Genomic DNA, 114,270 nt, shown 5'->3' on the forward strand with positions numbered 1-114,270 from the left:
AGCTTATAAACTGGGCCCACGGTCCGAACATGGGCCCGGCGCCGGTCCCGCCCCGGCCGCAGTCCCCGTAAACCGAGGGTGTCACCCGAGAACGATAGAATTTGAACATGGCTGGACTGATTCGACAAAGTGACATCGAGGAGGTCAAGGCCCGCACCAACATCGCCGACATCATCGGTGACTACGTCACCCTGAAGTCTGCTGGCGTCGGTTCGATGAAGGGTCTCTGCCCGTTTCACGACGAGCGCAGCCCCAGCTTTCACGTGCGCCCGCAGGTCGGTTTTTACCACTGCTTCGGCTGCGGCGAAAGCGGCGACGTCTACTCTTTTCTGCAAAAGATGGACCACGTCAGCTTTAGCGAAGCCGTCGAACGCCTCGCCGGACGGGTCGGCCTCGACCTGCACTACGAAGACGGTTCCGGCGCTGCCCCTGACCACGGCAATCGCGCGCGCTTGCTCGCCGCCAACCAGGCAGCGTCCGATTTCTTTATCGACCAGCTCGGCAGCGCCGGCGCCGAAGTTGGCCGGGCCTTTCTCGGTCAGCGTGGCTTCGATGCAGCGGCCGCGACCCGCTTCGGGGTCGGCTTTGCACCGAAGAGTTGGGACGAACTCACCAACCACCTGCGCGGTCGCGGTTTCACCACCGACGAGCTCACCCTGTCCGGTCTGGTCTCCAGCGGCGACCGGGGAATCTACGACCGGTTCCGCGGCCGTCTGGTCTGGCCAATTCGCGATATCACCGGCCAGACCATCGGCTTCGGCGCCCGCAAGCTGCTTGACGACGACAAAGGGCCCAAATATTTGAACACCCCCGAATCGCCGGTCTACCACAAGGCCCAGGTGCTCTACGGGCTCGACCTCGCCAAACGCGACATCTCCCGCAGCCACCAGGTCGTTGTGGTCGAGGGATACACCGACGTGATGGCGTGCCACCTGGCCGGCATCACGACGGCCGTCGCCACCTGCGGTACCTCCTTCGGCGTGGATCACATCAAGGTGCTGCGCCGGGTGCTCGGCGACGACTCGGGCGTTGGCGAAGTCGTGTTCACCTTCGACCCGGATGCTGCCGGCCAGAAGGCCGCTATGCGCGCCTTCAGCGAAGAGCAACGCTTCTCCGCCCAAACCTATGTGGCGGTCGGACCGGAGGGACTGGACCCCTGCGATCTGCGGCTGCAGCGCGGCGATGACGCTGTGCGCCGGCTGGTCGATTCGAAGAAGCCCATGTTCGAGTTCATGATTCGACAAATTCTCTCCCAGTACAACCTCGACACCGTAGAGGGCCGAACGGCGGCGCTGCGGGCCGCGGCACCGGTCGTCGGCGAGATTCGCGACCCTGTGCTGCGGCCCGGGTACACCCGTGAACTGGCGCGCATGCTCGGCGTCGACATGGGCGACGTTGCCAAGGCGGTCACTAACGCCCAGTCCGGCGCGCGGGCCGCGGCGAGCGGTGGACCGAACGCACCCCGCCACGGCGGCGCGGTCGAAGTGTTGCCCGAGCGCCCATTCTCCCTGGTCGAGCTGCCGACCGACCCGGTCACGCGACTTGAGCGGGACGGCCTCATGGCCATGCTGCAGCGGCCAACGCTGATCGGCCGGGATATTCTCGACAGCGCGGTGCAGACATCCTTTGCGAATACCTCTCTCGCGGTCGTGCGCGACGCCATCGCCGCCAGCCTGGCGCACTTCGAAGCTCCAGATTGGCTTGATCGGGTGGTCGCCGAGGTACCCGACACCTTCAAGAACCTCGTGCAGGAACTCGCCATGGCAAACCTGCCCGAGCGCACCGAGAAAGACGTTGCCCGCTATGTGCGCGATATAACGATCGTGCTCATCGACAAGGACCTGCTTCGGCTCAAGGCCGAGTTGCTCGGTCGCCTCCAACGAGCGGATGCCGCCGACACCGAAATGTATCGCACCCTTCAGCGAGAACTCGTGCGGGTCGAGGCCGAGCGCCGCGCCCTCCGCGAGGAATGACCCGGGCAGCAGCCCCGTCTGCTGCCGCGCCAACATCTGAGCGGAAAAACTGGGACTGCAACACATGAGCTTGTGAATGTTGCAGATCTGTAAAGAAGCTGCGGCTGAGCGCGGCTATCGGCGAACTCTGTGCTAAATCTTGCCTAACAGCAAGATCAGTTGCGCCCATTTTGGTGCTTCTAATCGTGAGACTTCGACAGGAAGAGGACGACGGATATGACATCCGCATTCACTAACGGCAAACGCGCTCTCGTTGCCACCACCGGGATTGCCCTCGCGGCATTGGTCCTTTCCGGTTGTGCCGCCGGAGGGGGAACCAACACCGACTCCTCTGGCGGTCCAATCACCATAGGGACCACCGACAAGGTGACCGCGCTCGACCCGGCTGGTTCCTACGATGCCGCATCGTTTGCCGTGCAGACGCAGGTCTTTCCATTTCTCTTGAACAGCAAGTTCGGCACCGCGGACGTCGAACCCGACATCGCCGTCAGTGCCGAATTTACTGCGCCAACCGAGTACACCGTTGTGCTCAAGCCCGACCTCAAATGGGCCAACGGCAACGACCTGACCTCCTCGGACGTAAAGTTCAGCTTCGACCGTCAGCTCGCTATTGCTGATGACCTCGGACCTTCATCGCTGCTTTATAATCTGGAGAGCACGGAGGCCGTCGACGACACCACCGTGGTCTTCACTCTCAAGGCCGGGAATGACCAGATCTTCCCGCAAATTCTCTCCAGTCCGGCCGGCGTGCTCGTAGACGAGGACTCCTTCTCCGCCACCGAGATCACCTCCGACGATGACATCGTCGCGGCTGAAGCTTTTGCGGGCCAGTATGTACTTACCAGCTACGACTTCAACAACCTTCTGGCCTACAAGGCCTATGACGGATACCAAGGTCTGCTCGGGGCTGCGAAGACCGACGTCATCAACGTCAAATACTTCACCGACGCATCCAACCTCAAGCTTGAGGTTCAGGAAGGTGGCATCGACGTTGCCTACCGCAGTTTGTCAGCGACAGACATCGACGACCTACGCGGCAATGACGCGGTCAAAGTTGTCGACGGCCCCGGTGGCGAGATTCGCTACATCACGTTCAACTTCAACACGCAGCCCTATGGCGCAACGACCGCTGATGCTGACCCGGCCAAAGCCCTCGCCGTTCGTGCGGCCGTAGCCGATGTCGTTGACCGTGAAGAACTGGCCGACCAGGTCTACAAGGGCACATACACGCCGCTGTACTCCTACGTACCTGCAGGACTCACCGGAGCCAACGAATCCCTCAAGGGTCTCTACGGCGATGGCAACGGTGCACCCGACATTGAAAAGGCAGCGGCAGACCTCGCGGCAGCCGGCGTTCCCACGCCGATCGCGCTGAACCTGCAGTACAACGCCGACCACTACGGCCCCGGATCCAGCGACGAGTACGCGCTGATCAAGAGCCAGCTGGATGCCTCGGGCCTGTTCGACGTTAGCCTGCAGTCCACAGAGTGGGTGCAGTATTCCAAGGACCGCGTTGCTGACGTGTACCCGGCGTATCAGCTCGGCTGGTTCCCGGACTACTCTGACGCCGACAACTACCTGGCCCCGTTCTTTGCCGAAGGCAACTTTTTGAAGAACCACTTCGACGACGCCGAGGTCACCGCCCTGATCCAGAAGCAGGCAGTCACCAACGACGCCGAGGAGCGCACGGCTCTCATTGAAGAAATCCAGGACAAGGTTGCGGCCCAGCTGTCGACCGTGCCGCTGCTTCAGGGTGCGCAGGTAGCCATCACCGGGACCGACATCACCGGTACCGCAGACACGCTCGACGCCTCATTCAAGTTTCGTTACGGCGCGCTGGCCAAAGGCTAGACGGTACTACGACTAGAGTTCTCTCTAGTTTGATCACCGGGGGTGTTCAGCGATGCTATCGCTGGGCACCCCCGATTCTTTTGCAATTGTGAGGTAGTAATGACCACTGTGGCCATGAAGCCGCCGGTACCGGCCGCTGGGCGTAGCCCGAAGAAGAAGACCAGCCCGGGCGGCGGAATAAGCCGCTACCTCCTGATTCGGTTCCTCCTCATCTTTCCCACCATTTTCATTCTGGTTTCGATGGTGTTCTGGCTCATGCGCACGACGGGAGACCCGATCACTGCCGCGTTGGGTGGCAAGCTTGGCCCCGACCAGCTCGCCGAACTGATCAGCAATGCCGGCTACGACCGCCCGATTTTCATTCAGTACGTCGAATATCTGGGGCAGGTGTTCACCGGCAACTTCGGAACGACTATCAGCACCAACCGTCCGGTCTCTGAAGTGCTCTTCACCTATGGGTCAGCAACGGCGGAGCTCGTGTTCTACTCCCTGATCGTCGCTTTTATCGTTGGTATTCCGCTCGGCATGATTGCTGCCTACTGGCGCGACAAGGCACCGGACGCTTTTCTGCGCGTCTTCGCCATCCTCTGCTACGCCACCCCCGTCTTTTTCGCTGGACTGCTGCTCAAGCTGGTTTTCGCTGTCTGGTTCAAAATATTGCCGCCCTCTGGGAGAGCGAGTATCGGCTCCGAACTGCAGATGCAGCTACTACCAGACAAGACCGGCATCTATTTCATCGACGCGATAAAAACCGGCGATCCGATGGTCCTGAGCGATGTGCTCATGCATGCGGTGCTGCCCGCTCTCGCCCTTGGACTATTGACCGCCGGCGTGTTCCTTCGTCTGGTGCGCACCAACGTCATTGGAACGCTTGGCACGGACTATGTCAATGCCGCCCGGTCGCGGGGAGTCAACGAATTTCGTCTGGTGCGCACGCACGCCTACCGTCCCGCGCTCATTCCCATCATTACCGTTATCGGCTTGCAGGTGGCCTTGCTGCTTGGTGGCGCTGTCCTCACCGAAACCACCTTCGAATGGAAGGGTTTGGGGTTTGTGCTCATTGAATTCATCAAGGCCCGCGACTTCGTTGCCGTGCAGGGCATTGTGGCCCTTCTGGCCGTTATCGTTGCGCTATCGAACTTTATCGTCGACATCATCGCCGCGCTCATCGACCCGAGAGTGCGGTACTAACCATGGCAACGCTCACTTCTGACACCACGCACTCACCCAAGGCTCCGCTGTGGACACGGCTTCCCATCGTGCACCAGGTGCGTCAAAGCGTCGGGCTGCAACGAGGCATGCTCGTAGCCGGTCTCATCATCACCGGCATCTTCATTCTGACCGCAATCTTCGCACCACTGCTCGCGCCGTACGGCTTCAGCCAACTGCGCGATGAGAACGGTACTTTTGGGGCCCAACTGGAGCCAGGCGGCAATCATCTGCTTGGCACCACCGTCGGCGGCTACGATGTGCTCTCCCGGGTGATCTGGGGCTCGCAAACCGCGATCGCCGTTATGGTCGTGGCCGTCGTGCTGTCAATCTTTGCCGGTGTTGCGCTCGGCCTCGTCTCGGGATACTTCGGCGGCTGGCTCGACCGGGTGCTCGTCGTCGTGTGCGACGCCGTTTACGCCTTCCCGGCCTTGCTGCTCGCCATCGTCATGGGCATCGTCATCTCCGGCGGTCGCTCCGACCTCATCGGCGGCATCCTTGCCGCGGCGATTTCGATCACCGTGGTGTTCATTCCGCAGTATTTCCGTGTGATCCGGGCAGAGACAGTGCGCATCAAGGCCGAAGCATACGTGGAATCGGCTCGAGTGCTCGGTGCCAGCAGCGGACGAATTATGTTTCGGCACGTACTGCGCAACGCCACCCGCACGCTCCCGCTCATCTTCACGCTTAACGCCTCCGAAGCGCTGCTGACCCTCGCGGGCCTCGGTTTCATCGGTTTCGGCATCGAACCGTCGTCGGCAGCCGAATGGGGCTACGACCTCAACAAGTCACTCTCCGACGTGACAAGTGGAATATGGTGGAGCAGCCTGTTCCCCGGCCTGGCCATCGTGCTGGTGGTACTCGGCATCACTCTGGTCGGCGAAAGCCTCAACGACCTCGCCGACCCTCGCCTGCGCAGTCGTCGCGCGCCCGGCAAAAACGCCGGTGTCGTCGCCGCCACCAGTGTGGTTGCCGGTGGCACGCTCACCGCTGGTCCCGGCGGCGTGGATGGGCTCGAAACGAGTCCGCCGTTGCCCGACGTCCACCCGAACGATGACCCTTTCGAGGCCAAATAATGAGCGCTGATTCCCTGCCCGATGTCGTACGTATCGAGAACCTCAATGTGACCTTCGCCACCGACGGCGGCGCTGTCAAAGCCGTGGATGGTGTGAGCCTGCACGTCGCACCTGGCGAGGTGCTCGCCATTGTGGGCGAGAGCGGAAGCGGAAAAACGGTGACCGCACGCACCATCCTCGGTCTGCTCCCGGAGACAGCCACCGCCCACGGCGCCGTCATTCTTAGCAGCAAAGATGGCGCCAACTCGAACGACGTTCTCGCCGTCAGCAAGCAGAAGCTTCGTCAACTGCGGGGAACGGATGTCTCCATGGTCTTTCAGGAGCCGTCCACGGCTCTCAACCCCGTCTTCACGGTCGGCTGGCAGATCGCCGAGGGCATCCGCGCCCACGGTGAATTCAGCCGCAAGGAGGCGCGCGCCAAAGCCATTGAGATTCTCGGCCGGGTCGGAATCCCCGACCCCCAGAGCCGAGTCGACTACTACCCGCATCAGTTCTCCGGCGGTCAAAAGCAGCGCGTCGTCATTGCCATGGCCCTCGTGCTCGACCCCGGGCTCATCGTGGCCGACGAACCGACCACCGCCCTCGACGTGACCGTGCAGGCCGAGATCCTCGACCTGCTGCGCCGCTGCCGCGACGAATTCGGCACCGCCATCGTGCTCATCACCCACAACATGGGGGTCGTCGCTGACCTGGCCGATCGTGTTGCCGTCATGTACGAGGGCAAGGTCGTCGAAGAGGCAACAGCGCAGGCCCTGTTCTCGAACCCGCAGCACGACTACACCAAGCGACTGCTCGGCTCGGTACCTCACGTTGGACAGGGGACCACCCGTGCTACCGCTCGGGCACTTGCCCGCGAACCCGGCTGGGCAGAAGAAACGCCGGTCGTCGTCGCCGACAACCTAAAGATCCAGTACCCGGGACGGCTGGGTAAACCCGGTTTCACCGCCGTCGATGGCGTGAGCTTCGTGATCCGGTCCGGCGAGGTGCTCGGCCTCGTGGGTGAGAGCGGATCCGGCAAGACCACCATCGGTCGCGCCATGGCCGGACTCACCCGGGTCACCGACGGTTCCCTCACCGTGCTCGGTCACGAGATGAACGGATTCAGGGAGCGCGCCTTCAAGAAGGTGCGCAGCGAGATCGGCTTCGTCTTCCAGGACCCGGCGTCGAGCTTCAACCCGTTGCTCACCATCGCTGAGTGCGTGGCCGAACCACTCGTCGTGCACGGTCGCGCCGCCAACGCCGGTGCGGCACGCAAACGGGTCAACGAACTGCTCGAGGCGGTGCAGTTGCCCCGCGCCTATGGCGATCGCTACCCGCACGAGCTCAGCGGAGGTCAACGTCAGCGTGCGAGCCTGGCCCGTGGTCTTGCGCTGGAACCGAGTCTGCTGATAGCGGACGAGCCGACCAGTGCGCTCGACGTGTCGGTGCAGGCGAAAGTGCTCGAACTCTTCGCTGAGCTGCAGAGGGAGTTCGGGTTCGCCGCGCTTTTCATCAGCCACGACCTCGCCGTCGTCGACATTCTCGCCGACCGCATCGCCGTGCTCTACAAGGGGAAACTGGTCGAGGAAGGCACCGGTGCCGAGGTGCTCGGTGCCCCGAAGGATGCTTACACCCAGCGGCTGCTCGCCTCGCTCCCGGTTCCCGATCCGGCTGCGCAGGCACTGCGGAGGGATGAACTTCGCATTCTGCGTGCGGCAGGATAGAAGGTATGAGGCATGGCGCGGCATCCGTTCCCCCGATCACTACGAGCGATCTGACGATCGAATACCCGCCACACGGGGCGAGCCCGGCATTTGTCGCGGTGCACGGGTTCACCCTGCGTATCGCTCCGGGCGAGGTGGTGGGGCTGCTCGGCGAGAGTGGCTCCGGCAAGAGCACCCTGGCCCGGGTGCTCTCCGGTGACGCCTTCGTGAGCGACGCTACCGGCATCCGTCCCCAGATCACCGGGGGAGAGGCGACCGTGCTCGGCTACGGCCTGCGCCGCATCAGCAAGCGCAAGCTGCGAGGGCTCACCTTCGGCGTCGGGGTGCTGGCCCAGGATGCCGCAGACACACTGCCGTCGACCCTGACGGTGGCCGAGATCGTGGCCGAGCCGGTGCTCGAACGGGACTCGCGCTACAACCGTCGTGCGCTCGGTGCCCGAGTGGCCACCATGATCGATGCGGTGCGCCTCCCGCTGGCCGTTCTTGGGCAGTATCCATACGAGCTCTCCAGCGGCCAACGGCAGCGTGTGGCGCTGGCTCAGGCGCTCGTGCTGGGCCCGACCCTGCTGATCGCTGACGAGCCTACAGCGGGCGTTGACGTGCTGGTGCGTGACGCCGTGATCGACTTGATTAGCGAACTGCAGCGGGAGAGATCGTTCTCGGCACTCGTAATCAGCCACGATCTGGCCGTGCTGCGGCGGGTCGCCAACCGCATCGGCGTCATGCACCAGGGCGTGCTGGTCGGCCTCGGCACCATCGACGACGTGTTTCGAGACCCTTGGCATCCCTACGTGCGGGGTCTCGCCGCAGCCCTGCAGCCCGACCTCAATGTCCCTGACGTCGATGACGCCCACAGCGTTGCCGTTGGCGACGTGGGTGATGAAACGGATGCTGCGGCCGGGAGTTGAGGCGGGGCGCGACCGGTCACATCCGCTGTAGCGCGTGACCGGTCGTGCCGACGTCGACACGCCCGACCGGCTTGGCGCGCCCGAGACTGCTCATGTGTTGCTCTGGCCCACTTTGCGAGGGCTGCACCGCATATGACGCGACATATTCGGCAGTTGGAGTCGATCAAAACCCGTCGTGGTTTTGGACTGCCAGGAAACCTTGGTAAAGTAGCAACGCTGTTCACAGCATTCCTCGATAGCTCAATTGGCAGAGCAGCGCACTGTTAATGCGCAGGTTCTTGGTTCGAGTCCAAGTCGGGGAGCGAAAGGCCACTCAGGGCTCCACCCCGGGTGGCCTTTTTTGTCGGTACGTTTTGTTTCGACGAAAAAGTTCCTTCCCAATGTGAATGGCTTGGGCACAAGAGACGGCGGACAGCAGTGGATTTCTCGCAACTTCTGGTACCGGCACTGAGCGTACTCTCTGGCGCGCTCCTCGTACTCTGGACTATCTCGCAGCTGCGGTCGCGCCGGGTCATCTTCGATCGAAACGCCGCCGAGCGCGTGCGCATCGAACTCGAACTCTCTCTCGCCGAGCAGCAGGGGCGCCTCGCCATCATCCGCGAGCTGCAGGACGGCGCAGTGCTCACCATCGCCCGGCTCATCACCCGCGCCGAGGGCGCCCGCTACACCGCTGAGAGCGACCCCTCGACGGCCGTGCGCGCCGCAACTGCCCTGGTTGACGACGGCCGGGTGGCCCTCGCCGACATGCGCCGCGTGCTGACCATCGTGCGCGAGGGTGAAACCGTCGGGGCGCTGCAGCCTGGCCCGCAATCCACCAGAGACCTGTTCCGCGTGATGCGCGATGCCGGCCTCGTGGTGAGCTTCATCGAGTCCGGCGAACGATTCGCGCTCAAGGCGGGTGCCGAGCTCGCCATCTTTCGTATCCTGCAAAGCGCGCTCTCGAACGCGCTCAAGCACGGCGGCGTCGGCACGGAAGCACGGGTCTCGTTCACCTGGACCAGGGACGGCCTGCAGCTGCTCGTCGACGACGACGGCATCCGTGCCGCCGCACGTCGGGATGGCAAGGACACCGGCGAACAGGTCGCCCGCACCCCGTACACAATCGAAGACGACCTTAAGGCCCTGAGCGAGAGTATCGCCGGCCCCGGCATCACCCAGATGCGTGAGCGCGCCCAGCTGTTCGGCGGCGTGTTCAACGCCGGCACGGTTCCCGGACTGGGCTTCTCGGTGTCGGCAGTGTTCCCGTCGCTGCGCTTTCACAACGGCGTGCACGGCGTCGACCTCTCCCGGTGACCTCGGCGCCCGTCACCGTGCCCGCTTCCCACCCGCTCGACGAGACGCACCAGCAACGTCTGGCCGTTCGTGAGGGCCTGGCCGTTGGGCTCGCCACCGCCGCTTACGGTGTGTCGTTCGGTGCGCTGTCGGTCGCAGCGGGGCTCGACATCTGGCAGACCAGCTTCATCAGCATCGTCATGTTCTCTGGTGGTTCCCAATTTGCCCTCATCGGCGTGCTCGCTGCCGGTGGGGTCGCTGCCGGCCCCGCAGCGATCGCGAGCGCTGCCCTGCTCGGCGTGCGGAATGGCATCTACGGCATGCGCACCGCCCCGATCGTCGGCAGCGGGCTCTGGAAGCGGCTCGCCGCCGGGTGGATCACCATCGATGAATCCACCGCTGTCGCTCTCGCCCAGCCGACCGCACGCAGCCGCCGGGTCGGATTCTGGATCACCGGGCTGGCCGTCTTCATCGGCTGGAACGCGACCACCCTGCTCGGCGCACTGATCGGCGACGCGCTCGGTGATACCAGAGCCTACGGGCTCGACGCTGCCGCCGCCGCGGCCTTCGTGGGTCTGCTCTGGCCTCGCCTCAAGCGGATGCAGGCCGTTGCGGTGGCCGTGGCGGCCACGGTGGTCGCCGCCACGCTCACGCCGGTGCTCATGCCGGGACTGCCCGTGCTGGTCGCAGCGCTCGTGGCGGTGGTGGTCGGCCTGTTTAATTGGCTGGGCGGGCCGGCGCTGCCGGGTTCGGCATCCGCTCGAAGAGGCCGGCGCTCGTGACTCTGTGGCAGATCATAATTGCGGCGTCGATCGCCGTGCTCGCGCTCAAACTGGCCGGCTACCTCGTGCCGCCCGCGCTGCTGGCGAAACCCACGCCGTCTCGCATTGCCGACCTGCTGACCGTGGCCCTGCTGGCGGCGCTGATCGCGGTGCAGACGCTCGGCAGTGGGCAGGCGCTTGCTCTGGATGCCCGCATTCCGGCCGTTATCGTGGCGGCCGGCCTGTTCGCGATTAAAACGCCGTTCATCGTCGTGGTGATCGTGGCGGCGCTGGTCGCCGCTGGCCTGCGCGCCCTGACCTGACGGCCTCAGCCCTCGAGGTTGTCGACGCCCGGCGTCCAACTCAGGCCGGGGACGCCCCAACTCTTCTTGCGCTCGACCTTGGCGGCCATCTTCGAGTAGACATGCTCGAGGCGATCGACGTACAGCGTGCCGTCGAGGTGATCGAATTCGTGCTGGAAGATGCGGGCGAGCCAGCCATCCGCTCGAATCTCAAACGGATGCTGCTCGGCGTCGACGGCCCGCAAAATGGCCGACTGGGCTCGTTTCAGCGGAAAACGCTCGCCCGGAAACGACAGGCACCCTTCGTCTTCGTCGACATCTTCATCGTCGACGGGCTCAGCGGAGACCGGCGTGATCCATAGTTCCGGGTTGATCGCGACTCCGCGCCAAGAGACGTCGTCATCGTCCTGGTAGCTGTACGTGAAGAGGCGCAGCCCGACTCCCACCTGGGTGGCGGCGAGACCGACGCCAGGCGCAGCATCCATCGTCTCGAACATGTCTCGCACCAATTCGCGCAAATCGTCGTCGAAATCGACGACGGGAGCGGCGGGGGAGTGGAGAACGGGGTCACCTGAAATAACTATCGCGCGTACGGCCATTTCTCCAGAATATCGGCAAGCTTGTCGATAAGGTCATCAAGTGACCTCTGACCTAACCGATCTGGCGACAGAAATCGCCATTGATCCACGTCAGGCCATCGGAATTCCGTTGGCCTTGGTCGGCGCCGTCTTTCTTTCCCTTGGCGCCCAATTTCAGCATCGTGGTGTCACCAAGGTGGAGGCGCGCACCGCAGAGGTCACCGGTGGACTCAACCTGCGCCAGCTCACTCTGCTGCTCTCGCGGCCCAGTTGGGTGTTCGGTTCGCTCATGCTCGGCCTCGCCATCGTGTTCCAACTGACGAGCCTCGCATTTGCCCCCCTCATTGTCGTGCAGCCGCTCGGGGCGGTCGCGCTGGTCATCACCGCCGTTCTGAATGCCCGCGTCAGCAAGGTCAAACTCAATCGGGCCAGCATTATCGCCATCTCAATGTGCGTGGGTGGTGTCGGCCTGTTCGTGACGGTGGCCGCTTTCACCGCCGTTGACAAGCCGGTCACCGACAAAAATCTGGTGACCATTCTCATCGTTCTTGCGTTGGTGCTGCTGGCGTTTGCACTTGCCTTCGGATTTCTGCGGCGCCGGTCGCAGGCAATTTTCTACATTCTCGGCGCCGGAGTGCTGTACGGGTTCGTGGCGACCCTCGCCAAGGTCGTCATCAATCGCACCCAGAATGGTAATTTTGAGTGGCTCACCCTCACTTGCGTGCTCGGGCTGTTGCTCGCGGCGGCCCTGGGGGCGTACTTCGTTCAGAATGCCTACGCGTCAGGGCCACCCGATCTCGTCATTGCAGGGCTCACCGTCGTCGACCCGCTGGTCGCGGTCGGAATTGGAATCGTCGTACTCGGCGAAGCCAGCCAGGCGCCGCCGGCAGCGGCGGTGGCGTTCGTCCTTGCCGGAGCGATTGCTATCTGGGGCGTGTTCCTGCTTGCGCGGTACCACCCCCAACTCGATCGTTGACTAGTAAAGAATTTTGCGCTCCCACGGTGCGGGACACAGTGAAGACGGCACGGTTTAGAATAGTGTTCGAGTGTGCAGCGTCAATTTCGCCAACCGCACCCGAGATTTCCTGCCGGACGATGATCCCCGGCCCAACAACGTAGGGACCACTCCACTTGTCAGATTCGACCGACTTGCTGAGCAGCCCGAACCCGGGCGAAGCGCCCGAGAGCGCTGCGAGCGCGAAGCCGCGCATTCGCGTTCTTATCGCCGCCGACACGTTTGCCCCCGATGTGAACGGCGCGGCCCGATTCGCCGAGCGGCTCGCCGGCGGCCTGGTGGCCAGAGGCCACGAGGTTCAGATCATGGCCCCGGCCGCTTCGCGCAAGCACGGCAGTTGGACCGAGATGCACGAGGGCCAGCCGATGGTGGTGCACCGCCTGCACAGCTGGCGCTGGTATCCGCACGACTGGCTGCGTTTTGCTTTGCCGTGGCTAGTTCGCGGTGAAAGTCGGCGCATTCTCGACTCTTTCCACCCCGATGTTGTGCATTTTCAGTCGCACATCAACGTTGGGCGGGGGGTGTCCATCGAGGCGGCCAAGCGCAATATCCGTCTGGTCGGCACGAATCATTTCATGCCAGAGAACATGGTGAAGTTCTCCCTCGTTCCGGTCGGTTTTCAGGACCGGGTGATCAAGGCCGCCTGGAGGGCTGCCCGGCGCACCTTCGGCCGCGCTGCCGCCGTCACGACCCCGACCCGTCGCGCCGCCCAGTTCCTGGAAAAGTACACGGGCCTGACCGGGGTGCACGCCATCTCCTGCGGCATCGACGCCGACAACTACGCTCCCAACTTTGAGCCGCGCATCGAGAACCGCATTTTGTTCGTCGGTCGAGTTACTGGTGAAAAGCAGATCGATGTCTTGCTGCAGGCAGCGGCACTGCTGTCGACTGACCTCGACGTGCAGGTTGAGATTGTGGGCGGGGGCGATCAGAAACGCAACCTTGAGCACCTGGCTGACACCCTCGGCATCCGCTCACGAGTGACGTTCACCGGTTACGTGACGGATGACGAGCTTCGCGCGGCCTATTCGCGGGCCACAGTGTTTGCCATGCCGTCGATCGCCGAGTTGCAGAGCATCGCCACCATGGAGGCCATGGCCTCAGGACTTCCCATTGTTGCGGCCGACGCTATGGCGCTGCCGCACCTCGTGCACGACCAGGCGAACGGCTACCTGTTCAAGCCGAGTGACGCCCAAGATCTGGCGGACAAACTGACCGTGGTGCTAACGGCCCCGCCTGAACAGCTGGAGTCTCTCAAGCGGGAGTCGCTCAAGCTCATCTCCGCACACGACATTAAGCGCACTCTGAACACGTTCGAATGCCTGTATCGTGGGGAGCCGGTGAGCGATCTGGTCACCAACGGTGCCTCGTCGCAGACGCCGGAGTAGTCACATATCTGTGGGTTCGACCGTTTGGTCGTGCTTTTTGGGGCGGTAGCTCAGCTGGTTAGAGCAGCGGACTCATAATCCGTCGGTCCCGGGTTCAAGTCCCGGCCGCCCTACTGTAAATTGGATCTGATCAGGGTTTTGCCGCAGTGGTGTTCTCTTAGAATTCTATATTCTTCGAAGTCGTCGTGGGTTCACGTGCCAATGGGCTCTTGGAAATGACGGATGATCAGGTGTTTTAGTCGGGGTGGCACCGCGAGGCTTCATTTGGGTCATGTTTATTGGTTGTTTATTGTTCAAACCCCATCTAGGAGTCCGCTTCGATTCCCGGAAACCTGGGGTGCCTTCATGGTGTTGGGTGCTCTTGTGGTGGTCAAAGGTTGGCGGGTCGTGGGTTCACACCACTGATATTCGGTCTGGATATCTCGTTCATCTGGACTTTAATGTCCTTGCGATAACCCGAGACTTGATGCACGCACGTTTATCCACCGTTTATCCGATACCAAGCGACTTTTTAGGTTAGTGAGAGCCGATCGTGCTCGGCGCCGCTCGATCCATCTAGTGTGACTTCGATCAGTCGGTGTTCACTTCGGGATGCTTTGGTGTGAGCTGCTGGTTCGGCGCTTCGTAAACACGGGCTTGACTCCGCCAGCACGAGCGTTCCTATCCTCGCCACGGCACCCGCGTCGTAAACTTCACGCCACTCGGTCTGAACAAACGGCTCAGCCCGGTGTGAATGATGGCCCAACTTACTACCTGGATTTTTCCCACTGATTCATTCGGGGGAGTGCAGTGGGCGGATCCGAAAGCGGAGTAGACATGGCAGTGTTCCCGCGTCCCTGATCAGAGCATGACGGGCCGTGGCGCGGGCCACGGAGCCTACGTCTCGACGAAGGCTGGCGCCGGGGTGGTTCGCCTCGCCAAACGTGCTGGTTCGTCTTCGCGCAGTCCGTGCTGATCAAGATGTTCTTATGATGCGGTGTAACGAGCGGGATCCCGATCTCATCAAAGGTCGTTCGCGTGGGAGCGTGAGAAACATGGAGTGCGACACATTGATGGGACACGCGCGAAGGTGACTGCTGCGAGATCGGACTAGTTCAGCCTCGACAGTGAGGCGACTGAAGCCATGGCGACTGGGACAAAAAGCCTAGACCCGTTCCACGCTCGTAGTCCCTGCCCGCCACCACGGCAGCCACCCGTAGTCGATTCGCAGTCGCCAACGACAGTTGATGAGACGAAATATCAGGTGAATGGCCAATAACCCTTCGTATTATCAAGGGAACCTTTGTTTGGATGGTCGCTACCAATTAATGGAGTCATCTTCTGCCGAGTATGAGGGGAACTTCTGTAGATGGCACACGACCAATACCGGCGTATACAGGCAACGAACGCTGCTATCTACACGCTGATGTGAGAGGCGACGTCACTTGTGGTTGCATTTATTAGTCTACTTGCATAAGCTCCAAGTATCAGAAAATTCGCTGGCCCGACTAAGAACTGGAGCACACGTTGGATTCAGATGACACCCGTCCGAGCCTGAAGGATCTGCCGGATCGCCCTGCCCGCCATTTCACGAGTCACGACGTGCTGCTGATTGTCGGAGCGTGTGTTCTTGCCTATCTGGGAGGACTTGTTGCAGGTTTCGGTTTCATCATCGGTCCTGTCGTTGCCTTCATTGGCGGACTGATGGCCACCGCGGTTCGTGCGACTCGGTTCGGCCGGCCAAATGAGCCAGCCCTCGGTCGAATCAGTTATTTTGCATCAATTTCTGTAGCCGTACTCCTGCTGGTCATCACCTTTTATATTTGGAAAGGTGCTCCGTACGTAGATGGCGCCGTTGCGTATCTCGCACCGCTTGTAGGGGTGCTGGTTTACCTGATTTATCTCGTAATCCTATTCTGGAATCGCCGTAAATGAGCGAGGAACCTATCAACAAAGTCTTGTATCCATTACAGCGATTTAAAGTGTTGGGGTTCCTGTGCCAGGTCGAGTCGTCGAATTACGGATCGATCGGCGAGTTTACGGGCCTCAGCGTGAGTGATATCTCGAAAACCATTCGAACGCTCGAAGATCACGGCTATGTCATGGTCCGCAAGACGCGGCGTGGCCGCTATCCGGAGACCCTCGTGCGCGCTACTGAACTTGGCCAATCGGAGATGAAAAAGCTACTTCGTGGATTGAAAAAGTACGGTCATACAAGTTGAGGGCGGCAGTATGAACTCATACCACCCTCAACTTTGCTTCACTGAGTTATTCGAAAACCGAGCACTGCACTGCCGCAACCGCGAGGCCGCCTGCGATACCGATAACGCCACCGCCTATTCCAGCGCGTACGAGTTTAGGCAACACCGCTTCTGCGAGTTCAATCCACAGCTTCTGGCGAACCAATTCCGCGAGGGTTCCGATGACCAGACCGCCGATGAGGCCCAGAACACTGCCCTGAACCATGCAGTCAACGAAGTTCGTTGATGATTTGGCGGTCACGTTTGACTCAGTGTTGCTCGACGCGGATGCGCGGGCCTGTTCAAGCTGCGTTTCGATAGCAAGCGCTTGTCTAGCGCCCAGTAGTTCTGTTGCTGCGGCGACATCGTATGTGCTGATGCCGTCGGTGTCGTATGTGATGACATCTGTGAACAGTGTTTCCAGGCTGCTCGCCAGGATGTCTACTTCGCTTGCTTCGGCTACGAATTGGGCTGGTGCTGTTTGGGGCGCGGCCTGTGCTGCCGTAGGAACGAAAAGTGCGATCGCTATTGCTCCAGCTAAAGTGCTGAAAAGTGCCTTGCTCTTATTACGCATATGCTTCATTCTCCACCCAATCGGAGGGAGTGCCCACGATCAGATTCGTTTTAATATTCGGAAGAAGACCACTAGTACTAGTGATTGAATCTGCGTTGTAGCCATTAATTCTGATAATTTCTATTCAGAATAAACGTATTCCGATTCTGGACGATATTGCAGTCGGCATTTCAGGGGACATAAATTTTGAGACAGCGAAAATCGGTCTAAGAGTTCAGCCATTGGTGGACATTGCTGATGACAATTCTCTTTACACCAAACCATGCATTCGCAGGCATATGTGGAGCCAAGCTGGACGCTGGGGTTACGTTTCAGGTAATGGTGTGGAATTACAGCCATTCACTGGAACGATTGGCCAGTTGATCTGTCGTGATATTTCGCGTCGGAGGAACCTTTACTGAGGTGCTTTCCGCGTTCACTGCGAGCTTCTTTGGACATGTGGTCGGTGAGTTCATTGGCGGCGTTAGCCGGTGGCTTCGGGTGTCTCGCAACTCACTCGCCACCTATGAGAGAGGAGACATCAGGATAGCGAAACAACGCCCTCGAGCTCGTGCGTATAACGCCCGGTCATCGGGCAGTTTCTCGGGACACCTAAACGGTGTTGTGCCGATCACCAGCGGGCTCGATCGCAGTAACGGCGGGGGAGTGCCCGTTGAAGTTCCGTCTAACGGGCACCTTGATATTGCGGAACCACGACTATCCGGTGGCCCACGTGCGTCGGAGACATCTGCGGACGGTTTGCTCTTGTCCATTTGGTCGACTTAGCCTGAGGAGATGACAGAGAGGCCATCTCCGAATCAGAGCGCCAGCGAGGACCGCCGCGTTGTCGACCCCATGACGCAGCTGGAAGTACTTGTGCCGCCCGGCGTCACAGACGAGCGCGCGATCGAACATGCTCGGAAAGAGCGCAATGGTGAACTGCACCGCATTCGGTTCTTTGTGGACTGGGGGCACAACTACGCATTGTGGGAGAGCTTCACTGACAAGTACGTGATGGAGCCAGATGACTACGGAATCTCACTGCAGATAGGTCAACGCCTCAACGAGTGGTCCCGTTTCTGGCAGCAGCATTTCGACCCGTTCGACGGCTGGGATACCCAGGAGAACAAAGACTCCTGGCTGACGACGGGTGACGAGTTGGTACGTCTGCTCGAGATCGAGGTTTACGACATCGCCGTTGTATTGCCGCAGTTTCGCCAGGGTGAGTGAGCAGGCGACCGACACGGCGAAGATCTAACAACCGTTCACCGGGGGTTACTGTTGCGGGATCACTTATCGGGATTCGTATATCTCGCGTCGATGTCCAAGGCGGAGGATGAGCACGATCAACAGGTCGTCGTGAATCTCGTAAATGATGCGGTAGTCACCCGTTCGGACCCGCCATTCGCCAGAGCCTCCAACGAGTTGGATCGCCTTGGGTGGCCGCGGAGCGTCTGCCAGGAGGTCGATCGCTGCTTGAACTCGACGTCGAACCTGCGGATCGAACTTGCGCAGTTGCCGTTCAGCGGCTGGTGCGATCTTCACCGAGTAAGTCATACGAGGCCGAGGTCCGCTTTCACCTGTTCCCAAGGAGTCGGTTCGCTTTTCGTGCGACGCATCTCTTCACGGGATTCCTCAGCGGCACGAATATCGGCCATGTCTTCGGCCAATTCAATGAGACGCTCCAAATCGTCGACGTCGATAACAGCCGCGACTCGCCGCCCGCGGCGAGACAAGAAGACCGGCTCGTGCTCGGTGCGAGCGCGGTCGATGATTGATGCGAGCTGGTCGCGTGCATCAGAGACGCTGACGGGGACCGTGGTTGACATGTTTCAAGCGTACATTCCACTCCCCAAATGTACAAGAGGTCTTCAAATGTACAATTTCTCTCTCGCACAGGGTTCTCATTGCCGGACCAGCCAATCCGGCAACGAGACAACTGTTGAGGGCCCCGATCAATGGCCCGATTCGAATTGACGTTGAATAGTGCGGTAAACGGTCGACCTCGCGACGTTGAAGAGTTCCGCCAGGTCCGCGCTGGAGTGAAGGCCGGCGGTGTGGACTTCGATCAAGTGTTTCTGTTGCGCCACCGACAGTTTGGGCTGTTTACCGCGAAGTGTTAACGCCGACCGAAAATAGGGCCAGTATCGCCGATTGAAAACAGGGCCACCAGCCACTATGGAGGGTGTAAGGCCCGGGGACTTCCCTGACACTTCGTGGTCAGGACATGCCTGACAGTTTATACTTCAGGTGTTTCAACTGGGGGCTGCGGGACCTTCCGGGGTCGGCCGCGTTTGTTGCCGTTGCCGTGGTAGGTGGAGACGATGCACGGGTTCTTCACCTATCTCGAGGACAATCCCGGCGTCAACGATCCAGTGTTTCATGAGCGCTCGCACGGTGAATCGTTTCTGGACCTCGTGGCTGCCCAGTCTCGGTATCCGGGCTTGTGGATTCTCGACGAGCCGGAATCAGCGCTGTCATTCACGGGATCACTCGCCCTGCTGTGCGATCTCCGGGACATCCTTGCAGCCGGCGGGTCTCACGTGATTCTGTCCACTCATTCACCGATCCTTGCTTCGATCCCAGGTGCGCAGATCTACGAGGTCGAACCGTGGGGGTACCGTCCCTGCGCTTGGGACAACCTCGACCAGGTTCGCAATTGGCGATTGTTCCTGGACGATCCGCAACGGTACTACCGGCACCCGCTCTGAGGTCGACGGGCATAGCATTGCGGTTCATTCAACGGCCAGGTCTGCGGCCCTCGCACTGGATCGCGCAGGGCTCCGCAGTCGGGGTGGGCGGACAGGAACGGCGATAGTTCCGGCCCGAGCACGCTGTCGTCGCGTGCCTAGACCTCGCGGACGCCAATCACGGCCAGGAGCGCTTGGGGGCTCATGCTCAAGTCGGCAGCGCGCAGCCCTTCGAGATAGGTGGGGACGTCCTGGATCCAGTCGAATACGTGTGCCATCGGTGAGTGCGAACAACAACGCGTCGGAGAATAGACGGGTGACGCGTCCGTTGCCGTCCGTGAACGGATGCAGGTACACGAGACGGTGGTGCGCGTTCATCGCAATCCACTCGGGCGATGCCGTCTCGTTCTCGATCTGCCAGGCAATGGTTCCGAGCTCTTCCGGAAGTCGTTGCCGAAGCGACGCTGGCTCCACCCCGATGCTGAGTTCGCGTTGTCTCAGAATTCCGGCTCATTGCCAGATCGAGCCGAAGCATGCTGCGTGGATGTCTTCCAGAGTCCCTGGCCGGGTGAGGTCCGCATGCCCGATCTCGTTATTTGCGATCGCTAGCAGGAGGTCCTCGGACGCCGCGGCGATCGCGACCGTCTCCGCCTTAAAGACCTCGTCCATGGTGGCGAACGAGACTCCGCGCACGAAGGCGACGAGGTCGTCAGGGTTGACGGGAGTCCCGGAATAGGGTGAGGGCGCCGCCACTTTAGGCGCTGCGGCGGGCCTTGATCGACGCGATGAGCGTCGAACGGTGCTCCGCGCGCACCACGGGGACAGGCACACTGCGGGTTGCACGACCTTCGATTGCCATGGTTCGTTGCGTTGAGCGCACTACGAGCGCGCGCAGGGCCGCTCGATCGATGGAACCGTTCTGTTGCTTAATGGACAAGGTCGTCACCTCCTAAGTAATTGGATCGCTCAGGTGATTATATGCCGCGGTCCCGCACAACTCCATGGGGCTCCCGCCGGTCCTATGTGGGCAGCGAGGGAACGACGCGTCGTCGCCGCGCGCGATTTTGTCGCTGTCGTTTCGGCACGATCACCGGAGTGAAAGTGCCATCCCGGTCACGAGGCACCTGAATGGTCACCGGCCCCGCCGACGGACTGATCACCGTTTTGGGCCGGGCCCCGTTGCGCACGTTCGAGTCGTCACGCTCATCGGGGGGCACGGTTCTTCTCATGGCCGAGATGCCCGGTCAATTCCTCGTTCAGCGCCGTCTCCAGGAACGTTTTCGTGAACTGGCCCAACAGCCCATTCGGGCCATCCAAGGTCAGGCCCTGCTCCTTAGCCAGGCGCACCCATTCCTTCGCCGCCACCGCCTCACGAGTGGGCTCATTTTTCGTCTTCTTCGTCACAGCATCAAGTGTCGTCATCACGGCACCTTTCCCGCCAGACCCACGTCCAGCGCAATGGATGCGTCCTAAATGGTGCCAGACTGCCGATCTCCTCCAGCACGAGTGGCGCGGTGGTGGAGTATGGAGCCAGCGTTCCGTAAGGCGATGCGGCGGGCCGTCGCGATCAGGTCTTCAACGAGAGCGGACTGCTGGAGCAGCTTGGGGGGACGCCGGTGAGCTTCCAGAATCCGAAATACACGCGCATGGAAATCGAGAATGTGGCCAGGCCTTGCGCAAGGCCGGCAAAGACCCAGGTCCTGCGTGCTGGGCCAGAAACACCGAATGAGGGATACCCCCCTGCGCACCGCCGCCGCCAAGCGCCGGCTGCGCGCCCGCCCTGACTTCGGCGGGACAACCAAGCCACGCAAAATCCTTTTCCGGCTCTACAGCAGCAGCGCCGAACTCGCCCGACGCAATTCGCGCACCCCCGGGTGATCGTCGCCGGTGCGCGTGCACAGCTTGATGGTGCACGGCTCAATGTCATGAATGGGAATGAACTCCACGTCGGCGCCGGCATAGTAGGACGCAATCGAGGTGGTCGTAATGGCGATGGCGCGGCCGGTAGCCACCAGCTGCAATTCTTCGTCCATGGTGTGAATAATGGGCCCGTACCGCACTGGCCGGCCGCTGGGCCGCGGGTCGACCGCCCACCAGTTCATCCAGTCTTCGGTCATGTGATCGGCACCCACGTGCTCGTCGTCGTCGAGGTCATTGATCGAGACGCTGACCCGGCCTACCAGCGCATGCTCGCGGTGCACGGCTACCACGCGCGGCTCGGTTCCGATGGGCTCCAGGGTGAGGCCGTCCACCATGGGGATGGGGGGTATGACGAAGGATGCGTCAACCAATCCGCTGGCCACGGCGGTCAATTGTTCGGGCCAGCTCAGCTGTTTGAGCTCGATCCGAGTGTCCAACCGCCGCAACAGGGCGGTGGCGTGCTGGGTGCCGCCGGCAATGAACCCCACGCGCAGGGTGTGATCACGACTGCGCGCAAACCGGGCCAGATCTACCGCAGCATCCTGCGCTGAGTCAAGCAAACGGCGGGCGTGTGGCATAAAGGCTACCCCGGCCGGTGTCAGCGTGAGCGGGTGTGAATCACGATTGATCAGGCGAAAACCCAGCGATTGTTCCAGGCGGCGAATTTGCTGGCTGAGGGCGGGCGCCGTCACAAAGAGTTTCGCGGCGGTTCGGCCAAAATGGCCTTCCTCCATCACGCTCACGAACGCGCTGAGCGATCTCAGGTTAATGTCCAAGCCCGAAACGTCTTCGTTCACGCGCGCCACCTCCTTCTCTGCAGGTGTTCACAGTGTAGGTGGCAGGCGTGGGGCACCCGATAAGAAGTTCGTTCGTGTGCGCACGTTTTGCGACATGTACATAGCGGCACCGGTCGCCAAGACTCAAGGCAGATCAACGGCGAGCCAGTCTCGCTCCACCACTCAAAGAGGAGTCGTAGTGAATTCAACAGTCGTAATCGTCACCGGAGCAGCAGGCGGACTGGGGGCGGCGATCGCCGCTCGTGTGGCCGAAGATTTCGACGTCGTGGTGGTCTCCGACATTCAGGAGAAGGCGCTCGGCGCTCTTGCTGAAAAGATCGGCGGCACAGCTCGCATCGTGGCCGTCGTCTGCGACGTGAGTGATCCCGAGCAGGTCACCGCACTGTATGAACGGGCCAGCCAGGAGGGCGCCGTGACCGGGCTGGTGAACGCCGCCGGTATCGGCAATTTCACCGGGTTTGACGATCTCACGACCGAGCAGTGGGACCGCGTGTTCGCTATCAACACTCGCGGCACCTTCTTGATGTGCCAGGGGTTTGTGCGCGTTGCGACAGCACCGGCATCCATTGTCAATATTTCCTCGATCGGTGCCCGGTCTGGTAACGACGTACTGGCCCACTATGGAGCCTCCAAGGCCGCGGTCATTGAACTCAGCCACAGCGTTGCGCGTGCGTATGGACGCAAGGGCATCCGCTCGAATGCGCTCATGCCCGGTTTTATCTACACCGACATGTGGCGCAATAGCGTGCCGTTCATGCGCGAGCACAACCCCGAGTTGGAGGGCGTGACCGACGAGCAGATCTTCGCGGGCATCGTGGACCAGAACGTGCCGATGGGCCGCCCGCAGCAGCCAGAAGACGTGGCCGAAGCCGCCGCCTTCTTCTTGAGCGAACGGGCCAAAAACATCACCGGTCAAACCCTGGCCGTTGATGGCGGCACCATTCTCACCTAGCAGCCACCCTCCTTTGACCTTGACGAGAAAGAGAAATCTCATGACTGACGAACTTCCTACCCGCTATTTGATTATCGGTGCCGGTGTAAACGGCCTTATCGCCGCCCGCGCCTTTCTCCGGTACGGCATCGAGGTGGACATTATCGAGCGCCACGCCCGCCTCGGCGGGCTCTGGGACATGGACAATCCCGGTACGCCCATGTACGAAACCTGCAGCATGATTTCTTCACGGGTGGCGGGCGGGTTCGTGGGATACCCCATGTCGACTGACCTTCCGATGTATCCGCGCTGGTCTGACCTGTACGCCTATATTCAGGATTTTGCTCGCGAGTTTCAGCTGGAGCAGCTGTGCGAGTTTGGCCTGTCGGTGGTCACGGCCACGCCCGTGCAGACCGCGGACGGCCAGTACTGGGAGGTGCTGCTCTCCACCGGCGAAACCCGCAAGTATCGCGGAATTTTCACGGCGACCGGTGCGCAGTGGCAGCCCCTGGTGCCCAGTGTTCTCGGGCTCGAATCATTCACCGGCCGGGCCATTCACGCCAAGGAGTACCGCTCAACCGAAGAGCTTAAGGGCAAGCGGGTGCTCGTGGTCGGTGCCGGGAACAGCGGTGTGGATATCGCTTCCGACGCGGCTTTTCACGCGGAGGCCGCCTTCTTGTCTACCCGGCGCCCGTACTACTTCTTTCCCAAGCAGATCTTCGGCGTTGCCCTGCCCGACCTCTTCGACGGTCGGGCACAGATCACACCGCGGCCCTGGATGGAAGGCCTCGAACCCGCTGACTTTATGGACGTCGTGCTCTCGACCGTTGGCGACCTCTCGATCTACGGGCTGCCGGTACCCGAGGGTCCCGTTGGTGAAACCCACCCGATCGTGAGCAACACTGTGTTGCACGCCTTCTCCCATGGACTTCTCACCCGGCATCCGGATCTTGAGCGCATCGACGGCTCTACTGTGCACTTTCAAGACGGAACCTCGGAAGAAATCGACCTCATTGTTTTCGCTACCGGTTACGAGGTGCACTACGACTTTCTCCCCGACGGCCTCGTCGAGTACCGCCGCGGACACCCGCACCTGCACCTCGGCGTGTTCTTTCCCGGCGTTGAGGGCATCTATTCCGGCGGCACGCTGCACGCGGCGGTCGGCGCGGGCTGGACGGTCTTCGACTACTTCGCCAACTTCGCAGCAGCGGATGCCCACGCCACCCTCACCGGAGAAAACGCGGAGGGCTTGCGCCGCTTTCGAACCGAGTACAACCCCGACATGACGGCGGGCTTTCCCTTCGTTGATACTCCGCGCAACGAGAACCAGTACGACGCGCAAATGTTGTTGGCCACCATTCCGGATGCCGCGAGAAACGAATTTGGTATCTCCATGCCGACCGGATTCGACGACGAGGAGTTCTACGCGGCCCTGCCGCGGGCAAGTCGCGCGCCGGCTGTGGCAAGCGCAGCGGCGGCGTAGGCCGCGGCGCGCAGCAGGCCGCCTTCCTTCGCATCCGCTTGGCAACTTCGACATGGCCTGTTTATTCCGAGGTATCTCGTCGCGAAGACGACACTTCGGAATATACAGGCCTTCTCGGCGGGCGCTACCTTCGATAATCAGCGCATCCCGGACTCCCGGCATCTCGGCGGCCCGACGGGGCGGCATCTCGGCGGGGCGGCGGGCGCGCCCTGCTGGCTAGAAGCTTTCACTATGGGCGTCTGCCGACAGGTCAAGCGCATGGCGACAGCGACCTGTTTGTCGTCCCGCGGCAAACCCTGCACGATGACCGCCTTGAACGCGCACTTGTGAGCGAGGCAACCGTCCTCGCTAAGCAGAATCTGCGTTCGGGTGAGGTGGCAGAGTGCATCCGTAGGGTCAGTTCTGCCGTGGACTGTACGGGCTGTTGCATGTGAAACGGTATGGAACTATCGAGCAGAACGTTGTGATCCGAGTTCCCTGCCGGGTGCGCAGGCTTTTCTATGCCGGAAGTGTCGATACTCCGTCGGAATCGTCGGCTGTTTTGCCAACTCGACGTGATCCGGCGCTCGCATCAGCCCCTCGATCTCTGCTCGGTTCTCACGCAGCGCCTTGGCATCAGGTCGTATTTGCCGCCGATGCTGCCTGTGGGTCGCGCGCTGGCTCCGGGCCGATCCCCTCGGGCACGATCCGCGCTAGAGAATGGCGCTGTGTAAGCCAGGAACGTCCCTTGCGGGCGGTGGTGATTGGTCAGCATCTGCTGTAATGTCAGTGGATGCTGACTATTGCCTCGCGGGTGGACGTTATGAACCGGTTGGGTCGAGCGATGGCTGATCCGACCAGGTCGCGAATCTTGCTCGTCCTGCTCGATGGTCCGGGATATCCGGGTGCGTTGGCGAGTGAGCTCGGATTGACACGGTCGAACGTATCCAACCACCTGTCCTGCCTAAGAGGCTGCGGAATCGTAGCCGCCGTTCCTGAGGGACGTTTGACTCGCTATGAGATCGCGGATGCTCACGTGACCAAGGCGCTGCTTGCCCTGATGGATGTGGTGCTCGCTGTCGATGACGGTGTCGGCTGCGTTGATCCGGCCTGCGACGTACCGCTGTGTTGCGGGACCGCTGAGTGAGCCTTCCTGCCGAAGACCTCGTGGTTGAGACCCAGCCTGACCGAACACAGATTCTCCGTCGCCGAATCCGGTGGATCGTTGCGGCGACCATTGCCTACAACGTGATCGAAGCGATCATTGCGATCGCGGCGGGAAGTGTGGCGTCTTCAGTGGCCCTCATCGGATTTGGCCTCGACTCTATCGTTGAGGTCCTCTCCGCGGCCGCAGTCGCGTGGCAGTTCGCGGCCCCCGATCCAGAGAAGCGGGAGAAGACCGCGCTGCGAGTCATTGCGTGGGCGTTCTTCGCTCTCGCCGCGTACGTGACCGTCGACGCCGGGCTGTCTTTGTTCGGTTTTCGGGAAGCGGAACACAGCACGGTCGGCATCGCGCTGGCCGCGGTCAGTCTTCTGGTGATGCCCTTTCTAAGCTTCGCCGAACGACGCGCCGGCCGGGAGCTGGGCAGTGCCTCGGCGGTCGCTGACTCGAAGCAAACCCTGATCTGCTCGTACCTCTCCGCCGCGGTGCTGGTCGGGCTGCTGCTAAATACCCTTTTCGGGTGGGCGTGGGCAGACTCGATCGCAGCGCTCGTAATTGTGGTCTTCGCCGTCAGAGAAGGCCTCGAGGCGTGGCGTGGTGACGCCTGCACAGTGCCCGTGGCTGCTCTGACTGGGGAACGCGACATCGACCACGAAGACTGCTGCTAAACCGGATCACACGCTCCGACACAATGGAAGCGCAGCGGCCGTGAACGCCTGGGCCTGTTGTCCCACCAAGCGGCGGGTCTCGCAGGAGCTTTGAATAGCGGCCTGCTCGATTGATGCGACGGCGGCTTCGAGCTCGTCAACCGTGGGTGCGGTCACGCAGATGAGGCCGGTGGTGCGCAGCACGCCGTGGCCGGCGGTGAGGTCGGCTTCTTGGTGCAGGAGGTCGTCGTATTCGGCGGTGGCGGTGGCATCCTCTATTTGGCCGATGCGGTTGCGCTGGTGGGCATCGCTGATCAGCTCGGTCTTTTTCTTACGAAGGTCGCGCGCGGCCTGGTCAGCGCGCACGGGCAGGTAATGCAGCGACACCGTGCGCTGGATGCCATTGGAGAAGACGAGCGGAGACAGAAAACCAGGGAACACCTGCGACCTCGGCCACTCGCTGATCCACAGCACCGCATGAAAAGCGGTGTCGGTCCGCAGGCGATCCCAGCTCTCGGCGACGGCAACAGGGCCAGCCGTCGCGAGGGATCGTCCAATCTGCGGATGCCGTTCCAGATCGACCGCGATAGCGGGGTCGTAGGCGGTTCGTAGGATCATGCCGAGTTCGTCGGCGGTGAGCCAGCTGCCGACGGTGAGGTCTGCGGCCCGCAGCGCCGCGGTGAGGGCGGTCATTTCTTGGCGCAGCACGGTCGCTGCGCCGCGGATGCCGCCGCCCTGCGTGCGCACTTGGCGGGCGGCAGCGGTGAGGTCGAGGGAGAGGGCAATCGTGGTCGCATGGCGTTCACCGGCCGGCCCGGCCCGCTCGATAAGGTCGCGGTAGGTGGATACGGCCCAACTGCCGTCGTTGATGCCGTGCCGTTCCCACCATTCAGAAAGTCCTGTGCCGGAATCGGGCAGCGTGCGTTCCGACACCTGCAGCCGTGCGATGCGCCCGGACCTACATGCACCGGCCAGCGCTCGACCCCACCCGACGACTCGTCGGTTCTGTTCGTCGGGATCGAGCAGCGCAAACGCCGAGTGTGAGACGGCGACGACGGCGGTCAGAGTGCGGGCGTGCGGGTCCTGAATCATGACCGCGCCCGTCTCCGGGTCGTTCCACTCACGCAGCGAGGCGGCATCGCCGGGAAGCGAGAGCGTGCCGATCGGGCGCGGGCGGGTGATGCGGCGCCGATAGGTGAGCTGTTCGTGGGCGGAGCGCCAGGTCCAGCGGGTGACGATGGGCATCCACTCGACTATTTTGCGTCCGCCGATGGGGATGACGGCAGTCAACGCCGCGAGGCTCCAGATCGGGCTGGTCCAGGCGATGCCGGACGCGTCTGTTGTGTAGAGCGCGGCGACGACGGTGAGCAGGGCGATTGAGAGCGCAATCAGTTGCGGCGCTGAGAGGCCGAGCAGGATGCCGCGTTTGGTTAGGCGCGAAAATTGCACCGGTGCGAGTCGAAAGTGGGGGGTGATCAGCGTCCATGACTATGCGTCCTTTTTAGCTCTTCCATGTGAAGCGGATGCCGTTACCGGTTCTCTCGAGGCGGGTGACGGGGATGCGCTCGGGGTGGAGCTGTCGCCGGCGTACTGGGTGTGGGCATCCGCTGTCTGCCCGACGGCATTGCCGACTTTTGGACCGGCTTTTGCGATAGCGCCCACGGCCATCACGCCGGCAGCAACGCCCGCGGCGGCGACTCCGGCACCGGCGCCGGCGACGGCTCGGGTCGATGCGCCAGCACTTGACGAACCGACCGCACCCCCGGCGGATAACACCGGCCCAACACCGCCTCCGCTCGAGGCGGTCGGCGGGGGAGTGCCGCCCGACCTCCCACCACAGCCCGGCCCGAGAACCTTTTTCGCGCTGTCCATCATCGGTGCGCTCGGCACCGGTATGGGCCGGTTCAGCGCGGACTTGGCTTCCTGCTCGCTGGACATGGCGTGGTACATGTCCAGCCCGACAAAGTTGAGGAATTTGTACGTGATGTAGGGCGCGAAGGCGGCGATGAACATCAGCACGATGCCGGCGATGGGGTCGCTGACGGCGGCGAGATCGGCATCGATTGGCGCCGATACCTGGGCCACGGCCACCAGGAAGATGACGACGAGGACGAGCTTGACGAACACGGCGACGCCGAAGAGCGCGTTATACACGTCGACATACGCCGGGTCGGTGAGGTCGACAAGGGTGGTCGTGTCAAAGACAGCCCACACCGACTCGAACAGCCACGCGGCTGCGGACCCCATCGATTTCGCGAGCCAATCGAAGGGTGCCGCGACCAAGGAGGCTGCGCCCTGGCCGACGGTTCCGCAGACCTCAGCGACCACGGGAACATCGCACACGCTCATCTGTTGTCCCGATCTTCTCAGAGTCGGGTTAGACGGATTGGCCGACGTTCCAGAAGAAGTTGATGAGCGTAACGGATGCGCCACAAACGATCGCGGCGCCGCACGACGCGAGCACGCCCACCTTGCCGCGCGAGGCGAGATGCGGGTTGGACGAGTTCGACCCAAAGCCCCACACGATCGCCGAGATAATCAGGGCGAGCACGCTGAGGATGAGGCCCACGGTCATCACCGCCCCGACGATAACGCGCAATTGTTCGATGCCGGGAAGTCCCGTTCCGTTGGGGGTGATGTCGATCATTGGATGCTCCCTCATTCGAATTGTGCGTACGAGAGGGAGGTGCGCGCGGTGGCCCGGGGCTGCCGCGTCAACGACTATCGCTATCATTCGGTGCATGCTATCTTGTGATGCATGGTAGTTGGTTTGAGTCCGCAGCTGCGACGCGGTGTTGTGGAGTACTGCATCCTGGGGCTCATTTCATCGCAGCCGATGTATGGGTGGGAACTCGCCGAGCACCTTCAACGGGTCGGCCTCATCTCCAGCATTGGCACCCTGTACCCAACACTCACTCGCTTGCGTGAGCGAGGCGCCATTCACGTGACTGAGTCTCGCCAAGGCGTTGGACCCGTGCGCAAGTACTACACCCCGACTGCCTCAGGTGAAACTGAACTCAATCAATTCCGGAAGGACTGGGCTGAGTTGACGTTTCAGGTCGGCATAATCATGGACAAGGACGAATAATGAATGACTCCCAAAGTGCCTCTCCTGTGTCGGCGTACCTTCGCAGCCTCGATAACGAACTTGCTCGCGTTTCCGAACCCGTGGCATCTCAAGTGCGCGACGGCGTCGCGGAGGAGCTGCGTTCTCTCAGCCCCGAAGTCGCACTAGAGCGAATGAAGCAGCTCGGCGATCCTGCGCACATCGCGTATGAGGCACAACGTGACTCAGCAGATCTCAATAACTCTCCAGCCGCTGCCGGGCGTTCACGCGCGTATGTAATCGTCACGGCGGTGCTCGTTGCGTTCGGTGGACTGGTGGTGCCGATAGTCGGATGGATCGCTGGAATCATTTTGCTGTGGCTCGGGAAGGCCTGGAAACCGTTCCAAAAGATTGTCGCGACAGCGGTGCCCCTGCTGGTAATTGTGGTCGGGGGCGTTTGGGGATGGTTCATGCCGACCACATCGACTGCCAACCAGTCTCCGTCCAGTCGTGGCTCAGGATTCGATGCTCCCCAAATGGAGGACTTTACGATCGCAAACGCTCTTCCGGCGCTGACGTGGTGGCACGTCGTCCTCATCGTCCTCGCAGTCAACGTCGTCATCGCAATCTGGATCCTGCGTACCGGGCTGAAACATTCATCGCCCGCTCGAGAATAGAAACTCGTCGTACCAAAACCCATGGGATAGATCCGCTCACGGGAGCCGAACGACAGCCCGAGCGATCGTAGGACGCGGCAGTTGTGTGAAGACATCCACAACTCGGCTTGATAATCTGGAGGAGTCCGATACTAAACCAGGCGGTGCACTCCTGATCGGCTTCTTCGAGGGGGGTGTGGTTGACACGTTTGATTATGCCGACGTCGATCCGCTGGACCTCACGGGCGAGTAGATACAAACGAGTTCGAAACGGACAAATTCTTACCCGTCAGCAACTGTCGCAGATGAACAAATTAAAGTTCCTTGGATACCCCCTGCTGACTTCACAAGGGCCATTTATGGGATCGGCTCCTAGGCCGTGCCGATCGAGGATACCCCTTTGTGCTCGGGGGAATCGCAGGGTGACGTCGCCCAGATGGAATCCGGTGTCACTTTTTATAGAGGTTGCGCCCGCTGTCTCGTCCGCCGCTCAATCTTTTGTGCCGACGCCGCTGAGCAATTAGGGCCGAGTTGAGTGATCCCTAAGCGTTCTCACTAGAGCGAATTGAGTTAATGGCCGCTGACGCCTACCGCTCTAAGAATCCGGCAACCAGCGGCACAACCGGATTAAACTGCGCTCCGCTAGCGCTGATAGCCATCAGGATAATCACTAAATTTGTATTCTTTTGTGAAGCTGCCTTGAGGTTTGGCAGTAGACAGCAAGATCCAAATTTGTCCCTCGTGCGGGGATACTGTTAGTGTCGCTACAATACTTGCTGGGACATAGTTCTGGGATACCAATGAGGTTCATCCTCATGAAATCAACTTAGACAAGACCCAGGAGTACTTTGTGAAAAACCGTTACATCATCGGTACTGGATTCCTCATGAGCGTGAGCCTTTTTGTCGGTGTCGGGGGAGCAGCGCAGGCGATTCCTTCGAGCGCGACAGAAGTATCGACTACAGCACGGGCAGAACTATCCGCGGCGTCCGCGGATCGGGCGTTAGCCGCTGAGTTTACGACAGTCCTGGAGCTCATCATGTCGGTGCCAGACAGTGTGCTTCTTTAGGGCGACATGGCGACAGTCGCTTGGTTCAACGCTAACGCGCTTACGGGGACCAACGCTGGTCAGCTGTCTGCGAAAATAAGTATTTTCGGATGCGCCGCGGCGATCTCAGTGGCCATTGCAGGGGTTGCGTTCCCGGTGGCGAAGATCCTGAAGATCAAAAAGCTTCTCGGTAACGTCGGTGGAGTCACCAAGGCCGTCAAACTGCTTTGGGGCGCCAGCTTCAACTATGAAAAGGTACAGGCAGTAGGCGGTGCGTTCGCGGCCTTGGGTGCAGAACTCTTCGGCATTACGTCAATCAGGGATCAGTGCTTCAACTGATTCTCCCCTCGCCAAAGAGACACATAGATAGAAAAAGGAGAGTGTCATGAAGAAATGGTCTCGAGCAATTGCGCCCATCATTCTTTCGGTGGCTGCCTCTGTGGCTGCTTTCGTGTTTGACGATCTTTTTGTTGCTTTGGCGCTTATTGCACTGGCTCTGATGGCTGCTTTCGCTTTACCTTCGGTGCTCGGTAGTGTCTCACGACGTTCTGCGACGGAGGATGTTGACGTCGCCAAGGTGAAGGCCTACCGGCAGGCGCATACGAACTCGACGATTATGGAGGCCATTAACGCAACCGATCGGCCTGCACAGAGCTGAACCCCGTGTTCGGTCGTGTTTGACCAACGAATCCTGCCGGCGAATCACGGTGCGCCTGAGAAGGCGACGAACACCTAGAACACGGTGGCAGCTCGGGGTCGGGCCGCTAGATATTTAGGGAATGGGGTTCGGCGCTGCGATCTGGCGCGGATTATCGGGCCAAAGGTCGGCGGCCTTGAGAAGATTGGAAACGAACGAGGTAGCCGTCGGGGTCAGTAACGAGGAACTGCTCAACGCCAGCTTCCTCGTTTCCCATTCGGTACCACTTCGTTTCTGGCTCCATAAGGAGATCTATCCCGGCATCCGCCAGAGCCGAAACCAGTGGAGTGATGCTGGGGACAGTGATCTGAAAGTTAATTCCTCGACCTAAGGGTGCCTCGAGGGGGCCCGTGATCCAGTTTCGACCGATTCCGATTTGCTCCAGCATGAGGTGTGCAGAACCGAGTGAAATGTAAGCGAAGCGATCCTCGAGTCTCAAATAACGAATGTGAAAACCGCACACGTCTCGCCAAAAGACAAGGCTGCGCTCAACGTCGAGGACCAAGAGTTCGGGAACAAGCGCCGAATCGAAGGTTTCAGCCATCGGCCTAGTCTCGCACCAATGAAAACTATTCAGCTCCACCGAGCGCGATCAGTGTTCCGACATTTTTGTGAACAAAAAGGGACTCAGCGTCGCTCAGGAAAGATTATGTAAGCGTTGCTTAGCCAAGCTCTTTTCGAAACCAGTGGTTCGCGTAGGGGTCGGCGTTGTGTGCTTCGCCCTCGATGAAGCCAAGAGATGTGTAAAGGCCCCGCGCCTCAACGAGGTCCGAGCGAGTGTCCAACCGCAACGTCATGAGCCCCATGCCGATCGCCCTGCGCTCCAGGTCCTCCATGAGGAGCTTGCCCACGCCATGGCCTCGTTTCACGGGTGCCACGTACACTCTCGTCACCTCGCCGATACTGCCCGGCCGAATACGCATTCCTGCGCATCCGAGAACCGTCGAGCCCTGGCATGCCAGTAGCAACAGCCCGGTCGGCAGGGCTAGATCATCGCTGGAGTATGCGGCCTGAGCATCCAAGACCTCTTGTCGGGTGGCGGGGCGCCCGTAGTAGCGACCCACGATGTCCTCGTAGTAACGGAGAGATACCTCTAGGGCATCCGCGGCTGTGGGCAACGTCACGCAAATGCGGATCGGCTAAATACAGCTCATGAGATAAACCCTATTGTGGGAGTGGCTAGGCAGGGACGACTGTTTGCAGAAGTTCACGTTCTTCTAGTGATGTCTTGAGCAAATTCTCTTTGCCGCAGGAACGATGCAATCCAGAGGCTCACTGCCGGCTCGCCCACCCAAATGAGTGCTCTGCCTGAGTCTTAGATGGGTGCGCATGACTAGAGTTCTACACACCTTGATTCAAACGGATGCGCACAATCCAACCCGCGATCAAACCGTGGTGCGGTTGCACCGGCCAGATGGACGTCACCGTGTGCACGACGGCCGCACCGTGCTTGGGGACGCGCGCAGTTTCTGAAGGATCACTGGATGGCACGTACTCCACCGAGACCTGATCGACGCGCACGACGACGCCATTGACTACTGTCCAATCGGGAGAGCCTAAATCTCTAGTGGCCTCGGCGTACATGTCGAGTTGCAATGGAACGACTCGACGGTCATCAAAAAGTCGCGTAATCCAGTCGTTGTCCATGGGTATGAGCTTCCATGTAGTCGTTTCGGTCAGCGACACCTGGAAATTGTATTCTGCGACTTGCCATTGAGTGAGCCACACGTCGACTTCGTCTGCAGCCGGTGATTCGGACACGACACCAGGCTCGACAATTTGCAATGGAGCGGTAATGAGCGGGCTGTAGGTTCCCGCGTACACGATGGGATTGTACGCCACCCAGCCGGTTCGGTTCTGGTCGTTTGGCGGAAAATCCGATTCCCGCGCTTGGCGAACGCGGTCGTCGCAATTATCCATGGGCACTTTGTGAAGCCTACGTCACAGGTCCAAGCTTGGCGTAGGACTCCTTCGTCAAAGACTGGAGCCAACATCGAGCAAAAAGTTGACCCAGGCGACACCGCTGCCCGCCAGAGCCGCCGCTCCAACGGAGACCCAAAGTCCCATCCGGGCCTTGGGTACCCTGCTCGCTGGAGGCTCTGCGCTTCTCCTGCTGCTGGCCGGATGTACGCCCACACCAGCCAATCATGACTCCACGGCTGGAAGGGAGCGGCTCGACCCGTTCCTCAGCCAGAAACTCACATTCGAGGAGTGCGACGACAAGGCCACCGGCGGGGTAGAGGGCGGATCCGTCGCGCGCGCCGAATGCTCGAGACTGCTGGTGCCCGTGGACTATGCGGACCCCGACGGGGAGACTGCGAACATCGCTGTCCTTCGCGTTCCGGCGCGGTCCGACGATCCCACCGGGTCGATACTGGTCAACCCTGGTGGGCCCGGCTCCGGTGGAACATCCATGGCATTGATGCTCGCAGAGACCTGGACGTCCACGGCGTTGACGAATCGCTTCGACCTGATCGGCTTCGACCCTCCTGGCGTCGGCGCTTCCACACCGGCGATCGCCCGTTACAGCGACGCTGAACGCGAGGGGAATGCACCTTTGTTCTCCCCGCTTTCGGGTGCCACCGAGTGGGAATCCCCGGGCGCTGAAGCATTCGTCGACCAGTGTGCAAAGCGCTCAGGCGGGTCGCAGGTCCTCGCGCACGTGGGTACCCGCGACGTGGTTCGCGATATGGACATCCTTCGGACCGTGCTCGGCGACGAGAAGCTGACCTACGTCGGAACGAGCTATGGCACTCGGCTGGGCGCGGTGTGTGCCGAGATGTTCCCCAAGAAGGTCAGAGCTCTCGTACTCGACGGACCGCTCGACCCGAGCGCAACCAAACAGCAACGGCGGGTATCCCAATTCACCGCGATGCAGGGTTCTTTCGACGGGATGGTGGAGTTGTGCGTTCAGCAGGCGGACTGCCCGCTCGGCACTGATCCTTCGAGGGCACTGGACACCTACCTCGAGCAGATACGAGACCTCGACGAGAACCACGCCCCCACGGCGGACGGTCGCGTTCTGACAACCGCCGATGTCACAGACGCCGTATTCGCAGGCCTCTACAGCTCGGCGGTATGGCCGACGATCATTGCCGGGCTGGCTGAACTTCGAACCGGAACTGGCAACCTGCTGATGACCTGCCGCGATCTGTACCACGAGCGCGCCGCTGACGGCACGTACTCCGACGCCTACGAAGCTCTGGTCGCGATCAACTGCGTCGACGATGACCGCGGCACCACCGTGGAGGCGAGCGATGTCTGCGCCACCTGGCCAGGGCACGATCCCGTGCAATTCGACAGAAGCGCTGTGCGTGACGATCTCCCGGAGACGTTGGTCGTCGCTGGCACAGAAGACCCCGCCACGCCCTACGAGGATGGGAAGGCGCTTGCGAGCGCCCTGGACGAACTCCTCCTCACTGTCAAATCCAGAACGCACGGATCCGTCTTGATGGGGAGCCCCTGTGTCGAGCAGGCCATCGCCGACTATCTCATCGACCTCACACTGCCAGCGAAGAACGCGCGTTGCTCGATCTGACGGTCGCGGATGTAGTTCAGTGGCAAGTCGGAACAAGTGGTCTTATTCAGCTGTCGAGAGCCGGAATGCTCGTCCCAACGCACTGCGGATCGCCCGCGGTGAACCCCAAGCGCTGCAGCTATCTCTCGACGAGGGCCGGAGTCTCGAAGCGCCCGAGGACGTGGTGACGCTCACCGCAGACGTTATCGTCGAGGCCCCTCGAGCCCGAACCGTCACGCTGGCGGCGCTGGCTGGGATCACAGCGGGAGCAACTCAGGGGTCATAGCTGGACCTTCACAAATTCCGAATGGTCATCGCAAGCTTTACCTTCAGCAGGTTTGCACTCTCGTTCGACAGCCACTCAGGCTGGTCGGGATGTCCGTCGATGTATACATCAGGCACGAAGGTCTCCTAGCCGCCGATGATGATCATGATGAGCAGATTTCGAAATCCTCCAATCCTGCAGCTCACATCGAAGGGCCCAAGAGTCTTCCGTCGCAGCGTCGTCGACAGTGCGTGCGGTGAGAGGACGCGGTCGGACTTGACCCTGCCCCGAGGTCATAGTCTCTAATGGTCCATATGGTTCCCCGAGCCACTCGCTCGAGTTCCCCGGGTGACCAAACGAGTTCGCCGAAATCAGTAGCCACGGTGCCGATGACGGTGTCGCCCCAAGACCAAGGAGAACAGATGCCGACCAAGAGCGCTCACCGAAGCAGACACCAAGGCGCTCGTCGATAGGTGCGCCGAAGGATCGGGAGGTATGGAGGCCCTCGCGAGCGTCGGTACCCGCGCGAGACCAGGAGATCAATCACGAGACCGCGATCGGCGGTGTCATGGGCGGCTTGTACTCGCCCGAGTCTTGGTCGCGCATCATCGCCGGTCTGCAGGACGACAGCACTCTTCTGACGGTCGAAGGTGACGGCCACGCCGTCGTCTCATCGGGCGCCAGTCCGTGCGTCGACGAGATCGCCACGGCGTACCTCATCGACCTCGCATTGCCAGAGAGCGAGTTGTCGTGCACGCTGTGACGCGCTGCCTCGGCCGTCGAAACACCATGAGCACCTATCTCGAAGGAGTACCAGCATGCACTCGCACCTGAATCATGAATCCCCTCCGCGCCTGATCGACGTCGAGGAGTTCTTCTCAGATCCGGAGTTCGCCAATCCGTCGATTTCACCAGATGGAACGCGGATTGCCTACCTCGCACCAGCACACGGACGACGCAACGTCTGGGTTCGGGGAATCGACGATGACCATGCCGTTGCTGTCTGCGTGACTCATGATGAGCGACGCGGCATCACTACCTACTACTGGGGTGACGACTCACGCTGGCTCCTGTACCTCCAGGACTCCGACGGCAATGAGGACTGGCACCTGCACAGGGTCGACCTCAGCAGACCAGACGAGCCGGCCGTCGATCTCACGCCTCTGCCGCCCGGATCGCGTGTCTTCGGCGCGGACCCGTTGCCGTCATATCCGGGAAGCGTGCTCGTCGCTATGAATAGGCGAACGGCCGCGATCGACCTGTTCCGCATCGATGTGGCAACCGGTGAGACGACTCTGCACCATGAGCAGACCGATCCGACGGAGAACGTATTGCTCGACCAGAACGGATCGCCAGCGTTCTCCACCCGTATGACCGTGGACGGCACGGTTGAGTTCTCGGCTATCGATCGTCGCTCTGGCGAGCGGAAACACTTGCTACGGATGGGAGGTGCCGAGTACCCCGTGGGCGTGCAGCCACAGTTGGTCACTCCCGACGGGGCAGGCCTTCTGCTCGGCGCGTACGGTGACTCAGATAACCTCCGGCTGATCCGCATCGATCGCGACACCGGAGCAGAGACGATCATCGCGGCCGTCGAGGGCACCAGCCTCGATATCCTGGGAACCATGGCTCCCGCGGTCCTGCCGCCCACCGTTTTCACGAGCCGCCGCACGGGCGAGGTGATCGCCGCCCGGTTCATCGGCGACAGGCCACATATCGAAGTGCTGGACGAGAGTTTTGTTGAGGTTTATGCAGCGTTGTCGAAGCTGTCCGACGGGGTACTTGGTACCGTCTCCTCCGACCAGGCAGAGCGCCGCTGGATCGCAACATTCATCGACGATCGCGACCCGGCGAGCACCTGGCTCTACGACCACGACACAGGCGAAAGTCGCGTACTGTTCCGCCCTTATCCGCACCTGGAACCACCACACCTCGCACCGATGAAAGCGGTCGACTTCGCTGCTCGCGATGGCCTCCCGTTGCACGGATTTCTCACCCTTCCCGTCGGTGTCGCCCCCGAGGATCTCCCGCTGGTCCTCCTGGTACACGGGGGCCCTTGGATGCACGACACATGGGGCTACAACCCGCAGGTGCAGCTCCTCGCCAACCGAGGATATGCAGTGCTGCAAGTCAACTTCCGCGGCTCCACAGGCTACGGGCGACGCCACACCATCGCCGCCGTCGGCGAGTTCGCACGGACGATGCACACCGACCTCATCGACGCCATCGATTGGAGCGTCGCTCAGGGGTACGCAGACCCGCGACGTGTCGGCATTATGGGCGGATCGTATGGAGGCTACGCCGCACTCGTCGGCACAGCGCTCTCGCCGGATCGCTTCGCAGCAGCGGTCGACTATGTAGGCGTCTCCGACTTGGAGAACTTCATGCGCTCTCTCCCGCCATTCACCAGACCTTTCATGGCTAACAGTTGGTTCCGGTACGTCGGCGACCCCGATGATCCCGCGGCCGCAGAGGACATGCGCTCACGATCGCCCGTCACGATGATCGACCGGATCACCACACCCATGCTGGTTGCACAGGGCGCCAATGACGCCCGGGTCGTCCAGGCCGAGTCGGACAACATAGTCACCCCGCTGAGAGAACGAGGCGTCCCCGTGGAGTACATACTCGCCACCGACGAAGGCCACGGTTTCGACAACCCAGAGAACCAGGTCCGTCTCCACCGCGCCATTGAACGTCACTTCGGTGTGCACCTCCGCGGCCGTCAGTAGTCCACATCCGGCGCGACATGCTCAAATGATCCCTAAACCATGCCTTATGGCATGATCGTGAGCAAGTCGAGCCGGATTATCGCCGGCGTGGCGGAGGAGTCTCACCATGGCGTGGAGCACAAAAGAGCTTGCCGAGCTAGCGGGTACGACGGTCAAGGCGATCAGGCACTATCACGAGATTGGACTCCTTGACGAGCCCTCCAGAGCGTCGAACGGTTACAAGCAATACGAGGTTAGGCACCTTGTGAGTCTGCTGCGAATCACTCGGTTGACGGACCTCGATATGCCGCTCGCGCAGATCGCGGCGATGAGGAGGTCCGACGTCGACCCGGATGCCGCGCTCCGAGAACTGGACGAGGAACTGACGGTCACCATCGCGCGGTTGAGTCGCGTGAGAGCCGAGCTATCCCTGCTTCTCGGCCAGCAATCGTCGGCGGATATGCCGGCCGGTCTCGGCCCCCTCGGCGCGGATCTGTCTGAGACGGATCGGTCTGTCTTGCTGGTCTACTCCCGGGTGTTCGGCCTCGCAGAGTTGCGCGATCTTCGCCAGAACCTGGTCGACATGAGAAAGAACCCCGCCGCTGGGGAGTTCGACTCACTTCCACCCGATGCCGACGAGGCGACACGTCAGACGCTCGCGGAGCAGTACGCGCCACAGCTAAGTGCTCTCATCAGTCGCTACCCCTGGATGCGCGACCGCGGATCGCGAGCGTTGCGCGGTGAGGCATTCGCCGAACGAACGATCAGCCAGGCCATGGGCGACCTCTACAATCCTGCCCAGCTCGACGTCTATGACAGAATCCGCCGGCTACTGCAGAACGACCGGGCCTCCTAAGCGGCGTACGGATGCGGCGTCGGCACTTGACTGTGCCCGCGTGTTTGGAGCGTATTGGCGCGCTGGCCGAGCGGCTCATCGTGGAGTGCGCGCTGAGAAAAGGTGGCGACACTTGACCCTGCCCTGAGGTCATGGTATGTAGTGGTTTATAGGGTTCCCGAGCCATTCGCTCGAATCCTCGGCTGAACAAGAGTTCGCCGAACCGAGTCGCTCCTAATCGACTCCTCAAGATCATGGAGAACACTATGTCGATTGACATTTTCGGCCCATTTCAAGACCTCTTCAGTCAGCTGCCGGAGTATGTTCAGCCACTCCTCGTCGCCGCCCTCGGAGCTATTCCGTTCATCGACGAGGCCGCTGCCAGTCTCGGTGTGGTCGCAGGCATGCATCCGCTTGTCGTCTTCACGGCGAACGTCGTCGGTAGTACCGTCGCGGTCGTGCTGGTAGTACTGCTTGGCTCACGGGTGCGTGAAGCTGTCGTCGCTCGCCGTGCGCGCCGCGCTGTCCCGATCCCCGTTCCCGAGTTGGTTTCGGTCGCGTCAATGTCGGGAACGACAGGTGAGACCCACCTGGCCGAGATGTCGGTTGTGCCACAGCAGCAGGAAGTCAAAGAGGAGTCGAAGGGCAAGAAGCGGCTGGCACGGTGGATGACCCGATACGGCGTCCCTGGCGCCAGCGTGCTCGCCCCGGCAGCGCTCCCGTTCGCTCTCACCGCGTTGTTCTTCATCGGCGCGGGCGTCAGAAAACGGTGGGTCATCTTGTGGCAAGTGATCGCCATCGTGCTCTGGTCCGCGGTCGTCACGTTATCGGCGACCCTTGCCGTCGCCGTGTTGGGCGGCTGACATTGCTGAGCACGGAGAGACTATGACTCTGGCCCGCCCGCACCTCAACGAGGAATCGCCGAAGCAACCGGTTGAACTGGTCCCCACACGCGCTTGACCCTGCCCCGAGGGCATGGTCTTGAGTGGTACCGCACGCAAAAGCGACGCCTCATTCATCGCCATCCTGGAGATACATCATCCGATTCCTGGCAAACCGTTCCAACTCATTCGCGGCGATCTCCGCGCGTATGTCATCATCAACGCCATCGCGTACGGCTTCGTCATCGCTGGATTCGTCGCTGCAATGATTTTTCCCGAACTGGGCCGCGCGGAAGTCGCCGACCTGGAAACTAGTGGAGCGGCAGACACGGTCCGGTCGCACGGAGTGCGGCATGAATCATCTCCTCTCGGAGGCTGCACTGCAGGTGATTCCGCTGTTGCTCATCGCCGCCTTCCTGGACCGGCGAGTTGCAAATGATGTCATGACGGTGCGTGCCTAACGGTGGCACCGCTGGTCTAACATGTTCTCCCACCGAACGGCACGTCCAGCACCATCAGCTTGACTATGCCCCGAGGACATGGTCTTGACTAAGCGATGTCGGCCAATCCGCCGACCGATGAGAAGGAGTGAACGTGGCCTGGAGTACCAGCCAACTAGCGGAACTTGCCGGAACGACCGTCAAAGCGGTCCGGCATTATCACAAGGTGGGTCTCTTGGAAGAGCCCGAGCGAAGGACGAACGGCTACAAGCAGTACCAGGTCTCGCACCTCCTACGACTGCTGCAGATCTCCCGGCTCGCGGAACTAGGCGTTCCACTTGCGGAGATCGCGTCGTTGGGCCGCGCGGACAAGGATCCCGACGAGGCGATCCGCGTGCTGGATGCCGAACTGGCCGTCACGGTTGACCGACTGCAGCGAATTCGCGCGGAACTTGCGCTCATCTTGCGGCATCGCTCACCAGCTGAACTGCCGGCAGGATTCAGCGAAGTCGCGGGCGAACTGTCCAATGCCGACCGCTCGCTAGTCATGATCTACTCTCGTGTCTTTGACGAATCCGCGATGGAGGAACTGCGCCGGTCAATCAAGAGCGAGCCCCGCACCGCTGTAGACGACGAGTTGGAGGCGCTCCCGCCCGACTCAGATCGGACAACCCGGCAGCGACTGGGGGAGCTTCTGGCTCCGGCTATGGCTCGGCAGCTAGAGCAATCATCGTGGCTGCGCGACCCTGGCACGAAAACACTTCGGGGTCCCGTCGATGCCCAAACCACCGTGACTACCGCGCTGAAAGACCTTTACAACCCGGCCCAACTCGAGGTGATGTACCGCGCCCACCTCATCAGCACCGGAGCCACCGAAAACCTTGCGGCCCTCGAAGCGGCGCTGGACGCTGAGGCGCCCGATGCATCGGGACTCCCGAACCATTCAGCGGACGACGGCTGACATGAACACGAGGCGAAGAAGGACCTCACGGATATTCCGGAGAAAGCCGAGTCCGGCTGGCATTCGTCTTGACCCGGCACTGAGGGCAGGGCATTAGGCCAGGACATCGGCAACGCAGAGGAGGGCAACACGATGACTGCCTGGGATGTCGCGGCGTCGACCGACGTTGAAGCGACAGTTATGGCCACTCCTCCGGCACCGCAATTTCGCTGGGCGAGCATTGTCATGGACCTAGATGCGTCCAGCGAACGAGTGCGGGAATCACTCGCCCTCGGTGTCGGCGCGATCGCTCTCGCGGTCGCTGCGCTCATCACCCTGATCCTCTTCCGCTTGCAGCCATTGCCGATCACCGGGAACGGGTCGATCGGGCAATATGGTGCTGCCATCTCGGGATTCGTCGCCATCGCGGCGTTCATAGGCGGACGCTGGGTCATGCCTCTTCCCGCCGGTACGTGTCGAGCGTTGAACGTGGCGGACGTCTTGGCACTCGCCTTCGCTCACGCCGTAATAGCTCTGGTGACCTGGACTCTCTTGGCTGAACTCATCCAGAGCGGCTTCATCGACGCACTGGTCTTCGGCTTGCCGAGCATGCTCATAGCTGGAACGATGGCTGCCGTCACCGCATACGTCGTGTTCTCTTCGGCAACGCATATGAATCTCGTATCGCTGGCAATGGTACTTTCCTTGTTCCTCGTGGCGGGAGTCATCTTCAACGCGGCGGCCGTCCGGCGAGATTTCAGAGGTGAGGAAAGATGGCGCGCGTGACACACTCAAGCGGCCGGGCCTGTTCCAGCGAGCTCGGCGAGTTCTCTGGTGCTCCATGCCACGGTGTAACCGTTCTGTTGTTATGCCTGCGAAATTACCGACTTATCGATTCAGGGGACTGAACCCTTAAACCTCCACAAATCTAGCGGATTGACGTGAAGGTCGAAATGATCATGCTTCCTGAGATCAGGAAGTTTTTGCACTCGGCGTCAGGTGGTCGTAGCTGTCAGAATGTGCGGAATAACGATCGTAGCCGTTGCGTTGTTGACCCCGTGGAGGACGACACCGGGCCAGATGGAGCCGGTCCGTCGATAAAGAAGGGCCGTTAGGATGCCTACCACGAACGCCACAGGCAGGACCGTGTTGATGCCGTGCGCGACGGCGAAGATCGCGGCACTGGCGATGATTGCAATCCACGCCGGAAATCGGTTAAGTAGCGCGTTAGCGACAACACCGCGGAAAAATGCCTCCTCCCCGATGGGGGTGATGATCGAACCAGCTGTGAAGGTGAGAACGAGGCCCAACAAACCAGCCGCCGCGCCAGCCTGATAGTCCGTTTGAACGTTCTGAGTGTCGCCGCTCAGCATCGTGTACGCACTTGAAGCGATGATGCCGAGGACAACCGCAATGAGCCCGAGACCTGCGCCAGCAAGAAGATGGCGTACTTTTGCGCGGCGGATACCAAAAGCGGCAAGTCCGCGAATGCGCACCAGCGCCGCGACCGCCAAGGCGATGATTCCCATAATGCCGGATACGAGGAACCCGACTATGCCTGCGACAGCGTCGTCCTGAACTAGTGGAAGCAGCGCATATACGAGCACCATGCACCCAAGGTACGCACCTCCACCGGCCAGAATCTCCAGCCAACCTGGTGCTTGCGACCGCGTTGCAGCTTTAGTGCGTCTTTCGGCTGTAGCGGTGTTCATGCTTACTCCTTGTCGTGATGTGCACGCACAGTGCAACGCGGGGATGGTCGCGTCCATCGGGGACGCTGCGATAGCCATCTAAGTCCCATTAGAGACCATGCCCTTAGGGCACTGTCAAGACCAGGTCTGTCCTGCCGCGCCGCGACTGCAATCGGTTTGGGCGGTCGCACTCGTCGGTCGAGCTTGACCGTGCCCCTGGGTCACACGATTGGATGGACCCATGACTAACTTATCTTTCCCGAGTCAGCGAGCAGGGGTCGCCGGTCTGACGATCGCGGGTCTTGTACTCACGAGCTGTGCGTCGACCGCACCGTCTGTTCCTCCGAGCGCGCCGTCATCCTCCGAAGTACCAACCCCTGTAGCCGACACTGCGCCGGGATTCACCGAGCTAGAGGAGCGTTTCGACGCTCGCGTTGGAATCCACGCCGTGGACACCGGGACTGGCCGTGAGGTGACGTGGCGAGACGACGAAACGTTCGCCTACGCCTCCACGATCAAGGCGATGGCCGCCGCCGTGATGCTCGATAAAGTCGGACTGGACGGATTGTCAGAGACGGTGCAGATCGAAGCCGGCGATATGGTTCCCTATTCTCCGGTGACCGAGACACGTATCGGGGGAACGATGACCCTCGACGAGATCGCCGAAGCGGCACTTACGCTCAGCGACAACGCCGCGGCCAATTACCTGGTCGAGGTGGTGGGCGGCCCCGCCGCTCTCGATCAGGCGCTGACGGACATAGGCGACGACATTACCGTGGTCTCGCGGATCGAGCCAGATCTCAACGAGGCTACTCCCGGCGATGATCGGGACACGACAACGCCCCGAGCGTTTGCTACGAACCTCAATCAATACTTGCTTGGCGACGCACTGGAAAGCGCCGAGAAAGCGCAACTGGAGACATGGATGACAGCCACGCAAACGGGCGACACTCTCGTCCGGTCCGACCTGCGCGAGGATTGGGTCGTCGGGGACAAGTCAGGTTCCGGAGGCTACGGGACCCGAAACGACCTCGCCATCGTGCGCCCGCCGGGACGAGAGCCCCTCATCATTTCGGTGATGTCAAGTCGGAAAGACCGGGATGCCCAGTCCGACGATCGACTCATTGCGGAAGCAGCGGCACTGGCGATCGACGCGCTTGACGAAAAACTAATAGGGCGCCGAAACGAATGACTCTCAACGACAAGCAAAGGAATACTGACATGGTGATCACGACAACACCGTTATCCGACGACCTGATCACCGGTGCAGCGCACCTCGAAAGCTCTGCCAGCGGAGTCCGACCGCATCGGCTCCCGGCCTGGGTCCGACGCCAGTACCCCGACCCTCAATTGTTAGCCACGGAGGCGCAACCGTCCGGTGTGCGAATAGTCTTTCGTTCGCGTGCGACCCGAATCCAACTCGTCTCGCATGCCCTCCGGGTGACGTACGCGGGAGCCGACCGACCTCGGGGCAGGTTTGACCTTATGGTGGACGGGAAGCTGCACAGTACTGACCTTCTTACCGGTGGCGACAATAACCATATAGACCTGTTGACTGGGACGAGCGAGATGCGACGGGGCGCATCGCACCTCACGGTCTTCTCCGATCTCCGGGAGAGCGAAAAGAACATAGAGATCTGGTTGCCGCACAACGAAGTCCTCGAGTTGATTTCGTTGACCACGAACGCTCCGGTCAGCCCGGTTGAGAACCGTGAACCCGTCTGGGTGCACCACGGTAGCTCGATAAGTCACGGCTCAAACGCCGCAGGGCCTACTGAGATCTGGCCTTCAGTTGCCGCTCTCAACGGGGGCTTTCGGCTTCGCAATCTCGGATTGGGAGGTAGCGCTCTTCTGGACCCGTTCATGGCGCGCGTCATCCGTGATGCACCCGCAGACGTCATCAGCGCGAAGCTCGGTATCAACATCGTCAATCTCGATTCGATGCGGCTGCGTGCGTTCGTTCCGGGTCTGCACGGCTTTCTCGACACCATTCGCGACGGTCATCCGCAGACTCCGATCCTGCTCGTCTCACCAATCTTCTGCGGAATCCACGAGAACACTCCCGGACCGGTTTCCGTCGACCTCGCGACGCTCGGAACAGATCACGTGAGATTCACCGCGACGGGAGAAGAAGGCGACACGCGTCTCGGGAGATTATCTCTCCGGACGATTCGTGAGGCGATGGAGGCCGCCGTGGCGACGCGAGAGGACCCTCAGCTTCACTACGTCGACGGTCTCGACCTGTATGGGGCAACGGATGCCGAATTGCTCCCGCTGCCCGACGCGCTCCACCCCGACACCGAAACTCACCGGCTCATCGGTGAGCGCTTTGCGCACCGCCTCAAAGGACTGCGTGTCGGTACGCCTTGACTGTGCCCGCAGGGCTCGGACCTCACCCCACACTTGTGCTAACCACGTCGCGAAATAGAAAAGAGGCTTCATGCTGAGAACTACGGGAACGATACTGGTCGTAATCGGATTCATCATGCTTGCCGGTGCGTGGGCGATTACGGACCCGTTCGTTAATGATGCGAACATCGGCGCCGGGGGACTCGTCCTGCTCGGCCGCCCGATCGGCGCGATCGGGGTACTGCTTCTGATAATCCACACTGCCCTCAGAATTAGTAGGAGACGGCCGAAAGCGAATAGTGAGCACCCTTAGATAGGCGGCTGTGCGGGCCCGGCGAAAAACAAGGCGGCCACCAGCATCGTGGTCGCGAAAATTGCGGCGCCGAGCGCATCCACCACCCTGCCAATGAGCGGGCCCTCGGCGAACGCCCGCAGCCGGTCTGTGAGCAGGGTGAAAGGCATAAGCTGGGCCATGCCGAGCAGAATCAGGCAGATGGTGGGTGGGTTGAGGTTTTGCAACATGTCCACTCAGCCGGAGCGCGTCAACCGTAGCAGCGGCCTTGACGAGCAATACGAGGCCCAGCACGGGATGTCTGCTTAACGTCTTGCCGTCACTCGTGTGGACGGGAACGGGGAACGACTTGCCTGCACGCTCGGTTTGAGTGATATGCCCGTTTTCCTCGCCCAATGGCCACCCTCGCCTGTCCCGCGATGACGCTTACGCAGGCAGAGTGAGGATTTCGGCTCCGTCGTTCGTGATGGCGATCGTGTGTTCAGTGTGTGCTGTTCGACAGCCTGTAAAGCTACGGAGTGTCCATCCGTCGGCGTCCGTTATGAGTTCGGCGGTGTCGGCCATGACCCACGGCTCCAGCGCCAGCAGCAACCCGGCACGCAGTTTGTATCCGCGCCCTGGGCGTCCGTCGTTTGCAACGTGTGGGTCTTGGTGCATTGTGGACCCGATGCCGTGACCCCCAAATTCCATGTTGATCGGGTACCCCGCTGCGTCGAGGACCGAACCGATGGCGTGAGAGATGTCACCGATCCGGGCTCCGGGGACGGCAGCAGCGATCCCCGCCGTCAATGCTCGTTCGGTTGCGCTGATCATCGCGATGCTTTCTGAGGGCTGTGTCTCACCCACGATAAAGCTGATCGCAGAATCTGCGGCGAATCCTTCCAGAGACACGGCGAGGTCTAGAGTCAGTAAATCACCGTCTGCGAGTGCGTAGTCGTTGGGCATGCCGTGCAGCACGGCGTCGTTGACGGCTGTGCAAATGTAATGGCCGAACGGCCCGCGTCCGAAGGACGGCGCGTAGTCCACGTAGCAGGACTCTGCTCCGGCTTCGACGATGAGGGTGCGCGCCCACTCGTCGATATCCAGAAGGTTCGTACCGACGGTGCTGCGACTCTTCAACGTTTGCAAGATCGATGCAACGAGGGCGCCTGTCTCTCGCGCTCGACTGATTTCGGTGGTGTTCAATATCTCGATCATTTAGCGTCTCCCAGTATCAACCAATAACTATACCGGTCATATTATCCCGGTACTAGAATCGGTTTATGGTCAGATTGCCGCTCACCCCCGCCGAGATAGAGCGCGGACGGCACCTCGGCGCCCTGCTGCGTCAGGCCCGGGGTACGCGCTCGATGCTCGAGGTTGCACTTGAGGCCCGTCTCTCACCAGAAACCATTCGCAAGATCGAAACTGGCCGCGTGGCAACCCCCGCATTCTCGACTATCGCAGCGATAGCCGATGTGGTCGGCCTATCCTTGGACGGGATGTGGGCCGCGATGACGCAGATAGATGCCACGCGTTATGTTGCCGACCCGGTACAGACATCGGGATGTCTCCGTCCATAAAGTTGAGAGAACTCTCAGGAGTCGCGACGTCGACGAGACAACCCAGAAGATTCGTACCACCCACCGCCACGGGGTGCGGTTTGCCGCCATTGACTTTGATGGTTGCCCCGACGAAGCACGTGCCGGTGACTGTTCTCAGACCAACATTGAGCTTTGAACTCGTGTCGACGACCATTACGTCGCCTCAGACTTCGACGCGTAATGACACTTCGACGGAAGGCACCGATTCCACGGTCGATGGTGCACTGTGTGCAACCTCTTGTTCGGTCAGCAGGAAGGTAGAAATGGCGCCCATGGCAACTAGCGTGAAGATTGCCAGTCCGAGCAGCCCGGATGCGCTGAGCCAGGTACCTGTAGCGGCGATCGTCGCCATCAACACAAGGCACGCCGCCGCGGCGAGCGCCCCACGTGATTTCTTGCGGGCATCCGCGGTGACCCGCCAGTGTGCGGTGGCGAGTGTGACGGCGATGAGCACCACTATGTTCACCGACATGCCAACCCACACGGGGTGGAAACCAAGAAAGAAGCTCGCGGGCGACCAATCGCCGAGCTGGTACCACAGGAGACCCGCTGCGAAGCCAATGATCATCGATGCATAGGCCGCTCGTCGCGTCGCAACCGGCCAGAAGAACACCGCGAGCACGGGGGCCAGGGTTGCACCATTACGCAGCGTCCACGCGAGCACATTCCACCAGGCCGACTGCTCCGCGCGTAAGAATGCGAACGCGATCATGAGCACGGTTAGCAACACGAGCGACCAGCGTGTGTAGCGCACGAGCTGCACTTCAGTAGCACCGGGATGCAGCGCGCCGCCGACATCACGCCCGAGACTCGTCGCGCCGGAGAATTGGCACGGTCCGGCCCAGCCGAGTGCGCACGCCCAGACCCCGAGAAAGAACACGCCGGCGAGGGGCGCCGGCAACACCTGCGCAATGTAGGTGGGGACGGCAACGAGGCCAAGTGCCTGGTTAGGCACTACGATCGCAGCGGCAGTTCCCAGAATCGTTCCTCCGAGAATCAGCGGCAGTCCGAATCCGGCAGCAAGGAAAAGCCCTTTTTGCCCGTCCTTGGGCGTGCGGCATGACAAGCTCATCTGGAAGGCGGCCTGCGCCAGGAGCACGTTGACGATGAAGGTGCCGAACCAGGCCACGATGAGTGTCACACCAATGCTCGACAGGTCGAGCATTCTAGGATTCGTGGACGCGAACTCGGCGAGTCCGGCGAATCCGGGCTTGATTAGGAATGCGGTGATGCCCACACCGAGCATGGCCACAAAAACGATGCAATTCATGGTCTGGCTAAACGCCACAGCACGCATGCCACCGAACCACAGGTAGACGAGCAGCAGAACCGCCGTCGCTATGATCGAGGTGTAAATGGAGAGATCCGTGAATGCGTGAAGAGCGGATGCGAAGGCGATAGCCGTGGCGACAGACCACATGGGAAACGCGAACGCCGTGATTAAACCAGAGATTATCTGCGCGACTCTGCCAAAGCGCTCTCCGATCATCCCACTGACCGTCACGACGAGCTTCTCCCGCAACGGTTTTACGAGAAGAAGGGCGATGAGGAGCACCTGCACGGTTTCTGCCACTCCGTACCAGATCGCCGAGATTCCGGTGTGATAGCTCAACTCAAGGATCGCGATGTACGACGACCCCGAGAACAGACCGGTGATGCATAGGGCTACGGTGAGTGGACTGAAACTGCGTCCGGCAACGAAAAATCCTCCCTCCGCCTGAGGCCGGCGCAGAGTGCGCCGCTGAACGATCGTTCCAACGGCCGCCAGAATCACCGTGTAAACGACCGCGAGACCAATCGTCCAGAGGCCAGCATCAGTCATGACCGATTCCGATCGTTTAAAGTCGAAGCAAATGGCACCGCCGGGAATTGCCAGTGAAGGTCGATCGGGATGTCGGCATCGCGCAGGAGGCTAATGGCAGGACACCGCTTCTCCACTGCGCGACGAAGCTCGCCGAGTTTAGGCTCTGCGGCGGGCGTGACGATCTGCACCAGAAGGCTGTAATCCGAAAAATGGGGCGAGACATCCGCAGTGCCGGTGAACCCGCGCACGTCGATATGCGAGCGAGTAAGAGTCTCGATCTGATCGAGACGTATGCCGAGCTCCGTTGCGACCGCCTCGATGGTGACCGTGATGCAGCCGTTCACCGCACCGGCCAGGAACTCCATCGGCGTGGGCGCATCGTTCTCACCGCCCTTGATGACTGGCTGGTCGATGACGAAGTTAAACTCGCGGATCGAGATCCGGGTGCGCATCGGCCGCAGCCACGATCCCGACGCGCGCACGGATTTAATCCAGGGGTCGCGGGCAGGCTTTGTCTCCATAGCGGCGAGCTCAGCATTCGTGAGTTCGGACATTTCCTACCATCCCATCTGGCAGCGCCGTCGAAATCGGCCGCCGTCTGAACTCAACTCCACAGGGCCGATCCTGCGCAATCCGTCGCGTAACGCAACTTCATACAGGGCGCGGAAACGCCGCTGAAGTGAGCCCTGGCGGCGACGTGTCATCGGCGTCATCGTTCGGTGCAGGCCTGCAGCTTTCGGCTAGGTGATACTTATGTCATAAATGGTCCGAATGGAACGGGCGCGCATTCTCATCACTAAGAGTCCGCAGCCCCGCGCTCCTATTGTTAGGGGACCACCATGCAACCATCCGCTCGCCCGCCCTGTCACGCAGCAGCATTGATCCGGGAGCAGTACGCGAGCGTCGCCGCGGCGGCGACGTCCGCCCTGCCCACAGCGTCGCGGACCCTGCAAGACGCCGCCGACCGCGGGATCGACGTCACCGACCTGCTCACGCGCACGAAGCGCCGGGCGTCCAAAAATGAGCGCAGCAGGCTTCGAGCATGACACGTTTTGACCAAGTTGAGTCCGAAGCAGATTCTAAGTCACAGCCGACAGGGAAGCCGTGAACGCGAGTTTTGACATTCGAGCGGCCGGGAGATCTTCCACTTTCCGGCAAACTGGATTCATGCAGATCCGAGACCTAACTTTGCCAGACATTGAAGAAGCCGCTGCGCTCTGGCACGACGTGGGACTGACCCGGCCTTGGAATCCGCCCCTTGTTGACCTGCGGCGCGCCCTTGAAAGTTCTGCCTCTACCGTTCTTGGTGGGTTCATTGGTGACAGGTTGGTTGGCACCGTGATGGTCGGTCATGACGGTCACCGCGGTTGGGTGTATTACCTGGCCATTAATCAGGCACAGCGGGGAACCGGGCTGGGGCAAGAGATGATGATCGCTGCGGAAGACTGGCTTCGTGAGCAGGGTGCGGTGAAAGTCCAATTGATGGTCCGCTCAACCAACGAGGCAGTACTCGGCTTCTATGATCACATTGGCTATGAAAGCGCCGATGTTCAGGTGCGATCGAAATGGCTGGGCTAACACTCTCCGTTACTGAAATGCTCGCTGGGATTGGTTGCTCACGGCCTCTAAACGAAAACGACACCACCCAGTCAGCTGGGTTGTCCGGCCTCGTCTTCGGCGACTGACGTTCGCCGCAATCAAGCAGATCGCCGAGAATATTTCTGAAAGTGAGCAAACCCGGTCCTGATCGGGTCCTCAGCCTCACAAGGAAGGGTTGCTCGGGCGGCGTTTGAGGCTAACTTGCAGCGATCGCGCGCCCGAGCGCGTCACCAGACGCCCACGCCGTCGCCACCGAAGACCGGTCACCCCACGCATCCCCACACACGCCGATCCGATCGGACAGCAAAAACGGCTCGGGATGCTGCGCGGCGGGCCGTGCGAACGTCCAGCGGTGCGCGAACGACCGGGTGGGTGCATCCGTTAGCGACAACATTCGGCCTACCACCCTGGTAACCACGGGGATTGCTCCGTCGGGGTTGTCGAGATGCTGTCGGGCAAGTGCTGCGCTTGTGTGGGCGACGAGCACCGGCGCACCATCGCCACGACGATCACCATCGTCGGCAAGTGCGGTGATCTCCGCCACGTCGTTGACGAACGCGGTGTGGAACGGCTGCCAGTCGCGTGCCGCCCACTCCAGCACGACCGCGATACTTGGCTCCCAATTTGAGCCGTCGTTCAACGCCGCACGCAGTGACGATCCGACGTCGAGCAATCGCCGCGCTTGCGGGTCCGGCATCGCGAGCACGACGGCGTCGTAGCGATGGTTGTCGGCCTCACCCGCCGCCACGTGTTCGATCGTGACGCCCTGGTGCACGTCGATATCACGCGCCAGGTCGATGAGGAGCTCCCGCAGGCCTGCTGGGGCGGCGTACCGCATTGGACCGCGGCTGAGACGCTGGATGCCATCGGACCCTGCCACCGAGACCGTGTCGGTCCACGGTCGAGCGAGTCCGCGTTCCAGCCACCCCGAAACAACGTCACCGAACCCGGTGCCCGGCTCCGCGGTGAAATATGATGCGCCGAGGTCGACCGTTCGTCCGTTGACCGTGCGGCTCGCCATCCTGCCACCGGGCTTTCGTCCGCGATCGACGACCCGTGCAACGATTCCGGCGCTACGCAGCGCGTGAGCGCAGGCAAGCCCCGAGATACCCGCTCCGATGATAAGAACATGAGGTTGCGGCACCCAGCCATCATGCCAGATGGGAGCTCCCGGACGTGCTTCGAAATCGCGGCCGGGAGCGATTGACGTCCTGGCGCGAAGCGCATCTAACTGTGGTGCAGGCATCGCGGGCGAGGAGTTGGGCGTCGGCGTTTTGGGCGGTGAGGACGGGCGTGTAGGCGTTGTCGGCGTGGCAACTGGGGCAATGCTCGCAGATATTGGCGTAGGGGCACGCTTCTTGCGCGGGCGCGCGGAGGCAGTAGCCGCTGGCCATGCGCGCTTTGATGGTCGGTGTTTCCCGCCAGTCCCCGTGGCTGATATCGACGAAGGGCAAGCGGGGAATGTCGGACCGGAACAGCAGGCGTCGTCGTGGGGCGTCGGGCCATCCCCATTCCGTGATTTCGGTGAAGAAGTTGGAGATCGCGTGAATGCGGCGCGCTTAAGCTGCTGGCACTTCGCGCCACCAGCCTTAAGGTCGAGAAGATGCTCGGCGAATCATGTCTTGGGAACTAGTTCAAGCACCACGGTTCCGCTTGCAAAATGCTTCACGTTCGAGAGCTGCCAATGTTCTGTGACCCCAAGACCTTCCAGGAGATGCGTGCCATGGCCGAGTACAAACGGGTAGATCACGACGCAGAGAACATCAACCAACTTGTCTCTCATAAGGATTTGGTCGAGTGGGCCGGTGCCGTACTTGATAATGTTCTTGCCTGATTGTTTCTTGATCTTTCGAACTTCGTCTGAAATATCGCCCTGAATGACTGTTGCGTTCCAAGACGCTTCGCTGAGGGTCTTGGACGCCACGTATTTCGGAATGCTGTTCATGCGGTTTACGAAGTCCATCGGGGCGCCTTTGCCCTCGTCTGCCATCTGAAGATAAGCCTGTGAGAAGTTCTCGTACGTCTTTCGTCCAAGCAGCAGGGCATCGGCCGAGGAGAGCCAACGCTCCTGGTAATCCTGTTCCTCGCTGGAACTGAAATATGGCTCTGCTTCGACCACAATGTCCGGATCATCGATTACACCGTCGATGCTCATGAAGGTTATTTCGACAAGTTTTCTCACTACTCAATCTCCAATGGGTCAACACCATCCTTGCCCTCCCCGGTGATCTGGGCAATCGAGGGATGTCTTTGTGAACGAGACCCTGCCTAGCAGGCGCTGACGAGTCGACCTAGGGTATGAGCGTGATCGTCCGGAATACTATCGCGTCTGACGAGCGGCGGCGGGCGTCGCGCTCGTCCTCCGGGCCGAGGCGAACTCCGTGCTCAACATCGGCGGGTACATTCCGGCCGGGTTGATCTCCGTGGCGACCAGGTTCTTGGTGGATGCCATCGGTCTCGCCCGCGGAGCATCCATTTTCGCAAGCATTCTGGTCGCGGCCGGTGCGACCGGCATCAAATGCTCAAGTTGTTGTCCAGGCCGGGGGTGGGGGCTCAACATCAGCGTTCCCAACCCGACGAGCTCCTTTGGGGTGTCTTAGGTTACAAAGATTGCGCGATGAGGCTCAGTGAGGTCTCCCAGAGGCGTTCTGCTGCGATCGGGTCGATTGCGTGCGGAAGTACCCCGTGAACGCCGTCGACGATTGCCGAAGCGATTTCGGCTGGGCGGCAGTCCTCGTAGTACGCGGGCGTGCCAGGGCCCAACTCTGCCCGTGTCGCGGCGAAGAGTGAGGTTGCCGCTCCCTGTTCGACGGTCTTTGTCGGGTACCGCCGTTTCATGTCAGCCAGAACGACCGGGTCCCAGTAGCGTTGCAGGTTTGTCCAGATGCCACCCGGCATAACCGCGGTGCCAGCAATCCCCTCGTTTTTCCAGCGCCGCGTGGCTTCGAGAGCGAAGAGCACGTTTGCCGACTTCGACTGCGCATAGGCGAGCCCCGAGTCATAGGGATCACGCTCAAAGAAGCGATCGTCGAAACGGATCCCGCTGGTTCCATGCCCACTCGAGCTCAGCGCTACGATCTTCGCCCCGTCAGCGGCGCGAAGAGCTGGCAGCAGGGCCTGTGCCAGCGCGAAGTGCCCAAGATGGGTCAAAATGATTCCAGTGGGTCGGCTTCGGAGAAATACCGGACGCTCGCGACGGAATATGTTCGGCCCCATTCGCGGTGAGTGGGAGGCGCTCTGGAACGGATGGTGGGCGCCCGAACCGCCGCATCACGCACCAGTGTTCGTGCTCACCCATCACGCCCACGAGCCGATCGAGATGGAGGGCGGCACGACCTTCCATTTCGTCACCGGCGGCTTCGACGCCGCCTACGTACAGGCCAGTGAAGCAGCTGGCGACGCCGGCATACACATTGCGGGCGGCGCCTCCACCGTTCGGCAGGCGTTCCCCGCCGGCGTAATCTACGAGATCACGCTCGACATTGCCCCCGTCTTACTCGGGTCTGGAGAGCGGATGTTCGACGGCAGCGACTCTTTCGGGTTCGAGCCGGTTGAGGCGTTGCATTCGCCGCTGGCCACGCACATCCGCTACCGCCGGGTGAGCTGACGGCTGGCCTCCGACACGTCTAAGATCCGCGTGAATTACGCGGCGCCGAGCATAAGCGAGTCACCACGTTTGGGGAGACCTACCGGGGGAGCTGGAAAGACACAGATCGGCGGCCTCGAGAAGACGTGTGTCGCTTAGGGTTGAGTGATGGATGCCGACATCAACTTCTACTTCGACCCGGTCTGCCCCTTCGCCTGGATGACCAGCAAATGGGTGCGGCAGGTGCAGGCGCAGCGCGACTACACCGTTGATTGGCGGTTCATCTCGTTGCGTCTGATCAACGCGGAGGTCGATTACGACGCTCATTTTCCGCCCGAGTACGAGGCCGGACACACCGCCGGGCTCAGGCTCTTGCGGGTGGCAGCCCGGGCACGCGCGGAGCATGGCCGCGAGTCGATGGCCGCGTTGTATGCGGCGTTCGGGGCGCACATCTTCGACGTCGCGCCAGACCCGAGCGGCAACAGCACCGAGAGCAATATGCGTGAACGTCGCGGCACACGTGAATTCGTGGAACCGATCCTCGCCGAGGCTGGCCTGCCACTCGCACTGGCTGAGGCGCTCGACGACGAGTCCTGGGACCTCGAAATTCAGCAGGAAACGGACGAGGCGCTTTCGCTGACCGGTAAGGACGTTGGCACGCCCATCATCCATTTCGAGCCACCCGCCGGTGTCGCTTTCTTTGGGCCGGTCATTAGCCGCCTGCCACAGGAAGACTCGGCCGTTGAACTGTGGGACCACGTGGTCGCTCTGGCACGTTTTCCCGGTTTCGCCGAGCTCAAACGAAGCCTGCGTGAGCAGCCGCAGCTGGCTGCGTTCGGAAACGACTCCGACTCGGCGGGCCAGCAGGAAGACTGGCATGATGGCAGCCGCCGGCAGAAAAGTGACCGATCTGTGAGATCGAACGATGAGTGAGCCGAAAATTCGCCGCCACCAAGAATCTGTCCGGGTCTGCGCGTCCGCTGAATCTCTCTATGACATGGTCTCCGACATCACCCGTACCGGTGAGTGGAGCCCCGTCTGCACGATGTGCTGGTGGGACGACGAGGCGTCGGCTGGTCAGGTCGGTGCTTGGTTCACGGGCCGCAATGAGCTCCCGCACCGCACGTGGGAGACCCGGTCGCAGGTGGAGGCGGCCGAGCGCGGTCGCGAGTTCGGTTGGGTGGTGGGTGGCAGCTTCGTCCGTTGGGGCTTCACCCTCACCCCGTCGAATGAGGGGACGATCCTCAGCGAGTACTGGGAATTCCTGCCGGACGGGATCGCTATGTTCGAGGAGAAGTTCGGTGACCAGGCAGACTTTCAGATCGCTGACCGCACCCAGCAGGCACTCGCCGGCATCCCGAAAACTCTCGCCGCGATCAAGCAGATCGCCGAGTCCATCGCGGATCGGTGAGAAGGCCCCAAGCTGAAGACCGGTCACCCCGCGCATCACGGCACACGGTGATCCGATCGGACAGCAGAAACGGCTCGGGATGCTGCGCGGCGGGCCGTGCGAACGTCCAGCGGTGCACGAAGGACCGGTTGGGTGCCGGAAACACCGTTAACGAGACACTCCCCGCACTGGCTAGAAGCAGTTCATCAGGTGCTGGTTCGCACCAAAGAATCGCTGACGTGGAAGGACGACGATGACCAAGCAGAGCGCAAGACTGGAATTTCTCGGATCCCAGGGGTCGCTGCTGGCAGCACGGCATGAGTGACCTCCCCATCGCCGACCATGCGCTGCTTTCGGATCGACACTCCGCTGCTCTGGTGACCCTGGACGGATCGATTGCCTGGTTGTGTTTTCCCCGGTTCGACAGTGAATCCGTGTTCGCGTCAATCCTGGACGACGAGGCGGGGCACTGGTCGATCCGGCCCACCGGGCGGAGCACGTCAACCCGCGCCTACGTGGATGGGACCATGGTCCTACAGACCATCTTCCACACCGATGAGGGCACCCTCGAACTTCTCGATGCGCTTGAGTTGGGGGACGGGGCTGATCCCCACCGCCTCGGTGAACACGCCCCCCACACCCTGCTGCGGGGCGTGCACTGCACGAGCGGGCGGGTGGCCATCGAGATGGTCTGCCGTCCTCGCCCCGAATATGGTCTGGTGGTCCCGATCTTTGCGGAGATCGATTGCGGTGTCGTCGCTACGGGCGGTTCGGGCCGGCTCACTCTCTCGGTTCCTGCCCCGGTCATAGGTGTCGACGAGGAGATCCGGATGCAGTTCACTCTGCAGGCGGGCCAACACCGGTATTTTGCTCTGCAGCGCACGCGCCTCGGTGAGCCACTGCCGGGTGCCTACGCGCAAGACCAGATCGCGGCCGGCTTGGCGACCACCACCGCGAGCTGGCAGGAGTGGTCATCGATTCATCAAAGCTACGACGGCCCGTGGCGGGAACTGGTTCATCATTCGGGACGGGTTCTGCAGGCGCTGAGCTACCAACCCACCGGCGCAATCGTGGCCGCCGCCACGACATCCTTGCCCGAAGAAATCGGCGGTGAACGCAACTGGGACTACCGGTACGCCTGGGTACGAGATGCCAGTTTCACCATGAAGGCACTCTGGGTTGCGGCCTGCCCGGACGAAGCCCACGAATTCTTTGACTTCATGACCGCGGCGGCTGCGCACTCCAACCCTGACCGTCATTTGCAGATCATGTTTGGCATCGGCGGCGAACATGACCTGTCTGAACGGCTTCTTCCGCAACTCAAAGGGTGGCGGGGGAGCGCACCCGTGCGCGTCGGCAACGGAGCCTGGGACCAGCCGCAACTTGATGTGTACGGCGAACTCCTCGACGCAGCGTTCCGCCTTCGTGGGCAACTCGGTGACATCGAACCGGCCACGCGAACCTTTCTTATCGCCCTCGCGGATGCTGCCGCCAGCCAATGGCAGCAGCCGGACAACGGTATCTGGGAAATCCGTGGGGCCCCACGCCACTTCCTTTATTCAAAGCTGATGTGCTGGGTGGCCCTCGACCGAGCAATTGCCCTGGCCGATCAGCTGAACGCAACCGACCGAATCACAGAGTGGTCAGCGATGGCCGCACGGATCCGCGCCGCCATCCTCGAGAAGGGGTGGAACGAGGAGGCCGCTGCCTTCACGCAATCCTTTGATTCGCCCGAGCTGGATGCTTCGTCGCTGATGATGTCCGTTGTCGGATTCCTGCCGGCATCCGATCCACGCATGCTCGCCACCGTAGACGCCATCATCGATCGGCTTACGGATTCCCGCGGGCTGGTCTATCGGTACCAAACTGACACCGGCGTCGACGGCCTGCACGGTAACGAGGGAACTTTCCTGCTCTGCACATTTTGGCTCGCCCAGGTGCTTGCCGACGCAGGCCGGTGCGGTGAGGCCCGCGAGGTGTTCGAGAGAGCCGTGGGTCACGTCAACAACGTCGGCCTGCTCGCCGAGGAGGTCGACTCGGAAACCGGCGAACAACTGGGCAACTTTCCCCAGGCATTCAGTCACGTCGGCCTGATCAATGCCGCGTGGGCCATCCAACAGGCCGAGAGCGGCTACGCGGCTAACGAGAGAACTCCACCAGAAAATGAACATTAGCTCGGGTTTACTAGCTTCGGTGCATTCAGGTTTGCTGATGATGCTGCAGATGTCTCCCTCGCCGCATTCGGCGGGGTAGCGCCAGTCGCTGGCACCGATAGGTTTCTGGAGCTCCACAGCCAGAATGGCGAGCTCACGTTGACGGGCCTAAACGTTTTTTGAGCTTGCAATTCAGCAGGAGTGATACGTGAGAGCCGGGAGCGGTTTAGCGTTGGCGTATGGACATTATTTTGCAATATTTCGACGGCTGCCCCAATTGGAAAGTTGTCGATGAGCGGCTCGTTGCTCTCACCGAAGGGCACCCGGGGATGGTCGTACGGCGACACCTCGTAAACACTGTGGAAGAAGCCGAACGTGTCGGATTTGGCGGTTCACCCAGCATCCTCATCGACGGTGTCGACCCCTTCGCGCGCGCAGGAGAAACCGGCGGGTTGTCTTGCCGCCGATATCTCACGCCAGGCGGATACGCGGGCGCACCAACTGTGGACCAGTTGAAGATGGCACTGTTCATCGAGTGACGCCCGGACGGAGTCGCGCGAATCGCAGTATCGATCGGCGCGACTTCGTGCCGAATATTCTCTGATTCCTTTTGTCTCGGGACTGTCGGGTCGTCGACGGTGGTTCCATCTGAAAACCATCGTCGCGTGGGTCGGTCTCATAACGCGAGTTCGTGCACTCATCCGGCCGTGACGGAGGAGACTGGTCGACGGTGGACCCGACTCTCTTTTGGGCATTCGGCCCCGATGTCGTGACTGCAGAAGGGACCGCCTGCGTGCGGAAAGTTGAGAGCGTCCTTGCGCCTGATCAACTGAATATTGTGTTCCGTCCCAACAATCGTCGCCGGAGCGGTCCGCGCCCGTAAATGCTGGCTGAGTGGGGGCCGAATCGGCTCACGAAGAATTGGTGCGGCCCTGGTTGGCGTCGCGTTGGTGGTCGTGATCGAACCCTCGGATTCTGCTTTTGGATGGATACCGCTGCTAGTGCTGACGTGTTCTGATCGACCTATGACACTGTATGCATCTCTACAGTTGCGGTGGTCCGCGCGCGCGGATCCTTCATGGTGCCGGGTATCGGCGGGGTGCGCTGAGGAAGGTAGCGCATTGGGATAATGGCTCATGCCTAATCGCACAGACAAGATTTCATTGACCGGATCGATCTCCCTCGGAACCGGGGTGATGATTGGGGCGGGGATCTTCGCACTGGTCGGTCAAGTTGCCGAATTCGCCGGAGATTGGTTTCCGCTCGCTTTCCTCCTCGGCGCCATAGTCTCTGGTATCAGCTCGTATTCCTATGTTCGCTACTCGAGTGTGAACCCGTCTGCGGGCGGTATCGCGATGCTATTGAAGGACGCCTACGGTCCTGGTGTAAGCGCCGGGTCATTTTCGCTGTTCATGTACGTGTCGATGGTGGTTGCGGAGAGTCTGCTCGCCCGCACGTTTGGCACTTACCTGTTGCGTCCTTTCGGTCTGCAAAACTCCACCATTCTCGTGCCCGTGCTCGGTGTCGCTGCGATCGCCACGGCTGCGGTGGTGAACCTTGTAAGCAACCAGCTCGTCGAACGCTCAGCGACCACAACCGCAGCGCTCAAAATCCTCGGCATTGCCGTTCTCGCGATTGCCGGCCTAATCGGCGCCGGAGTGGCTGGCGACGGATTCTTCGCAAAGTCTTCCGGCGACTCCCTCGGTATCGCGGGGCTACTGGCAGGCACAACGCTCTGCGTACTGGCCTACAAGGGCTTCACCACAATCACGAACCAGGGCGATGATATTCGCGACCCGAAGAAGAATATTGCACGGTCCATCGTCATCTCCCTGATCATCTGCGCCGTTCTGTATTTGCTGATCACGCTATCGGTGGCGTCGAGCATCGGTGCTGAGGGCGTCGTCAAAGCCCGCGATTACGCGCTCGCGCAAGCGGCAGAACCGCTCTTCGGGTCATGGGGCGTGGGGATCACCGTTGCGATCGCCGTGGTCGCGACGCTGTCCGGTCTTCTCGCAAGTCTCTATTCGGTGTCACGCCTCTACGGCATGCTGCAAAGCATGCGGCAGGCGCCATCATTGCCCAAGAAGATTTTGCATCAGCCAATGATCATCACCGCCGGTCTTGCCATCCTGGCCACAGCGTTTCTCGATCTCAGCCAGATTGCCTCGATGGGCGCATTTCTCTACCTGGCCATGGACATTTCCGTGCAGTGGGCTGTCATTCGCCACTTGCGTTCAAAAATCCAAGCAAACCCGTGGGTTCCCGCACTGACCATCATGCTCGACCTAGCGATCCTGGTCCCCTTTACCGTGCTTAAAGTTCAGAACGACCCTCTGACAGCGATTGTCGCTGTAGTCGTTGCGGCTGCTATCGTTACTGCGCAGATCTTGGTCGTCCGTGCACGGACACACGCCGCGTAAACGCCCACTACCGTCCTCCTTGGCCACTCGAGCCGCCTCCGCTGCGCCGCGCCATGAAATCCCTGCGCCCCTGTCGGACATGCTCCAGTATGAGAGTTGTGACCGACATCGAGCGTGAGAAGCGGATGCGTGACCTCGTTGTGCTCGTCGCCGACCCGATACGCCGCTACCTGCACCGCCGCGCCGATGCCGCTACGGCCGACGATGTGCTCGGCGACACCCTCCTGGTGTGCTGGCGCCGCCTCGACGAGGTGCCCGCCGATGCCCTACCGTGGGCGATCGTTGTCGCTCGGCAGTGTCTCAGCAACGTCAGGCGGGCGGAGCGTCGCCGAACCAGGCTCATCGGCCGCATCATCGCGATCGACCCGCCGCCGGTCGCCGCACAAGACAACACCGCGGCATCCAGTGGTGACAGCGCCACAGCCACCGCCCGCGTGAGCACCGCCCTTGCCAGCCTGGGTCGCGACGACGCCGAGATTCTGCGCCTGTGGGCGTGGGACGAGTTGACAAGCCCGCAGCTTGCCGTCGTGCTCGACATCAGCGCGAACGCTGCGGCGATCCGCCTGCACCGAGCAAAGGCGCGCCTCAAGCAGGAGCTGCTGAAATCTGAAGGCCCAACCGGACATGTATCTCATGACGAAGGGAGCACCGATGCACGACGATGACCGTGCGGTGCGTGTTCAGCTGCAATCCGCCGATCCGGCCCACGAGCTGCCCCCCGTCTCGCCAACGTGGCTCGACCACAGAATGGAGCAGATCATGACCACCCAGCCCACTATTACGACTGTCACCGAGAAGGAGCCGCGACCCATTTTTCGACGGTGGATGCCGGTGGTCGGCGTCGCTGCCACCCTCGCCATCGCCGCCGCGATCGTTGTGCCCCTCGCCCTCGGAAGCCCGGAACCTAGCGTCGAGGCGCTGAAAGCTCCACTCGGCGGAGGCCTCGCGAGTGGCAGCTGTATCGTGCTTGCGCCGGAGACCGTCGCCGCGCAGGAGCAGGCGTTCGCTGCGACGGTAATGCAGATCCAGGGCGACACCGTCGTTTTGGAGGTTACGGAGCGCTTCGGTGGCGACGTCGCCGACCGAGTGGAAGTGACGCAGGTCGACGCGCTAACCTCCGACTTCTCAGGGGTGCCCTTTGAGGTCGGCCAGAGCTACCTCGTTGGCGCCCTCGACGGAACGATCACAGGCTGCGGCGTCACCGGCCCGGACAGCGCCGAGCTCCGCGCCGTTTACGACACAGCGTTCCCCGGCTGATCCACGCCGGCGAGAGCGGCAGACCGGGACGGCGCGTCAAATCGTGCAATCTGGATTCGGAGAGCCTACTTGCCATTTGATCGATCCGTGCGCCCCAGCACCTTTGATGGCCGCATCGTTGCGAATATTCGGGTCTGGCGCAGACCTAACTCCCCAACCCATACATCCATGTCGGGACCTGTAAAGCCGAGGATGTCCGTGATCGGCGCCTGATGCGTCGGGAACAGTCCACGCGGTGGCGGAGTGCCATCGACGCGGGTGTGTATGCACTGGCAGTGTCGACGTAACGTGGGCGATCCCTCTACAGAAGTGTCCCCGATATCGATGCCCAATCTCGGAGGCGCTGGCGGGCGACCAGTGGTAAGCGTGCGGTCCGGGAGCCGCTCTTCAGCTCGTGTCGGGTCAGACGGTCTGTAGGAACGCGGTGATGTCATCGGCTAACAGCGTGGGTTCTTCGTGGCGTAGCGACGTGCCGATGGAGTTTGTGAACCAGTAGAGGGATGCTGTCAGCGTGACGAGGTAGTCATCGCTGAACCGTGTCTTGCTGCCAGGGCAAGGCGTTGATGCGGTCTTGTTCGGTGGCCCCGTCAAATTCGTCGGCCCAATACGTAACCAGACTATGCATGGTGTCATTATCGGTGTCTGCTTCCCCTCCCGTTGGTGGCCATGCCCTGGGCCAACGGGTATCTCGGAGCCTTCTTCGTAGGTCGTGGACATCGTCGTGGCCTATATCCAGCGCAGGATAGCGGGGGCACGTGTGCTCGTTTCTGGTCAGAAAAAAGGTCTTTGTTGTTGAGGAGAATACTGTGCAGTGTCAGGTACGTAAGACCCGCACGATGAAAATCACGGTGACGAGGCATCGCAGCGAAATAGTCGCTCCCAGTTGGATCACACTTTGCGTTCGGCGGAGCGTTCGATAACCTTCGTTGCTAGTCCTGGAGGGGTAGCTGTAGGTAGGAGGCGTGCGCGCCACCGGTGTGAATGACGTGCGTTCCCGTATTGGCGCCGACGTATTCGTGGATGCCGGGCATCAGCGTTCCTAACAGGTTGCGTGAGCTGATGATGAAGCGGAGCTGTTCGCCGTGGTGGAACTCCAGGCCGATGGGGAGCAGATCGATTTCAATATCGACGATCTGACCAGTGCTGAGTTTTTCAACGCGGTCAAATGTGTGGGCTGGCACCTCTGCTGTCGAGAGCCGCTCGTCCAGGTGTCGGGCCGACACTCGTAGCCGTCCGTCGGAGCCTTTGTAGCGCAAAATGGTGGCGCCGTGATCGGTGAGGTCGTGAATCATGGGGCTGTGGTTCGGCACGGTAAATGCCTGCAGGGGAGTGCCGTTGGCGTCGAGTTTTTGCACGAGAACAAAGAGGTCCATGTCGTCGGAGCCCTGTGCTTCGACCCAGAGGTGAGCCTTGGGGTAACCGACCAGAACGGTCTCCTCCTCGAACCGGGTAGTGAAGGACACGGCGTTGGGATTTGTATCGACGCCGTAGGACACTGCGATCTCGTCGGTCGGCGCCGTGGTCGTCAATGCGCGCGACCGGCCGTTCAGATAGTACTTGCGCGGGGTGACATCTGCAGGGGGGAACGAGTCTGCGGCGATACCGATGCGGTCGCCGCCTGCAAGGTCGAGAAGCGAGTAGCGCACGGACGGGGTGTTCTCCCAGCCGTTGTCGTCGTCCTTGAGGTAGTGATCGAAGAATCGGCGGAGATCCTCCACGTTTGCTTCGTCGTAGTAGTCGGGCCATTCCTGGGTGTTGTGCACTCGCAGCCACTTGTTCTTGGAGGCGATCCGGCGCCACGCGCGGAAGGTTCCCGCAGTGTGCAGCGTGTTCGAATAGCTGGCCACGATATATGCCGGCACGGTGATTTGGTCGAAGTTGGGGATCTTGTTTTCCCAGAGATCGGTCATTTGCGGGTAGCGCTCGACCTCGGAGATAATGTCTTCTTTGTGATTCTTGCCGAAGAAGCTGCCGTCTTGGAGCTGACGGGCAAAGCCGGTGTCGGGCATGCCGCCGCGCATGACGAGGTCGCGGTAGACATCGCTGACGCCTTCCCACGGGTTGATCGCCGCCAGGTGTGGGGGCTGCTCGGCGGCCGTGAACCATTGCGAAACTGCCAGGTAGGAGGTGCCGCTCATGCCCACTTTGCCGGAGCACCATTCTTGTTCGGCGAGCCATTCGATGACGTCGTAGCAGTCCCGGCCGTCCTGGCGGTCCCACAACACGCTGTCACCGTCGGAGTCGACGACGCCGCGAATGTCAGGGTTGCAGATGGCATAACCCTGCGCGCACCAGTAGGCCGGGTCTGGTGCTTCAAACTTTGCCAGTCCCGAGACGATCCCATTGTCTAATCCGACCAGCCCGAACACGCCCATCACGCTCAGCGATGTGCCTTGGCCTTTTCCGTACGGACTCCACGCGACGATGACCGGGACCTTCTCCGCGCCGGCAGGACGAAACACGTCGACGTAGATTGTCACGCCATCGCGCAGTTGCACGGCGACATCCTTCTCCAGCACGATCTCCACCGGCAGCGGCCGGAACGGGGGAGCGACCTGAAAGCCTGCTTCCAGAACCCGAGTGCCGGGATCGAACGCGGTCAGTACCCCTGTTCGGGCCGGCGGCAGCGGATGGGACGGAACATACATTCTCTGGTCATCGCTCATGACAAGCTCCTTACATCGGGATCTGGGGAACAACTATCGGCTGGTTGCGAGCGTACTGGTGAATCGTCCTAAACTCAACAGGCGTTGAGAAAAATTTTGGATGACGGTAGATTCGTATTATGAAACCGCAAGAAGAAGCCGTGCCGCGGGCGCGGGGCCGACGCCCCGGCAGCGCCACGACCAGGCAGGCCGTCCTGGATGCTGCGCGTGCTAGGTTCGCCCGCGATGGCTTCACGGGCACGACCATCCGTCTCGTCGCTGCCGACGCGTCCGTCGATGCCTCTCAGGTGATGCAGTTCTACCGCTCCAAAGATGAACTCTTTGCGGAGGTGATGGCCATACCAAAGTCGGCGCTGCACCGATTTAATACCGCATTCGAGGGACCGGATGAGCACCTCGGCGAACGCGTGGTTCGTGCATCGTTGCGGGCGTGGGACGGAGTACCGGAAGAGTCGGAACCGTTGATGGCTATGCTGCGGGGCGCGATCGTCAACGAGAGCGCGAGCAGGCTCTTGCGTGATTTCATCCAATCCCGTCTGCTGGGTGGCACGAGTGACCGTGCTGATGCCGATGCTGCGCTCCGCGCCGGTCTCGCGTCAGCAATGCTCGTCGGCGTCGTTCTGGGGCGACGGGTCATTGGCGTGCCAACGCTCGTCGCGGTAGATGCTGAAGAAATCGTGAGGGTGCTCGCCCCGGCCATTCAAAACATTCTGGTGCCGATCGAGCGCGAAGAGGAGAATTCGAATGTCACACCGGCAGGGTGATCAGCGTGCGACGCGCCGTGCCGGAGCCTTCCGGCGTTCTATCGCGGTCGGAAAAAATACCCCGGTCTCGACCAGGCGCACCCGTTTCGTCGTCGACGGCCGCCTGACGCCGGCTCCCGAAGGAGTGAGTGTCGCAGAGGCGATGCGGTTCGCGGGGGAGGAACCTGGGCGGATGGCATTGTGCCTTTTTCCGACGCCGTCCGCAGAAGACGTTGACGAATTGGCCGAGGCGTGGGCGCTTCACCCGGTTCTGGTGGAGGATCTACTGCATGCCGGTCAACGACCCAAGCTGGAGCGCTACGACGATGTGCTGTTCATTGTCATACGCGCGGCGCGGTACATCGACGACATTGAAGACGTCGACTTTCTCGAGTTTCATGTGCTCGTGCGGGCGAACGCCATCGCTGTGCTCTGCCAGGATGGCCGTTGGATTGACGGTTCCGACGAGACCAGTCTGCCCGGTAGCTCAGCAGGCATCGCTGACCACACCCTTCTCGACGACGAGCACCTGCTCACGCTCGGACCGGAAGCCGTGCTCTATCGACTCCTCGACGCGATTGTCGATGGGTACATTCCCGTTCTGCGTGGCCTGGCCATCGACAAGGAACAGATCGAGCGCCAGGTGTTCAGCGGCGACGCGGCCGTCGCTGAACGCATTTACCGACTCAGCCAAGAGGTCATAGACCTTCAACACGCGGCATCCTCTCTGACTGATGTGCTCGATGCTTTGCAGAGCGGATTCGATCGGTACGGGATCCCGGAGGCTTTGCGAACCTATCTCCATGATGTGGCCGACCACCTGACCCGCGTTGAAACCCGGGTGGTCGAACTTCGCGATGCCCTGTCGCAGATTCTCAGCGTGAACGCCACTCTCGTGGGACAACGCCAAAACGAAGACATGAAGAAGATCTCTGGCTGGGCGGCGATTCTCTTCGCCCCCACGCTGATCGGATCCATTTATGGCATGAATTTCGAGACTATGCCCGAATTGCACTGGGCCTTCGGCTATCCCGTCGCCATAGGCGCCATGGTCGCGCTCGGCGCCAGCCTCTTCGTCGTCTTCAGGTGGAAGAAGTGGATGTAGCCGCTAGGGAGCTGACAAACGCCAGTCCAACCACGATTCGTACTTACGTGTCCGGGACCGTTGTGAAACCACTCGACCCCTGACATCGCTGAAAGCAATGCTATTCGGCCGCCCTCGTCATCCTCCCCGTGAAGCGCACACTTCGCTCGCCAGTGCCACAGGTGGCTTGCTGGAGTTCGATTGATATGAGCGGGAGGACGTGGCGGCGGTCGGTCGAGTGCTGTTTTAGGTAGCAAAACTACTGCAATGCCAACAATGTGTGGTCTTGAGTTGAAATTTTCGGGACTTGACCCTATTGTTTGGTAGTACGACTACCTCCCTAAAGCAAGGGAAGTGCGCAAAGGAGCCACTCATGCACAGCCCACTCTTGGCATCGGGTTTCGGTTTGCCCATTTGGTCATTTCGCCTGACTAACTTTGTTCAAGCGAGTCTGTAGTGGCGATCGAGCCCTCGGCCGCTCAGCAACACGCGGCAACACAGCCAGTTGCTTTTGAAGTTCGCGGTGTCTCCAAGTCATACCCCGGTGTCAAAGCCCTCGACGCTGTTTCTCTTACGGGCTACGCCGGTGAGGTCCTGGCTATCTGCGGCGCGAACGGGGCCGGCAAGTCGACGCTCGCCCGTATGCTCGCGGGGCAGGAATTGCCATCCGACGGCGACATTCGCATTTCGGGTTACGAAGGCCGCATCGATGGACCTGCTGCAGCGGATGACGCGGGCATCCTGCTCATGCACCAGGAACCCGTAATCATCGACTCATTTACCGTGAGCGAGAACCTTTGGCTCAAGAACCTCAGCTCGGCCAACAAAGTTCGGCCATGGGGTTTCGTGTCACGCAAGAAGACTGAGACAACGCTGGCTGCTCTGCGCTCCGTCGGCCTTGAGGGCGTTTCGCCAGAACGCCTCGGCAAAGACTTGGGGCCCGGTCTTCGCCAGATGCTCGCCCTCAGCCGTACACAGGTGAACCGGCATCAGATCCTTCTCCTCGATGAAACGACCGCATCGACGACGGAGGAGCACTTCAAAGACGTGCAGTCTCTCGTGGAGCGTGAGCGAGCCGCAGGAGTATCCGTCGTCTTTGTGTCCCATCGCATGCCGGAAGTCTTCGCGATGGCCGACAGAATTGCGGTTTTGCGTAACGGAAAACTTATCGATGTCGTGCGCACGGTCGATACCACACCCGACGAGGTCATGACGCTCATGATCGGTGAAGCTGTCAGCGCCCTCGAATCGCCGCCGAGTATCGAGACTACGCTGGACCCAATTCTTGAGGTCACTGGACTCTCTTCTGGCTCTGCAACGAACATTAGTTTCACCGTTCAACCAGGCGAAGTTCTCGGCATCTACGGTCTGGTTGGCAGTGGGCGCAGTTCGGTGGCCCGTTCCATCTCGGGGAACCAGAGCCGTGATGCAGGGGTCGTGAAGCTCCACGGCAAGCCTGTTCATGCCAAGAGTCCTCGGGATGCGGTTCGGCAAGGTATCGCCTATCTCACCGAGGACCGCCGCCGCGAGGGATTCGTAAAGGATTTCACGAACGGTGAGAATATGACGCTGGCGACCCTTCAGCATTTCTCGACTTGGGGCGTCATAAGTCGTCGACGTGAAAGAAAGCGTGTCAACGAACTTATTCGTGAGTATCAGGTGAAGGGCGAAGCGGGGGTATATACCCGCACTCTGTCCGGCGGAAACCAGCAAAAGGTGATCATCGCCAAATGGATCGAAGCTCGCCCGGAAGTTGTCATTCTCGATGAACCGACTAAGGGTATCGATGTCGGGGCGCGTCTCAACATCTACCAGATTATTCGGGCGCTCGCCCGCGACGGCAAGGGCATCATCGTGGTCACGAGTGAGGCTGAAGAGGCCCTCATGCTGTGCAACCGCATTCTGGTCTTGGAAGAAGGCCGAATCGTCGGCGAGTACCAACCAGCCACCAGCACGACCGACGACCTGATCCGGGCGTCCCTCGGAGGAGAGATCGCATGACCCAAACACATCAGCTAGCTGCCGTCCGGCCCCAGCAGACCCGAGGCTTTGCCTGGGGACGTCTGGGCCACTGGGCGAAGGAGCAATACCCCCTCTATATCTTGATCGCGCTGCTTATCATTGCGGGATTCGCGACGGATGCCTTCTTCACTCAGCGCAACCTAACCAACGTCATTTTGCAAGTTTCGGTTATCGGTATCGTCACGCTGGCACAGTTCCTTGTCGTCCTGACCGGTGGAATCGACATCAGCGTGGGATCCGTCGTGGGTCTCGCGGGGGTACTGTCAACTGGTTTGTTCTCCGGGGCGAGTGTTCCTGTTGCCATTCTCGTGGCCGTAGGTGTTGGAGCGATGGTGGGGGCGATCAACGGATATCTCGTCGCTTTCCGGGGGCTCGAAGCCTTCATAGTCACCCTGGGCATGCTTGCCCTGGCCCGCGGTTTGGTCTATGCCTATACGGAGGGAATTCCGGTCATCCCGGCCGCTGAGAACTTCCGTTCAATAGCAACGTCGACCGTACTCGGTTTCCCCGTCATCGGCCTGCTGTGGCTCGGACTGGCACTGGTTCTCGCTTTTATCGTTCGACGTACGGTCTTCGGCCGGCGCATTTACGCGGTCGGCAGTAACAAGGAAGCAGCGCGAGCATCTGGTGTGCCCGTCAAGTCGACAATCCTCGGCGTCTATATTCTTGCCGGAATTCTCGTTGGCTTTGCCGGCTTCCTGCTGGCCTCTCGCGTGGGCGTGGGCACGCCAACCGCGGGAAGCCTCTACGAACTCGACGCGATCGCCGCCGTTGTAATCGGTGGAGCGAGCCTGGCCGGGGGCAAGGGCCGTGTCTTCGGAGCTGTCGTCGGAACCCTGATTTTCGCCGTCATCACGAACCTTCTCGTCCTTCTCAACGTATCGACGTACCTGCAAGACGCTTTCCGAGGTGCGCTGATCCTTGTGGCTGTCGTTCTCACGACAGTGCACTTCGCGAAGAGAAAGAAGGCCCAGCAACTCGTCTAGTCCGCATTGATGGAACGCTCTCATTTTCTACAGCGCAAAACCTTTCCTTGTAACCCTTACCAGAAGGTCAAAGATGACAATCAAACGATTCACTGCCATAGCCGCAGCTGCCGCAGCCGTGGTCCTCACCCTGTCGGCGTGCGGAACCGTGGGCGGAACCACACCGGATGCGTCTTCGGGCGATACCAAGACGGTAGCCGTAACAGAAATTACCATCGGCTTCCTCCAGCGTCAGTTGGATGCGCCCTACTACTCCGCCATGCAGGCCATGGCCGAGCAGATTGCCGGTGAGCAGGGATTCAAGCTGCTCTTCCAGAATGCCAGCGGTGACCCAGTCACCCAGCTCGACCAGGCACAGACGATGCTCTCGCAGGGTGCGGATGTGCTCGTGATCAACGCGATCAGCCCGGAGACTCAGCGCGCTCAGCTTGAGCAGATTGCAGAACAGGTCCCTCTACTCTTCATCGACACTGGCATCCCCGATGTTGGCGTCACGTCGGTTTCGTCCGACAACTTAGCCGTGGGCAAGCTGTCGGGTGAGCTCGCGGCCAAGCGCTTTGAGGCGGGCAGCACAATCGACGTTGGAGTGCTTAATGGAGGACCCAACGATGTCATCGTCGGCCCGGCACGTCAGCAGGGATTTCTTGATGGTCTTGAGGCCGGCGGCATCAAGTACACGCTCGTCGCCGAGACCCCCGCGCTTTACGCGCAGGACAAGGCTGTGCCAGCCACCGAGTCGATGCTCGCCGCCAATCCGAACTTGGATCTGATCCTCGGACTCAACGACTCGATGGCACTCGGCGCTCTCACCGTTCTCGCCGATCAGGGCAATACCACCACTCTCGTCGCAGCCTCGGCTGACGGGCAGAAAGAGGCACTCGTCGAAATCGCCAAGGGATGCAGCAGCCAGTATGTCTCTACGGGGCTGAACTCACCGGCGCTTGCAACTCAGCGTGCTTTCGAAATAGCCATCGCCCTTGGAACCGGCCAGTCCACCTCCTCCGATTTCAAGCCTGAAGAGTACACGACAGCAGAAGGTATCAACTGCGACAATGTCGCCGACTTCTACGATGCCAAGAGTGTCTTCTAAGACGCTCGCTCTCTATAGAGTTTGATCCCAAACCCGATTGGGCCGGTGTCCCCTCTGAGGACACCGGCCCAATTTTGTTAGCGCATCGGTTGGTTCTGACCCAAGCCCACGTGCTGATGTCGAAGGCATCGGTTAGGCGTGATCCCGACGCACCTGCGAGAGTCCTTCCTTCATTTCAGTCAATCGATCCATGTGCTCCGGGCCGAGTCGCAAAGTGACGGCCGTGGCCAGGATGTCGATGACGACCAAGCCGGCGAGACGGCTGACCGTGGGAGTATAAATGTCGGTATCCTCGATCGTTTTCACGATCAGTGGAATGTCACAATGCTTGAGCAGAGGGCTTTCATCGCCCGAAATGCCAATCACTGTCGCGCCTTTGGCCCGCGCCGTCTGAGCGACTTGCACTATTGACCGTGTGCGACCCGTGTTTGAAATCACTATGAAGACGCTGCCGGGGTGGGCCATGGCTGCGGCCATGTATTGCTGGTGCGGATCCACTGGAGCCGAGCACGGGATGCCAAAGAGAGGCTCTTTCTGTTCCGCATCGAGCGCGATGATCGCCGATGCACCGAGGCCGGCAAGATGGAGTGATGAGCCAGCGAGAATCGCAGATACCGCGCGGTCGATCTGAATCGGATCGAGGAAGCGGCGGGCTCGGTCCAGGCTGCTGATCGTGTGATCGAAAATCTTTGTGGACAGCTCTTTGAGAGAGTCTTCCCGGCCAATCGTCGAGAGGGTGGCGGGGATTCCAAGCGCGAGCGTTTGAGCGAGAGAGATTTTAAATTGTTGAAATCCGAGGAAGCCGAGGCTGGTGCAAAAACGCATAACAGTCGGCTCACTTACACCGGCTGCTTCTGCCACTCCGGCCATGGTGGCATTCATGACATATGACGGGTTGCCGGCAACCAGCTGGGCAACTTTTCGCTCGGAATTACGTAGCGTTCCCATCACGTCGTTGAGATGTTCAAGGAGTGGTGCCTTGCGGTCTAGGGGCATTTGGCTGTCTCTCTGTTGAGCCCCAATATTGGCGCTATTCCCCAAGCGTAGCGAGGAGATTCGAAACTGCCAGTTCGGATGCCCGTCGGGTGCTCGCCCCGGTATATCCGCCCAGGTGTGGTGTAAGGATCGTATTGGCATGGTTCAGTACGGCAGTGAGCACGGGCGGTTCAAGATCAAATGCGTCTACGGCGTAGGTCTTCAGCTGCCCACTCTGCAGCGCATCAAGAACGGCATCGTCATGGACGAGGGCCGACCTGGCGGTGTTAATGAGCACGGACCCCCGACGCACCAGTGCGAGAAGTTCATGCGTCACGAGGGGAGACCCATCGTCTGAGGGTGGGCTGTGTAATGTGATGACGTCGGAGGAAGCGAACAGCTCGGCCAGCGTTGCACTCGTAGCGCCCGACCCGGACTCTACGGGTGAGAACGGATCGTAGGCGAGGATATCAGCGCCGAGGGCGCTGCCGAGTTGTGCCACGAGTCGGCCAATTGCGCCGAACCCGACGATTCCGAGTGTGATGTCGGGCATTTCTCGGCCGAGGGTGCGTTGCCAGCCGCCCTCATGCATCACACGGTTGGAATTAGGTAGGTCACGCAGGCTCGCAAGGGTCAGCGTGATGGCCAGTTCTGCGACACCGCGGGAGTTGGCGCCGCGAGCCAGAACGATTGCAATACCCTTCGCGTGCGCTGAAGCGGTGTCTACGGCGTCAGCGCCGACGCCGTTTCGGCTGATCACTCGGAGGCTCGTTGCGGCGTCGAGGACCCGTGCGGAGATGCGCTCGACGCCCGCGAGCCAGCCATCGATTCCCGGAAGGAGTTCGACCAGTTCATCTTCTGTTGGCAAGCGTCCAGCTGGACCCGAGACTAGTTCATGGCCTTGGCTCCGGAGAGGGTCAAGTTCTTGAACGGTGTCGAGTCCGGCAGCGGTCATTGATCGCGGCGTAATAAGAATTCGCATCAGGGCTCCCTGTCGGTGAACGGTTAAGAACGGGTGGATGCCGCTAGGGCCGACAAATTGTCGAAACCGGGCCCGCTGGTGGGGATAGCGATGTTGAAGACTTCGGCAATGACCTGCGTCCAGCCGTGGATGAAGTAGACCCACCCGTCCTCGACCTGGAGAGACCTGCCGTCCTGCGCCGAGCGGGCTTGATCGAGGAAGACCAAGTCCCCGCGGTAATTGAGATCCCACACGACAGCGTGCTCGGGAAAGATGGCGGCGGCGGAGAGCGGTGAACCTGGCGCGTCTTTACCGAGCCCGGTCGCATTGATAACGACGGAATACGGGCGAGCATCGGCCAGCACCGCGTCGTTGTCGGTTGATGTGGGAGTCGTGACCGTCGTCAGGGCTGTGCCGCTCTGTGAATTCTCGTGAACCGCGGTGAGAGTCTCAAGCCGGCCCAGGCTGCGATTTGTTACGATGACGCGTCCGGGCCGGTCGGAGCCGCGTTCAGGGCGGCTCAAGTACCAGTCGATCGCGATTGCTGATCCGCCCGCACCGAAAATGACGACATCCGTGTCGTGTGCGGCGAAGTGGCCGTCGGGCAGGAACGAGTCGAGCGCATACCCCGATGAAATTGGGTCTTTCGCGTGGGCTCGAAACCGTCCGTCACGTTTGGACAGACAACTGACTTCATCCATGAGGATTGCCAGCGGGTCGATGTCGTCGAAGAGGTCGTGTGCTGCTCGATACAGGTCGATCTTGTGGGTCGTTACCAACGCCCCGAGGCTCAGAGCGTCATTCTTGAGAAAGTTGACCACCGTGCGGTACTGGGCGTCAGGTGCGTGCAACGGCAGATCAATGCCGACAAGTTCAACCTCGCCCAGACCGAGTGCTTCAGCCCACAGCGGGAAGACCGTGCGGATCGAGGAGCGCCCCGTTGTCACGCCGACAAAGTAGAAGGTTGGCGTTGTCGCTGGTTCGAGGGTGTCGAAAGTATAGGTGCGAGTCACTGTGTCGTTCTCTTCTCTCTGGAATGCGTTACGCCACGAAGGCAGAAGCTGCTGCGACGGCTTTCCGGGTGGTTTCCGCGATAATTGTGAACTGACCGTTGGTGATTTGATCTCGCGGAGCAATCCAGGTACCGCCAATGGCGAATACGCTCGGAAGCGACAGATACGAGGCAAGGTTGGACGGGCGGATGCCGCCGGTCGGCATGAACCGGATGCCCAGCGCAGCCAATGGTGGTGCCAGCGCTGCAAGGGCTGCCGCACCGCCCGAGAGTTCAGCGGGAAAGAATTTGAGGTACGTATGGCCGTTCTCGGCCGCGGCGAGCATTTCAGATGCCGTGACCGCGCCGGGCACGAAGGGGAGCCCTGATGCGGCCGCAGCGCCGGAGAGCGTTGTGGTGAATCCGGGAGCAACACCGAATTGGGCGCCCGCGGCAACTGCCGCGTCTATCTGTACCGTCGTGAGGAGTGTGCCAGCGCCGACGAGAAAGGTCGGCACTTCATCCCTTATCGCTCGGATTGCGTCGAGTGCTGCGGGGGTACGGAGGGTGACTTCCATCGTTGGGAGCCCGGCTGCTAAGAGGGTGCGCGCGAGTTCCACTCCCTGAGCGGCGTCCTCAATCTCAACGACTGGCACGATGCGCGCCGCGGCGAGACGTTCCATTACGGAAAGACTCATGATGTCTGACCCCGCGTGTAGCCGATGTGGCGGGGGTTGGGAATTGTGGTCCACCCAGCGTCACCATCGTGCACGACGAGAGTCTTCATGCCTCCCGCGTCGGAGATTATGCCGTAATTCTGCCCCGCATCCGCTGAATAACAAAACAACGTGACGAACGGCTCGGTTCCGACATTGACGCTACGGTGTACCCATTGACCGGGAACGTTCACGGCTTTACCCGCTGTAAGTTCGATGGCCTGGGAATCGCCGTCGACGGTGTCGAGGAGCATGACGCCTTTACCGCTCAAGCAATAGTAGAGCTCTGCCCGGTCCGACGTCGTGTGAAGGTGCCCGCGGGTGACCGCATATTCGTCACCGTACGTGCCAGGCAGAACCGTGCTCGTACCGATAATGAGAGCCCCTGACCCATCTTGGTACTTTTGCTCGTTCACGGAGTAAACCAGGGTATCGGCTGCCGCCGTTGATACCTGCTGGCTCCAGGACGCCTCGCTCAGGTAAACCCCGGCCATGTCGGTGATGTGCTTCTCATAGCGGCGTGAGCTTCCAGTTAGGTCTCCGGTTGCGAAGACCTCCAACAGCGTCGGCTGATCTACGGGGTGTTGAGTGTGCAACATGTAATTCCTCCTCGAGTATCAAAAACGTAGTCAAACTACAAGTATTTGTCTACCATAGCCGTGAAGTACACACAAAGGATCAATTTTGGGCTAATATTGCACCAGACGTTTGGTCGAAATGTAGTCTTACTAATTTTTGATCGTATGCAATCAAAGGAGATTCAAGATGCTTCGACTGGTCAGCCAGGTGGCCAGGGCAAAAGCGTCTCCGCGAGATGGCATGGAAGCCAACTCGGTCAATCGCGACTCGCTCCGCATAGTGCGTCAGCCCCTCCGAACCCGGGCGCCACCTAATCTACGGAGTTTCGCCGTGGGGTCCAGGCCAGATTCAAACAATCGTCGTGCTGAGCCGTCGCGGATGAGCACAATCAAGAGAATTGAGAATAGATGATGACAGATTCAGTTGAACGCTTCGCAAATCTCCGTGTTGCTGTCACCGGGGCTGCCGGTGGCATCGGCCAGTCCATTGTCGAGCGCCTCCTGCGTGAGGGCGCCGAGGTGTACGGCCTGGACCGCAGGGGCCTTGATTCCATTCCCACTGGAGCACGCGGGATTGAAATGGATTTGACCTCCCCGGAGTCGGTGGCGACGGTCGTTTCCGCGCTGTACGCCGACGACCCGCGACCCGTTCATCTGGTGAACAGCGCGGGTATCGTCGAAGACAACGTGGCGGCAGAAGACATGTCCATCGAACAGTTCGATGCCGTCTTGGGAGTCAACCTGCGCGGCGTTTTTATTACCTGCCAAGCCTTCGGTCGAGAGTTGCTCGCTCGTGGCGGCGGTGCCATCGTAAATATTGCTTCGATGTCGGGTAATGCGGTTGTCAACTATCCGCAACGGCAGAGTGCATACAACACGTCGAAGGCCGCAGTTACAGCCCTCACGAAGTCCCTCGCCGTCGAGTGGTCACCGCGCGGTGTTCGTCTTAACGCACTGTCACCGGGATACGTCGACACTCCTCTTAATTTCCTCAAAGCTGACATGCACGAAACGTGGAAGCGCGATATCGTCATTGACCGTTTCGCTACACCGGAAGAGGTTGCCGGAGCGGTGGCTTTTCTGCTCAGTGACGATGCGGCCTATTTCGTCGGCGCGGAGTTGCTCATGGACGGCGGATATTCGTTGCGCTAAAGCCCAATCTCAACTACGCGTACAACCCACCAGTAAGGAACGCACGTGATTATCTCGCACGATCTAGGCACCACGGGCAACAAGGCGACCCTCGTCGCGAACGACGGATCCATGGTTGCGGCTGTGTCGGTCAGTTACGGAGCAGACTTCGGTTCGGGCGGGCGCGCCGAACAAAACCCGCACGACTGGTGGGCGGCAATGGCCAAGGCCAACAGACAGTTACTCGAAAAGGGCGGGATTCGAAATACCGACATAGATGCCGTCTCGTTTTCGGGGCAGATGATGGGAGTCGTCAGCGTGGACAGCGCTGGCGACCCTGTGCGGCCGGCGATCATCTGGGCCGACACGCGCTCGAGCGCGCAGTGCCAGACCCTGGTCAAGCGCGTTGGCATGGATCGCGGGTACAAGATCACGGGCCATCGCCTCAACCCCACGTACTCCCTGTCGAAGATGATGTGGCTGCGGGACACGGAGCCCGAGGCGTTTGCCCGGGTTGAGACCGTGTTCCAGGCAAAAGATTATCTTGCCTACCGCCTGACCGGCGTCAAAGCGACCGATCCGTCCGACGCCTCAGGCACCAACGCTTTTGACCAGGCTACGAATTCATGGTCGTCTGAACTCATTGACGCAGCTGCTCTCGATTCTGGGCTGTTTCCCGAGATCGTCCCGTCTACAACGGTCATCGGGACCGTCACGAGGCAAGCGGCCGAGGAAACCGGTCTTGCGGTCGGTACGCCGGTCGTCATCGGCGGAGGCGATGGCCCAATGGCTGCACTGGGCGCGGGAATAGTGGATGCGCAATCCGGTGCTTACGCGTACCTCGGATCCTCATCGTGGGTCTCTGTGAGCGCTGACCAGCCGTTGCACGACCCTCTGATGCGGTCAATGACCTTCAATCACGTAATCCCGGGCCGCTTCGTGCCGACCGCGACGATGCAGGCTGGCGGGGCTTCGTTGCAGTGGATCACCCAGGTACTTGCCCCGGGCCAGGAGGATAGATACTCCGAACTTCTCGGTGGTGCGGCGGCGGGCACGGCATCCGAAGATGGTCTGTTCTTTCTGCCGCACCTGCTCGGGGAACGCTCGCCCTACTGGAACCCCAAAGCACGGGCCGCTTTCGTGGGGTTGCAGATGCACCATGGACGCGGAAACCTGACTCGGGCAGTGCTCGAGGGAATCGCCTTCAACCTGCACACCGGGCTCAAGGCATTCGTCGACAATGGCACTGCGATTTCTTCGATCGACGCCATCGGCGGCGCAGCCCACGCCGACACGCTGCTCGATATCTTTGCCGATGTCTGGGGAGTGCCGGTGACGGCCCGCAATCTCGTCGATGAGGCCAATGCCATTGGTGCCGCTGTTGTGGGTGGAATCGGTGTGGGAATCTTCGATGGTTTCGATGTGGCCGCCCATCTTTCTCGGCGCACCGTTCGGCGGGATCCGGATGCGGCCCGGCACGCGCGTTACAGCGGCGAGTATGAGACGTTCATGGATGCCTACCGCCGCCTTGAAGGTTGGTTCAACGCGTTGGATGTGCCGGGGGAATGAGGATGACCGCCGTCGTGCGCACGGTTCTCGGGGATACTGATCCGGCACAGCTCGGTGTACTCGATTATCACGAGCATCTCTTCCAGTCATCGCCGCTGCTCCAGGGCGACGAGCTTAACGATGAACGCGCATCGGGCGATGAGGCGGCGAGCCTTTACGAAAGTGGCGTCGCGAGCATGATTGAGGCCACTCCAACGGGTCTGGAGCGCAACGTCGAGGCGGTTGCGCGCATCAGCGCGCGCACGGGCCTAGCGATCGTTCACACGACGGGCGCACATCACGCGGGTCATTACGCAGAAGATGACCCGCTGCACTCCTTGTCCGCTACCCAGCTTGCTGCCTTGTTCACCAACGACATTCGTGCGGGGATGACCAACGACGATGGCACCCCGGCACTCACGCCGCAGGGGAAGCCCATTCGTGCGGGTATCGCAAAAGCCGGCATCAAGTACTGGTCAATTGGTTCGTTCGAGAGTCGAGTCATCGAGGCCGTTGCTGCGACGAGTGCTGCCACGGGATGCGCAATCATGGTGCACCTCGATTTTGGCTCAGCGACTCATGAAGTACTCGACCGTATCGCCGAACTGGGTGTCGATCCGAGTCGAGTGGTTCTGGCCCACATTGACCGCAACTTAGATGCTGGCCTGCATTCGTCGCTTGCCGAGCGCGGCGCGTATCTCGGATACGACGGCATGGCCAGGCACCGCGAAGCCCCGGACTCAGCGATTCTCGATTGTCTCGTCGCGGCTGTGGACGCTGGCGCGGCACCACGAATAATGCTCGGCGGCGACGTCGCACGGTCCAGCCGCTACCTCGCCTACGGCGGAATGCCGGGCCTGCGCTATCTGCCCGACCGTTTCCTGCCTCGCCTCGCCGAGCGCGTGACTCCAGCCGCATATGAGCTCATGACGGTAACAAACGGCGCCCGGCTCCTCGCGTTGCCCCTGTCTTGACGCCCCCTGTCGCTTCCTTGACTGATGGGTTAGCCGCGCGCGCTTCCATTGCTAGAGCGGATGCCCTCATGTCTTAGATGGTGGAAACGCCCTGATGTGGCCGCTTACGAAAGGGTTGGGCCTCATTCCTCCCCGCCAATCGGCGCAGCCATGGCAATGGGTGGCGCCTGGAGCCAAATATTAATAGCGTCTTATGCGGGCACGGGATAGCTCTGTTCGGTGATCGAGAGAAATCTTTGCAGATTCGGCGAGTTTGCTCGGTCTGGCAGATGAATGAGAGAAACAAGTGACGTAGCAAATTCATCCTCCAAAACGATGAATCGAAGACCCGGCAAATGCAGTGCGCGCAAGGGCTCGGGAACGATGGCCACCCCTGCACCTCCCGAAACCAGTCCGAGGATTGTCATGAATTGCACGGCCTCTTGAGAGACAGTGAGTTCAAACCCCGCTGTTTTACACAGCGTGGCAATGTGATCGTAAAGCAACGAAACGTGCTGGCGAGGAAACGCCACAAATCGTTCGTTACCGAGTTCTGCAAGTGAGATGCTCAGACGCGTCGCCAGATGGTGAGAATCGTGCACAGCCGCGTATAGCCGTTCCCGCACAAGCGGACGAGTGATAAAGCCAGCGCCCTCATCTAGTTCTCTCCCTATCCCGACGTCTATCTCACCCCGGGTAAGCGCTTCTAGTTGTGCGCCAGTTGTCATTTCATTCAATTGCAGAGCGAGACCGGGCCACCGCTCAGACACGGCATGCGACAGGCGAGGCACGATGGCCAGAGACGCGGAGGCGACAAAACCAACCTTCAGTTTGCCGGTCTCTCCTCGGGTTACCTGTTCGACCATCGACTCCGCGATGGCAACGGCGGACAGAATGCGCTGCGCCTCCGGCAGGAGTGCTGCGCCGGCTTCCGTGAGCGATACCCGCCTTGTTGTTCTCGTCAACAGGCGAACTCCCAGTTGTAGTTCCAGGCGATGTATCTGATGGCTCACGCCGGGTTGGGCCATGTGTAGCTGTGCGGCTGCACGCCCGAAGTGCCGTTCCGTCGCGACGGACACAAAACACCTCAACTGTTGCATTTCCATCTATTGATAATAGCTGAATATATATTGATGGCGTTTTGATACTTTATTTTTACTAAAATGATTCCTACGATTGAGCCAAACAACACTGACGTTGATCTAGGAGCAACCGTGATGCAAGCCCGTCTTTACGCTACGCCTCGTCAACAGTCCGGCGCGTCGAGAGTCGACGTGTTCATCTGGTCGAAGTCGCCGTGCATCCACTTCAGCCAGTGCTGGGAATTCTCGTAATCGCCTAGACGATTCGATCTGCATATCAGGACGGCAGTGAACGCCCTTGTCCGATTGCAACGGTTTCCGACAGGGCTGGCGTCGGCCGACATGCACAATATTGATTGTCCTCAGCCGCTATTTGGACATTCGCGCTCCGCCTCGAACGACCGTGCCCGTGACGGGAAGTCATAGGGAGAAGCGTACTGAAGACAGCGTTATTTTGGCGCACCGTTTTGCGAGCTCTTACAACGAAGGAAACATGTCATGAACGATCCCCTGGCCAATGCTGATGAGACTGCGCCCTTGTTTCTGCGAGCGAGTGGCATAACCAAGACCTACAAGGAGCACCGAGCGGTCGACAACGTCACGCTCGAAATTGATCAGGGTGAAGTCGTGTCGATCATCGGCCCGAGTGGGGCGGGAAAGAGCACCTTTCTGAGGTGCATCAACTTCCTTGAGATGCCGACCGAGGGCACGGTTAGCATCGGCAAGGAATCTGTTGCGGTCGAGCCCGGTTCCAGACCGCCGTCGAGGGGAGACCTCGCTGCAATTCGCCGAAGCGTGGGCATGGTGTTTCAGTCGTTTAATCTATTTCCGCACCTCACTGCGCTAAGGAACATCTCGCTTGCACAGGAGCGCGTTCTGGAGCGCTCGAGGGAAGAGGCCGACGAGAGGTCGTATCAGCTTCTGAAGCGCGTAGGGCTTGAAGCGAAATCAAAGGCCTACCCCGGTCAATGCTCCGGTGGGCAGCAGCAACGCATCGCTATTGCTCGTGCCCTCGCACTGGACCCGCTGGTCATGTTGTTTGACGAACCGACCTCTGCTCTCGACCCTGAGGTTGGTGCAGAAGTTCTCTCGGTCATGCGAGAACTGGCTGATGAAGGAATGACTGCCATCGTGGTCACCCACGAAATGGCATTTGCGCGGGACGTCTCCGACCGCATGGTGGTCATGGTCGACGGTTCGGTGGTGGAAGAAGGGGAACCTCACAAAATTATGAGTGACCCTTCCCATGAACGCACCCGCAAATTCCTCAGCGCAGTTGTGGGGCGTTGATGTTAGGGGTCGCCGGGTACATCGCCCTCGGGATTGGTGCCACGCTGTTAATTACGGCCTCCGCTTTCACTGTCGGTGGGATTCTCGCACTGCCACTTGCGCTCGCTCAGCGGTCGCGCTTCGTTCTACTTCGCATTTTCGTGCGGGTCGTCGTCAATGTGGTGCGTGCAGTGCCCCCACTCGTATGGCTCTTCTTGGTCTTCTTCGGCTTCTCCGAACTGGGCTTGCGGATGTCGCCCTTGGCCGCCGCGATCGCTACTTTTAGCGTCATCGCCATGAGCTACTTTGCGGAGATCTATCGGGCTGGGCTCTCGGCCCTCAACCGAGGGCAAGAAGAAGCAAGCGCAGCCCTCGGAATGAGCACCATCGATAGCTACCGATTCATTGTCGTGCCGCAGGTGTTTCGGGTTGTCGGGCCAATGATGGCAACCTACGGAATTGGTCTTTTGAAGGATTCAGCTCTAGCTTCCACGATCGGAGTCGTCGAACTAACTTTCCGAGCTGGATCGCAAGCGCAACAGACAGGTCAAGGACTCACTGTCTTCGCCATCGTGGGTTTGATCTACCTGCTGTTGAGCCTTCCACTCGCTATCGTTTCGCGGCACGTTGACAGCCGACTGCGCGCAAGGTTCTCAGTCGCATGATCACAAATTTGCTGTCCTGGACACAATATTTGCCCGCCCTTTTCTCGGGTGTAGGTGTCGCTTTGGCTCTGACCGGGATCGTGATCGTACTCGGATTCTTCTTGGGGCTCCTACTTGCTTATGGGAGCGTCAGCAAGGTGCGGTTGGTTAAAGCTGTGGCGCTCGTTGTAGTAGAAGTCGGACGAGGGGCACCTCTGCTTGTCCTGCTCTACATCGTCTATCAGGGCCTGCCACAATTTCAGCTGACTCCAACAGCGTTCGCGTCAGCGGTGATCGCATTCACGTGGTCAGCAGGTGCCTACTCTGCAGAAGTCATCCGAACCAGTATTGATGCGGTGCCCAATGGTCAGAGCGAAGCCGCGATCGTGGTTGGCATGAACCGAGTCGATTCCTTTCGGTTCATCATCGCGCCTCAGGCAATCCGCGTAGGAATTCCACCCCTGATGAATATCGCAATACAGTTCTTCCAATTCACATCACTTGCCTATGCGATCACCGTTCCCGAAATCATGCAGGCCGCCTATTTTCAGGCAACCGTCACTTTTGACTACTTTTCCGTCTTTCTTGCCGCGGCGTTTCTTTACGCATCGATCACGATCCCCACAACGATGCTCGTATCGCGATTGGAGCGTCACCTGGCTAAACACCTCTAACAGCCGAGCCAGTCACGACCAGAAGTCATTTTGTTTGCCGAATCATTAATCTAGAAAGCGATAAATTCCTAATGAAAGCGAAAATTGCCATCCTCACGGCGGCTGTCGGACTCTCTCTTGTCCTGTCGAGTTGCGCGAACGCTGGTACCGCACCAGATACCAACGCTGCGGCACCCTCTAATTGCGTACCCAAGCACGATGTGACCACCGTCGAGGCCGGTTACCTCACGGTTGCCGCCTATGAATACCCTCCCTTTGCGTACCCGGAGGGAGACGGTGTCGGCGGGGCCGAAGGCGCAATTCTCACCCAAATCGCGGCGATGGAGTGCCTCACGACCAAAGCCCTGCCCGGCGCGGGCGCATCAATGATTCCGTCAATCACGTCTGGTCGCGCCGACACCACGGCGGGCAGTTGGTACCGCACGGCCGAGCGGGCGAAGGTTGTGCTGCTCAGTGCTCCCGTCCTCGCCGACCGGCTGATCATCGTTTCCAAGAAGGGAGTGGGCACGGTTCCCGATCTAAAGGGCCATAAGGTCGGCTCTATTCTCGGGTTTTTGTGGAACGACGACCTACAAAAATATCTCGGTGACAGTGTGAAGCTCTTTGAAACCGCTCAGGCCATGTACGCCGACCTGGCAGCTGGTCGAATCGATGTCGTAATCGACACCTATCCCTCCGCGCAGGCAACGTTGAAGAAGACCCCGATCGATGGCTTGAAGTTCGAGGTGCCGCCCGCCGATCCTGCAATCCTCTCAACCGTGAAACCAGGACAGATCAACTTTCCCGTCAACCTCGACAACCCCGACCTGATCGCCGCCTTCAACGAGGACATCGCCGAGTTAAGGAAGAGCGGAGAGTTGGAGAAGATTCTGGTGTCCTTCGGATTCCAGCCTGAAGCCGCCGATCCGGGCGAGCCCAATTTGCTCTAGCGTTCGGGGGCCGGAGTTCGGTGGGTACTTGCTGAGGCCCACCAATCCGGCCCTTGGCGGCACTGTAGATAGAGAAGAGACGCTGGCGTCAAGTACCGACTTTTACGCCTCTGAACCGGTCTGCTGGAGAACTTCAAGACACGCAGTGCGTACTTTGATCACGAGAGGCGACTCTGCTGCATCGACACCGTAGATCAAGCTGACCCGTGAGATGGCAGTGATGTCTGATAACTCGAGATACACGATTCCTGGAATGGCAAAAGTGCGCAGGGAAACGGGAACAATGGCAATGCCGAGATGTGCTGCCACCAGCCCTAAAATTGTTGGGAACTGAATGGCTTGCTGCCCGATAGTGAAGTCGACATCAACGGCATGAAGTAGCCCAGCGATATGGTCGAAAAGCCGCGAGATCCGGTCGCGAGGAAAAGCGATGAAACTTTCACCCTTCAGCTCGCGCAGGGCCACCGATTGCCGGATTGCGAGCGGATGGTCGGTGGCCACGGCCACGACCAGCCGTTCATTTTGTAGCAGTGTTGTCCCGATACCCGGCACGGCACGTACCTCTCGGGCGATTCCTACATCCAGAGCTCCCGCTGTAATTAATTCGACCTGCGCATCGGTAGTTTCCTCACGAAGTTCAAGGTCAAAGCCCGGCCATTGTGACCTGAGCTGGCGTACCACTTGAGGTATCGCCGAAATCGCTGCAGAGGAAACGAAACCCAGCCGCAGACGCCCAATCTCCCCGTCCCGTGACTGACGCAGCGCCCCATCCATTTCCCGGTACTCCGCCAGCACCCTCCGCGCGTGTTTGAGGAGTAACTCCCCGTCGGCGGTCAACTGCACATTGCGCGAATTGCGCGCGAAGAGCTGCACGCCGTATTCCTTCTCGAGCTTGCGGATCTGCTGGCTCAAAGGGGGCTGCGCCATATGCAACCGCTCGGCAGCACGAGTAAAGTGCAGTTCCTCCGCCACAGCAGCGAACAATTCAAGACGCCGTAGATTCATGTGATCAAGACTAAACGAATATTGATTGAGTGTAGATAGATATTTCAGTGAACAGGGTTCTGAGATTACTGTTAATCGCGGGGACAGCCACACACATGATTCAAAAATGACTCAAAGAGGATTCAGAATGCCCAATAAGACAACACCCGTGTGCAGCTTCATCGATGGAAGTTGGGTCGAGGGTACCGGAGCCCTGACCTCCCACATGAATCCGGCGGCACCGGACAAAGCCGTCACCACTTACCGTCCGGCAGGCTCGGCTGAACTTGCGCAAGCCATCGAGGCTGCCGCCGCTGCGGCACCGGCATGGGACGCCCTCGGCATTGTGGCCCGCGGACGACTTCTGGCGGCTGCCGCAGTCCTGATCCGTGAACGGGCCGAAGAAATCGCTCAAGTTATGACGGCAGAGAACGGTAAGACTCTGGCCGAGTCCAGAATGGAAGTTGCTGCCTCAGCCGATACTTTCGACTACCACGCCGCCTCGGCCAGGAACTCCATCGGGGTCGAGTTTCCCTCCAGCCACCCGGAGGAAAGAATCCTCACAGTTCGTCGTCCCCTCGGTGTGGTCGGCGTCATCACGCCATGGAATTTTCCCCTTCAGATTCCGGCCTGGAAGATCGCGCCAGCGCTTCTGCAGGGCAATACGGTGGTGTGGAAGTCCGCGAGCAATACGCCCGGTGTGTCTGTTCTACTCATGAACATTCTCAACGATGCTGGCATCTCCGCGGGCGTCACAAACCTGCTTTTGGCCCCCGGATCGATCGGCTCTGAACTCGTATCGCATCCGCTCATCGCTGGGGTAACCTTCACCGGCTCTGTCCCCGTCGGGCAGCATATTCGCGCCATCGTCTGTGGTCGGGGCGCAAAACTGCAGCTGGAACTCGGCGGCCACAACGCGTCCATCGTTCTTCCCGACGCTGACGTCGAACTGGCAGCGAGCAGCGTAGTCAACGCAGCAATGGGATCCACCGGCCAGAAATGCACCGCCACACGACGCATCATTCTCGTCGGCGATGGTCACGAGGCATTTCTTGAGAGCGTGAAGAACAAAGTCTCTTCGCTGGTTCTGGGCCCGGGAACTGACGCATCGGTGCAGATCGGTCCGGTTGTTTCTCGCTCGGCACAGGACGAAATTATGTCGGCGATCAGCGAGGCAATCGCGGAAGGTGGCGAAATTCTGGCCCAAGCCGCTATGCCCCCGACTGCCGGATTCTATGTTCCGCCGACCGTGCTCGTCGGTCCCCAGTCGATGACCATTTGCAAAGAAGAAGTGTTTGGTCCTGTCGTGACGGTTCTTCGCGCAGCCACCCTGATCGAGGCCATCGATCTGGCCAACAGCACACAATTTGGATTGACCGCCGCAGTCTTCACCAGCGATGAGCGCTCAGCCCGTCTGTGCGTCACCCACCTGGATGCAGGCCTGGTCAAGGTCAACGCTCCCTCCACGGGATCCGAAATTCACGCACCCTTTGGGGGTATGAAGGATTCAACCTTCGCGGGACCGCGAGAACAAAATAGCGGCGCTACCGCCGCATTCTTCACCCATGAAAAGACCGCATACTTGCGACTTGCCCCGGCGAGAGTGTAAATCATGACGGTCAATGACGAACGAACCAGTCCTGAGCTGCGACCCCCTCACGAGGTGCTCGCTGGCTCTGATATGAATGGCGCCTGGGCCACTCGGCACAGCTTTGCCCGCACGATGCTTCGCCGCGCTCAAGCGCAGAAATGGTCTGTGTCCAAAACGCGGGCCGACTTTGACGAGACTGGGTGCGGCAGTGCCGTGTACACCGTCCAAGCTGAGGGGTGCACGCTCCACTTCATTGCCTTCTCCCAAACCCTCGACGAAAGCGAGCGAACTGACCGGGTTATTGCAGATGCCTGGGATATCACGGCCGCGCTTATCGAAGGTGAGCTCACCCCCGAGCGTGAAGCAGCGCTGCGACAGAATGTACCGCTGCAGGAACGCGGGCGCGTTGATCCCGACACGATCATTCTGACGCGCGCCAACCGCAGTGCGCGTTTTTTTGACTACGTCAGCGACTGCCTCGCGTCTGGGGTTCAGCCCGATGTCGACGTAATTGGTCCGAGCCCCTACTTGGTTCGAAGCACCGCGTACTATGGCAACGGAAAGTTCGGTTTGAAAGAATTCGCCGATATCGCTCCCGACCATCCGCTGTCCGTGCCGTACCGTTCACAAATGCTCACGGCTTGGCTGCTGCGTGAGCTCAGTATGGATATGGTCGATCACGTCGCGCGGGCCAAGGCCGCGAAGACGGGAAAAATTGCCGTACCCCTAGACGCGAGCTGGGGAAAGTACATCGGAGTGGGAAACGCAACCGGTCTGGGAATGGTGCCTTTTGTGATCAATCACCCGGACTACCTGGATGCCTGGTGTCGTCTGCGGGAGATCCCCCTCGCCGTCGGTCTCGCAACTTGGTACGGCCCCGAACACGCTGATCTTGCCCGCGTAGCGGCACTTCTCGGTCAGGCGATCCGCCACTTGCAAGACAAACACGCGCTCAAAACGACGCCTTTTTTAGCAACCCACCTCATCTGGCCACAGCTTGATATTCTTCTAAGGGATTTGCAGACGTACATCTCCTCCTCCACGGAACCAGAGGCGATTCTGCATCGCCTCCACGAGCACGCGACCAATCTCGGTCCCGAAGCACGAGGCATCTTTGCCTCCATCGTCATCGAACTTCGCGACGACTTCGACGAGACGGCAGAAGCACTCCTGACCCTGCCAGCCGTTCCCGTATTTGACCCGACAATGACCTGCAAAGATCTCATGCACCTGCTGACCACCCAATACGAGTGGGCGCGTGACTATGACGCCGCAGATCCAGACCGGGAGCGGTATTACTGGTTCTCCTCGGCGGCCAACGAAGAACCACGCCGTGCCCTCCGTGAGTCCTTTATCGCCGGGACAACGGAGCACTGCACCGATATTCCTCGCCGCATCAACGCTCTGACAGCCGATCTGAAACATTTTTCTACCGATGCCAGCGTTGCAGAATTTTTAGTGGCATTTCCGAAACACCGCTTTGCCGCGGTTCGGGTGCAAAAGACTCTTCGCTATCCCTATGGGGAGCTCCAAGACAACCTGATTGACGCCGAATTCCTGCCTCTTAGTACGCAGCGTTTCCAGCTCGCTACCTACGGCATGAACAATTTCAGCCCGCAGTCCACCGATTGGCTGCGCGTCACGCTCTTCAGCGGAGCTCCGCGGGCCGAAGACATCAATAGCGGGCGAGCCGACGACGACTGGCTTTTCCCCCCGACTCCTTATGGACAGAAGCAATGACACTTCACGAGCAGCTGACCGTCGTTGATGGTCTCCAGATCAGCAACTGGACCCGACCGGTGCTAGAAGAACTGCGCGCCGGTGGCGTCACCGCCGTAAATGCCACCTGCGCCGTCTGGGAAAACGCGGCGGACACGCTCCGCTCGATTGGACAGTGGCTGGAACTCGCAAACCGCAATCCAGACCTCCTCTTTTTGGCCACCAATGGCAGCGACATCGACACCGCCAAACGCCAAAAGAAGATCGCTGTATTTCTGGGGTTCCAAAATTCCAGCCCCTTCGAGGACGACTACCGCAACGTCGAACTCTTCCACCGACTTGGCGTGCGCGTCGCCCAGCTCACCTACAACAATCAAAATCTGCTCGGCGGCGGATGCTTCGAAACGAACGATGCAGGGCTGACCCGATACGGTCGGGTAGTTGTCGAGGAAATGAACCGAGTGGGCATGCTTATCGACCTCTCGCACGTCGGCTACCGAACGAGCCGTGACGCAATAGCTGCCTCTTGCCGTCCCGTGGCAATAACCCACTCCAACCCCCTTTGGTTCTTCGACACGCCACGAAACAAGCCGCACGACGTTATCCAACCGCTGGTGGACCGCGGCGGTGTGATCGGCTGCTGCCTCTACCCCACGGTAAGCGGAGGGGAACATCTCACGGTAGAAAGTTTTTGCACCATGGTCTCCCGCATGGTGGACCTGTACGGGCCCGATAGCATCGGCATCGGAAGCGATTGCACACGGGGCTGGGACCAAGAATTCGTCGGGTGGCTCCGCAATGGACGCTGGCAACCAACGGACCCAGCACACGCACCGACTTGGCCCAACTGGCCCAAATGGTTCACCGGCCCCCACGACTTTCCTCGATTGACAGACGGGCTGTCGGCATCTGGACTCTCTGACGACTGCATCGCTGCCGTAATGGGCGGTAACTGGAGCCGATTGTTCACGTCAGTCATGGACACGACACGGGAGCACCAGAATGTTTGATTCGGCCACGACGCAATCAACGACCGGCGCACAGCCGAACCACATTTGGGTACAGCCGAGAGAAATTAGAGATGCCGCTTTTCGCGTACTCTTCTCGGCGGGGGCAGATCCCGCCGAAGCCCACGAAGGGTCGCTCGCTGTGGTGCGTGCAGAGTTCGACGGTCACGACAGCCTCGAACTGCTCCTACAGCTGCTTGACGCGGACTGGACCGCGCAGCAAAAGCCGGCGCAGGTCATATCTGATACCTGGCAGCACGGAACGTTGAAAGAACTGGTCGGTGCCCCCAGGAATGCGCTGCGCTGTGCCCTCCAGATGCTTGATCTTGCCTCCAGTTCCGCCTCTGGCGAGATATGCGCAGTCCGGATCAGGAACGCCTCTATTCCGATGCACCTGTGGAACGACCTGGTGATTCGACGCGCGGACCTCATCCAGCGCCCGATCATTGTCGTCACGTATCCGGCTAACGCGGAGCCAGTTGTGCTCTCTGGAGCCGAGAATCACACCCTTATCGAGGGGATGGGGGCAAACTCACACCTCCTTTATGCCGAGGTTTCGGAGGGGCTGCTTGACGAGCACAGTGGCGCAGACACGACGCTGGTCATCATGTTGCCCGCTGTCTCCCCTCTCGACCCATCCGCCACACAAGTCCCAGCGCAGCCACTGAACGTGAGAGAAGAAAATTGGAACACAATATATCGAATGTCCCGGAAGTACCTAGTTCCGGACTCATGACCATACAAAGAACGCAATTCGCTGACGGAAAGCCACGCCCCTACGCGGCGTCGGCATCGACAGGCGGCATCGTCTTTCTCTGTGGCCAAATTCCTTCCTACGAAGACGGTACCGTCCCAGAGGGAATTGCTGCTCAGGTAGATCAGACCTTCAACAATATGGAAGCGGTCCTTCACGAAGCCGGATCGAGCCTGTCATACCTCCTCAAGCTCACTGTCTACCTCGTTGATCTTGACGAATTTGACCAGTACAACGCTGCCTATCTCACGCGGCTCACCGGTTTTCCTCTCCCTCCGCGAACAACCGTGGAAGTGGCCCGCTTCCGCGGGAAAAAACGCATCGAAATAGATGCGGTCGCAGCAACACATACCAGCCTGACCGTGTAGTCCTACGGATCTGCTGGGGTACCCAATGACGCTAAACCCCTCTTCGGATCGGAATTATCATGCTCCAACAAACGAAGGACGCGGATGTCACCCTCGACTCGGCGCCACTGAACTCATTCCATAAACGCCTCACCCTCTTTAGCTCCGGAGGTCCGTTTCTCGACGGATACATCCTTGCCATTATCGGAATCGCCCTCGTACAGATCATCCCGGCCTGGCAAATGAACGATTGGTGGAACGGCCTCATAGGTGCCTCGGCGCTGATTGGCGTCTTCCTAGGCGGGCTCATCTTTGGAAACCTGACCGACAAAATCGGTCGCAAGCTCATGTACACGATTGATCTCATTGCAATAATCGTGTTCTCCCTCGCGCAATTCTTTGTGGAAGAGCCGTGGCAACTGTTTCTACTGCGACTGCTTATCGGCGTTGCGGTGGGGGCCGACTACCCCATTGCGACTGCGCTGGTGGCCGAATTCGTTCCGAGAAACTGGCGCGCCCGTCTACTTGGTGGACTGAATGCCATGTGGTTCGTTGGCGCAACGGTCGCCGCCTTCGTCGGCTACTGGCTTCTCTCCTTCGAAGACGGCTGGCGATGGATGCTCATATCGTCCGCCGTCCCCGCCGTCCTCATCCTCATCGCACGTGCCACTATTCCAGAGTCTCCCCACTGGCTCGTTGGTAAGGGCCGGCACCAGGAGGCCCTGGACATCCTCAAGAAAACCATCGGTGACAGCGCCACACTCGACGGCATCACCGCCCACGACCCGAAAGCCGCCAAGCTCAGCACGGCCGCCGCCTTCAAGATGGTGCTCACTGGTGGATATCTGCACCGCGTGATCTTTATCTCCGTCTTTTGGACCTGCACAATTGTGACCCTGTTCTCGATCTACGCCTTCGGTCCGCAGATTCTGGCGTTGTTCAACCTTGAATCGGGTGACGAAGCCAATATCGGATACGGACTGATCAATCTATTTTTCCTCGTCGGCAATGTTGTTGCACTGCTGGTCGTTGACAAACTCGGTCGTCGACCGGTTCTGATTTGGGGATTTATCCTCTCGGGCGTTGGATTGCTCTTTCTCGCGCTGTTCCCCACCGCCCCGTTGGGCCTCATCGCCATGGCCTTCGCCTTCTACGCCATCTTCAACGGCGGCCCCTCAATTCTGGAATGGATTTACCCGAACGAACTATTCCCGACCAAGGTGCGTGCGACGGCGGTGGGCCTGTGTACAGGGACCAGCCGCATCGGTGCAGCCATCGGAACGTTTGCCACGCCGTTGTCTCTGACCCATCTCGGGCTGTCCGGAACCATGTGGATCGCCGCTGGAATTGCTCTGCTCGGCGCTGGCGTCAGCTACTTCATGGCCCCCGAAACCAAGGGTCAGAACCTTGAGGACGCGGCGGCTCTTCGCTCATAACTCCACTTTCAACCCGGCGGGGAGTGTCCTGCAATACGAAAAGTCGCGAGGTCGGTATCCTCTACCGGCGCCGGGGTGATGGTGATTCCCAGTCCCTGCCGCACCGAGTAAAAGAGTCGGTGCGGCGCCGACTTCGTTCGAGAGAACATGACGGCGTCGCGCCTTCAGTACGGGTCCAGAGCGATAGATATTGGGGCTACGCGCCGAAGAAGAACTCCAGCGCCGTCCCATCGGGATCCTTAAAGCTCAAGGCTGTTCCGTAGGGAGCTTCGACTAGTCCGCTGTGCTCGATATTCACCTGGGTGAGGTGATCAGCCCATGCTTGAAGCTCATCTTTCGTATTTACGCCAAAGCCCACGTGGTCCATGCCTGGTCGAAACGGGGAGAATTTTTCCGTCGTCGTAGGGCTGTGCTCGGTGAGCCCGAGGTTCGTGCCGCTGGGAAGCGCGAAGAGTTTGCGCTGCAGGTTTTCGCCACCGAGTTCGCCCGCGGGTGGAAAACCGAAGACGCGCTGGTAAAAAGTGGTGCTGACAGCGAGATCGCTGACGGTAAGAGAGAGGTGGTGGATCCCGGTTAACTGGGGCATATTTTCGATCAACTTCCATGGTGGGAACTGGGCGTTGTCAGCCCAGCCGTGGTCTTAAAATCGTCGGTAACGAGCACGAGTTCGAACCGATTTTATCAGGTCAGGAAGCCTGCATGACGGCCAGTTCGTCGTCGCTCCGGCGCTGTGAAGCATCGTTGCTATTGCGATAATCGCAAGTAAAGGTTAGTGTTAGTCAGATGAAATCGCAAGAAGATGGAGTCGATGAAGCCGAACACCGTACGGCGCTTCTGGCGCGGGTGCGCACGGCCATTCGCAGTTCGGGTCTGGCTCAGCGTGACGTAGCCCGTCACATTGGACTCGACGAAACCAAACTGTCGAAGGCGCTTCGGGGTACTCGGCGGTTTCAACCCGATGAGCTGACCCAGCTCGCAAGGGCGGCCGGTGTGACGGTAAATTGGCTCCTGTCTGGTACCGACGCAGACGCGGTAATGTCTGCCGTCCCGGCGGCGACCATTCTGCCGACCCGCCATTTTGAAGACCGTGGGCACGCCCTGAAACGCCGAAATATCGTTGAAAAGGCCTGGTGGTTGTTTGCCGCCCGAGGCTACGCCTCGGTACGCATTGCCGACATTGCTGCCGCGAGCGGAATGACAGACAGCACGGTGCACTATTACTTTCGCACCAAGCGTGAAATCTTCGCTGAAGCGTTGCGTTATTCGGTAAAGCTTGCCTTCGACCGACAGATCGCGGAACTGCATCTTTTCCCCGACCCTGTTGATCGCTTGAAGCGCCTGGCCTTCCTGCAACTGCCAGCTGGTGAGCGCGGACACGCTGAGATGTCGATCTGGTTGCAAACCTGGGCTGAAGCCGCCGTAGACCCGGCCTGGCAAGAGGGGCACGAGCAGAGTTACCGCCGTTGGTCGCAGACAGTACACGACATCATCGTCGACGGTCAGAACCGCGGCTGCTTCACACTGGTCGACGCGGACGACCTCACCATGCAGCTAACCGCGGTTATTGATGGCCTCAACATTAAGGTCCTCACCGGAATGTTGACCCCGGATCAGATGTATGCGCAGATTGAAAAGTTTATCGACCGCACGATCGTGACGCCCAATTCCTGACCAGCCGGCACCCGTCACCGCTATTTAGATCCAAAGATCCACAGAAATGAGTCCAACATGAATCGAAAAGTTATCGTCACCTGCGCCGTCACGGGCGCGGGAGATACCACCGGCAAGAGCGAACATGTTCCGGTCACCCCGGAGGAGATCGCAGCGGATGCTGTGGCTGCGACCCGCGCCGGGGCATCCGTCGTGCATGTTCATGTTCGCGACATTGTGACCAAGCAGAGTTCGCGCGATGTCGCCCTGTACCGGGAGGTTGTACGCCTCATCAAAGCCAGCGACGTTGACCCGGTCATCAACCTGACCGCCGGCATGGGCGGCGACCTCGTGCTTGACCCGTCACACCCGACCAGGCAGCTGCCGGGCACTGATCTGGTCAGCGGTCTGGAGCGGCTTGCCCACGTAGTGGAATTGCGCCCCGAAATTTGCACCATCGACATGGGTACCCTCAACTTCGGCGAGGGGAGTAACGTCTATATCGCAACGCCCGACATGCTCCGCGAGGGTGCCGCCCGCATTCAGGAGCTCGGCGTCAAGCCTGAAATGGAAATCTTCGACACCGGCAACCTGTGGTTTGCCAATGTGCTCGTCGAGGAAGGGCTGATCAGCCCGCCGCCGCTGTACCAGCTCTGCATGGGAATTCCCTACGGCGCCCCGGCCGATCCCGGCCTGCTCCAGGCCATGGTGAACATGCTGCCGGCGGGGGCGAACTGGACCTCGTTCTCGATCGGTCGTAATCAAATGCCGTGGGTGGCACAGTCGGTGCTGCTCGGCGGGCACGTGCGGGTGGGGCTCGAAGACAACCTTTACCTCGCCAAAGGCATCAAGGCCACAAATGCGCAACTGACCGAACGGGCCATCAGCATCGTGCACGACCTCGGCAAATCCGTCGCCACTCCCGACGAAGCCCGCGACATTCTTCAGCTCGACCGAAAGGCGTAACCATGACCGCTTCATTCACTCAAACGGATGCCCGCGGCAGCGTCGCCGACGTGCGGACGATCGCGTGCATCGGCGCTGGCACCATCGGTGCCGGCTGGGCGGCCTATTTTCTGGCCAAGGGATACCACGTGAAGATCTGGGATCCCGCTCCAGACGCCGCGCCGAGAGTGCGGCAACTTATCGAAGCGGCCTGGCCGGCACTGACCCAGCTGGGGCTTCACGCCGACGCGTCGCCCGAGAACTTCACCGTGCACACCGACCTCGCCGAAGCCGTCGTCGGGGTGGGTTTCGTGCAGGAGAGCGCCCCGGAGGTGCTCGAACTCAAACAGAACCTGCTCGCCGAGATTGACGCGGTCACCGCCGCCGACGTTGTGATTGCCTCCTCCACCTCGGGCTACAGCATGACCGATATGGCAACTCGGGCGAAGTCCCCGAGCAGGCTGGTCGTCGGCCACCCGTTCAACCCGCCGTACCTAATTCCGCTGGTCGAAGTTGTCGGCGGGGAAGCAACGAGCGCTTCTGCGGTGCAGTGGGCCGCGGACTTTTACGAGTACATCGGAAAGTCCGTCATCAAGATGGACCGCGAAATACCCGGCTTTATTGCCAATCGCCTGCAGGAAGCGCTCTGGCGAGAGGCGCTGCACATGATCGACAACGGCGAAGCCACGGTGGAGCAGATCGACCGCTCGATCACCGACGGTCCCGGTCTGCGCTGGCCCATTCATGGACCGATGACGACCTTTCACCTCGCCGGCGGCCAGGGCGGGATGCGGCACATGCTCGAACACTTTGGCCCATCACTCAAATCGCCGTGGACCCGGCTTGAGGCCCCGGAACTCACCGATGACCTGCGGGAAGCGGTCATCGCCGGTGTCGATGACGCTGAGGAACGCTCGGTGAACGATCTCATCATCGAACGCGACGCGGCGATCATTGCCGTTCGAACCGTGATTGACGAGATTAGGGGGCGCCGTTGATGACGGTGCTCGATGCGTACCAGTGCACTGTTCGACCGGAGTGGATCGACTATAACGGTCACCTGTCAGAGGGCTACTACGTACTCGCCTTCGGCTTCGCCACCGATCAGGTGATGGACGCCATCGGCCTGGGCGCAGCCTATCGAGCTAGCACCGGATGCTCCCTCTACACGGTCGAGGCGCACGTGCGCTACCTTGCGGAGACCGGTGAGGGCGCTGCCCTGGCCATCACCACCACGGTCGTTGGTGCGGCAGCCAAGAAACTCCACATCGCGCACGAAATGCGCTCGGATGGCGTGTTGATCGCTACCGAGGAATTGCTGGCCCTGCACGTAGATACGGAATCGGGCCGCACCGTGGCGTTCCCCGCACCGGTCACCGTCGCGATCATCGACCATCAAATACCAGAAGGCGCAGTCGTCCCGCACTGGATCGGTCGCGCTGTGTCGCTCTAGCGCGCCAAAGCTCTGCCTTCAGCAGCGGCGTTATCGGGCAGAACTGCACCGTCTTTGATCAAGTACTTCGACACCAATCAGCGGTATACCCGGCACGGCCTCAGCTTTCTCACCGTGCGACCGCTTCACGTTTTGCAATCGAAAAAGAGTCCCATGTCTACTTCTGAATCATCTTCCCTAGAACCGAATTCGCCGGGAACGCCGGCCGGCATCTCTGACGCCGGTCCCGTCCGGGGCATATTCTCTGCGGCATCCGCTCGCTTCCTTTCCCGCCGTCACGTTCTGGGCGGCAGCATGGCCATTGGCGTCGGCGCTCTCCTGACCGCCTGCAGCAGTACGGCGGCAACCCCCTTGCCCGCACTGACTGGTCCGCCCCAACCGGGGGGAACACTGCGGGTAGGTCTCGTCGGTGGCGGGGCAGCCGACACCCTCGACGCACACATTCCGGTCTCTACTACTGATATCGCCCGCGTTGTGAGCCTCTACGAGGCACTTCTCTACCGCGATGAGAACTTCGATCTCAAACCGCTGCTGGCGCTGTCGGCGACGCCGTCGGCCGATGCCAAAACCTGGACTGTCAAACTCCGTCAGGGTGTGCTTTTTCATGATGGGCGCACGATGACCAGCCGAGATGTCGCCGCGACTTTCGCCCGCATCGTCGACCCGGAGAATCCGAAATCGGGGGCCGCAAGCCTGACTGTTCTCGACGAGGTCGCCGTGCTCGAAGACTACCTGTTGGAATTTCGGCTCAACACCCCAACGGCGACCTTCGACGATTCGCTCGGTCAGTACGCCCTGGGGATCGTGCCAGCAGATTATGACCCGCAGAACCCGGTCGGCACCGGACCGTTTAAATACAAGTCATTCACCGCGGGGCGGCGCAGCCTGTTCACGCGCAATAACAAGTATTGGCGGGACGCCGAGCCCTACCTCGACGAGCTGCGTATCCTCAATTTCAGCGACGACAATGCGCTTATCAACGCACTCCTCGCCACGCAGGTTGACGCGATCGGCCAGGTTCCGCTAGCACTGCTCGAGGTGCTGAAAACGGATCCGCGTGTGAATATTCTCAACTCTGAGACCGGCATGTGGCTTCCCTTCACCATGCGCGTGGACCGTGCCCCGTTCGATGACGTTCGGGTGAGGCAAGCATTCCGGCTCGTCGTTGATCGGGAACAGATGGTCGAACAGGTACTCAGCGGGCACGGAACCGTTGGCAATGACATGTATGCCCTGTACGACCCCGGCTACGCCGAAAATCTGCCGCAACGCGTACAGAACATCGAGCGCGCCAAGGAACTATTAGCCGAGGCCGGCTACCCCGACGGGCTCGATGTAGAGCTGGTGACCGCCCCGATCCAGTCGGGTGCCGTTGAAGCTGCGCAAGTCTTCGCGCAGCAGGCACTCGCCGCAGGAATCAACGTGAACATTCGCCGCGTGGACACGACCACGTTCTTCGGTGACGACTATTTGCAGTGGGATTTCGCGCAGGACTTTTGGTACACCCGCAATTTCTTGCCGCAGGCAAACAACGGCTCGCTTCCCAACTCGCCCTACAACGAGACCCATTGGCAAAATCCACGTTTCCAGCAACTGGTCGAGCAAGCCAAATCGACCATTAACCCGACCGAACGCAACGCCCTCATTACCGAGGCGCAAACCATCGAATACAACGAAGGCGGTTACATCATCTGGGGCCACCCCAATCAAGCGGATGCCTATCAGCGCTACGTCGGCGGGCTGGTGTCCAACAGCACCGGACTACCGCTGTCAGGACTCGAATTTCGGCGCGTCTGGCTCGGAGGCCAGTCCTGATGGCCGGGCTCATTTTTCGACGACTGTCGATCAGTGCGATTATCCTGCTTGTCGTCTCGATACTCGTTTTCGTGGCGACTCTGTTGCTGCCCGGAGACCCAGCCCAAGCCATTCTCGGTCAGCAGGCTACGCCCGAACGGTTGGCAGCGCTGCGCGAACAGATGAACCTGAATGATCCGTTCGCGCAACGCTATCTGCACTGGCTCGGCGGCCTGTTCGTCGGCGACTTTGGTGTGTCGACCGCGTCGGGTGGTTCCGTAGGCGCACTCCTGGGCGATCGCATTGCAGCCTCGCTGGTGCTGATGGTCGCTGCCGCAGCGATAAGCATTCCCGTCGGAATCCTTGTCGGTACCTATAGTGCCCTCCGCCGCGGCAGGGCGGGGGACCACGCAGCTACGGGCATTTCCCTGGTCCTCGCGGCTCTTCCCGACTTCGTGATCGGCATTGTCCTTGTGACCCTGTTCTCGACCACGGTGTTCACCGTGCTGCCGTCGGTGACGCTGGCACCACCGGGTGAGCAGGTGTGGGATTATCCGAGCCAACTGATCTTGCCGGTGCTGACCCTCGTCTTAGTCGTTATGCCGTACATCATTCGCATGATGCGCACCACGATGATCGAAGTCCTGGATTCCGGCTACGTCGAAATGGCCAGGCTCAAGGGGGTGCCCGAGCGTCAAGTCATCTGGCGCCATGCCTTGCCGCACGCGATCGCACCGGTAGCTCAGGTAATCGCAATCCAGCTCGCCTGGCTCGCCGGCGGCATCGTTGTCGTGGAATTTTTGTTCCGCTATCCGGGCGTCGGTCAAGCCCTCGTCGATGCCGTGACTAACCGTGACGTGCAGGTCGTCCAGGCCCTCGCCATGCTGATTGCCGCCGTCTATGTCGTGGTTAACCTGCTCGCGGACATCGTGGGCATTCTGACCAATCCGAAACTGCGCACGGGAGGAACACGATGACCCAGATCAACACCCACACAGAAACGTCGACCACCGTCGTCGAAACGCCACCTGGACTGCTGCGCCGCATCATCCGCCAGCGACAGGCCAAGATCGGCCTTGTGCTCACCGGACTCGTCGTGATCGTGGCCGTCTTTGGTCCCCTCGTCTTGCCGTGGCTCACCGGCTACACCAGCACGGAATTCGTGGGGCGCCCCTTTCAGCCCGACGGATTGTTTGGGACCGACAATCTCGGTCGCGATATCCTCAGTCGATTCCTCGACGGCGGCCTGACATTGCTCGTCTTTGCCGCCCTCGCAACGGGGCTGGGAATGCTCCTTGGCACGACTGCCGGAATGCTCGCCGCATACCAAGGTGGCTGGCTGGACAGCGTCATCATGCGCGGCAACGACGTGCTGCTCGCCCTGCCGCAGATCGTCTTCGCGCTCCTGGCCATCACCGTGCTCGGGCCCCAGGGCTGGGTTGTGGTTTTGGTCATCGGAATCACCCACGCGCCGCGAATAGCTCGGGTTACCCGAGCGGCGGCATCCGCTGTCATCACCGAGGACTTTATTCGAGCCTCGGAAATGTACGCGGTACCGCGCTGGAAAATTCTGGTCAAGGACGTGCTGCCCAATATCACCGGCCCGCTCATGGTTGAACTCGGGCTCCGCATGACGTATTCGATCGCCGCGATCGCCTCGCTGTCATTCCTCGGCCTGGGCATGCAACCGCCCACCGCGGACTGGGGCCTGATGATAAATGAGAACCGGATCGCTCTCACCCTGCAGCCTTGGGGCGTCATTTTGCCGGTGCTGGCCATTGCCATTCTGACCGTCGGCAGCAACCTGATTACCGACGCCGTCGCGCGCGCCTCGGCCACCGTGGAGGAAAGCAAATGAGCACGACGATCGATCACACGACCACGGTCGCCCTCCAGGTCAACGATCTGCGAGTGGCCACCACGCTCGGCAAGGAAATATTGCACGGCGTGTCGTTCACCCTCGTGCCGGGACGGATGCTGGCGCTCGTCGGCGAATCCGGCTCCGGCAAGACGACGGCCGGGCTGGCCTGCCTCGGCTACTTTCGCGCCGGGCTGGAACATGTTGGCGGCACCATCGGCTTGTCTGACGAAACGGACCTGCTCTCGTTGTCGGATGCCGGGCGTCGCGGATTGCGCGGTGGTTCCATCTCGTATGTGCCTCAGGATCCAGCGCTCTCGCTGAATCCGGCCATGCGCATTGGCACCCAGATTATGGAGGTGTTGCGCGTGCACGACTATGGCGCATCGGAGGCTGCTCGCGTGGAGCGGCTGGCCGAGGTGCTCACCGATGTCGGGTTGCCCAACGACGCCGCATACCAGCGTCGGTGGCCGCACGAGCTTTCCGGTGGACAGCAGCAGCGTGTGGGCATTGCCATGGCATTCGCGTTTCGGCCCGAAGTCATGGTCATGGATGAACCCACGACCGGGCTGGACGTGACAACGCAGGCACTCGTGCTCGAGACCATCCATCAGCTCGTCTCTAAACACGCCGTCGCGGGCCTCTACATCACCCACGACCTTGCTGTCGTCTCCGAGGTGGCGGATGAGGTCGCTGTGATGCTCGCCGGACGGATCGTTGAGGTTGGACCGTGCGACGACGTGTTGCACGACCCGCAGCATGCGTACACCAGAAAGCTGCTTCGAGCCGTCCCGGACCTGGCCGGTCGGCATCGTATCGGAGAGGTCGCGGCGGTGACGGGAGCCATGCCGATCATCGGTTTTAAGGGCGCGGCATCCGCTCCGCGAGTGGTCCCTGCAACACCTGCCGCGACCACCAGCGCCAGTTTGCTGTCCGTGGCCGATTTGCGGCTGTCCTACGGCAAAACCACGGTACTCAACGGTCTCACCCTGGAGCTCGGTCGGGGAGAATCACTGATGCTGTTGGGGGAGTCCGGTTCGGGCAAGACCACGGCGGCCCGATGCATTGCCGGACTTAATGACAACTACACCGGCTCGGTCAGCCTGGCCGGCAAGGAGCTTGCACCCGGCACCCGTCAGCGCAGCGCCGAAGAACGTCATCGCATTCAATATGTGTTCCAATCGCCGCTGTCGTCACTCAACCCGCGCCGCACCATCGGTGAATCGGTCGAAGTTCCGTTGCACATGTCAGGAACGTTTAGCCGTAAAGAGCGCCGAGCCCTGGTCCTGGAAGCACTGGACCAGGTGCAACTCGCTGCGTCTTTCATCGACCGCAGACCCGGCCAACTGAGTGGTGGCGAACGCCAGCGTGCGGCCATCGCCCGCGCCCTCGTCAACGCTCCGTCCGTTCTCGTCTGCGACGAAGTCACCAGTGCACTCGACGTGTCGGTGCAGGCCTCGATTATCGACCTCTTGCGCACGCTGCAGGTGGAAACCGGAATGGCAATGGTGTTCGTCACGCATAACATTGCCCTCGCCCGCCATATCTCCCAGCGTCTGGCCGTGTTGCATGCCGGGCGTATCGTCGATATGGGGACGACCGACGAGGTGCTCGAAAACCCGCAACACAGCTACACCCAAGAACTGCTGACCCACGTGCCGACGCTGTGAGCGGCACGATTTACGCTCACAATGACGGCGCTCTGCCCGGATTCGACCAGCTCGCGCGGGTGTTCACGGAGCACGTAGAACGTTCTCACGGCGGAATGGCGTTCTGTGTGTATCGAAACGGGCATCCGCTGGTGCGCCTCTACGGCGGCAGCACCGAACAACGCGAGTCGTCAACGGATGCCGTGCTTCCCCGCTGGCAACCAGACACCATGGCCGTCATGTTCTCGGGAACCAAAGGTGTCGTAGCTACGGTGGCCGCGCTGCTGGTCGACCGCGGCGCACTCGACGTGCGCCGTCCGGTTGCGCATTACTGGCCGGAATTTGCTGCTGCCGGTAAGGAGCGCGTTACCGTGGCTCAGGTGCTCAGTCACACCGTGGGTCTGGTCTACGTGGATCCAGAACCGACGGGGGAGGGGGCCGACCTCGACAACGCAGCGAACGCGGCGGTGCTGGCAGAACAAGCACCGCTGTGGGAACCCGGAACCCGGGTGGCGTATCACGCGATCACCTACGGCTATCTCATGAACGAGATCTTTGTCAGGGTGACGGGAAAAAGTGCCGGGCAACTCATCAGAGAACTCCTTCGAGAGCCTTTGGGCCTCGATATCTATCTGGGCCTTCCTGGCCAACTGGAAAGCAGGGTGGCTCCGGTTTTTCGCGCCAAGGGGTATGCGATCAGTACCTTCCTCACCGATCCGGAACGACGCAGAATCGTCGAGCGGATGTATGGCACGACCCTGCTCGGGCGCTCGCTGCGCGCAAATACTGTGGAAATGCATCGCGGTGAACTCGCCGCGGGTGGGGGGATTGCTACGGCCGATGCAATGGCCGATCTATATTCCCGGCTCGCTGCCGGAAATCTTGTCTCCTCCGGCGCTCTTGCCGATGCCACTGAAACCTGGTCTTCGGGGATCGACGCCATCAACGACCGGCCGCTGCGCTTTGGCCTAGGATTCGAGCTGGCCGATCCGATCGGTACCTACGGACCAGAGGCGCGCGCTTTCGGACACTCCGGAGCAGGCGGAAGCCTGCACGGCGCCTGGCCCGAACGTAATCTAGGATTCTCTTTTCTCAGCACGGAGATGCTGGCTGAAAACGAAGACACTCGGGTGAAAGATTTGCTGTTCTCCCTGCATGGTTTGGGTTCGAATGATGGGACACGATGAGAAACCACAAACATGGAACTCGTGATCAGATGCAGATCAAGTGACTCGCTTTTGATCCAATATGCGGTGTCTGGTCGCCACCAATGTTTTGGGTATTTCCTTTGATCATTCCGAGGCCACTTATTGCTTCCTCGGTCATTGTTGTGACCTGATCGTCGTCGGTGATATCGGCCTCAATGGTGACGAAATCATGCCCGCGCGCCGCGGCCTTTTTCGCGACGGCTGCGGTTCTAATTCGGGTACACGATGGATTTGAGGCTATCTTCTGACTGATCGCTCTCTAGGGCTTCCTGTACGTGGTCGAGATCGAATCGCCCGGTCACGAGGGAGTCGAGGTCGACCTGCCCCGACGCAACCAGGTGAATAGCCGTGGGCCAGGTATCGACGTAACGGAAGATGCCGGTGACCGTGATCTCCAGGTTCTGAATGTGGGAGACAGGCAGCACCATTTCGGGATTTCCGAGCCCCACCAACACCACGATGCCCGCTGGCCGCACCGAGCGGATGCCGCTGTCGACGGCCCGCGCCGAGCCGCTTGCGTCGATGAAGGCGTTGACGTCGAGGTTGAGGGTGGCCGGGTCGCTAGCGACTGGGTCGATAACCCTGGTCGCACCATACTGCAGTGCACGATCCCGTTTGGCACTGATCAGGTCAGAGACGATGATTTCACTCGCACCGAAGGCCCGGGCCGTCTGCGCGGTAATGATGCCGATCGGACCGGCGCCAGCGATGAGAATCGATGATCCGGGAGCGATCTGGGCTTTCCGAATGCTGGCAATCGCAACCGAGAGTGGCTCGAGCAAGGCTGCGGCTTCAAACGACACGCAATCAGGGATGGGATGGGCGAACTCGGCCTGAATGGTCACATACCCGCAGAAGGCACCGTCAATGGGCGGAGTCGCGTAGAACTTCATGTCTGGGCACAGGTTGTACCGGCCGGCACGACATTCCCGGCACGTTCGACAGGGCCGCTGCGGCTCAATGGCGACTCGCTCGCCGACTCTTACCGCGTCGACATCAGAACCTACGGCCACGATGATGCCACTGAGCTCATGACCGAGAACTAGGGGGGAATCGACAATGAAATCGCCGATGTGTCCTTCTCGGTAGTAGTGCACGTCAGAACCGCACACCCCCACAGCGGCAACTTTGACGAGCACTTCACCAACACCCGCCACGGGTACGGCACGCTCCTCGACCGTCAGCGATTTCTGTCGTAGGAGAACGCTCGCACGCATGGTCTTCGGTAGTGATGTTGAACCAACCATAATTTGTCTTCTTTCCTGAAAGTGATCATGCAGTTCTCGGGCAGATTCCGAGAAACCGGTGGGCGGTGGCGCGATATCTAGGCCACGCCGGTTTAAATCGTTCAACGCCGATGGTGTTCAGATGATCGGGAGTGTCTCGTTAACGGTGTTCCCGCCGGTTTTCATTAGTAGGATTCTGCTTTCGCCCAGCGGTCTCGGAAGGTGATGGCGAAGGCGTTGAGAGTTGGCTTCCACCGCATCGTCCATCGCAGTCGGCCAACCCCAGTGGGGTCGAGACTGCGAGTGACTAGATACAAGCATTTTAGAGCGGCTCGCTCGGTGGGGAAATGTTCTCGAGCTCGCACCGCCCGCCGGTATCGGGGCACGAGGAACATTGGAACGAAAAGTCACGCTAACGCCCGGCCGGGCCCGATCTGAGCGAGCTCTGGTGCGCCCAGTACAGACGTGGTGATCAGTGATCGGCGATTGGACGTAGGTTGTGGTTGTGCCTGTTGACTTCTTGACCGACGTAGAAGCGGCCAGGTTCGGCCGGTTCGATGGTGTGCCGTCCCGTGCTGATCTGGAGCGGATGTTTTTCCTCGATGACGTGGATCAGGCGCTCGTCGGGGTGCGCCGTGGGGACCACAATCGGCTGGGCTTCAGCTTGTTGCTGACCACGGTCCGGTATGTGGGGACGTTCCTGGCTGATCCGTTGGACGTGCCCACGATGGTCGTGGACTACCTCGCGGATCAGTTGGGGATCTCGGACCCGTCCTGTGTGAAGCAGTACCTGGAGCGGCGCTCGACCCGGTTCGAGCACGCGGAGGAGATCAAGACCGCCAACGGGCTGAGGAATTTCGGATCGGCCGAGGCTGAACTGGAGGCGTGGGTGGACGCCCGGGCGTGGACTACGGGCGATGGGCCGAAGGCCATTTTCACAGACGCTACGGTGTGGCTGCGTGAGCACGAAGTGCTGTTGCCCGGGGTCAGTACCCTGACCCGGCTGGTAGCCCGGGTCCGTGACGCGGCTACTGCACGCTTGTGGGACACCCTGTCCTGCCTGACGACCGAGGAGCAGCGGCGGATGTTGGGGTCGTTGTTGGTGGTTCCGGCCGGGGCACGGGTCTCGGACCTGGAGCGGTGGCGCCAGGGTCCCTCGCGGGCGTCGGGCCCATCGATGATCAAGGCGTTGGACCGGGTCGCCCAGATCAGGGGCCTCGGATTCTCGGGCCTGGGCGTGGAGGGAGTGGTGCCTCGCCGGCGTCTGGTCGAGCTGGCCCGCTACGGGATGGCGGGTAAGGCCACCGCGTTGGAACGTCACCCGGAGCCCCGCAAGATCGCGACCCTGTTGGCCACAGTCGTGCACCTGGAGGCCACGGCAACCGACGACGCCCTGGACCTGCTCGATCTGCTGCTGAGCACCGAGCTCGTGGGCAAGGCAAAGCGGGAAGCGGATAAGGCCACGGTCCGCCGTCATCCGCAGCTCGCTAAGGCGTCCGCCCAGCTGGCAGCCGCGATGGGTGTCCTGTTCGAGGCCACCGCAGGCAATGAACACATGGACCTGCGAGACATCTGGGCGGCGATCGACGCGATCGTCTCCAGGCCCCAGCTGCGCGCGGCGCTGGCCACGGTCACCGAGATGCTGCCGCCCCCGGACGCTGTCGACTTCAGCGACTGGCGCAAGGATCTGACCGGGCGGATCGTGACGGTCAGCGGCTTCCTGAAGATCCTTCCCGACGTCATAACGTTCGGTGCGAACCCGGAGGCCGTCGCCGTACTCGACGCGTTGGGCGACTTACCTGCCCTGCTGAGCAGTCGCAAGAAGCCGACCGTGAACGACATCCATGCTGGTGTAGTGACGGGTCCGTGGAAGCGGTTGGTGTTTGGGGAGTCCCCGATACCGGACGGGAGTATCGACAGGTCCGCGTATGTGTTCTGTGTCCTCGAGCAGTTCCACCACCACCTGCGGCGGCGTGACGTGTACGCCGCCGCGTCCGACCGGTGGCGCGACCCGCAGGCGGACCTGCTCGCCGGGGCCGAGTGGGTGGGCGTCAAGGACACGGTCCTGATAGCCCTGGGCCTGCCCGATAACCCCGACGCGCTCCTCGCTGGGCACGCCCGTGAGCTGGACGAGGCCTACCGGCAGGTCGGCGGGCGTCTGGTGACCAACACCGCGGCGAGCGTCGATCATCAGGGCAAGCTGCATGTCGCGAGCCTCAAAGCTGTCCCTGAGCCACCGAGCCTGGTCGACCTGCGTAGGCGCACCGCCGCGATGATGCCCCTGGTGGAGCTCCCCGAGCTGATCTTGGAGGTCATGGGCTGGGAGCCCGGGTTCGAAGAAGCCTTCACCGCCCTGTCCGGGGGCACGTCCCGGCTGAAGGACCTGCGGGTCACGATCGCCGCGGCGCTGACCGCGCACTCCTTGAACATCGGGTTCACCCCGATCACCAAGAAGGGCATCGAGAGCCTGGAACGGGACCGGATCAGCCACGTCGACCAGAACTACCTGCGCGCCCAGACGTACGCGGCGGCCAACGCCACGCTCATCGGGGCTCAGGCGAGGATTCCGTTCGCGACCGCGCTGGGTGGCGGGCTCGTCGCGGCGGTGGACGGGATGCGGTTCGTCGTTCCGGTCCCGTCCCTGTTTGCTCGCCCGAACCGCAAGTACTTCGGGCCCAAGCGCGGCATGACCTGGCTGAACATGATCAACAACCAGGCCGCGGGGCTGGGCTCCAAAGTTGTCGCGGGCACCCCCAAGGACTCCCTCCACGCGATCGACGTGTTCTTCGGCCAGGACGGCGGGCCGACCCCGGAGGTATTCGTGACCGACACCGGGTCTTACTCCGACCTGACCTTCGGCCTCGTCCACCTGCTCGGCAAGCAGTACCGGCCCGCGCTGGCCGATCTGCCGGACCAGAAACTGTGGCGGATCAGCACCGACGCCGACTACGGGCCTCTGAACACCGCGGCCCGCGGGAAGATCGACCTGGCCAAGGTCCGCCGGCACTGGCCCGGCATCCTGCGAGTCGTCGGGTCCATCTACACCGGCACGGTGCGGGCCTACGACATGGTCAAGATGCTGCAACGCGACGGGTCACCCACCCCGCTGGGAGACGCGATCGCCGCGTACGGGCGGATCTTCAAGTCCCTGCACGTCCTGACGTACCTCGACGACGAGGTCTACCGCCGCGACATCAAGGGCATCCGGAACCTGCAAGAAGGGCGCCACGCCCTCGCGGAGAAGATCTTCCACGGCAAGAAAGGCCAGCTCTACCAGCGCTACCAAACCGGGATGGAAGACCAGCTCGGAGCCCTGGGCCTTGTCCTGAACTGCGTAGTCCTGTGGAACACGTCCTACCTCAACGCCGCCCTAGACCAGCTACTCGCACAGGGATACCCGGTCCTGGACGACGACGCAGCCCGACTGTCGCCATTCATCCGCCGCCACCTGGACGTCCACGGAAAATACTCCTTCGTCATACCCGAACTCCTCGGCGCCCTGCGCGAACTGCGCGACCCCGACGCCAGCGAAAAGGACGACAACGAATGAACAATGCTGCGCCATGGAACCGGCGGTCCAACAGGCGCTAAGAGATATCCCGTGGGGCTAGCCGACGAAGACGACTGGAAGGGGTACGTGCGTGACGGCTACGACACCGTCTACGGGACGTCCACCGTGCGTGGCTCCGCCACGTGGTCCTTCGTCACGAACACGCCCGCGCCGACGCCTCCGCAGGCCACGGCCGCACCGGCCGATCAGAGCGTCTCGAGGACGTTGACGCCGACATTCACCGCCGCTCCGGTGACGGACGTGAATGGGCATCCGGTGAAATATCAGGTCCGCATCGCGAGCGGATCCGACGGTAAGACCGGCGCCCTGATCAACTCGGGCTGGTTGACGACTCCCACGTGGACGGTCCCCGCCGGGACCCTGCAAGACGGCGGGGCCTACACCTGGGTGGTGCTTACCGACGATGGTTTCGACCAGCTGGATGCGTCGTGGCGGAACCGTCTCCAGGTGAATCTGCGTATCGGCGACGCCGGTCCGGCACCGACCGACTCGGCCGGGCCGGTGACGGTGAACCTGGCCAACGGCAACGTGGCCGTGGGGTTCACGTCGCCGACCGTGAGTACGGTGGGCGGTCCGATTGGGATGTCGTTCAGCTACAACTCGCAGCAGCCCAGCAATGCCGGCCTGACCGGCTCCTATTACGACGTCACTCCGCCCGCCGGGCAGGCTCCGTCGTTCGATTTCACCGGGAAGACGCCGGTGCTGGTCCGCACGGATTCGCAGGTGTCGTTCCAATGGGGCGCTGATTCGCCCGGCCCCTCGTTGAAGAGGGATAATTTCATGGCTCGCTGGTCTGGCTTTGTCACCCCGCCAACGTCGGGTAGTTACACGTTCGGGGTGACCCGCGACAATGGAACCCGCCTGCGCGTCAACAACACCCAGGTGATTGACCAGTGGTCCGGGTGGACGTCTGCCGTGTCGTGGGGAACCCCGATCGCGTTGGCTCAGACTCCCGTTGCCTTCTCGATGGACTATTACGATGACGGCGGACCCGCCAACGTCGAACTGTGGGTGCGCGACGCGGGCGGCGTGGAGTACATCGTCCCGGCCGGGTGGTTCACCAAGGCCGTGCAATCCCTCCCGGTGGGCTGGTCGGTGTCGACCCCACTCTCTGGCGCTGGCGGTGCCTATGCTTTGGCGCAGGTGACGGAAGCGTCCGTGGTCCTCACCGACGCCAGCGGCGGCGTGCACACGTATGTCAAAGCATCTACCGGCGGCTACACGCCCCCGGTCGGTGAATACGGTGTTTTGGCGCTCGACGCGACCGGTCAGGTCACCCTCACCTCCGACGACGGCACCGTCTATTCCTTCAACGCGCCAGGCAAGGTGCAATCGTCCACCACCCCGGCTGACGCGCTGAAACCGGCCAGCCCGGTCTCCACGTATCGCCCCGGCACGGGACAGATCGACCGTGTCTCCGACCGGCTCTCCGCGGTAGTCCCGGCGACGACTCCGCCGAGCTTCCTCCGTGAAGTGGTCTTCGCCTACGCCGGCGATACCGCCACCAGCGTCGGTCTGACATCGGCAGATTCCGACGGTACGGGCTTGGCGTGTCCGGTACCCACCGGGTATGCGGCCCCGCCTGCCGGTGCGCTGTGTCGGATCGTCTACCCGGGGCATGTGGCGGGCGCCGCGGACACGACGCAGCTGTATTATGACGTCTCCGGCCTGCTGGTGCGGATCAAAGATCCCGGTGATGAACTCACCGACTTCGGCTACACCAGCGGTCGCCTCTCCACCATCCGCGACTCCCTCGCCAACGACTGGCTCGCCGCCGACACCACCCGAGTGCCCACTGGCCCGGTCGTAACAACGATCGGCTACGACGCTCAAGGCCGCGCAGTCACCGTCGCCCTGCCTGCGCCGGACGGCGTCACCGTCAGTGCCCGCCCGTCCAAGACCTACACCTACGGTGCCGGCGTCAGTTATGTCGACGTTGCCGGAATCGTCGTGCCGACCACCGCACCGTCAAATGGGCACGCGCGGACGGTGACCTTCGACAGCGGCTACCGGCAACTGACGGACATGAGCGCGAGCGGTTTGACGGTGTTGGCGGTGTGGAACGAGAAGGACATGCCGCTGTCGGCGACGGACGCCCAGGGGCGAATGTCCACCACCCTCTACAACGGTCAAGACCGTGCCACCGACAGTTACGGCCCGGCACCGACGAGTTGCTTCGGGCCTGACCGGCGCCCCGTGGCTTCGTGCCCGATCGTTCCGGCGCACTCAGCGACCAGTTACGACCAGGGCCTGGTCGGGCTGAACGCCCAGTACTTCCCCAACGCGTCCCTCACCGCCACCCCCACCGCGTTCGGCCTCGGAATCGGAACAGCGGGCGGCGCGGTGTCCCAGAACTGGGCCGCTGCCGCACCGACGACCGGTATTCCAGCCGACAACTGGTCGCTGCGCCTGACCGGATTGGTCACCTTCCCCGCCGCGGGAACCTTCACCTTCAAAACCTTCGCCGACGACGGCACCAAAGTATGGATCGATGATGTCCTCCTCGTCAACGACTGGGTCCCCAGCGCCGAACACTGGTCACCGAACAACCTCGCCGTCACCCGCACGGCCGGGCAACAGTCACGCATCCGCGTGGAGTACTTCGACCTGACCGGCGCGGCCAGACTGGAACTGCACTGGGTCCTCCCGGGCGGAACCACCCAGCTGATTCCCGGCAGCGCCCTCACCCCCGACTACGGACTGGCCACCGCCACCCTCACCGACGATGCGGCGCCCGTCGGCGTCGCCGGAGTATCCGATACACAGGTCCCCGACCTGGCCACCGCAGCCGAGTATGCCAACCCGTGGCTGGGTGAAGCGACCGCGACGATCGTCGACCCGGCCGGGCTGAACCTGCGCACCGAAACCACCTTTGAAGCCCTCGGCAGCGGTTACCTGCGCCGCACCAGCAAAAGACTGCCCGCCGCAGTCGCCACCGGCGCCACCGCAGCTGTGGCCGGGACCACGTTCGCCTACTACGGTGACGCAGAAACGTTTGAAGCCGCCAACGGCACCGGCCCCGTTTGCGGCCTTCCGGCCAATACGTCGCAGTCCGGGTTCCTCCGCACGGATACCGGGCCCACCCCGGCCGTGGGCTCCGCGATTGTCACGACGTATGCCTACGACCTCCTCGGGCGTGCCGTGGGTACGAAACGCTCGGGGGATTCGGCGTGGACGTGCACGACGTTCGACGCGCGCGGCCGCACCAATCAAGTCACCTACCCCGCCTACGGCACCGCTGCGGCACGCACATCAACCTTCTCCTACACGAGCAACGGAACCCCCGGTGGTGACCCGCTGACCAGCTGGGACCAAGACGACGGCGTTACCGGCTCACCCACCAACGGACGCGTCACCACCACAACCGACCTCCTCGGCCGCACCGTCACCTACACAGACGTCTGGGGCACCATCGCCACCACCACTTACGAAAACCTCACCGGCCGGGTCCTGTCCATCTCCACCATCACCCCCGGCGCTGCCGCCAAGGCACAACAATTCAGTTACACCCTCGACGGACAACTCGACATCGTCAAAGACGCCACCAAACCCATCGCCGACCTCAACTATGTCAACGGGATGCTCGACTCCGTGCTGTATCCGACCGGGACCGGCAACAGCGGAAACGGCAGCTCCCTCTCCGGGATCGTCCGCGACCAGGCCGGACGAACGACGGGCATCACCTTGGCGTTCCCCGTCGCAGCGTCGATCGTCGACCAGGTCGTGCGCGCACAATCCGGTCGGATCCTCACCGACACGCTCACGCGTGGCAGTACCGTCGCTTCCTCGTCCTACAGCTACGACGCGGGCGGACGCCTCGTCACCGCCGTCATCCCCCGCCACACCCTGAGCTACGCCTACGTCGGCACCGGCGGATGCAGCACCAGCACCGCCGCCGGACGAAACGGCAACCGCACCGCAGCATCCGACGTGAAAGACGCCGGCACCCCGGCCACCGTCGCCTACTGCTACGACGCGGCCGACCGGCTCATCAGCACAACAACGGCCAACGCCCAGGCCGGGTCAAATCCAGTCGTCGCCAACAACCTCACCGCCAACACCCTCAAATACGACAGCCACGGCAACACCGTCACCCTCGCCGACCAGACACTCAGCTACGACGTCGCCGACCAGCACCTCGCGACAACGCTGACCGACAACACGACCATCAGTTACCTGCGCGACGTCACCGGCCGCATCGCCCAACGCACCAGCACCCCACCCGGCGGCCCCGCCAGCACCATCCGCTACACCTACACGAATGAATCCGACAGCCCCTACGGCGTCCTCGACAGCGCCAGCGTGCACATCCAACGCACCATCGCCCTACCCGGCGGCACCAGCGTCCAAGTGAACGCAGCCGGCTCACAAACCTGGTTCTACCCCAACCTGCACGGCGACAACATCATGACCGGCAACGGCACCGGAACCCTCAACAGCTACGACCCCTTCGGCCAACCCATCGACCCCGCCACCGGAAACATCGGCACCCTCACCGCCGACGACACCACCCCCGACAACCTCCCCGGCACAGTCGACTACGGCTGGCTCGGCCAACACGACCGACTCTACGAACACCAAGGAACCATCGCCACCACCGAAATGGGCGCCCGCCAATACATCGCAGCACTCGGACACTTCCTCGAAACCGACCCCGTCGAAGGCGGCGTCGACAACGACTATGTATACCCCACCGACCCAATCAACCAATTCGACCTCGACGGCAACATGGCCGCCGTACTACTTGGAATGCTGGCGTTCGGTGCAGCCGACGCCTGGAATCCCGTCGGTTGGGTCGTGCTCGCCGCCGTGGTCGTTGTCGGTGCCGTATACCTCGGATCGCTTGTCTACGAGAAATCACGACATGCAAGAGTCCATAAGTCGGTTGCCGTCCCTCAACGCGGCAAGACCGTCCAATTTGCACATAAAAAGAGGGCTCAAGCGAAGAACGCCGACAGAATTGGACACGGGAACGACAAGGCAGGAAAGCCACCTGAAAACCACGAAAATGCGCGCGGGCATTCGGGCGCGCAGAGAATCCCCGCAAACCCCAACAAACGCCACTCGAAACCGAAACTTAGGTAGGCACCGTGAGCACTGAGAGAGTTAATGACCTGATCGCTAAAGGTTGCGACCTTGCGGAGGCCGGTCGGCACTCGGAGGCGATTAAACTCTTCCAATCGGCAATCGAACGAGGCGAAGCCTGGGTTGGGCTTGATCTCGGCAATAGTTACCTCGCACTTGGCGATGAGAGTGCGGCGCGAGGGGCGTTCGAGCAGGCCTGGACGGCCGGAGATGAAGATGCCGGCTTCAACCTGGCGCAACTTCTCGAGTCCGAAGGCGAAGTCCTGCGCGCGCGGGAGATCTTAGCTGCCCTGGTCGAACAAAACTATGCGAAGGCCCAAGTGCAGGTGGCGATGTACCTTCGAGCCGACGGTCGAATTTCCGAAGCTGAGGGCCTGTTGTCCCAAGCAATGTCAGACCCTGGCCCGATCGGTGACCTCGCCTCGGGGATCTTGGGCGATATGCGCTGGCCTGGTCCGAACAGCGATGAAGAACTCCTACGAAGAGGGGCAACCGCTTACCCGTCGGCACGAGCGGATCTGGCGTTACTCCAGATCGAGACCGGGCGAATCGATGAGGGCGAAGAGACTCTTCGGGCGGGCGTCGCCGCGGACGAAGTCGACAGCGTAATTGTCCTTGGAAATCACCTTTCTCGCATCGGCAATACAGAGACCGCAGAGGAGCTGTTCCGCCGTGGCTTCGCGCTGGGCGACGCGCACGCAGCCTTGAACCTCGGTGTATTGCGATGGGAATCTGGTAAGCGCAAGTCGGCGCGGAAATGGATTCGTCGGGCGGCAGCCTTAGGCGATCAGCGAGCTCAGAACTGGCTTGAGAACCATTAGTCAGGGCGTCTTCAACGGGCGCATCCTCCGGGTCTGGTGAAGATCGTGGCGATTCCCGGGAATCACCGACAAGTTCGAGACGAACATGACCGCGCTCGCGACCTCGATGTCGCACGACGGGAATCACCTGGGCGTTCCCCGCCGCCGCGTCGATCATCGATCAGGTCGTACGCGCACAATCCGGTCGGATCCTCACCGACACGCTCACGCGTGGCAGTACCGTCGCTTCCTCGTCCTACAGCGACGACGCGGGCGGACGCCTCGTCACCGCCGTCATCCCCCGCCACACCCTGAGCTACGCCTACGTCGGCACCGGCGGATGCAGCACCAGCACCGCCGCCGGACGAAACGGCAACCGCACCGGAACATCCGACGTGAAAGACGCCGGCACCCCAGCCACCGTCGCCTACTGCTACGACGCGGCCGACCGACTCATCAGCACAACAACAGCTAACGCCCAGGCCGGGTCAAATCCAGTCGTCGCCAACAACCTCACCGCCAACACCCTCAAATACGACAGCCACGGCAACACCGTCACCCTCGCCGACCAGACACTCAGCTACGACGTCGCCGACCAGCACCTCGCGACAACGCTGACCGACAACACGACCATCAGTTACCTGCGCGACGTCACCGGCCGCATCGCACAACGCACCAGCACCCCACCCGGCGGCCCCGCCAGCACCATCCGCTACACCTACACCAACGAATCCGACAGCCCGTACGGCGTCCTCGACAGCGCCGGCGTGCACATCCAACGCACCATCGCCCTACCCGGCGGCGCCAGCGTCCAAGTGAACGCAGCCGGCTCACAAGCCTGGTTCTACCCCAACCTGCACGGCGACAACATCATGACCGGCAACGGCACCGGAACCCTCAACAGCTACGACCCCTTCGGCCAACCCATCGACCCCGTCACCGGAAACATCGGTACCCTCACCGCCGACGACACTACCCCCGATAACCTCCCCGGATCCGCCGACTACGGCTGGCTCGGCCAACACGACCGACTCTACGAGCACCAAGGCTCCATCGCCACCACCGAAATGGGCGCCAGACAATACATCGCAGCCCTCGGACGCTTCCTCGAAGTCGACCCCGTCGAAGGCGGCGTCGAGAACGATTACGTCTACCCGAACGACCCCATCAACCAATTCGACCTCACCGGTGAGGCGAGAATCGCCTGGGGCGATGCCTTAGACAATGCGGCGGGGATTCTGGGAATGGCTGCGCTATTTGGTTGTGCCATCTGCGCAGGCTTGTCGGCAGGGATCTCCCTCGGGCGAGGCATATACAAACTAGCCAATGGACAAAACGGATGGGGTGACATCGCAAGCGCCGCAACTTTCGGAGCAGGCAAGGCCCTCACCTACGGGGCCAAAATTGCCAAGATCGTAATACTCAAGAGATATCCGACTTGGGTTCGCGGCAACAAGCTCCAGAACGCCCCAATTCGGCGACAAATCAAGCAGAGTTTCGGGCGCTTCAATCGAAGTGTTGTGCGTCCGTTTCATGTGGCGGAAAGGGAGTACGGGGCAGTGGAATCGACTCGGTATGTGCACGGTCTCGCCAAGCGCTTGGGCAGGGGTATGAACTAGTGAAGGACTTCCTGAGACGAGCGCGCCATCGAGGGTTGCCTCTTGCGTGGTTTGCAGCTCTGGCAATTTTCGTCGGTTTGCTTTTACTGCAGGACTGGTTCTGGGCGACTTGTGTATTCGTCACTGCAGCTATCGGAACATGGGCGCAGCTAAGACGTCCTTCGCGACTGGATGAACCCGTGTCTTGGGAGGAGTCGATTACGCGTTCGTTGGTACGTATTCCGGCACGAGGAAGTATTTCTTCGGGCCACCCGCTTCTTGGAGTCGTGACAACAGGCGATTTCGCCGGTCGCTACATGTGGGTGATGCCACACGAGGAAACTTGGTATTTTCTCCTCTCCTGGCGGACTCCCTGGCGTTGGTTCCGTCGCCCGGACGCGGGCGGGTCTCAGCTGGCGGACGCTGAGTTCGCCGAATGCGTGAATGAGTGGTCGGTGCGTTTTCTTCGGCAGGATTCATACTCGGACGAGGTCTGGCGGCGAAACTTTTGGTCTCTCCTCAACTCACCGATTGGCACTACCTGATCGGGGTTCGAAAGCTGATCAACCGATGGCAGTCAACGTCATCCGCAGGTAAGAACCCCCCGCGGCAGCTCACATCGGGTCCGGGATCCCACACGAATCGACTGTTCGTTCACGGGTCAAATCAACCGTGGAGGCCTCGATAGCAATGGTAGCTGCGCAGTCGCGCCTCGGCGCGCTCCGCCAGAATCTTCTCCCGGCCATGGCGAACTCGGTGCGTGAGATTGGTTTCAGGGAGAGCTCAAGTGGTGGGACGTGGACGTTGGAAGGGACCAAATCCGGGGTCTTCTGTGAGATTGAATACATCGGATTCTGGCTTGTGTCACTCACCCCCGGCGACGTTACTGTCGAAGTGTTGGAAGGTGATCCCAAACTTCGCGACTTTTTTGAGTCGTTTGATGTCCGGCCGGTGCTGCTTGTCATCTCTCGAA

At 60.9% G+C, this 114,270-nt stretch carries 112 protein-coding genes, 2 tRNA genes and 5 pseudogenes (1 of these 119 only partly in view); 80 read left to right on the plus strand and 39 right to left on the minus strand.

Annotation, left to right across the window (positions count from 1 at the left end; all coding sequences use genetic code 11):
* Window positions 1–107: 107 nt before the first annotated feature.
* The 10 genes from dnaG (at window position 108) to QMK31_RS00050 (ending at window position 11,076) form a co-directional block, all read left to right on the plus strand.
* Entirely contained in the window at window positions 108–1,973 is a 1,866-nt protein-coding gene (gene dnaG / locus QMK31_RS00005) for a DNA primase (protein ID WP_283498928.1), read from the plus strand.
* Window positions 1,974–2,189: 216 nt separating this feature from the next.
* Window positions 2,190–3,824, plus strand: a complete 1,635-nt coding sequence (locus tag QMK31_RS00010) for an ABC transporter substrate-binding protein (protein ID WP_283498929.1) — start codon at window positions 2,190–2,192, stop codon at window positions 3,822–3,824.
* 99 nt (window positions 3,825–3,923) lie between these two features.
* Window positions 3,924–5,015, plus strand: coding sequence for an ABC transporter permease (locus tag QMK31_RS00015; protein ID WP_283498930.1), 1,092 nt, complete (start codon window positions 3,924–3,926; stop codon window positions 5,013–5,015).
* A 2-nt stretch (window positions 5,016–5,017) separates the two neighbouring features.
* A complete protein-coding gene (locus QMK31_RS00020) occupies window positions 5,018–6,109 on the plus strand; it encodes an ABC transporter permease (protein WP_283498931.1) in 1,092 nt (363 codons plus the stop codon).
* Window positions 6,109–7,812 (plus strand): dipeptide ABC transporter ATP-binding protein, encoded by a 1,704-nt coding sequence (locus QMK31_RS00025; protein ID WP_283498932.1) that lies wholly within the window; start codon window positions 6,109–6,111, stop codon window positions 7,810–7,812. The genes QMK31_RS00020 and QMK31_RS00025 overlap by 1 nt, the downstream gene beginning before the upstream one ends.
* Before the next feature lie 5 nt (window positions 7,813–7,817).
* Window positions 7,818–8,720, plus strand: coding sequence for an ATP-binding cassette domain-containing protein (locus QMK31_RS00030; RefSeq protein ID WP_283498933.1), 903 nt, complete (start codon window positions 7,818–7,820; stop codon window positions 8,718–8,720).
* A gap of 229 nt (window positions 8,721–8,949) precedes the next feature.
* A tRNA-Asn gene (locus tag QMK31_RS00035) sits at window positions 8,950–9,022 on the plus strand.
* A 115-nt stretch (window positions 9,023–9,137) separates the two neighbouring features.
* A complete protein-coding gene (locus QMK31_RS00040) occupies window positions 9,138–10,013 on the plus strand; it encodes a sensor histidine kinase (RefSeq protein WP_283498934.1) in 876 nt (291 codons plus the stop codon).
* A 17-nt stretch (window positions 10,014–10,030) separates the two neighbouring features.
* Window positions 10,031–10,774 (plus strand): AzlC family ABC transporter permease, encoded by a 744-nt coding sequence (locus QMK31_RS00045; protein WP_283498935.1) that lies wholly within the window; start codon window positions 10,031–10,033, stop codon window positions 10,772–10,774.
* Window positions 10,771–11,076: an AzlD domain-containing protein gene (locus QMK31_RS00050; protein WP_283498936.1), complete on the plus strand. Its 306-nt coding sequence runs from the start codon at window positions 10,771–10,773 to the stop codon at window positions 11,074–11,076. The genes QMK31_RS00045 and QMK31_RS00050 overlap by 4 nt, the downstream gene beginning before the upstream one ends.
* A gap of 5 nt (window positions 11,077–11,081) precedes the next feature.
* Here QMK31_RS00050 and def read toward each other — a convergent pair whose 3' ends face one another.
* Window positions 11,082–11,654 carry a peptide deformylase gene (gene def, locus QMK31_RS00055; RefSeq protein WP_283498937.1) on the minus strand — a complete coding sequence of 191 codons (573 nt, stop codon included), beginning with the start codon at window positions 11,652–11,654 and terminating at the stop codon, window positions 11,082–11,084.
* A gap of 40 nt (window positions 11,655–11,694) precedes the next feature.
* Here def and QMK31_RS00060 point away from each other — a divergent pair, with 40 nt between their 5' ends.
* From QMK31_RS00060 to QMK31_RS00080, 5 genes are all read left to right on the plus strand, one after another.
* The gene (locus QMK31_RS00060; protein ID WP_283498938.1) at window positions 11,695–12,609 is read left to right on the plus strand and encodes a DMT family transporter; all 915 of its coding nucleotides are present in this window, start codon (window positions 11,695–11,697) and stop codon (window positions 12,607–12,609) included.
* A gap of 155 nt (window positions 12,610–12,764) precedes the next feature.
* Window positions 12,765–14,036, plus strand: a complete 1,272-nt coding sequence (locus QMK31_RS00065; RefSeq protein ID WP_502852106.1) for a glycosyltransferase — start codon at window positions 12,765–12,767, stop codon at window positions 14,034–14,036.
* Between the two features lie 39 nt (window positions 14,037–14,075).
* A tRNA-Ile gene (locus QMK31_RS00070) sits at window positions 14,076–14,149 on the plus strand.
* A gap of 1,393 nt (window positions 14,150–15,542) precedes the next feature.
* Window positions 15,543–15,950, plus strand: coding sequence for a hypothetical protein (locus QMK31_RS00075; RefSeq protein WP_283498939.1), 408 nt, complete (start codon window positions 15,543–15,545; stop codon window positions 15,948–15,950).
* On the plus strand, window positions 15,947–16,237 hold the full coding sequence (locus tag QMK31_RS00080) for a transcriptional regulator (protein ID WP_283498940.1): 291 nt from the start codon (window positions 15,947–15,949) through the stop codon (window positions 16,235–16,237). The genes QMK31_RS00075 and QMK31_RS00080 overlap by 4 nt, the downstream gene beginning before the upstream one ends.
* A 46-nt stretch (window positions 16,238–16,283) precedes the next feature.
* Here QMK31_RS00080 and QMK31_RS00085 read toward each other — a convergent pair whose 3' ends face one another.
* Window positions 16,284–16,829: a hypothetical protein gene (locus tag QMK31_RS00085; RefSeq protein WP_283498941.1), complete on the minus strand. Its 546-nt coding sequence runs from the start codon at window positions 16,827–16,829 to the stop codon at window positions 16,284–16,286.
* 774 nt (window positions 16,830–17,603) lie between these two features.
* Between QMK31_RS00085 and QMK31_RS00090 the strand changes: the two genes are divergently transcribed.
* Window positions 17,604–18,038, plus strand: coding sequence for an immunity protein CdiI family protein (locus tag QMK31_RS00090; protein WP_283498942.1), 435 nt, complete (start codon window positions 17,604–17,606; stop codon window positions 18,036–18,038).
* Window positions 18,039–18,101: 63 nt separating this feature from the next.
* Here the strand turns inward: QMK31_RS00090 and QMK31_RS00095 are convergent, their stop codons facing one another.
* The 3 genes from QMK31_RS00095 to QMK31_RS17220 all read right to left on the minus strand — a co-directional run bounded on the left by QMK31_RS00095 (window position 18,102) and on the right by QMK31_RS17220 (window position 19,021).
* Window positions 18,102–18,353, minus strand: a complete 252-nt coding sequence (locus tag QMK31_RS00095) for a type II toxin-antitoxin system RelE family toxin (protein WP_502852110.1) — start codon at window positions 18,351–18,353, stop codon at window positions 18,102–18,104.
* Window positions 18,354–18,361: 8 nt separating this feature from the next.
* Entirely contained in the window at window positions 18,362–18,637 is a 276-nt protein-coding gene (locus QMK31_RS00100; protein ID WP_134578614.1) for a type II toxin-antitoxin system Phd/YefM family antitoxin, read from the minus strand.
* Between the two features lie 126 nt (window positions 18,638–18,763).
* Window positions 18,764–19,021, minus strand: coding sequence for a helix-turn-helix domain-containing protein (locus QMK31_RS17220; RefSeq protein ID WP_349361531.1), 258 nt, complete (start codon window positions 19,019–19,021; stop codon window positions 18,764–18,766).
* Between the two features lie 111 nt (window positions 19,022–19,132).
* On the opposite strand from QMK31_RS17220, the gene QMK31_RS00110 reads away from it, so the two are divergent.
* A complete protein-coding gene (locus QMK31_RS00110; protein ID WP_349361532.1) occupies window positions 19,133–19,519 on the plus strand; it encodes a hypothetical protein in 387 nt (128 codons plus the stop codon).
* Between the two features lie 282 nt (window positions 19,520–19,801).
* Here QMK31_RS00110 and QMK31_RS17260 read toward each other — a convergent pair.
* The 5 genes and pseudogenes from QMK31_RS17260 to QMK31_RS00130 all read right to left on the minus strand — a co-directional run.
* A pseudogene (locus QMK31_RS17260) lies at window positions 19,802–19,972 on the minus strand (Fic family protein); the annotation flags it as partial.
* A 36-nt stretch (window positions 19,973–20,008) separates the two neighbouring features.
* Window positions 20,009–20,167, minus strand: a complete 159-nt coding sequence (locus tag QMK31_RS00115) for a hypothetical protein (protein WP_283498944.1) — start codon at window positions 20,165–20,167, stop codon at window positions 20,009–20,011.
* 85 nt (window positions 20,168–20,252) lie between these two features.
* The gene (locus tag QMK31_RS00120; protein WP_283498945.1) at window positions 20,253–20,435 is read right to left on the minus strand and encodes a hypothetical protein; all 183 of its coding nucleotides are present in this window, start codon (window positions 20,433–20,435) and stop codon (window positions 20,253–20,255) included.
* Window positions 20,436–20,562: 127 nt separating this feature from the next.
* Window positions 20,563–20,902 (minus strand): annotated as a pseudogene (locus QMK31_RS17265) (transposase); the annotation flags it as partial.
* A 422-nt stretch (window positions 20,903–21,324) separates the two neighbouring features.
* A complete protein-coding gene (locus tag QMK31_RS00130; protein ID WP_283498946.1) occupies window positions 21,325–22,215 on the minus strand; it encodes a LysR family transcriptional regulator in 891 nt (296 codons plus the stop codon).
* Window positions 22,216–22,393: 178 nt separating this feature from the next.
* Between QMK31_RS00130 and QMK31_RS00135 the strand changes: the two genes are divergently transcribed.
* From QMK31_RS00135 to QMK31_RS00150, 4 genes are all read left to right on the plus strand, one after another.
* Window positions 22,394–23,167 (plus strand): SDR family NAD(P)-dependent oxidoreductase, encoded by a 774-nt coding sequence (locus tag QMK31_RS00135; RefSeq protein ID WP_283498947.1) that lies wholly within the window; start codon window positions 22,394–22,396, stop codon window positions 23,165–23,167.
* Between the two features lie 40 nt (window positions 23,168–23,207).
* Window positions 23,208–24,629 carry a flavin-containing monooxygenase gene (locus tag QMK31_RS00140; protein ID WP_283498948.1) on the plus strand — a complete coding sequence of 474 codons (1,422 nt, stop codon included), beginning with the start codon at window positions 23,208–23,210 and terminating at the stop codon, window positions 24,627–24,629.
* A gap of 772 nt (window positions 24,630–25,401) precedes the next feature.
* Complete coding sequence (cmtR, locus tag QMK31_RS00145) at window positions 25,402–25,755, plus strand: Cd(II)/Pb(II)-sensing metalloregulatory transcriptional regulator CmtR (protein WP_283498949.1); 354 nt, start codon at window positions 25,402–25,404, stop codon at window positions 25,753–25,755.
* Complete coding sequence (locus QMK31_RS00150) at window positions 25,752–26,438, plus strand: cation efflux transmembrane domain-containing protein (protein ID WP_283498950.1); 687 nt, start codon at window positions 25,752–25,754, stop codon at window positions 26,436–26,438. Before cmtR ends, QMK31_RS00150 begins: the two co-directional genes overlap by 4 nt.
* 6 nt (window positions 26,439–26,444) lie before the next feature.
* Here the strand turns inward: QMK31_RS00150 and QMK31_RS00155 are convergent, their stop codons facing one another.
* The 3 genes from QMK31_RS00155 to QMK31_RS00165 are packed head-to-tail and all read right to left on the minus strand — an operon-like array spanning window position 26,445 to window position 29,064.
* Window positions 26,445–27,866, minus strand: a complete 1,422-nt coding sequence (locus tag QMK31_RS00155; RefSeq protein WP_283498951.1) for an SCO6880 family protein — start codon at window positions 27,864–27,866, stop codon at window positions 26,445–26,447.
* A 39-nt stretch (window positions 27,867–27,905) separates the two neighbouring features.
* Entirely contained in the window at window positions 27,906–28,766 is an 861-nt protein-coding gene (locus tag QMK31_RS00160; RefSeq protein WP_283498952.1) for a hypothetical protein, read from the minus strand.
* A 28-nt stretch (window positions 28,767–28,794) separates the two neighbouring features.
* Window positions 28,795–29,064: a DUF6112 family protein gene (locus QMK31_RS00165; RefSeq protein ID WP_502852115.1), complete on the minus strand. Its 270-nt coding sequence runs from the start codon at window positions 29,062–29,064 to the stop codon at window positions 28,795–28,797.
* Between the two features lie 111 nt (window positions 29,065–29,175).
* Here QMK31_RS00165 and QMK31_RS00170 point away from each other — a divergent pair, with 111 nt between their 5' ends.
* The 5 genes from QMK31_RS00170 to QMK31_RS00190 all read left to right on the plus strand — a co-directional run bounded on the left by QMK31_RS00170 (window position 29,176) and on the right by QMK31_RS00190 (window position 31,825).
* Window positions 29,176–29,505: a PadR family transcriptional regulator gene (locus QMK31_RS00170; RefSeq protein WP_283498954.1), complete on the plus strand. Its 330-nt coding sequence runs from the start codon at window positions 29,176–29,178 to the stop codon at window positions 29,503–29,505.
* Entirely contained in the window at window positions 29,505–30,140 is a 636-nt protein-coding gene (locus QMK31_RS00175; protein WP_283498955.1) for a DUF1700 domain-containing protein, read from the plus strand. The genes QMK31_RS00170 and QMK31_RS00175 overlap by 1 nt, the downstream gene beginning before the upstream one ends.
* 85 nt (window positions 30,141–30,225) lie before the next feature.
* The gene (locus QMK31_RS00180) at window positions 30,226–30,372 is read left to right on the plus strand and encodes a hypothetical protein (RefSeq protein WP_283498956.1); all 147 of its coding nucleotides are present in this window, start codon (window positions 30,226–30,228) and stop codon (window positions 30,370–30,372) included.
* Between the two features lie 822 nt (window positions 30,373–31,194).
* A complete protein-coding gene (locus QMK31_RS00185) occupies window positions 31,195–31,506 on the plus strand; it encodes a hypothetical protein (protein ID WP_283498957.1) in 312 nt (103 codons plus the stop codon).
* 46 nt (window positions 31,507–31,552) lie between these two features.
* Window positions 31,553–31,825 carry a hypothetical protein gene (locus tag QMK31_RS00190; protein ID WP_283498958.1) on the plus strand — a complete coding sequence of 91 codons (273 nt, stop codon included), beginning with the start codon at window positions 31,553–31,555 and terminating at the stop codon, window positions 31,823–31,825.
* 151 nt (window positions 31,826–31,976) lie between these two features.
* On the opposite strand, the gene QMK31_RS00195 is transcribed toward QMK31_RS00190, so the two are convergent.
* From QMK31_RS00195 to QMK31_RS00210, 4 genes are all read right to left on the minus strand, one after another.
* Complete coding sequence (locus tag QMK31_RS00195; protein WP_283498959.1) at window positions 31,977–32,408, minus strand: bleomycin resistance protein; 432 nt, start codon at window positions 32,406–32,408, stop codon at window positions 31,977–31,979.
* Between the two features lie 118 nt (window positions 32,409–32,526).
* On the minus strand, window positions 32,527–32,988 hold the full coding sequence (locus QMK31_RS00200; protein WP_283498960.1) for a GNAT family N-acetyltransferase: 462 nt from the start codon (window positions 32,986–32,988) through the stop codon (window positions 32,527–32,529).
* A 217-nt stretch (window positions 32,989–33,205) separates the two neighbouring features.
* Window positions 33,206–33,790 (minus strand): hypothetical protein, encoded by a 585-nt coding sequence (locus QMK31_RS00205; protein WP_283498961.1) that lies wholly within the window; start codon window positions 33,788–33,790, stop codon window positions 33,206–33,208.
* A 48-nt stretch (window positions 33,791–33,838) separates the two neighbouring features.
* The gene (locus QMK31_RS00210; RefSeq protein ID WP_283498962.1) at window positions 33,839–33,931 is read right to left on the minus strand and encodes a DUF6112 family protein; all 93 of its coding nucleotides are present in this window, start codon (window positions 33,929–33,931) and stop codon (window positions 33,839–33,841) included.
* 7 nt (window positions 33,932–33,938) lie between these two features.
* Here QMK31_RS00210 and QMK31_RS00215 point away from each other — a divergent pair, with 7 nt between their 5' ends.
* From QMK31_RS00215 to QMK31_RS00240, 5 genes are all read left to right on the plus strand, one after another.
* Window positions 33,939–35,402: an alpha/beta hydrolase gene (locus QMK31_RS00215; RefSeq protein ID WP_283498963.1), complete on the plus strand. Its 1,464-nt coding sequence runs from the start codon at window positions 33,939–33,941 to the stop codon at window positions 35,400–35,402.
* An 812-nt stretch (window positions 35,403–36,214) separates the two neighbouring features.
* Complete coding sequence (locus QMK31_RS00225) at window positions 36,215–36,409, plus strand: alpha/beta hydrolase (protein ID WP_283498965.1); 195 nt, start codon at window positions 36,215–36,217, stop codon at window positions 36,407–36,409.
* A gap of 55 nt (window positions 36,410–36,464) precedes the next feature.
* Window positions 36,465–38,378, plus strand: coding sequence for a S9 family peptidase (locus QMK31_RS00230; protein ID WP_283498966.1), 1,914 nt, complete (start codon window positions 36,465–36,467; stop codon window positions 38,376–38,378).
* A 106-nt stretch (window positions 38,379–38,484) separates the two neighbouring features.
* The gene (locus QMK31_RS00235; RefSeq protein WP_283498967.1) at window positions 38,485–39,213 is read left to right on the plus strand and encodes a MerR family transcriptional regulator; all 729 of its coding nucleotides are present in this window, start codon (window positions 38,485–38,487) and stop codon (window positions 39,211–39,213) included.
* 245 nt (window positions 39,214–39,458) lie between these two features.
* Window positions 39,459–40,055, plus strand: coding sequence for a small multidrug efflux protein (locus tag QMK31_RS00240; RefSeq protein WP_283498968.1), 597 nt, complete (start codon window positions 39,459–39,461; stop codon window positions 40,053–40,055).
* A 148-nt stretch (window positions 40,056–40,203) separates the two neighbouring features.
* Here the strand turns inward: QMK31_RS00240 and QMK31_RS00245 are convergent, their stop codons facing one another.
* Window positions 40,204–40,428 (minus strand): hypothetical protein, encoded by a 225-nt coding sequence (locus tag QMK31_RS00245; RefSeq protein WP_283498969.1) that lies wholly within the window; start codon window positions 40,426–40,428, stop codon window positions 40,204–40,206.
* A 239-nt stretch (window positions 40,429–40,667) separates the two neighbouring features.
* On the opposite strand from QMK31_RS00245, the gene QMK31_RS00250 reads away from it, so the two are divergent.
* Both QMK31_RS00250 and QMK31_RS00255 read left to right on the plus strand, forming a co-directional pair.
* Window positions 40,668–41,474 (plus strand): MerR family transcriptional regulator, encoded by an 807-nt coding sequence (locus tag QMK31_RS00250; RefSeq protein ID WP_283498970.1) that lies wholly within the window; start codon window positions 40,668–40,670, stop codon window positions 41,472–41,474.
* A 132-nt stretch (window positions 41,475–41,606) separates the two neighbouring features.
* Entirely contained in the window at window positions 41,607–42,239 is a 633-nt protein-coding gene (locus tag QMK31_RS00255) for a hypothetical protein (RefSeq protein ID WP_283498971.1), read from the plus strand.
* A gap of 209 nt (window positions 42,240–42,448) precedes the next feature.
* On the opposite strand, the gene QMK31_RS00260 is transcribed toward QMK31_RS00255, so the two are convergent.
* A complete protein-coding gene (locus QMK31_RS00260) occupies window positions 42,449–43,165 on the minus strand; it encodes a type II CAAX endopeptidase family protein (protein WP_283498972.1) in 717 nt (238 codons plus the stop codon).
* Between the two features lie 220 nt (window positions 43,166–43,385).
* On the opposite strand from QMK31_RS00260, the gene bla reads away from it, so the two are divergent.
* Window positions 43,386–44,336 (plus strand): class A beta-lactamase, encoded by a 951-nt coding sequence (gene bla, locus QMK31_RS00265; RefSeq protein ID WP_283498973.1) that lies wholly within the window; start codon window positions 43,386–43,388, stop codon window positions 44,334–44,336.
* 377 nt (window positions 44,337–44,713) lie between these two features.
* Window positions 44,714–45,514 carry an SGNH/GDSL hydrolase family protein gene (locus QMK31_RS00270; RefSeq protein ID WP_283499779.1) on the plus strand — a complete coding sequence of 267 codons (801 nt, stop codon included), beginning with the start codon at window positions 44,714–44,716 and terminating at the stop codon, window positions 45,512–45,514.
* A gap of 288 nt (window positions 45,515–45,802) precedes the next feature.
* On the opposite strand, the gene QMK31_RS00275 is transcribed toward QMK31_RS00270, so the two are convergent.
* A complete protein-coding gene (locus QMK31_RS00275) occupies window positions 45,803–46,015 on the minus strand; it encodes a hypothetical protein (RefSeq protein WP_283498974.1) in 213 nt (70 codons plus the stop codon).
* 196 nt (window positions 46,016–46,211) lie between these two features.
* A complete protein-coding gene (gene map, locus QMK31_RS00280) occupies window positions 46,212–46,982 on the minus strand; it encodes a type I methionyl aminopeptidase (protein ID WP_283498975.1) in 771 nt (256 codons plus the stop codon).
* 65 nt (window positions 46,983–47,047) lie between these two features.
* On the opposite strand from map, the gene QMK31_RS00285 reads away from it, so the two are divergent.
* Window positions 47,048–47,347, plus strand: a complete 300-nt coding sequence (locus QMK31_RS00285) for a helix-turn-helix domain-containing protein (RefSeq protein ID WP_283498976.1) — start codon at window positions 47,048–47,050, stop codon at window positions 47,345–47,347.
* 184 nt (window positions 47,348–47,531) lie between these two features.
* On the opposite strand, the gene QMK31_RS00290 is transcribed toward QMK31_RS00285, so the two are convergent.
* Window positions 47,532–49,190 carry a sodium:solute symporter family protein gene (locus QMK31_RS00290; RefSeq protein ID WP_283498977.1) on the minus strand — a complete coding sequence of 553 codons (1,659 nt, stop codon included), beginning with the start codon at window positions 49,188–49,190 and terminating at the stop codon, window positions 47,532–47,534.
* On the minus strand, window positions 49,187–49,726 hold the full coding sequence (locus QMK31_RS00295; RefSeq protein ID WP_283498978.1) for an OsmC family protein: 540 nt from the start codon (window positions 49,724–49,726) through the stop codon (window positions 49,187–49,189). The genes QMK31_RS00290 and QMK31_RS00295 overlap by 4 nt, the downstream gene beginning before the upstream one ends.
* Before the next feature lie 285 nt (window positions 49,727–50,011).
* On the opposite strand from QMK31_RS00295, the gene QMK31_RS00300 reads away from it, so the two are divergent.
* Together QMK31_RS00300 and QMK31_RS00305 are read left to right on the plus strand one after the other, a co-directional pair.
* Window positions 50,012–50,218: a hypothetical protein gene (locus QMK31_RS00300; RefSeq protein WP_283498979.1), complete on the plus strand. Its 207-nt coding sequence runs from the start codon at window positions 50,012–50,014 to the stop codon at window positions 50,216–50,218.
* 121 nt (window positions 50,219–50,339) lie between these two features.
* Window positions 50,340–50,750: a GNAT family acetyltransferase gene (locus tag QMK31_RS00305; RefSeq protein WP_283498980.1), complete on the plus strand. Its 411-nt coding sequence runs from the start codon at window positions 50,340–50,342 to the stop codon at window positions 50,748–50,750.
* Between the two features lie 217 nt (window positions 50,751–50,967).
* Here the strand turns inward: QMK31_RS00305 and QMK31_RS00310 are convergent, their stop codons facing one another.
* The 4 genes from QMK31_RS00310 to QMK31_RS00325 form a co-directional block, all read right to left on the minus strand.
* Window positions 50,968–51,915 (minus strand): NAD(P)/FAD-dependent oxidoreductase, encoded by a 948-nt coding sequence (locus QMK31_RS00310; RefSeq protein WP_283498981.1) that lies wholly within the window; start codon window positions 51,913–51,915, stop codon window positions 50,968–50,970.
* A gap of 471 nt (window positions 51,916–52,386) precedes the next feature.
* The gene (locus QMK31_RS00315; RefSeq protein WP_283498982.1) at window positions 52,387–52,953 is read right to left on the minus strand and encodes a dihydrofolate reductase family protein; all 567 of its coding nucleotides are present in this window, start codon (window positions 52,951–52,953) and stop codon (window positions 52,387–52,389) included.
* 138 nt (window positions 52,954–53,091) lie between these two features.
* Window positions 53,092–53,223 (minus strand): hypothetical protein, encoded by a 132-nt coding sequence (locus QMK31_RS00320; RefSeq protein ID WP_283498983.1) that lies wholly within the window; start codon window positions 53,221–53,223, stop codon window positions 53,092–53,094.
* A 149-nt stretch (window positions 53,224–53,372) separates the two neighbouring features.
* Window positions 53,373–53,921 carry an SDR family NAD(P)-dependent oxidoreductase gene (locus QMK31_RS00325; RefSeq protein ID WP_283498984.1) on the minus strand — a complete coding sequence of 183 codons (549 nt, stop codon included), beginning with the start codon at window positions 53,919–53,921 and terminating at the stop codon, window positions 53,373–53,375.
* 52 nt (window positions 53,922–53,973) lie between these two features.
* On the opposite strand from QMK31_RS00325, the gene QMK31_RS00330 reads away from it, so the two are divergent.
* The 9 genes and pseudogenes from QMK31_RS00330 to QMK31_RS00370 all read left to right on the plus strand — a co-directional run bounded on the left by QMK31_RS00330 (window position 53,974) and on the right by QMK31_RS00370 (window position 61,580).
* Window positions 53,974–54,378, plus strand: coding sequence for a dihydrofolate reductase family protein (locus tag QMK31_RS00330; RefSeq protein ID WP_502852127.1), 405 nt, complete (start codon window positions 53,974–53,976; stop codon window positions 54,376–54,378).
* Between the two features lie 147 nt (window positions 54,379–54,525).
* On the plus strand, window positions 54,526–55,290 hold the full coding sequence (locus tag QMK31_RS00335; protein ID WP_283498985.1) for a mycothiol-dependent nitroreductase Rv2466c family protein: 765 nt from the start codon (window positions 54,526–54,528) through the stop codon (window positions 55,288–55,290).
* Window positions 55,283–55,768, plus strand: coding sequence for an SRPBCC family protein (locus QMK31_RS00340; protein WP_283498986.1), 486 nt, complete (start codon window positions 55,283–55,285; stop codon window positions 55,766–55,768). The genes QMK31_RS00335 and QMK31_RS00340 overlap by 8 nt, the downstream gene beginning before the upstream one ends.
* 290 nt (window positions 55,769–56,058) lie before the next feature.
* Window positions 56,059–56,535, plus strand: a pseudogene (locus tag QMK31_RS00345) (trehalase-like domain-containing protein); the annotation flags it as partial.
* A 42-nt stretch (window positions 56,536–56,577) separates the two neighbouring features.
* A complete protein-coding gene (locus QMK31_RS00350) occupies window positions 56,578–57,921 on the plus strand; it encodes a glycoside hydrolase family 15 protein (RefSeq protein ID WP_283499780.1) in 1,344 nt (447 codons plus the stop codon).
* Between the two features lie 218 nt (window positions 57,922–58,139).
* Window positions 58,140–58,439 carry a thioredoxin family protein gene (locus QMK31_RS00355; protein WP_283498987.1) on the plus strand — a complete coding sequence of 100 codons (300 nt, stop codon included), beginning with the start codon at window positions 58,140–58,142 and terminating at the stop codon, window positions 58,437–58,439.
* Window positions 58,440–59,036: 597 nt separating this feature from the next.
* Window positions 59,037–60,323: an APC family permease gene (locus tag QMK31_RS00360; protein ID WP_283498988.1), complete on the plus strand. Its 1,287-nt coding sequence runs from the start codon at window positions 59,037–59,039 to the stop codon at window positions 60,321–60,323.
* A gap of 98 nt (window positions 60,324–60,421) precedes the next feature.
* Window positions 60,422–60,988: an RNA polymerase sigma factor gene (locus QMK31_RS00365; RefSeq protein WP_283498989.1), complete on the plus strand. Its 567-nt coding sequence runs from the start codon at window positions 60,422–60,424 to the stop codon at window positions 60,986–60,988.
* Complete coding sequence (locus QMK31_RS00370; RefSeq protein WP_283498990.1) at window positions 60,975–61,580, plus strand: hypothetical protein; 606 nt, start codon at window positions 60,975–60,977, stop codon at window positions 61,578–61,580. Before QMK31_RS00365 ends, QMK31_RS00370 begins: the two co-directional genes overlap by 14 nt.
* 523 nt (window positions 61,581–62,103) lie before the next feature.
* Here the strand turns inward: QMK31_RS00370 and QMK31_RS00375 are convergent.
* On the minus strand, window positions 62,104–62,355 hold the full coding sequence (locus tag QMK31_RS00375) for an epoxide hydrolase N-terminal domain-containing protein (RefSeq protein WP_349361540.1): 252 nt from the start codon (window positions 62,353–62,355) through the stop codon (window positions 62,104–62,106).
* Window positions 62,356–62,509: 154 nt separating this feature from the next.
* Window positions 62,510–64,246 carry a CocE/NonD family hydrolase gene (locus QMK31_RS00380; RefSeq protein WP_283498991.1) on the minus strand — a complete coding sequence of 579 codons (1,737 nt, stop codon included), beginning with the start codon at window positions 64,244–64,246 and terminating at the stop codon, window positions 62,510–62,512.
* A gap of 119 nt (window positions 64,247–64,365) precedes the next feature.
* On the opposite strand from QMK31_RS00380, the gene QMK31_RS00385 reads away from it, so the two are divergent.
* The 5 genes from QMK31_RS00385 to QMK31_RS00405 all read left to right on the plus strand — a co-directional run bounded on the left by QMK31_RS00385 (window position 64,366) and on the right by QMK31_RS00405 (window position 70,171).
* The gene (locus QMK31_RS00385) at window positions 64,366–65,010 is read left to right on the plus strand and encodes a TetR/AcrR family transcriptional regulator (protein WP_283498992.1); all 645 of its coding nucleotides are present in this window, start codon (window positions 64,366–64,368) and stop codon (window positions 65,008–65,010) included.
* 172 nt (window positions 65,011–65,182) lie between these two features.
* Complete coding sequence (locus QMK31_RS00390; protein WP_349361533.1) at window positions 65,183–66,094, plus strand: magnesium and cobalt transport protein CorA; 912 nt, start codon at window positions 65,183–65,185, stop codon at window positions 66,092–66,094.
* Window positions 66,095–66,529: 435 nt separating this feature from the next.
* A complete protein-coding gene (locus QMK31_RS00395) occupies window positions 66,530–68,074 on the plus strand; it encodes a sugar ABC transporter ATP-binding protein (RefSeq protein WP_283498993.1) in 1,545 nt (514 codons plus the stop codon).
* On the plus strand, window positions 68,071–69,081 hold the full coding sequence (locus QMK31_RS00400) for an ABC transporter permease (protein ID WP_283498994.1): 1,011 nt from the start codon (window positions 68,071–68,073) through the stop codon (window positions 69,079–69,081). Before QMK31_RS00395 ends, QMK31_RS00400 begins: the two co-directional genes overlap by 4 nt.
* Window positions 69,082–69,154: 73 nt before the next feature.
* Window positions 69,155–70,171: a sugar ABC transporter substrate-binding protein gene (locus QMK31_RS00405; protein WP_283498995.1), complete on the plus strand. Its 1,017-nt coding sequence runs from the start codon at window positions 69,155–69,157 to the stop codon at window positions 70,169–70,171.
* Window positions 70,172–70,303: 132 nt separating this feature from the next.
* Here the strand turns inward: QMK31_RS00405 and QMK31_RS00410 are convergent, their stop codons facing one another.
* From QMK31_RS00410 to QMK31_RS00430, 5 genes are all read right to left on the minus strand, one after another.
* Window positions 70,304–71,167: an SIS domain-containing protein gene (locus tag QMK31_RS00410; RefSeq protein ID WP_283498996.1), complete on the minus strand. Its 864-nt coding sequence runs from the start codon at window positions 71,165–71,167 to the stop codon at window positions 70,304–70,306.
* 34 nt (window positions 71,168–71,201) lie between these two features.
* Window positions 71,202–72,014 carry an NAD(P)-dependent oxidoreductase gene (locus tag QMK31_RS00415; protein WP_283498997.1) on the minus strand — a complete coding sequence of 271 codons (813 nt, stop codon included), beginning with the start codon at window positions 72,012–72,014 and terminating at the stop codon, window positions 71,202–71,204.
* Window positions 72,015–72,151: 137 nt separating this feature from the next.
* Window positions 72,152–73,120 (minus strand): shikimate dehydrogenase family protein, encoded by a 969-nt coding sequence (locus QMK31_RS00420; RefSeq protein ID WP_283498998.1) that lies wholly within the window; start codon window positions 73,118–73,120, stop codon window positions 72,152–72,154.
* A 28-nt stretch (window positions 73,121–73,148) separates the two neighbouring features.
* Window positions 73,149–73,796 carry a bifunctional 4-hydroxy-2-oxoglutarate aldolase/2-dehydro-3-deoxy-phosphogluconate aldolase gene (gene eda / locus QMK31_RS00425; RefSeq protein ID WP_283498999.1) on the minus strand — a complete coding sequence of 216 codons (648 nt, stop codon included), beginning with the start codon at window positions 73,794–73,796 and terminating at the stop codon, window positions 73,149–73,151.
* Window positions 73,793–74,413: a glucose-6-phosphate isomerase family protein gene (locus QMK31_RS00430; protein ID WP_283499000.1), complete on the minus strand. Its 621-nt coding sequence runs from the start codon at window positions 74,411–74,413 to the stop codon at window positions 73,793–73,795. The genes eda and QMK31_RS00430 overlap by 4 nt, the downstream gene beginning before the upstream one ends.
* A gap of 390 nt (window positions 74,414–74,803) precedes the next feature.
* Between QMK31_RS00430 and QMK31_RS00435 the strand changes: the two genes are divergently transcribed.
* The 3 genes from QMK31_RS00435 to QMK31_RS00445 are packed head-to-tail and all read left to right on the plus strand — an operon-like array spanning window position 74,804 to window position 78,045.
* Window positions 74,804–75,544 (plus strand): SDR family NAD(P)-dependent oxidoreductase, encoded by a 741-nt coding sequence (locus tag QMK31_RS00435; RefSeq protein WP_283499001.1) that lies wholly within the window; start codon window positions 74,804–74,806, stop codon window positions 75,542–75,544.
* Between the two features lie 45 nt (window positions 75,545–75,589).
* Window positions 75,590–77,092 carry a xylulokinase gene (xylB, locus tag QMK31_RS00440; RefSeq protein ID WP_283499002.1) on the plus strand — a complete coding sequence of 501 codons (1,503 nt, stop codon included), beginning with the start codon at window positions 75,590–75,592 and terminating at the stop codon, window positions 77,090–77,092.
* A 2-nt stretch (window positions 77,093–77,094) separates the two neighbouring features.
* Window positions 77,095–78,045 (plus strand): phosphotriesterase family protein, encoded by a 951-nt coding sequence (locus QMK31_RS00445; RefSeq protein WP_283499003.1) that lies wholly within the window; start codon window positions 77,095–77,097, stop codon window positions 78,043–78,045.
* A 191-nt stretch (window positions 78,046–78,236) separates the two neighbouring features.
* On the opposite strand, the gene QMK31_RS00450 is transcribed toward QMK31_RS00445, so the two are convergent.
* Window positions 78,237–79,130, minus strand: a complete 894-nt coding sequence (locus tag QMK31_RS00450) for a LysR substrate-binding domain-containing protein (protein WP_283499004.1) — start codon at window positions 79,128–79,130, stop codon at window positions 78,237–78,239.
* Window positions 79,131–79,604: 474 nt separating this feature from the next.
* Between QMK31_RS00450 and QMK31_RS00455 the strand changes: the two genes are divergently transcribed.
* The 4 genes from QMK31_RS00455 (at window position 79,605) to QMK31_RS00470 (ending at window position 82,622) form a co-directional block, all read left to right on the plus strand.
* A complete protein-coding gene (locus QMK31_RS00455) occupies window positions 79,605–80,396 on the plus strand; it encodes an amino acid ABC transporter ATP-binding protein (RefSeq protein ID WP_283499005.1) in 792 nt (263 codons plus the stop codon).
* The gene (locus QMK31_RS00460) at window positions 80,396–81,040 is read left to right on the plus strand and encodes an amino acid ABC transporter permease (RefSeq protein WP_283499006.1); all 645 of its coding nucleotides are present in this window, start codon (window positions 80,396–80,398) and stop codon (window positions 81,038–81,040) included. The genes QMK31_RS00455 and QMK31_RS00460 overlap by 1 nt, the downstream gene beginning before the upstream one ends.
* Window positions 81,037–81,693, plus strand: a complete 657-nt coding sequence (locus QMK31_RS00465) for an amino acid ABC transporter permease (RefSeq protein WP_283499007.1) — start codon at window positions 81,037–81,039, stop codon at window positions 81,691–81,693. The genes QMK31_RS00460 and QMK31_RS00465 overlap by 4 nt, the downstream gene beginning before the upstream one ends.
* Before the next feature lie 71 nt (window positions 81,694–81,764).
* Window positions 81,765–82,622 carry a substrate-binding periplasmic protein gene (locus QMK31_RS00470; protein WP_283499008.1) on the plus strand — a complete coding sequence of 286 codons (858 nt, stop codon included), beginning with the start codon at window positions 81,765–81,767 and terminating at the stop codon, window positions 82,620–82,622.
* Between the two features lie 102 nt (window positions 82,623–82,724).
* On the opposite strand, the gene QMK31_RS00475 is transcribed toward QMK31_RS00470, so the two are convergent.
* A complete protein-coding gene (locus QMK31_RS00475; RefSeq protein WP_283499009.1) occupies window positions 82,725–83,627 on the minus strand; it encodes a LysR family transcriptional regulator in 903 nt (300 codons plus the stop codon).
* A 25-nt stretch (window positions 83,628–83,652) separates the two neighbouring features.
* Here QMK31_RS00475 and QMK31_RS00480 point away from each other — a divergent pair, with 25 nt between their 5' ends.
* From QMK31_RS00480 to QMK31_RS00505, 6 genes are read left to right on the plus strand one after another with little or no spacing between them, the layout of a single operon-like run.
* The gene (locus QMK31_RS00480; RefSeq protein ID WP_283499010.1) at window positions 83,653–85,215 is read left to right on the plus strand and encodes an aldehyde dehydrogenase family protein; all 1,563 of its coding nucleotides are present in this window, start codon (window positions 83,653–83,655) and stop codon (window positions 85,213–85,215) included.
* A gap of 3 nt (window positions 85,216–85,218) precedes the next feature.
* Window positions 85,219–86,937, plus strand: coding sequence for a hypothetical protein (locus QMK31_RS00485; RefSeq protein WP_283499011.1), 1,719 nt, complete (start codon window positions 85,219–85,221; stop codon window positions 86,935–86,937).
* Entirely contained in the window at window positions 86,934–87,926 is a 993-nt protein-coding gene (locus QMK31_RS00490; protein ID WP_283499012.1) for a membrane dipeptidase, read from the plus strand. Before QMK31_RS00485 ends, QMK31_RS00490 begins: the two co-directional genes overlap by 4 nt.
* Window positions 87,919–88,659, plus strand: coding sequence for a hypothetical protein (locus QMK31_RS00495; RefSeq protein ID WP_283499013.1), 741 nt, complete (start codon window positions 87,919–87,921; stop codon window positions 88,657–88,659). Before QMK31_RS00490 ends, QMK31_RS00495 begins: the two co-directional genes overlap by 8 nt.
* On the plus strand, window positions 88,656–89,045 hold the full coding sequence (locus tag QMK31_RS00500) for a RidA family protein (RefSeq protein ID WP_283499014.1): 390 nt from the start codon (window positions 88,656–88,658) through the stop codon (window positions 89,043–89,045). The genes QMK31_RS00495 and QMK31_RS00500 overlap by 4 nt, the downstream gene beginning before the upstream one ends.
* 59 nt (window positions 89,046–89,104) lie before the next feature.
* The gene (locus tag QMK31_RS00505) at window positions 89,105–90,460 is read left to right on the plus strand and encodes an MFS transporter (protein ID WP_283499015.1); all 1,356 of its coding nucleotides are present in this window, start codon (window positions 89,105–89,107) and stop codon (window positions 90,458–90,460) included.
* 196 nt (window positions 90,461–90,656) lie between these two features.
* Here the strand turns inward: QMK31_RS00505 and QMK31_RS00510 are convergent, their stop codons facing one another.
* A complete protein-coding gene (locus QMK31_RS00510) occupies window positions 90,657–91,058 on the minus strand; it encodes a VOC family protein (protein WP_283499016.1) in 402 nt (133 codons plus the stop codon).
* Window positions 91,059–91,243: 185 nt separating this feature from the next.
* Between QMK31_RS00510 and QMK31_RS00515 the strand changes: the two are divergent.
* The 10 genes and pseudogenes from QMK31_RS00515 to QMK31_RS00560 form a co-directional block, all read left to right on the plus strand.
* A pseudogene (locus QMK31_RS00515) lies at window positions 91,244–91,456 on the plus strand (XRE family transcriptional regulator); the annotation flags it as partial.
* Between the two features lie 39 nt (window positions 91,457–91,495).
* Complete coding sequence (locus QMK31_RS00520) at window positions 91,496–92,131, plus strand: TetR/AcrR family transcriptional regulator (protein WP_283499783.1); 636 nt, start codon at window positions 91,496–91,498, stop codon at window positions 92,129–92,131.
* Window positions 92,132–92,188: 57 nt separating this feature from the next.
* Window positions 92,189–93,076: a beta-keto acid cleavage family enzyme gene (locus QMK31_RS00525; RefSeq protein ID WP_283499017.1), complete on the plus strand. Its 888-nt coding sequence runs from the start codon at window positions 92,189–92,191 to the stop codon at window positions 93,074–93,076.
* 2 nt (window positions 93,077–93,078) lie between these two features.
* Window positions 93,079–94,053: a 3-hydroxyacyl-CoA dehydrogenase NAD-binding domain-containing protein gene (locus QMK31_RS00530; protein ID WP_283499018.1), complete on the plus strand. Its 975-nt coding sequence runs from the start codon at window positions 93,079–93,081 to the stop codon at window positions 94,051–94,053.
* Window positions 94,053–94,508, plus strand: coding sequence for a thioesterase family protein (locus tag QMK31_RS00535; RefSeq protein ID WP_283499019.1), 456 nt, complete (start codon window positions 94,053–94,055; stop codon window positions 94,506–94,508). Before QMK31_RS00530 ends, QMK31_RS00535 begins: the two co-directional genes overlap by 1 nt.
* Before the next feature lie 153 nt (window positions 94,509–94,661).
* The gene (locus QMK31_RS00540) at window positions 94,662–96,323 is read left to right on the plus strand and encodes an ABC transporter substrate-binding protein (RefSeq protein ID WP_349361534.1); all 1,662 of its coding nucleotides are present in this window, start codon (window positions 94,662–94,664) and stop codon (window positions 96,321–96,323) included.
* A complete protein-coding gene (locus QMK31_RS00545) occupies window positions 96,323–97,279 on the plus strand; it encodes an ABC transporter permease (protein WP_283499020.1) in 957 nt (318 codons plus the stop codon). The genes QMK31_RS00540 and QMK31_RS00545 overlap by 1 nt, the downstream gene beginning before the upstream one ends.
* Window positions 97,276–98,160: an ABC transporter permease gene (locus QMK31_RS00550; RefSeq protein WP_283499021.1), complete on the plus strand. Its 885-nt coding sequence runs from the start codon at window positions 97,276–97,278 to the stop codon at window positions 98,158–98,160. The genes QMK31_RS00545 and QMK31_RS00550 overlap by 4 nt, the downstream gene beginning before the upstream one ends.
* Entirely contained in the window at window positions 98,157–99,830 is a 1,674-nt protein-coding gene (locus tag QMK31_RS00555; protein WP_283499022.1) for an ATP-binding cassette domain-containing protein, read from the plus strand. Before QMK31_RS00550 ends, QMK31_RS00555 begins: the two co-directional genes overlap by 4 nt.
* Complete coding sequence (locus tag QMK31_RS00560) at window positions 99,827–100,996, plus strand: serine hydrolase domain-containing protein (protein WP_283499023.1); 1,170 nt, start codon at window positions 99,827–99,829, stop codon at window positions 100,994–100,996. Before QMK31_RS00555 ends, QMK31_RS00560 begins: the two co-directional genes overlap by 4 nt.
* A gap of 230 nt (window positions 100,997–101,226) precedes the next feature.
* On the opposite strand, the gene QMK31_RS00565 is transcribed toward QMK31_RS00560, so the two are convergent.
* Together QMK31_RS00565 and QMK31_RS00570 are read right to left on the minus strand one after the other, a co-directional pair.
* Window positions 101,227–102,264: an NAD(P)-dependent alcohol dehydrogenase gene (locus QMK31_RS00565; protein ID WP_283499024.1), complete on the minus strand. Its 1,038-nt coding sequence runs from the start codon at window positions 102,262–102,264 to the stop codon at window positions 101,227–101,229.
* 164 nt (window positions 102,265–102,428) lie between these two features.
* A pseudogene (locus QMK31_RS00570) lies at window positions 102,429–102,623 on the minus strand (IS256 family transposase); the annotation flags it as partial.
* 125 nt (window positions 102,624–102,748) lie between these two features.
* Here QMK31_RS00570 and QMK31_RS00575 point away from each other — a divergent pair.
* From QMK31_RS00575 to QMK31_RS00595, 5 genes are all read left to right on the plus strand, one after another.
* The gene (locus QMK31_RS00575; RefSeq protein WP_283499025.1) at window positions 102,749–105,793 is read left to right on the plus strand and encodes a Tn3 family transposase; all 3,045 of its coding nucleotides are present in this window, start codon (window positions 102,749–102,751) and stop codon (window positions 105,791–105,793) included.
* Window positions 105,794–105,844: 51 nt separating this feature from the next.
* On the plus strand, window positions 105,845–110,899 hold the full coding sequence (locus tag QMK31_RS00580) for a PA14 domain-containing protein (protein WP_283499026.1): 5,055 nt from the start codon (window positions 105,845–105,847) through the stop codon (window positions 110,897–110,899).
* A gap of 5 nt (window positions 110,900–110,904) precedes the next feature.
* Window positions 110,905–111,720: a tetratricopeptide repeat protein gene (locus tag QMK31_RS00585; protein ID WP_283499027.1), complete on the plus strand. Its 816-nt coding sequence runs from the start codon at window positions 110,905–110,907 to the stop codon at window positions 111,718–111,720.
* A 374-nt stretch (window positions 111,721–112,094) separates the two neighbouring features.
* A complete protein-coding gene (locus QMK31_RS00590; RefSeq protein WP_283499028.1) occupies window positions 112,095–113,318 on the plus strand; it encodes an RHS repeat-associated core domain-containing protein in 1,224 nt (407 codons plus the stop codon).
* Between the two features lie 669 nt (window positions 113,319–113,987).
* On the plus strand, window positions 113,988–114,270 hold the 5' portion of the coding sequence (locus tag QMK31_RS00595; protein WP_283499029.1) for a hypothetical protein. Its footprint extends 155 nt past the window's final position; only the first 283 of its 438 coding nucleotides appear in the window; the start codon lies at window positions 113,988–113,990; the stop codon falls past the right edge of the window.

It is taken from the genome of Cryobacterium sp. PH31-O1, assembly GCF_030063455.1.
Lineage (GTDB): Bacteria > Actinomycetota > Actinomycetes > Actinomycetales > Microbacteriaceae > Cryobacterium.

Coding starts and splice junctions, on each gene's coding strand:
- QMK31_RS00295 (WP_283498978.1), bottom strand. CDS start 49,726: ATGTCCGAACTCACGAATGCTGAGCTCGCCGCTATGGAGACAAAGCCT.
- QMK31_RS00260 (WP_283498972.1), bottom strand. CDS start 43,165: ATGAACACCGCTACAGCCGAAAGACGCACTAAAGCTGCAACGCGGTCG.
- QMK31_RS00475 (WP_283499009.1), bottom strand. CDS start 83,627: ATGAATCTACGGCGTCTTGAATTGTTCGCTGCTGTGGCGGAGGAACTG.
- QMK31_RS00170 (WP_283498954.1), top strand. CDS start 29,176: ATGGTAGTTGGTTTGAGTCCGCAGCTGCGACGCGGTGTTGTGGAGTAC.
- QMK31_RS00350 (WP_283499780.1), top strand. CDS start 56,578: ATGCAGTTCACTCTGCAGGCGGGCCAACACCGGTATTTTGCTCTGCAG.
- QMK31_RS00535 (WP_283499019.1), top strand. CDS start 94,053: ATGACGGTGCTCGATGCGTACCAGTGCACTGTTCGACCGGAGTGGATC.
- QMK31_RS00520 (WP_283499783.1), top strand. CDS start 91,496: ATGTCTGCCGTCCCGGCGGCGACCATTCTGCCGACCCGCCATTTTGAA.
- QMK31_RS00565 (WP_283499024.1), bottom strand. CDS start 102,264: ATGGTTGGTTCAACATCACTACCGAAGACCATGCGTGCGAGCGTTCTC.
- QMK31_RS00270 (WP_283499779.1), top strand. CDS start 44,714: ATGCGACGGGGCGCATCGCACCTCACGGTCTTCTCCGATCTCCGGGAG.
- QMK31_RS00465 (WP_283499007.1), top strand. CDS start 81,037: ATGATCACAAATTTGCTGTCCTGGACACAATATTTGCCCGCCCTTTTC.
- QMK31_RS00015 (WP_283498930.1), top strand. CDS start 3,924: ATGACCACTGTGGCCATGAAGCCGCCGGTACCGGCCGCTGGGCGTAGC.
- QMK31_RS00505 (WP_283499015.1), top strand. CDS start 89,105: ATGCTCCAACAAACGAAGGACGCGGATGTCACCCTCGACTCGGCGCCA.
- QMK31_RS00335 (WP_283498985.1), top strand. CDS start 54,526: ATGGATGCCGACATCAACTTCTACTTCGACCCGGTCTGCCCCTTCGCC.
- QMK31_RS00300 (WP_283498979.1), top strand. CDS start 50,012: ATGCAACCATCCGCTCGCCCGCCCTGTCACGCAGCAGCATTGATCCGG.
- QMK31_RS00500 (WP_283499014.1), top strand. CDS start 88,656: ATGACCATACAAAGAACGCAATTCGCTGACGGAAAGCCACGCCCCTAC.
- QMK31_RS00445 (WP_283499003.1), top strand. CDS start 77,095: ATGACCGCCGTCGTGCGCACGGTTCTCGGGGATACTGATCCGGCACAG.
- QMK31_RS00225 (WP_283498965.1), top strand. CDS start 36,215: ATGGGCGGCTTGTACTCGCCCGAGTCTTGGTCGCGCATCATCGCCGGT.
- QMK31_RS00235 (WP_283498967.1), top strand. CDS start 38,485: ATGGCGTGGAGCACAAAAGAGCTTGCCGAGCTAGCGGGTACGACGGTC.
- QMK31_RS00330 (WP_502852127.1), top strand. CDS start 53,974: ATGTTCGGCCCCATTCGCGGTGAGTGGGAGGCGCTCTGGAACGGATGG.
- QMK31_RS00275 (WP_283498974.1), bottom strand. CDS start 46,015: ATGTTGCAAAACCTCAACCCACCCACCATCTGCCTGATTCTGCTCGGC.
- QMK31_RS00320 (WP_283498983.1), bottom strand. CDS start 53,223: ATGGCATCCACCAAGAACCTGGTCGCCACGGAGATCAACCCGGCCGGA.
- map (WP_283498975.1), bottom strand. CDS start 46,982: ATGATCGAGATATTGAACACCACCGAAATCAGTCGAGCGCGAGAGACA.
- QMK31_RS00460 (WP_283499006.1), top strand. CDS start 80,396: ATGTTAGGGGTCGCCGGGTACATCGCCCTCGGGATTGGTGCCACGCTG.
- QMK31_RS00230 (WP_283498966.1), top strand. CDS start 36,465: ATGCACTCGCACCTGAATCATGAATCCCCTCCGCGCCTGATCGACGTC.
- QMK31_RS00545 (WP_283499020.1), top strand. CDS start 96,323: ATGGCCGGGCTCATTTTTCGACGACTGTCGATCAGTGCGATTATCCTG.
- QMK31_RS00485 (WP_283499011.1), top strand. CDS start 85,219: ATGACGGTCAATGACGAACGAACCAGTCCTGAGCTGCGACCCCCTCAC.
- QMK31_RS00195 (WP_283498959.1), bottom strand. CDS start 32,408: ATGGCTGAAACCTTCGATTCGGCGCTTGTTCCCGAACTCTTGGTCCTC.
- QMK31_RS00190 (WP_283498958.1), top strand. CDS start 31,553: ATGAAGAAATGGTCTCGAGCAATTGCGCCCATCATTCTTTCGGTGGCT.
- QMK31_RS00355 (WP_283498987.1), top strand. CDS start 58,140: ATGGACATTATTTTGCAATATTTCGACGGCTGCCCCAATTGGAAAGTT.
- QMK31_RS00175 (WP_283498955.1), top strand. CDS start 29,505: ATGAATGACTCCCAAAGTGCCTCTCCTGTGTCGGCGTACCTTCGCAGC.
- QMK31_RS00290 (WP_283498977.1), bottom strand. CDS start 49,190: ATGACTGATGCTGGCCTCTGGACGATTGGTCTCGCGGTCGTTTACACG.
- QMK31_RS00240 (WP_283498968.1), top strand. CDS start 39,459: ATGTCGATTGACATTTTCGGCCCATTTCAAGACCTCTTCAGTCAGCTG.
- QMK31_RS00305 (WP_283498980.1), top strand. CDS start 50,340: ATGCAGATCCGAGACCTAACTTTGCCAGACATTGAAGAAGCCGCTGCG.
- QMK31_RS00140 (WP_283498948.1), top strand. CDS start 23,208: ATGACTGACGAACTTCCTACCCGCTATTTGATTATCGGTGCCGGTGTA.
- QMK31_RS00540 (WP_349361534.1), top strand. CDS start 94,662: ATGTCTACTTCTGAATCATCTTCCCTAGAACCGAATTCGCCGGGAACG.
- QMK31_RS00255 (WP_283498971.1), top strand. CDS start 41,607: ATGACTGCCTGGGATGTCGCGGCGTCGACCGACGTTGAAGCGACAGTT.
- QMK31_RS00490 (WP_283499012.1), top strand. CDS start 86,934: ATGACACTTCACGAGCAGCTGACCGTCGTTGATGGTCTCCAGATCAGC.
- cmtR (WP_283498949.1), top strand. CDS start 25,402: ATGCTGACTATTGCCTCGCGGGTGGACGTTATGAACCGGTTGGGTCGA.
- eda (WP_283498999.1), bottom strand. CDS start 73,796: ATGAGTCTTTCCGTAATGGAACGTCTCGCCGCGGCGCGCATCGTGCCA.
- dnaG (WP_283498928.1), top strand. CDS start 108: ATGGCTGGACTGATTCGACAAAGTGACATCGAGGAGGTCAAGGCCCGC.
- QMK31_RS00110 (WP_349361532.1), top strand. CDS start 19,133: ATGCACGGGTTCTTCACCTATCTCGAGGACAATCCCGGCGTCAACGAT.
- QMK31_RS00340 (WP_283498986.1), top strand. CDS start 55,283: ATGAGTGAGCCGAAAATTCGCCGCCACCAAGAATCTGTCCGGGTCTGC.
- QMK31_RS00115 (WP_283498944.1), bottom strand. CDS start 20,167: ATGGACGAGGTCTTTAAGGCGGAGACGGTCGCGATCGCCGCGGCGTCC.
- QMK31_RS00360 (WP_283498988.1), top strand. CDS start 59,037: ATGCCTAATCGCACAGACAAGATTTCATTGACCGGATCGATCTCCCTC.
- QMK31_RS00030 (WP_283498933.1), top strand. CDS start 7,818: ATGAGGCATGGCGCGGCATCCGTTCCCCCGATCACTACGAGCGATCTG.
- QMK31_RS00380 (WP_283498991.1), bottom strand. CDS start 64,246: ATGAGCGATGACCAGAGAATGTATGTTCCGTCCCATCCGCTGCCGCCG.
- QMK31_RS00435 (WP_283499001.1), top strand. CDS start 74,804: ATGACAGATTCAGTTGAACGCTTCGCAAATCTCCGTGTTGCTGTCACC.
- QMK31_RS00245 (WP_283498969.1), bottom strand. CDS start 40,428: ATGCCGCACTCCGTGCGACCGGACCGTGTCTGCCGCTCCACTAGTTTC.
- QMK31_RS00555 (WP_283499022.1), top strand. CDS start 98,157: ATGAGCACGACGATCGATCACACGACCACGGTCGCCCTCCAGGTCAAC.
- QMK31_RS00525 (WP_283499017.1), top strand. CDS start 92,189: ATGAATCGAAAAGTTATCGTCACCTGCGCCGTCACGGGCGCGGGAGAT.
- QMK31_RS00025 (WP_283498932.1), top strand. CDS start 6,109: ATGAGCGCTGATTCCCTGCCCGATGTCGTACGTATCGAGAACCTCAAT.
- QMK31_RS00020 (WP_283498931.1), top strand. CDS start 5,018: ATGGCAACGCTCACTTCTGACACCACGCACTCACCCAAGGCTCCGCTG.
- QMK31_RS00085 (WP_283498941.1), bottom strand. CDS start 16,829: ATGCGTAATAAGAGCAAGGCACTTTTCAGCACTTTAGCTGGAGCAATA.
- QMK31_RS00185 (WP_283498957.1), top strand. CDS start 31,195: ATGGCGACAGTCGCTTGGTTCAACGCTAACGCGCTTACGGGGACCAAC.
- QMK31_RS00285 (WP_283498976.1), top strand. CDS start 47,048: ATGGTCAGATTGCCGCTCACCCCCGCCGAGATAGAGCGCGGACGGCAC.
- QMK31_RS00165 (WP_502852115.1), bottom strand. CDS start 29,064: ATGATCGACATCACCCCCAACGGAACGGGACTTCCCGGCATCGAACAA.
- QMK31_RS00495 (WP_283499013.1), top strand. CDS start 87,919: ATGTTTGATTCGGCCACGACGCAATCAACGACCGGCGCACAGCCGAAC.
- QMK31_RS00210 (WP_283498962.1), bottom strand. CDS start 33,931: ATGGGACTTTGGGTCTCCGTTGGAGCGGCGGCTCTGGCGGGCAGCGGT.
- QMK31_RS00405 (WP_283498995.1), top strand. CDS start 69,155: ATGACAATCAAACGATTCACTGCCATAGCCGCAGCTGCCGCAGCCGTG.
- QMK31_RS00100 (WP_134578614.1), bottom strand. CDS start 18,637: ATGTCAACCACGGTCCCCGTCAGCGTCTCTGATGCACGCGACCAGCTC.
- QMK31_RS00080 (WP_283498940.1), top strand. CDS start 15,947: ATGAGCGAGGAACCTATCAACAAAGTCTTGTATCCATTACAGCGATTT.
- QMK31_RS00390 (WP_349361533.1), top strand. CDS start 65,183: ATGGCATTGTGCCTTTTTCCGACGCCGTCCGCAGAAGACGTTGACGAA.
- QMK31_RS00430 (WP_283499000.1), bottom strand. CDS start 74,413: ATGTTGCACACTCAACACCCCGTAGATCAGCCGACGCTGTTGGAGGTC.
- QMK31_RS00470 (WP_283499008.1), top strand. CDS start 81,765: ATGAAAGCGAAAATTGCCATCCTCACGGCGGCTGTCGGACTCTCTCTT.
- QMK31_RS00455 (WP_283499005.1), top strand. CDS start 79,605: ATGAACGATCCCCTGGCCAATGCTGATGAGACTGCGCCCTTGTTTCTG.
- QMK31_RS00090 (WP_283498942.1), top strand. CDS start 17,604: ATGACAGAGAGGCCATCTCCGAATCAGAGCGCCAGCGAGGACCGCCGC.
- QMK31_RS00010 (WP_283498929.1), top strand. CDS start 2,190: ATGACATCCGCATTCACTAACGGCAAACGCGCTCTCGTTGCCACCACC.
- bla (WP_283498973.1), top strand. CDS start 43,386: ATGACTAACTTATCTTTCCCGAGTCAGCGAGCAGGGGTCGCCGGTCTG.
- QMK31_RS00370 (WP_283498990.1), top strand. CDS start 60,975: ATGCACGACGATGACCGTGCGGTGCGTGTTCAGCTGCAATCCGCCGAT.
- QMK31_RS00410 (WP_283498996.1), bottom strand. CDS start 71,167: ATGCCCCTAGACCGCAAGGCACCACTCCTTGAACATCTCAACGACGTG.
- QMK31_RS00550 (WP_283499021.1), top strand. CDS start 97,276: ATGACCCAGATCAACACCCACACAGAAACGTCGACCACCGTCGTCGAA.
- QMK31_RS00400 (WP_283498994.1), top strand. CDS start 68,071: ATGACCCAAACACATCAGCTAGCTGCCGTCCGGCCCCAGCAGACCCGA.
- QMK31_RS00160 (WP_283498952.1), bottom strand. CDS start 28,766: ATGAGCGTGTGCGATGTTCCCGTGGTCGCTGAGGTCTGCGGAACCGTC.
- def (WP_283498937.1), bottom strand. CDS start 11,654: ATGGCCGTACGCGCGATAGTTATTTCAGGTGACCCCGTTCTCCACTCC.
- QMK31_RS00385 (WP_283498992.1), top strand. CDS start 64,366: ATGAAACCGCAAGAAGAAGCCGTGCCGCGGGCGCGGGGCCGACGCCCC.
- QMK31_RS00530 (WP_283499018.1), top strand. CDS start 93,079: ATGACCGCTTCATTCACTCAAACGGATGCCCGCGGCAGCGTCGCCGAC.
- QMK31_RS00450 (WP_283499004.1), bottom strand. CDS start 79,130: ATGGAAATGCAACAGTTGAGGTGTTTTGTGTCCGTCGCGACGGAACGG.